This is a genomic window from Streptomyces shenzhenensis (assembly GCF_003688995.1).
Classification (GTDB): domain Bacteria; phylum Actinomycetota; class Actinomycetes; order Streptomycetales; family Streptomycetaceae; genus Streptomyces; species Streptomyces shenzhenensis_A.
In genome coordinates, this window is record NZ_PENI01000001.1 from 400002 (window position 1) to 515344 (window position 115343).

99 protein-coding genes and 3 pseudogenes (2 of these 102 cut by a window edge) are annotated in these 115343 nt (G+C 71.4%); 45 read left to right on the forward strand and 57 right to left on the reverse strand.

The genetic code is table 11. The annotated features are described in order from the left end of the window. The 6 genes from CTZ28_RS01670 to CTZ28_RS01695 form a co-directional block, all read left to right on the forward strand. On the forward strand, positions 1–1088 hold the 3' portion of the coding sequence (locus CTZ28_RS01670) for a pyridoxal phosphate-dependent aminotransferase (protein ID WP_121887357.1). It extends 124 nt beyond the left edge of the window; only the last 1088 of its 1212 coding nucleotides appear in the window; its start codon lies beyond the left edge, outside the window; it ends in the stop codon at positions 1086–1088. Between the two features lie 117 nt (positions 1089–1205). Beyond that, positions 1206–1643 carry an SCO4983 family protein gene (locus CTZ28_RS01675; protein ID WP_398655060.1) on the forward strand — a complete coding sequence of 146 codons (438 nt, stop codon included), beginning with the start codon at positions 1206–1208 and terminating at the stop codon, positions 1641–1643. Positions 1644–1824: 181 nt separating this feature from the next. After that, positions 1825–2901 (forward strand): substrate-binding domain-containing protein, encoded by a 1077-nt coding sequence (locus CTZ28_RS01680; protein WP_121887358.1) that lies wholly within the window; start codon positions 1825–1827, stop codon positions 2899–2901. 14 nt (positions 2902–2915) lie between these two features. Further along, positions 2916–4133, forward strand: coding sequence for a toxic anion resistance protein (locus CTZ28_RS01685; RefSeq protein WP_121887359.1), 1218 nt, complete (start codon positions 2916–2918; stop codon positions 4131–4133). Next, on the forward strand, positions 4130–5671 hold the full coding sequence (locus CTZ28_RS01690) for a substrate-binding and vWA domain-containing protein (protein ID WP_121887360.1): 1542 nt from the start codon (positions 4130–4132) through the stop codon (positions 5669–5671). Before CTZ28_RS01685 ends, CTZ28_RS01690 begins: the two co-directional genes overlap by 4 nt. Continuing rightward, the gene (locus CTZ28_RS01695) at positions 5658–6260 is read left to right on the forward strand and encodes a hypothetical protein (RefSeq protein ID WP_121887361.1); all 603 of its coding nucleotides are present in this window, start codon (positions 5658–5660) and stop codon (positions 6258–6260) included. The genes CTZ28_RS01690 and CTZ28_RS01695 overlap by 14 nt, the downstream gene beginning before the upstream one ends. A 327-nt stretch (positions 6261–6587) precedes the next feature. Here CTZ28_RS01695 and CTZ28_RS01700 read toward each other — a convergent pair whose 3' ends face one another. Then, a complete protein-coding gene (locus tag CTZ28_RS01700; protein WP_121887362.1) occupies positions 6588–8411 on the reverse strand; it encodes a phosphoenolpyruvate carboxykinase (GTP) in 1824 nt (607 codons plus the stop codon). A 324-nt stretch (positions 8412–8735) separates the two neighbouring features. Between CTZ28_RS01700 and trhA the strand changes: the two genes are divergently transcribed. The 4 genes and pseudogenes from trhA (at position 8736) to CTZ28_RS01720 (ending at position 11365) form a co-directional block, all read left to right on the forward strand. Beyond that, a complete protein-coding gene (gene trhA / locus CTZ28_RS01705) occupies positions 8736–9449 on the forward strand; it encodes a PAQR family membrane homeostasis protein TrhA (protein ID WP_121887363.1) in 714 nt (237 codons plus the stop codon). 123 nt (positions 9450–9572) lie between these two features. Further along, a pseudogene (locus CTZ28_RS01710) lies at positions 9573–9941 on the forward strand (MFS transporter); the annotation flags it as partial. A gap of 5 nt (positions 9942–9946) precedes the next feature. Further along, positions 9947–10612, forward strand: a complete 666-nt coding sequence (locus tag CTZ28_RS01715) for a TetR/AcrR family transcriptional regulator (RefSeq protein ID WP_472926664.1) — start codon at positions 9947–9949, stop codon at positions 10610–10612. A gap of 12 nt (positions 10613–10624) precedes the next feature. Further along, positions 10625–11365, forward strand: coding sequence for a Mut7-C RNAse domain-containing protein (locus tag CTZ28_RS01720; protein WP_121887365.1), 741 nt, complete (start codon positions 10625–10627; stop codon positions 11363–11365). 93 nt (positions 11366–11458) lie between these two features. Here CTZ28_RS01720 and CTZ28_RS01725 read toward each other — a convergent pair whose 3' ends face one another. The 7 genes and pseudogenes from CTZ28_RS01725 to CTZ28_RS01750 all read right to left on the reverse strand — a co-directional run bounded on the left by CTZ28_RS01725 (position 11459) and on the right by CTZ28_RS01750 (position 22698). Continuing rightward, the gene (locus tag CTZ28_RS01725) at positions 11459–13894 is read right to left on the reverse strand and encodes a galactose oxidase early set domain-containing protein (RefSeq protein ID WP_121887366.1); all 2436 of its coding nucleotides are present in this window, start codon (positions 13892–13894) and stop codon (positions 11459–11461) included. Continuing rightward, positions 13891–15261 (reverse strand): glycosyltransferase, encoded by a 1371-nt coding sequence (locus CTZ28_RS01730; protein WP_259471419.1) that lies wholly within the window; start codon positions 15259–15261, stop codon positions 13891–13893. Before CTZ28_RS01730 ends, CTZ28_RS01725 begins: the two co-directional genes overlap by 4 nt. Continuing rightward, positions 15258–16910, reverse strand: a complete 1653-nt coding sequence (locus CTZ28_RS01735) for an ArnT family glycosyltransferase (RefSeq protein ID WP_121887367.1) — start codon at positions 16908–16910, stop codon at positions 15258–15260. The genes CTZ28_RS01730 and CTZ28_RS01735 overlap by 4 nt, the downstream gene beginning before the upstream one ends. Continuing rightward, on the reverse strand, positions 16907–18175 hold the full coding sequence (locus tag CTZ28_RS01740) for a glycosyltransferase (protein ID WP_121887368.1): 1269 nt from the start codon (positions 18173–18175) through the stop codon (positions 16907–16909). The genes CTZ28_RS01735 and CTZ28_RS01740 overlap by 4 nt, the downstream gene beginning before the upstream one ends. 192 nt (positions 18176–18367) lie before the next feature. Then, complete coding sequence (locus CTZ28_RS01745; RefSeq protein WP_259471440.1) at positions 18368–20395, reverse strand: thioredoxin domain-containing protein; 2028 nt, start codon at positions 20393–20395, stop codon at positions 18368–18370. A gap of 453 nt (positions 20396–20848) precedes the next feature. Continuing rightward, positions 20849–21400 (reverse strand): annotated as a pseudogene (locus CTZ28_RS47940) (phospholipase D-like domain-containing protein); the annotation flags it as partial. Then, positions 21313–22698 carry an AAA domain-containing protein gene (locus CTZ28_RS01750; protein WP_121887370.1) on the reverse strand — a complete coding sequence of 462 codons (1386 nt, stop codon included), beginning with the start codon at positions 22696–22698 and terminating at the stop codon, positions 21313–21315. The gene CTZ28_RS01750 and the pseudogene CTZ28_RS47940, both read right to left, overlap by 88 nt. Before the next feature lie 268 nt (positions 22699–22966). Here CTZ28_RS01750 and CTZ28_RS01755 point away from each other — a divergent pair, with 268 nt between their 5' ends. Both CTZ28_RS01755 and CTZ28_RS01760 read left to right on the forward strand, forming a co-directional pair. Next, complete coding sequence (locus CTZ28_RS01755) at positions 22967–23533, forward strand: Uma2 family endonuclease (RefSeq protein ID WP_121887371.1); 567 nt, start codon at positions 22967–22969, stop codon at positions 23531–23533. Positions 23534–23782: 249 nt separating this feature from the next. After that, the gene (locus CTZ28_RS01760; protein WP_121887372.1) at positions 23783–26983 is read left to right on the forward strand and encodes a tetratricopeptide repeat protein; all 3201 of its coding nucleotides are present in this window, start codon (positions 23783–23785) and stop codon (positions 26981–26983) included. A 7-nt stretch (positions 26984–26990) separates the two neighbouring features. On the opposite strand, the gene CTZ28_RS01765 is transcribed toward CTZ28_RS01760, so the two are convergent. Continuing rightward, a complete protein-coding gene (locus tag CTZ28_RS01765) occupies positions 26991–27224 on the reverse strand; it encodes a hypothetical protein (protein WP_121887373.1) in 234 nt (77 codons plus the stop codon). Position 27225: 1 nt separating this feature from the next. Beyond that, the gene (gene mca / locus CTZ28_RS01770) at positions 27226–28086 is read right to left on the reverse strand and encodes a mycothiol conjugate amidase Mca (RefSeq protein ID WP_183154236.1); all 861 of its coding nucleotides are present in this window, start codon (positions 28084–28086) and stop codon (positions 27226–27228) included. 221 nt (positions 28087–28307) lie between these two features. On the opposite strand from mca, the gene CTZ28_RS01775 reads away from it, so the two are divergent. Next, the gene (locus CTZ28_RS01775) at positions 28308–28706 is read left to right on the forward strand and encodes a DUF4307 domain-containing protein (RefSeq protein ID WP_121887375.1); all 399 of its coding nucleotides are present in this window, start codon (positions 28308–28310) and stop codon (positions 28704–28706) included. A 168-nt stretch (positions 28707–28874) separates the two neighbouring features. Beyond that, positions 28875–29375: a transcription elongation factor GreA gene (gene greA / locus CTZ28_RS01780; protein ID WP_121887376.1), complete on the forward strand. Its 501-nt coding sequence runs from the start codon at positions 28875–28877 to the stop codon at positions 29373–29375. 117 nt (positions 29376–29492) lie between these two features. On the opposite strand, the gene CTZ28_RS01785 is transcribed toward greA, so the two are convergent. From CTZ28_RS01785 to ilvA, 3 genes are all read right to left on the reverse strand, one after another. Then, a complete protein-coding gene (locus tag CTZ28_RS01785) occupies positions 29493–30293 on the reverse strand; it encodes an ABC transporter permease (protein WP_121887377.1) in 801 nt (266 codons plus the stop codon). Further along, on the reverse strand, positions 30290–31312 hold the full coding sequence (locus CTZ28_RS01790) for an ATP-binding cassette domain-containing protein (protein WP_121887378.1): 1023 nt from the start codon (positions 31310–31312) through the stop codon (positions 30290–30292). The genes CTZ28_RS01785 and CTZ28_RS01790 overlap by 4 nt, the downstream gene beginning before the upstream one ends. 243 nt (positions 31313–31555) lie before the next feature. After that, positions 31556–32785 (reverse strand): threonine ammonia-lyase, encoded by a 1230-nt coding sequence (gene ilvA, locus CTZ28_RS01795; protein WP_121887379.1) that lies wholly within the window; start codon positions 32783–32785, stop codon positions 31556–31558. A gap of 161 nt (positions 32786–32946) precedes the next feature. On the opposite strand from ilvA, the gene CTZ28_RS01800 reads away from it, so the two are divergent. The 3 genes from CTZ28_RS01800 (at position 32947) to CTZ28_RS01810 (ending at position 34345) form a co-directional block, all read left to right on the forward strand. Continuing rightward, positions 32947–33453 carry a MarR family winged helix-turn-helix transcriptional regulator gene (locus CTZ28_RS01800; protein WP_183154237.1) on the forward strand — a complete coding sequence of 169 codons (507 nt, stop codon included), beginning with the start codon at positions 32947–32949 and terminating at the stop codon, positions 33451–33453. Positions 33454–33567: 114 nt separating this feature from the next. Then, positions 33568–34068, forward strand: coding sequence for a sigma factor-like helix-turn-helix DNA-binding protein (locus CTZ28_RS01805; RefSeq protein ID WP_121887380.1), 501 nt, complete (start codon positions 33568–33570; stop codon positions 34066–34068). A 25-nt stretch (positions 34069–34093) separates the two neighbouring features. Next, positions 34094–34345, forward strand: a complete 252-nt coding sequence (locus CTZ28_RS01810; RefSeq protein ID WP_121887381.1) for a hypothetical protein — start codon at positions 34094–34096, stop codon at positions 34343–34345. Positions 34346–34380: 35 nt separating this feature from the next. Here the strand turns inward: CTZ28_RS01810 and CTZ28_RS01815 are convergent, their stop codons facing one another. After that, positions 34381–35535, reverse strand: coding sequence for a cystathionine gamma-synthase (locus tag CTZ28_RS01815; protein WP_121887382.1), 1155 nt, complete (start codon positions 35533–35535; stop codon positions 34381–34383). 783 nt (positions 35536–36318) lie between these two features. Between CTZ28_RS01815 and CTZ28_RS01820 the strand changes: the two genes are divergently transcribed. Next, positions 36319–37437, forward strand: coding sequence for a hypothetical protein (locus tag CTZ28_RS01820; RefSeq protein WP_121887383.1), 1119 nt, complete (start codon positions 36319–36321; stop codon positions 37435–37437). Between the two features lie 135 nt (positions 37438–37572). Here CTZ28_RS01820 and CTZ28_RS47945 read toward each other — a convergent pair. The 3 genes and pseudogenes from CTZ28_RS47945 to CTZ28_RS01835 form a co-directional block, all read right to left on the reverse strand. Beyond that, positions 37573–37839 (reverse strand): annotated as a pseudogene (locus CTZ28_RS47945) (NAD-dependent epimerase/dehydratase family protein); the annotation flags it as partial. Between the two features lie 39 nt (positions 37840–37878). Beyond that, positions 37879–38262, reverse strand: a complete 384-nt coding sequence (locus tag CTZ28_RS01830) for a VOC family protein (RefSeq protein ID WP_121887384.1) — start codon at positions 38260–38262, stop codon at positions 37879–37881. Positions 38263–38333: 71 nt separating this feature from the next. Next, positions 38334–39374, reverse strand: coding sequence for an NAD(P)-dependent alcohol dehydrogenase (locus CTZ28_RS01835; RefSeq protein WP_121887385.1), 1041 nt, complete (start codon positions 39372–39374; stop codon positions 38334–38336). A 180-nt stretch (positions 39375–39554) separates the two neighbouring features. Between CTZ28_RS01835 and CTZ28_RS01840 the strand changes: the two genes are divergently transcribed. Then, entirely contained in the window at positions 39555–40448 is an 894-nt protein-coding gene (locus CTZ28_RS01840) for a helix-turn-helix domain-containing protein (protein ID WP_121887386.1), read from the forward strand. Positions 40449–40500: 52 nt separating this feature from the next. On the opposite strand, the gene CTZ28_RS01845 is transcribed toward CTZ28_RS01840, so the two are convergent. The 5 genes from CTZ28_RS01845 to CTZ28_RS01870 all read right to left on the reverse strand — a co-directional run bounded on the left by CTZ28_RS01845 (position 40501) and on the right by CTZ28_RS01870 (position 48274). Further along, positions 40501–43755 (reverse strand): S8 family peptidase, encoded by a 3255-nt coding sequence (locus tag CTZ28_RS01845; protein ID WP_121887387.1) that lies wholly within the window; start codon positions 43753–43755, stop codon positions 40501–40503. Positions 43756–44063: 308 nt separating this feature from the next. Then, positions 44064–44747: an ABC transporter ATP-binding protein gene (locus CTZ28_RS01855; protein WP_121887389.1), complete on the reverse strand. Its 684-nt coding sequence runs from the start codon at positions 44745–44747 to the stop codon at positions 44064–44066. Positions 44748–44820: 73 nt separating this feature from the next. Next, a complete protein-coding gene (locus CTZ28_RS01860; RefSeq protein WP_121887390.1) occupies positions 44821–46290 on the reverse strand; it encodes an ABC transporter permease in 1470 nt (489 codons plus the stop codon). Positions 46291–46462: 172 nt separating this feature from the next. Next, positions 46463–47722, reverse strand: a complete 1260-nt coding sequence (locus tag CTZ28_RS01865) for a L,D-transpeptidase (protein ID WP_183154239.1) — start codon at positions 47720–47722, stop codon at positions 46463–46465. A 204-nt stretch (positions 47723–47926) separates the two neighbouring features. Further along, positions 47927–48274, reverse strand: a complete 348-nt coding sequence (locus tag CTZ28_RS01870; RefSeq protein WP_183154211.1) for a hypothetical protein — start codon at positions 48272–48274, stop codon at positions 47927–47929. Between the two features lie 110 nt (positions 48275–48384). Between CTZ28_RS01870 and CTZ28_RS01875 the strand changes: the two genes are divergently transcribed. Continuing rightward, positions 48385–48702: an LPXTG cell wall anchor domain-containing protein gene (locus tag CTZ28_RS01875; RefSeq protein ID WP_121887392.1), complete on the forward strand. Its 318-nt coding sequence runs from the start codon at positions 48385–48387 to the stop codon at positions 48700–48702. 97 nt (positions 48703–48799) lie between these two features. On the opposite strand, the gene hutH is transcribed toward CTZ28_RS01875, so the two are convergent. The 3 genes from hutH to CTZ28_RS01890 form a co-directional block, all read right to left on the reverse strand. Further along, entirely contained in the window at positions 48800–50401 is a 1602-nt protein-coding gene (gene hutH / locus CTZ28_RS01880) for a histidine ammonia-lyase (protein WP_121887393.1), read from the reverse strand. A 120-nt stretch (positions 50402–50521) separates the two neighbouring features. Then, a complete protein-coding gene (locus CTZ28_RS01885) occupies positions 50522–51664 on the reverse strand; it encodes a GGDEF domain-containing protein (protein ID WP_121887394.1) in 1143 nt (380 codons plus the stop codon). A gap of 106 nt (positions 51665–51770) precedes the next feature. Next, positions 51771–52565 (reverse strand): enoyl-CoA hydratase/isomerase family protein, encoded by a 795-nt coding sequence (locus CTZ28_RS01890; RefSeq protein WP_121887395.1) that lies wholly within the window; start codon positions 52563–52565, stop codon positions 51771–51773. A gap of 1569 nt (positions 52566–54134) precedes the next feature. Here CTZ28_RS01890 and CTZ28_RS01895 point away from each other — a divergent pair. After that, positions 54135–54641: a hypothetical protein gene (locus CTZ28_RS01895; RefSeq protein ID WP_121887396.1), complete on the forward strand. Its 507-nt coding sequence runs from the start codon at positions 54135–54137 to the stop codon at positions 54639–54641. 13 nt (positions 54642–54654) lie between these two features. On the opposite strand, the gene CTZ28_RS01900 is transcribed toward CTZ28_RS01895, so the two are convergent. Then, entirely contained in the window at positions 54655–55815 is a 1161-nt protein-coding gene (locus CTZ28_RS01900; protein ID WP_121887397.1) for an adenylate/guanylate cyclase domain-containing protein, read from the reverse strand. Positions 55816–56326: 511 nt separating this feature from the next. After that, positions 56327–57193 carry a biotin--[acetyl-CoA-carboxylase] ligase gene (locus tag CTZ28_RS01905; RefSeq protein WP_121887398.1) on the reverse strand — a complete coding sequence of 289 codons (867 nt, stop codon included), beginning with the start codon at positions 57191–57193 and terminating at the stop codon, positions 56327–56329. Positions 57194–57302: 109 nt separating this feature from the next. On the opposite strand from CTZ28_RS01905, the gene CTZ28_RS01910 reads away from it, so the two are divergent. The 4 genes from CTZ28_RS01910 (at position 57303) to CTZ28_RS01920 (ending at position 60303) form a co-directional block, all read left to right on the forward strand. Continuing rightward, on the forward strand, positions 57303–58895 hold the full coding sequence (locus tag CTZ28_RS01910) for an acyl-CoA carboxylase subunit beta (protein ID WP_121887399.1): 1593 nt from the start codon (positions 57303–57305) through the stop codon (positions 58893–58895). Between the two features lie 17 nt (positions 58896–58912). Beyond that, the gene (locus tag CTZ28_RS01915; protein WP_121887400.1) at positions 58913–59122 is read left to right on the forward strand and encodes an acyl-CoA carboxylase epsilon subunit; all 210 of its coding nucleotides are present in this window, start codon (positions 58913–58915) and stop codon (positions 59120–59122) included. A 382-nt stretch (positions 59123–59504) separates the two neighbouring features. Continuing rightward, a complete protein-coding gene (gene mmpB / locus CTZ28_RS47950; protein ID WP_259471420.1) occupies positions 59505–59633 on the forward strand; it encodes a morphogenic membrane protein MmpB in 129 nt (42 codons plus the stop codon). Between the two features lie 52 nt (positions 59634–59685). Beyond that, on the forward strand, positions 59686–60303 hold the full coding sequence (locus CTZ28_RS01920) for a Maf family protein (RefSeq protein ID WP_121887401.1): 618 nt from the start codon (positions 59686–59688) through the stop codon (positions 60301–60303). On the opposite strand, the gene CTZ28_RS01925 is transcribed toward CTZ28_RS01920, so the two are convergent. Continuing rightward, positions 60275–60868 carry a hypothetical protein gene (locus CTZ28_RS01925; protein ID WP_259471421.1) on the reverse strand — a complete coding sequence of 198 codons (594 nt, stop codon included), beginning with the start codon at positions 60866–60868 and terminating at the stop codon, positions 60275–60277. The genes CTZ28_RS01920 and CTZ28_RS01925 overlap by 29 nt on opposite strands. 370 nt (positions 60869–61238) lie before the next feature. Between CTZ28_RS01925 and CTZ28_RS01930 the strand changes: the two genes are divergently transcribed. Then, positions 61239–63011, forward strand: coding sequence for an acetyl/propionyl/methylcrotonyl-CoA carboxylase subunit alpha (locus tag CTZ28_RS01930; RefSeq protein WP_121887402.1), 1773 nt, complete (start codon positions 61239–61241; stop codon positions 63009–63011). A 301-nt stretch (positions 63012–63312) separates the two neighbouring features. Further along, complete coding sequence (locus tag CTZ28_RS01935; protein ID WP_121887403.1) at positions 63313–63867, forward strand: TetR/AcrR family transcriptional regulator; 555 nt, start codon at positions 63313–63315, stop codon at positions 63865–63867. Positions 63868–64192: 325 nt separating this feature from the next. On the opposite strand, the gene CTZ28_RS01940 is transcribed toward CTZ28_RS01935, so the two are convergent. After that, positions 64193–65149, reverse strand: a complete 957-nt coding sequence (locus CTZ28_RS01940) for a DeoR/GlpR family DNA-binding transcription regulator (RefSeq protein WP_121887404.1) — start codon at positions 65147–65149, stop codon at positions 64193–64195. 171 nt (positions 65150–65320) lie between these two features. Further along, positions 65321–66769, reverse strand: a complete 1449-nt coding sequence (locus CTZ28_RS01945) for an NAD(P)H-quinone dehydrogenase (protein WP_121887405.1) — start codon at positions 66767–66769, stop codon at positions 65321–65323. A gap of 146 nt (positions 66770–66915) precedes the next feature. On the opposite strand from CTZ28_RS01945, the gene CTZ28_RS01950 reads away from it, so the two are divergent. The 5 genes from CTZ28_RS01950 (at position 66916) to CTZ28_RS01970 (ending at position 71853) form a co-directional block, all read left to right on the forward strand. Further along, on the forward strand, positions 66916–67353 hold the full coding sequence (locus CTZ28_RS01950; RefSeq protein ID WP_121887406.1) for a gamma-glutamylcyclotransferase family protein: 438 nt from the start codon (positions 66916–66918) through the stop codon (positions 67351–67353). 213 nt (positions 67354–67566) lie between these two features. Then, positions 67567–67848, forward strand: a complete 282-nt coding sequence (locus CTZ28_RS01955) for a type II toxin-antitoxin system RelE family toxin (protein WP_121887407.1) — start codon at positions 67567–67569, stop codon at positions 67846–67848. A 114-nt stretch (positions 67849–67962) separates the two neighbouring features. Then, positions 67963–68787: a purine-nucleoside phosphorylase gene (locus tag CTZ28_RS01960; protein WP_121887408.1), complete on the forward strand. Its 825-nt coding sequence runs from the start codon at positions 67963–67965 to the stop codon at positions 68785–68787. Positions 68788–68874: 87 nt separating this feature from the next. Further along, positions 68875–70506, forward strand: a complete 1632-nt coding sequence (locus CTZ28_RS01965; RefSeq protein WP_121887409.1) for a phospho-sugar mutase — start codon at positions 68875–68877, stop codon at positions 70504–70506. Between the two features lie 153 nt (positions 70507–70659). Beyond that, entirely contained in the window at positions 70660–71853 is a 1194-nt protein-coding gene (locus tag CTZ28_RS01970) for a glycosyltransferase family 39 protein (RefSeq protein ID WP_121887410.1), read from the forward strand. A 115-nt stretch (positions 71854–71968) separates the two neighbouring features. Here CTZ28_RS01970 and CTZ28_RS01975 read toward each other — a convergent pair whose 3' ends face one another. From CTZ28_RS01975 to CTZ28_RS02025, 11 genes are all read right to left on the reverse strand, one after another. Then, entirely contained in the window at positions 71969–73309 is a 1341-nt protein-coding gene (locus CTZ28_RS01975) for a lytic transglycosylase domain-containing protein (protein WP_121887411.1), read from the reverse strand. A 145-nt stretch (positions 73310–73454) separates the two neighbouring features. After that, the gene (locus tag CTZ28_RS01980; RefSeq protein ID WP_147481104.1) at positions 73455–74261 is read right to left on the reverse strand and encodes a hypothetical protein; all 807 of its coding nucleotides are present in this window, start codon (positions 74259–74261) and stop codon (positions 73455–73457) included. Between the two features lie 32 nt (positions 74262–74293). Beyond that, positions 74294–75181, reverse strand: a complete 888-nt coding sequence (locus CTZ28_RS01985; protein ID WP_121887413.1) for a phosphate ABC transporter ATP-binding protein — start codon at positions 75179–75181, stop codon at positions 74294–74296. Positions 75182–75202: 21 nt separating this feature from the next. After that, positions 75203–76144, reverse strand: a complete 942-nt coding sequence (locus tag CTZ28_RS01990; RefSeq protein WP_121887414.1) for a sortase — start codon at positions 76142–76144, stop codon at positions 75203–75205. Positions 76145–76233: 89 nt separating this feature from the next. Continuing rightward, on the reverse strand, positions 76234–77679 hold the full coding sequence (locus CTZ28_RS01995; protein ID WP_183154212.1) for an Ig-like domain repeat protein: 1446 nt from the start codon (positions 77677–77679) through the stop codon (positions 76234–76236). 138 nt (positions 77680–77817) lie between these two features. Then, entirely contained in the window at positions 77818–78876 is a 1059-nt protein-coding gene (locus CTZ28_RS02000; RefSeq protein ID WP_121887416.1) for a substrate-binding domain-containing protein, read from the reverse strand. Between the two features lie 170 nt (positions 78877–79046). Beyond that, positions 79047–81380 (reverse strand): substrate-binding domain-containing protein, encoded by a 2334-nt coding sequence (locus CTZ28_RS02005; RefSeq protein WP_147481105.1) that lies wholly within the window; start codon positions 81378–81380, stop codon positions 79047–79049. 137 nt (positions 81381–81517) lie between these two features. After that, a complete protein-coding gene (pstS, locus tag CTZ28_RS02010) occupies positions 81518–83266 on the reverse strand; it encodes a phosphate ABC transporter substrate-binding protein PstS (protein WP_220795301.1) in 1749 nt (582 codons plus the stop codon). Further along, complete coding sequence (gene pstA, locus CTZ28_RS02015; RefSeq protein ID WP_121887418.1) at positions 83263–84540, reverse strand: phosphate ABC transporter permease PstA; 1278 nt, start codon at positions 84538–84540, stop codon at positions 83263–83265. The genes pstS and pstA overlap by 4 nt, the downstream gene beginning before the upstream one ends. Positions 84541–84554: 14 nt before the next feature. Further along, positions 84555–85535 carry a phosphate ABC transporter permease subunit PstC gene (pstC, locus tag CTZ28_RS02020; RefSeq protein WP_259471422.1) on the reverse strand — a complete coding sequence of 327 codons (981 nt, stop codon included), beginning with the start codon at positions 85533–85535 and terminating at the stop codon, positions 84555–84557. Between the two features lie 223 nt (positions 85536–85758). Then, the gene (locus CTZ28_RS02025) at positions 85759–86145 is read right to left on the reverse strand and encodes a DUF1508 domain-containing protein (RefSeq protein WP_121887420.1); all 387 of its coding nucleotides are present in this window, start codon (positions 86143–86145) and stop codon (positions 85759–85761) included. Between the two features lie 464 nt (positions 86146–86609). Between CTZ28_RS02025 and CTZ28_RS46805 the strand changes: the two genes are divergently transcribed. Then, on the forward strand, positions 86610–87371 hold the full coding sequence (locus CTZ28_RS46805; RefSeq protein ID WP_183154213.1) for a calcium-binding protein: 762 nt from the start codon (positions 86610–86612) through the stop codon (positions 87369–87371). A gap of 81 nt (positions 87372–87452) precedes the next feature. Here CTZ28_RS46805 and CTZ28_RS02035 read toward each other — a convergent pair whose 3' ends face one another. Further along, a complete protein-coding gene (locus tag CTZ28_RS02035) occupies positions 87453–88154 on the reverse strand; it encodes a PH domain-containing protein (protein ID WP_121887421.1) in 702 nt (233 codons plus the stop codon). Positions 88155–88290: 136 nt separating this feature from the next. Here CTZ28_RS02035 and deoC point away from each other — a divergent pair, with 136 nt between their 5' ends. From deoC to CTZ28_RS02050, 3 genes are read left to right on the forward strand one after another with little or no spacing between them, the layout of a single operon-like run. Next, positions 88291–89250 carry a deoxyribose-phosphate aldolase gene (gene deoC, locus CTZ28_RS02040; protein WP_121887422.1) on the forward strand — a complete coding sequence of 320 codons (960 nt, stop codon included), beginning with the start codon at positions 88291–88293 and terminating at the stop codon, positions 89248–89250. Between the two features lie 3 nt (positions 89251–89253). Then, positions 89254–90684 (forward strand): aldehyde dehydrogenase family protein, encoded by a 1431-nt coding sequence (locus CTZ28_RS02045; protein ID WP_121887423.1) that lies wholly within the window; start codon positions 89254–89256, stop codon positions 90682–90684. Further along, positions 90677–91564, forward strand: a complete 888-nt coding sequence (locus CTZ28_RS02050; protein ID WP_121887424.1) for an aldehyde dehydrogenase family protein — start codon at positions 90677–90679, stop codon at positions 91562–91564. The genes CTZ28_RS02045 and CTZ28_RS02050 overlap by 8 nt, the downstream gene beginning before the upstream one ends. Positions 91565–91662: 98 nt before the next feature. Here CTZ28_RS02050 and CTZ28_RS02055 read toward each other — a convergent pair whose 3' ends face one another. Then, a complete protein-coding gene (locus tag CTZ28_RS02055) occupies positions 91663–92064 on the reverse strand; it encodes a hypothetical protein (protein WP_121887425.1) in 402 nt (133 codons plus the stop codon). A gap of 127 nt (positions 92065–92191) precedes the next feature. On the opposite strand from CTZ28_RS02055, the gene CTZ28_RS02060 reads away from it, so the two are divergent. Beyond that, the gene (locus CTZ28_RS02060; RefSeq protein WP_259471423.1) at positions 92192–92869 is read left to right on the forward strand and encodes a uridine kinase family protein; all 678 of its coding nucleotides are present in this window, start codon (positions 92192–92194) and stop codon (positions 92867–92869) included. 179 nt (positions 92870–93048) lie between these two features. Here CTZ28_RS02060 and CTZ28_RS02065 read toward each other — a convergent pair whose 3' ends face one another. Further along, complete coding sequence (locus CTZ28_RS02065) at positions 93049–93843, reverse strand: SigE family RNA polymerase sigma factor (RefSeq protein WP_121887426.1); 795 nt, start codon at positions 93841–93843, stop codon at positions 93049–93051. Positions 93844–94073: 230 nt separating this feature from the next. Here CTZ28_RS02065 and afsQ1 point away from each other — a divergent pair, with 230 nt between their 5' ends. From afsQ1 to CTZ28_RS02090, 5 genes are all read left to right on the forward strand, one after another. Continuing rightward, positions 94074–94751 carry a two-component system response regulator AfsQ1 gene (gene afsQ1, locus CTZ28_RS02070; RefSeq protein WP_121887427.1) on the forward strand — a complete coding sequence of 226 codons (678 nt, stop codon included), beginning with the start codon at positions 94074–94076 and terminating at the stop codon, positions 94749–94751. After that, the gene (locus CTZ28_RS02075; RefSeq protein WP_121887428.1) at positions 94748–96346 is read left to right on the forward strand and encodes a sensor histidine kinase; all 1599 of its coding nucleotides are present in this window, start codon (positions 94748–94750) and stop codon (positions 96344–96346) included. The genes afsQ1 and CTZ28_RS02075 overlap by 4 nt, the downstream gene beginning before the upstream one ends. Then, positions 96346–96948: a hypothetical protein gene (locus CTZ28_RS02080; protein ID WP_121887429.1), complete on the forward strand. Its 603-nt coding sequence runs from the start codon at positions 96346–96348 to the stop codon at positions 96946–96948. Before CTZ28_RS02075 ends, CTZ28_RS02080 begins: the two co-directional genes overlap by 1 nt. A 121-nt stretch (positions 96949–97069) precedes the next feature. Next, positions 97070–97621, forward strand: coding sequence for a VanZ family protein (locus CTZ28_RS02085; protein ID WP_121887430.1), 552 nt, complete (start codon positions 97070–97072; stop codon positions 97619–97621). Positions 97622–97800: 179 nt separating this feature from the next. Beyond that, positions 97801–98004, forward strand: a complete 204-nt coding sequence (locus CTZ28_RS02090; RefSeq protein WP_121887431.1) for a PspC domain-containing protein — start codon at positions 97801–97803, stop codon at positions 98002–98004. Between the two features lie 89 nt (positions 98005–98093). On the opposite strand, the gene CTZ28_RS02095 is transcribed toward CTZ28_RS02090, so the two are convergent. Next, positions 98094–98447 carry an ATP-binding protein gene (locus CTZ28_RS02095; protein WP_121887432.1) on the reverse strand — a complete coding sequence of 118 codons (354 nt, stop codon included), beginning with the start codon at positions 98445–98447 and terminating at the stop codon, positions 98094–98096. A gap of 137 nt (positions 98448–98584) precedes the next feature. Continuing rightward, positions 98585–99748 (reverse strand): adenosine deaminase, encoded by a 1164-nt coding sequence (locus CTZ28_RS02100; protein ID WP_121887433.1) that lies wholly within the window; start codon positions 99746–99748, stop codon positions 98585–98587. A 113-nt stretch (positions 99749–99861) separates the two neighbouring features. Here CTZ28_RS02100 and CTZ28_RS02105 point away from each other — a divergent pair, with 113 nt between their 5' ends. Next, entirely contained in the window at positions 99862–100626 is a 765-nt protein-coding gene (locus tag CTZ28_RS02105) for an alpha/beta hydrolase (protein ID WP_121887434.1), read from the forward strand. Between the two features lie 468 nt (positions 100627–101094). Here CTZ28_RS02105 and CTZ28_RS02110 read toward each other — a convergent pair whose 3' ends face one another. Then, on the reverse strand, positions 101095–102054 hold the full coding sequence (locus tag CTZ28_RS02110) for a LysR family transcriptional regulator (RefSeq protein ID WP_121887435.1): 960 nt from the start codon (positions 102052–102054) through the stop codon (positions 101095–101097). 62 nt (positions 102055–102116) lie between these two features. On the opposite strand from CTZ28_RS02110, the gene CTZ28_RS02115 reads away from it, so the two are divergent. Both CTZ28_RS02115 and CTZ28_RS02120 read left to right on the forward strand, forming a co-directional pair. Then, positions 102117–103424, forward strand: a complete 1308-nt coding sequence (locus tag CTZ28_RS02115) for an MFS transporter (RefSeq protein ID WP_121887436.1) — start codon at positions 102117–102119, stop codon at positions 103422–103424. Between the two features lie 263 nt (positions 103425–103687). Next, positions 103688–104701, forward strand: coding sequence for a sigma-70 family RNA polymerase sigma factor (locus CTZ28_RS02120; protein ID WP_121887437.1), 1014 nt, complete (start codon positions 103688–103690; stop codon positions 104699–104701). Here the strand turns inward: CTZ28_RS02120 and CTZ28_RS02125 are convergent. The 10 genes from CTZ28_RS02125 to CTZ28_RS02170 all read right to left on the reverse strand — a co-directional run. After that, positions 104585–104917 carry an STAS domain-containing protein gene (locus tag CTZ28_RS02125; RefSeq protein WP_259471424.1) on the reverse strand — a complete coding sequence of 111 codons (333 nt, stop codon included), beginning with the start codon at positions 104915–104917 and terminating at the stop codon, positions 104585–104587. The two genes, CTZ28_RS02120 and CTZ28_RS02125, sit on opposite strands and share 117 nt — an antisense overlap. Before the next feature lie 70 nt (positions 104918–104987). Then, positions 104988–105596 carry a Uma2 family endonuclease gene (locus CTZ28_RS02130; RefSeq protein WP_259471425.1) on the reverse strand — a complete coding sequence of 203 codons (609 nt, stop codon included), beginning with the start codon at positions 105594–105596 and terminating at the stop codon, positions 104988–104990. A 20-nt stretch (positions 105597–105616) separates the two neighbouring features. Beyond that, entirely contained in the window at positions 105617–106900 is a 1284-nt protein-coding gene (locus CTZ28_RS02135; protein WP_121887440.1) for a thymidine phosphorylase, read from the reverse strand. A 67-nt stretch (positions 106901–106967) separates the two neighbouring features. Continuing rightward, positions 106968–107369, reverse strand: a complete 402-nt coding sequence (locus CTZ28_RS02140; RefSeq protein ID WP_121887441.1) for a cytidine deaminase — start codon at positions 107367–107369, stop codon at positions 106968–106970. Then, the gene (locus CTZ28_RS02145) at positions 107366–108628 is read right to left on the reverse strand and encodes an ABC transporter permease (protein WP_121887442.1); all 1263 of its coding nucleotides are present in this window, start codon (positions 108626–108628) and stop codon (positions 107366–107368) included. Before CTZ28_RS02145 ends, CTZ28_RS02140 begins: the two co-directional genes overlap by 4 nt. Then, positions 108628–109749: an ABC transporter permease gene (locus tag CTZ28_RS02150; protein ID WP_121887443.1), complete on the reverse strand. Its 1122-nt coding sequence runs from the start codon at positions 109747–109749 to the stop codon at positions 108628–108630. Before CTZ28_RS02150 ends, CTZ28_RS02145 begins: the two co-directional genes overlap by 1 nt. Beyond that, positions 109746–111392 (reverse strand): ABC transporter ATP-binding protein, encoded by a 1647-nt coding sequence (locus tag CTZ28_RS02155; RefSeq protein WP_121887444.1) that lies wholly within the window; start codon positions 111390–111392, stop codon positions 109746–109748. The genes CTZ28_RS02150 and CTZ28_RS02155 overlap by 4 nt, the downstream gene beginning before the upstream one ends. Before the next feature lie 221 nt (positions 111393–111613). After that, positions 111614–112660 carry a BMP family lipoprotein gene (locus CTZ28_RS02160; RefSeq protein ID WP_121887445.1) on the reverse strand — a complete coding sequence of 349 codons (1047 nt, stop codon included), beginning with the start codon at positions 112658–112660 and terminating at the stop codon, positions 111614–111616. Positions 112661–112883: 223 nt separating this feature from the next. Next, positions 112884–113909: a BMP family lipoprotein gene (locus tag CTZ28_RS02165; protein WP_121887446.1), complete on the reverse strand. Its 1026-nt coding sequence runs from the start codon at positions 113907–113909 to the stop codon at positions 112884–112886. Between the two features lie 280 nt (positions 113910–114189). After that, a protein-coding gene (locus tag CTZ28_RS02170; protein WP_121887447.1) for an amidohydrolase crosses the window boundary here: on the reverse strand, positions 114190–115343 show its 3' portion. 73 nt of this gene lie beyond the right edge of the window; 1154 of the gene's 1227 nt are visible here — the last part of the coding sequence; its start codon lies off the right edge, out of view — the gene reads right to left on this strand; its stop codon occupies positions 114190–114192.

The window sequence follows — 115343 nt, forward strand, 5'->3', positions numbered from 1 at the left end:
CGGCGGCGTTCGGCTTCGAGTGCCCGCCCGAGATCCTGGAGGACATCCTCCGCAACGTGTCGTCGGCGCACGGCTACGGCGACGCCAAGGGCCTGCTCGCGGCGCGCCGCGCGGTCGTGATGCACAACCAGACCATCGGCATCGAGACCGACGTCGAGCACGTCTACATCGGCAACGGCGTCTCCGAGCTGATCGTGATGGCGATGCAGGCGCTCCTCGACGACGGGGACGAGGTCCTCGTACCGGCCCCCGACTACCCGCTGTGGACGGCCGCCGTCTCGCTCTCCGGCGGCACCGCCGTCCACTACCGCTGCGACGAGCAGTCCGACTGGATGCCCGACCTCGCCGACGTGGAGCGCAAGGTCACCGACCGCACCAAGGCGCTCGTCATCATCAACCCGAACAACCCGACGGGCGCGGTGTACGACCCGGCGATGCTGAAGGGCCTGACGGACATCGCCCGCCGGCACAACCTGCTGGTCTGCTCGGACGAGATCTACGACAAGATCCTGTACGACGGCGCCACGCACACCGCGACGGCCGCGGTCGCCCCGGACCTGCTGACACTGACCTTCAACGGCATGTCCAAGGCGTACCGGGTGGCCGGCTACCGGGTGGGCTGGATGTCGATCTCCGGGCCGCGGGCGCACGCCGATTCCTACATCGAGGGCCTGACGATCCTGGCGAACATGCGCCTGTGCGCGAACATGCCGGGCCAGCACGGCGTCGTGGCCGCACTGAGCGGACGCCAGACGATCGGCGAGCTGGTGCTGCCGGGCGGGCGGCTGAAGGAGCAGCTGGATGTCGCCTACGAGCTGCTGACGCAGATCCCCGGGGTGACCTGTGTGCGTCCCAAGGGCGCGCTGTACCTCTTCCCGCGCCTGGACCCGAACGTCTTCAAGATCAAGGACGACCGTCAGATGGTCCTCGACCTGCTGCGCCGTGAGAAGATCATGGTCGTCCAGGGCACGGGCTTCAACTGGCCGGAGCCGGACCACTTCCGCGTGGTGACGCTGCCGTCGGCGGGGGACCTGCGGGACGCGGTGACCCGGATCGGCACATTCCTGGACGGCTACGCGCAGGCGTAGCCGGGCCGGCACGCCTCACGCCGGGTAGCCACGCGACCCGCTTACGCGACCACAGTCAACTTTAGACGAATTCTAAGCTAGGATGGCTTCCTGTCAGAGCACAGGAGGCCATCTCCCATGTACGAACCGACCCGCCCCGGGCCGTCCCACCGGTCCCCCCACGGCAGCCCGATGGCCGGCACCCCCTCCGACTTCCCCCATCGGTCACGCGAGGAGGAGCTGGACATCCAGCTCGCCGGTCACCTCGCGGCGCTGCTCGCCGTCACGGACGAGCTGCGCGCCCTCGCCCCCTCCGCCGAGCTGGACACGGCGTCCGCGCGGCTCGCCGAGCAGGTGACCCGGCTGCGCGGCGGGCACGCGCCGGCCCGCACGTCCGGCACCGCCACCGACCCCTGCCCGACCGCCCTGCATCACCGGGCACACACACTGGCCGGCCGCGCCCTGGTCGTCGCGGCGTCCCGCGCCGACACCACGGCGGCGATCCTGGCCGCCGAGCGCATGGACGCCCACACCGCCGCCCTGCGCGACCTGACGGAACTCAGCGCGGCCCGCTGACCCCCGGCCGGGGTCCCCCGGACGGCCCCGGTCCGCGCGCACCCGCAGCGACGCGCGGACCGGGCGCCCTCATCCGGCCAGACGGAATGGCTTGTTCCTGTTGCATAACGGGATCGGCCCGACACCCTCCGTTCACCGGGCTCCCCATGGAACGTTGAATTCCGGGAGCAGTCTCCCCTGTGTGAGACGTATCGCGGGAATAGTCCTCGCGGTGCTGCTGATCGGCGGCGTGGTGGCTGCCGTCGTCGCAGGCCGACAGGGCGAGGACAAGGGCACGGCAACGAAGACCGTGCAGGGAGTGATCGGATCGGAGAAGGCCGAGTTCTTCGCCGATCCCGACGTGGTGAAGGCGCTGGCCGCCAAGGGCTTCACCGTGAAGACCGAGTCGTCGGGGTCCTGGGCGATGGAGGGCCTCGACCTCAAGGGGTACGACTTCGCCTTCCCGTCCAGCCAGGCGCCGGCCGGCCAACTGGCCGCGAAATACGATGTGCGCCAGCCCCTGCCGCGCCCCTTCTACTCGCCGCTCGTCGTGGTGGCGCACCGCAGCGCGGCCGAGGTGCTCGCCGCCAACGGGCTGGCCACGCTCGCCGGCAGGAGCCGCGGCACCCTGAAGATGGCCGCCTACCTCGACGCCGCCCGCCACGACCGGACCTGGCAGCAGCTCGAGGGCGCCGACCGGCACGGGGAGCTGACCGGCACCCTCTACATCGCCAGCACCGACCCGGAGTCCTCCAACTCCGGCGCCCTCTACCTGGCCGCCGCCTCCTATGTCGCGGGCGGCGGCAAGGTCGCCGCGAGCACGGCCGACATCGACCGCACCGCACCCCTGCTGCGCAAGCTGGTCTCCGTCCAGGGCGCCCAGCAGTCCAGCTCGGACGGCCCGTTCCGGGACTTCATCAGCGGGGCCGGCAATCCGCTGGTGCTGGTGTACGAGTCACAGGTCGCCACGCTCCTCGGCGAACAGCAGTCGGTCGACGACCTGGTCGTCCTCTACCCGGACACCACCGTCAACAGCGACCACACCGTCGTGCCGCTCACCGACGAGGGCCGCGCGCTCGGGGACCTGCTCAGCACCGATCCGACGCTGCGCAAGCTCGCCGTCGAGCACGGCTTCCGCCCGCAGGGCGACACCGCCGAGTTCATCGCGGCCACGGCCGGCCGTGCCGCCTACCTCAACCAGACGCTGACCGGTGTCCGGCAGGCGCCCGTGCCCACCTCCAAGGTGCTGCACGAGATGGCGCGCCGGGCGCGCGGCTGACCCGGGGGATACCTATGAGCAGCTTCAACCACATCAGCCCGAGCGGCCATGAGCCGACGCTCAGCGGCGACGACATCCTCACGCTCACCCCGCCGGAGGCCGTGGCACCCGTGCCACGGGAGAAGGCCGGCGGTCTGGTGCCCGTCGAGGCGGGCGTCCGGGAGGACATGGCCCGCAAGGCGGCCACGTACATCGAGGGGCTCGCCGCCCTCGACTCCCGCTCGCCCGAGTTCGCGGGCAAGGTCGGCGAGATCACGGCGCTCGGCGCCGGTGAGATGCGCAGCGCCACCGCGCAGTCCAACCGCATGCTGGAGCGCGCCGTCCGCAGCCTGCCCGGCAAGGGCGGCGACGCCCAGTCCCAGGTGGCCGGGTCGCTCGTCGAACTCCGCCGGGTCGTCGACGACCTCGACCCGCGCGACCTGCCCGCGAGCAAGGGCCGCAAGTTCCTGTCCCGGCTGCCCGGCGGCAACAAGCTGCGTGACCACGTCGCCAAGTACGCCTCCGCGCAGGGAACCCTGAACAAGATCGTCAGCTCGCTGCGCGGCGGCCAGGACGAACTGCGCCGCGACAACGCCGCGTTGCAGACCGAGCGGGTGCGGCTGTGGGAGACCATGGGCAAGCTCCAGGAGTACGTCGTGCTCACCGAGGCCCTCGACACCGCCGTCGAGGGACATATCACCGACGTGGCGGTGCGCGAGCCGGAACAGGCCGACCACCTCCGCGCGGACGTGCTCTTCCCGGTCCGGCAGAAGCACCAGGACCTGCTCACCCAGCTCGCGGTGTGCGCGCAGGGCTACCTCGCCATGGACGTCGTACGCCGCAACAACGACGAGCTGATCAAGGGCGTCGAACGCGCGGCCACCACGACCGTCTCGGCGCTGCGCATCTCCGTGATGCTGGCCTCCGCGCTGGACAACCAGAAGAAGGTCATCGAGCAGGTCAACGCGCTGCGCGGGACGACCGAGGACCTGATCCGCGGCAACGCCGAGATGCTGAGCACGCAGAGCGGGGAGATCCAGCGCATCGCCGCCGACCCGGCCGTCGGCGCCGAGACCCTGCGCTCCGCCTTCCAGCAGATCTACCGCACCCTGGACGCGATCGACACGTACAAGGTCCAGGCCACCGAGGCGATGGCGACGACGGTCGAGAGCCTCACCGCCGAACTCCAGCAGGCCAGCGGGTATCTGGAACGCAGCCGGACGCAGGGCGCCCTGGACGGGGGCCTCGCGTGAGACGACGACTGGCCGTCCTCGCGGCCGCCGCCGCCCTGCTGACCGGCTGCACCGCCCAGGAGCACAAGGACGCCTCCACCGACGACGGCGCGCCCCGGCCCGGCACCCTGCGTGTCCTCGCGTCCAGCGAACTCACCGACATGAAGCCGGTGCTGGAGCAGATCGGCAAGGACACCGGCATCACCGTCCGGCCCACCTACCTCGGCACCCTCGACGCGGTCGACCTGGTGGCGAAGGGCAAGGCCGACGGGGCGTACGACGCGCTGTGGCTGTCGTCCAACGACTATCTGCGGCTGCGCCCGGACGCCGCGAAGAAGGTCGTCTCCGAGACACCGATCATGTCGAGTCCGGTCGCGATCGGCGTCAGGCAGGAGGCGCTGTCCCGGCTGCGCTGGAAGCCGGCGGACGTCACCTGGGCGCAGATCGAACAGGCCGTGCAGGACGGCGAGCTGACCTACGGCATGACCGACCCGGCCCGTTCCAACTCCGGTTTCTCCACGCTCGTCTCGGTCGCCTCCGCGCTGTCCGGCGCCCAGTCCGCGCTGACCGACGCGGATGTGGCGAAGGCGGCGCCGAGGCTCAAGGAGTTCTTCAAGGGCCAGCAGCTGACCTCGGGTTCCTCGGGCTGGCTGGCGTCGGCGTACGCGCGGCGCGGCAACGTCGACGCCCTGCTCAACTACGAGTCCGTGCTCAAGGGCATCCCGGACCTCACCGTGATCCGGCCCACCGACGGCGTGATCACCGCCGACTACCCGCTCTCCTCGCTCGCCGCCGCCGACCCGGCCGCCCGCCAGGATGTGCGCCGGCTCGCCGAGGCGCTGCGCTCCGACTCCGCGCAGCGGCTGATCACCGAGCGCACCCATCGCCGCCCGGTCGTCCCGTCGGTCAAGCCGGCCGCGGGCCTCGACACCAGCAGGCGGCGCGAACTGCCGTTCCCCGGCAGCCGCTCCGTCGCCGACGGGCTGCTCGACTCGTACGAGAACGAACTGCGCCGCCCCTCGCGGACGGTGTACGTGCTCGACACCTCGGGCTCGATGCGGGGTGACCGGCTGGACCGGCTGAAGAAGGCCCTCACCGATCTCACCGGAGACTTCCGGCAGCGCGAGGAGGTCACCCTGATGCCGTTCGGCTCGGACGTGAAGAGCGTACGCACCCATGTCGTCAGCCCGGCGGATCCGGGCAGCGGTCTCGACGCCATCCGCAAGGACACCGACGCGCTCTCCGCGCAGGGCGACACCGCCATCTACACCTCGCTGGAGAAGGCGTACGAGCATCTGGGCACCGGCGGTGACACCTTCACCTCGATCGTGCTGATGACGGACGGGGAGAACACCAGCGGCGCCAAGGCCGACGAGTTCGACACGTTCTACCGCGGGCTCGCCCGGACCGAGCAGGAGACCCCGGTCTTCCCCATCCTCTTCGGCGACTCCGACCAGGCGGAGTTGCAGCACATCGCCGAGCTGACCGGCGGCCGTCTGTTCGACGCCCGTACGGGCTCGCTCGACGGCGCCTTCGAGGAGATCCGTGGCTACCAGTAGGTTCGTCGGCTATCTGGAGTCCCGCAAGAACATCGCGGGCGGCTTCTGCGGCCTCGCGGGGCTCGCGCTGACCTTCACGGGGGTGGCGGGACCGTACTGGCCGGTCGTGGTGGCCGGGCTGTACGGGGCGGGCGCGCTGATCGCACCGCCGGAGCGGCCCGCGCTGCCGGACTTCCCGGATCCGACCGCCCAACTCGACGAGCTGCGCGGCGACTTCGAGACCCTGCGCGGCTATCTCGCGGACGTCGACCTGCCGCCCGCGGCGGCCGGACGGCTCACCGAGCTGACCGAGCTGCTGACCGCCCTGCTGGACCCCGGGTGGGTCACCGAGGTGCTGGCGCAGGACCCGGAGGGCATGCACGCGCTGTCGCGGGCCGTGCGGCAGGACATCCCCGAGGCGGTCGACACGTTCGTGCGCACCCGGTGGTGGACGCGGCTGACGCCGGGCGCCGAACCGCCGGAGCGGCATCTGGAGCGGCAGCTGACCCTGTTGCACGAGGAGGCCGAACGGCTGGCGACGGTGCTCCGGGAGGCGGAGGCCCGGCGCCAGGAGTCGCACACCCGGTACCTGGAGGACCGCTCGAACTGAGCCGGGCGGCCGGTGGCGACGGCCTGCCGTCATCCTCCCGCCGGGGCGGTCGGAAGGACGACGGCAGGCCATGACCCCGCACACCGTTGTACGGGGCCTCGCCGGCCCGGGCACCGCGGCCGGCCGTGACGATCGCTGGTCAGGGCACACCGACCGGCCGCGGAGACAAAAGGGGAGACCACCCCGGACACCGCCCAGAACTCCCGCACGAACCCAGACCGACACCCCGCACACCACCGCACGAGACCCCACCGGCCCGGGCACCGCGGCCGGCCGTGACGATCGCTGGTCAGGGCACACCGACCGGCCGCGGAGACAAAAGAGAGATCAGCCCAGACGCCGCACCAGAGACCGGTACTCGTCCCAGAGCTCCTGCGGGGTGTGCTCGCCGAACGTGTTGAGGTGCTCGGGCACCAGCGCGGCCTCCTCGCGCCAGATCTCCGGGTCGACGGTGAGCAGGAAGTCCAGTTCGGTGTCGGACAGTTCGAGGCCCGCGGTGTCCAGCGCCGCCTTCGACGGCAGGATGCCGATGGGCGTCTCGACGCCCTCCGCCGTCCCGTCCAGGCGCTCCACGATCCACTTCAGGACGCGGCTGTTCTCGCCGAAGCCGGGCCACACGAACCGGCCGTCGCCGTCCTTGCGGAACCAGTTGACGTAGTAGATCTTCGGCAGCTTGGACTGGTCCTTGTCCTTGGCCACGTCGATCCAGTGGGCCATGTAGTCGCCCATGTTGTAGCCGCAGAACGGCAGCATGGCGAACGGGTCGCGGCGCAGCTCGCCGACCTTGCCCTCGGCGGCGGCCGTCTTCTCGGAGGCCACGTTCGCGCCGAGGAAGACACCGTGGTTCCAGTCGAAGGACTCGGTCACCAGCGGCACCGCGGTGGCCCGGCGGCCGCCGAACAGGATCGCCGAGATCGGCACGCCCTTCGGGTCCTCCCACTCCGGCGCGATGATCGGGCACTGGGCGGCGGGGACGGTGAAGCGGGCGTTGGGGTGGGCCGCCGGGGTGTCCGACCCGGGCGTCCAGTCCTTGCCCTTCCAGTCCGTCAGATGGGCCGGGGCCTCCTCCGTCATGCCCTCCCACCAGACGTCGCCGTCGTCGGTGAGCGCGACGTTGGTGAAGACCGCGTTGCCCCACAGCGTCTTCATCGCGTTGGCGTTGGTGTGCTCGCCGGTGCCCGGCGCCACGCCGAAGAAGCCGGCCTCGGGGTTGATCGCGTACAGCCGGCCGTCCTCGCCGAACCGCATCCACGCGATGTCGTCACCGATGGTCTCCACCGTCCAGCCGGAGACCGTGGGCTCCAGCATGGCGAGGTTGGTCTTTCCGCAGGCACTCGGGAAGGCCGCGGCGACATACTTGGGCTGGCCGGTGGGCGGGGTCAGCTTGAGGATCAGCATGTGCTCGGCCAGCCAGCCCTCGTCGCGGGCCATGACGGAGGCGATGCGCAGCGCGTAGCACTTCTTGCCGAGCAGCGCGTTGCCGCCGTACCCGGAGCCGTAGGACCAGATCTCGCGGTCCTCGGGGAAGTGCGAGATGTACTTGGTCTGGTTGCACGGCCAGGGGACGTCCGCCTGGCCCTCGCCCAGCGGGGCGCCGACGGAGTGCACGGCCTTGACGAAGAAGCCGTCGGAGCCCAGCTCGTCGAGGACGGCCTGGCCCATGCGCGTCATCGTGCGCATCGAGACGGCGACGTACGCGGAGTCGGTGATCTCCACGCCGAGCGCGGAGAGCTTCGAGCCCAGCGGGCCCATGCAGAAGGGCACCACGTACATGGTGCGGCCCCGCATCGCACCGCGGAACAGGCCCCGCTCACCGGTGAAGACGTCCCGCATCTGCGCGGGAGCCATCCAGTGGTTGGTCGGACCGGCGTCCGCCTCCTGCTCGGAGCAGATGAACGTCCGGTCCTCGACCCGGGCGACGTCGGTCGGGTCGGAGGCCGCGTAGTAGGAGTGGGGGCGCTTGACCGGGTCGAGTTCCGTGAAGGTGCCCCTGCTGACGAGCTCCCCGCACAGGCGCTCGTACTCGGCCTCGGATCCGTCACACCAGACCACATTGTCCGGCTGGGTCAGTTCGGCGATCTCGTTGACCCACGAGATCAGTTCCTGATGGTTGGTGGGGATGACGGGGGGAGCCGCGATGTCGCGCGCCACGATTGCTCCTAAATGAGGGATTTTTTTCTTTTGACCCCATGGGGGCTGCGGCCCGGATGCTTCGTAGCCGCTCATCCGGTGCCGACCGCACTCATTTGATCATCCGACGCAACTGCGCATCTGTCCAGAGGGCCGCACAGGTGAGCGGCGTGAGGAACGCCACGATCAGCGGGTTCCGGCCCTTTTCTTTACGTGCACGTGGCGTTCGCCTGGCGGTCTCTTTGCGTCCGGTGCCGCGCGAGAGCGTGAGAGGATGACCACTATCAAGTGCTCATCAGGCTCCACTGATCCGCAACTTACGGTTCCGTAGGTACGATGCCGGGCATGACAGCGCCCGCCCCCGACGCGCCCCTGGATCCGCCGGCCGCAGGCCGCCCTCCCACCGCGCTCTCCCTGCCGCATCCGGTCAAGCCCAAACTGCGCGGCTGGCTGCATCTCGGCATGTTCCCGGCCGTCCTCGTCGCGGGCCTGATCCTCACCGCGCTCGCCGACTCCTCCCGGGGCCGGGTCGCCTGCGGGATCTACGTCCTGACCGCCTGCCTGCTGTTCGGCGTGAGCGCGCTGTACCACCGGGGCAACTGGAGCCCGCGCATGGACGGCATCCTGCGCCGCCTCGACCACGCCAACATCTTCCTGATCATCGCGGGCACCTACACCCCGCTGACCATGCTGCTCCTGCCGGGCGCCAAGGGGCAGTGGCTGCTGTGGGGGATCTGGGCCGCCGCGGCGGCGGGCATCGTCTTCCGCGTCTTCTGGGTCGGCGCCCCGCGCTGGCTCTACACGCCCTGCTACATCGCCATGGGCTGGGCGGCCGTCTTCTTCCTGCCGGACTTCATGCGCACCGGCGGCATCGCGGTCCTGGTCCTGGTGATCGCGGGCGGGATCCTGTACAGCGCGGGCGGCGTGATCTACGGCATCAAGCGGCCGAACCCGTCACCGCGCTGGTTCGGCTTCCACGAGGTGTTCCACTCGTTCACGCTCGCCGCCTTCGTCGTCCACTACGTCGGCATCTCCCTGGTGGCGTACCAGCACGCATAAGCCCCCCGCACCCCTCCGAAGTGGCCACGACTCCTCAGCCGTGGCCACTTCTCACTGCGCCGACACCAGCCCTCCGTTGACAGCATCTATCTTTTGGAAGCTACTCTCATTTCGCTGCCCGGAGGACTGCTGATGACACTGCGCCAGGTCGGCGCGGCGATCGGCATCGCCCTGCTCGGCAGCCTGCTCGCGGGCGTCTTCCGTGACCGGCTCGACGTCACCGGGCTGCCCGGGCAGGCGGCCCACACCGCCGGGGAGTCCGTGGTCGCCGCGCATCTGGTCGCCGAGCGGTCCGGCGCGACGCAACTGTTGGCTCCCGCCAACAGCGCGTATGTGCACGCCATGGGCCTGATCCTGGTGGTGTGCGGCATCGCGTCCCTGGCCGCCGGCCTGCTGGGCGCCGCGTTCCTGCTGGGCGTCGCGGCCGCCCGGCGGGACGCGGATGCCGGGTCCCCGCCCGTGGTCACGCTCCCGGCGGATGTCCGACAATGACCTCCATGACGGCCGCACGCTCCCCCAAGCTCTCCCCCCGCGCCCCCGCCGATCTTCCCCGGCTCAGTCTGCGGGAACGGAAGAAGATCAAGACGCGCGAGGCGATCCGCAGCGCGACCTACCGGCTGGTCACGGAGCAGGGGTACGACGCCACCACGGTCGAGCAGATCGCGGAGCGCGCCGAGGTGTCGCCGTCCACGGTCTTCCGCTATTTCCCCACGAAGGAGGACATCGTCCTCACCGACGAGTGGGACCCGCTCATCCTGGAGGAACTGCGCGCCCGGCCCGCCGACGAGCCGTGGCCGCAGTCCCTGCGGTACGTGATGCACCGGGCCGTGACCCTGGGGCTCCGGGACGACCCCGAGGCGGCCCGGCTGCGCACCAAGCTGATGGTCGAGGTCCCGGCGGTGCGCTCGCGGACCATGGAGAGCATGTCGGTCACCGGCCGTCTGCTGTGCCGGGCCATCGGCGAGCGGACCGGCCGGGACCCCGACTCCCTGGACGTACGGGTCTGGGCGATGTCGCTGATCGGCGGCCTGATGGAGGTCTCGCTGTACTGGGCCGAGAACGACCACCGGGACAACCTCCCCGACCTCATCGACCGCGCCCTGGACGTCCTGGAGCGCGGTCTGCCCACCGGAAATCCCGGCGGCCCGCACCCCGCGCCATGACATCCTGACCGGGTGAACGGTCCCGAGATCCGCGTCGAAGTCGCTCCCGCGCTGAGGCTGTTCGTCCCGCCCGCCCGGCGCCGCGGCGCCGGCGTACTGACCACCGACGGCGTCTCCACGCTCGGCCATGTCGTCGAGTCCCTCGGCGTCCCGCTGACCGAGGTCGGCGCGCTGGTGGTGGACGGCCGGACGGTGCCCGTGTCGCACGTCCCCGTGGCGGGCGAGACGGTACTGGTCCGGGCGGTGGAGCGGCCCCAGCGGATCCCGGGCGCCCCACTGCGGTTCCTGCTCGACGTACACCTGGGCACCCTCGCCCGGCGGCTGCGGCTGCTCGGCGTGGACGCGGCCTACGAGTCGACGGACATCGGCGACCCGGCCCTGGCCACCCGTTCCGCGGCCGAGAAGCGGGTCATGCTCAGCCGCGACCGCGGCCTGCTGCGGCGCCGCGAACTATGGGCGGGCGCCTTCGTCTACAGCACCAGCCCCGACGACCAACTCCGCGACGTGCTGGACCGGTTCGCGCCCGAACTGCGGCCCTGGACCCGCTGCACCGCCTGCAACGGCCTGCTGCGGGCGGCCACCAAGGACGAGGTGGCCGACCAGCTGAAGGGCGGGACGCACCGCTCGTACGACGTCTTCGCGCAGTGCCGGGCGTGCGGGCGCGCCTACTGGAAGGGCGCGCACCACGAACAGCTGGAGGCCATCGTGGAGCGCGCCCTCGACGAGTTCCCCGGCCCGGACCGGGCGGTCTGAGCAGGACCGGTGAAGTCCGCTGCGGTTCGGCAGCGCCCTGAAGGGGCGCGGGGAGCCGGCCGACGGCACATCGCGGCAGTTCCGGCGGAGCGCTCAGCCTCGGCGGTCCGTCGCCTGACGCCGCGTCGTGTCTCCCTTGCCGCAGGCGATGCCGTCCCGGTTGCGGTCAAGGCGCAGCGGGTCGTCCCCGCCGTTGACCTTCAGCCGGCCGTAGTCGTTCTGCCGGAGCCAGCCGCAGCGGGCGGCGGTCGTCTTCTTCACCTGGGGCGGGAAGACGGTCGGCACGCACACGTTGGCCGAGCCGTAGTGCCGGTCGCAGCCGGACACGGTGGTGCTCACCGGCTGTGCGGCACGCTTCCTGCCGGGCCCGGAGACCTTGCCGGCGAGCGAGTCGGCGAAGGAGTGCACATGCGCCGACGCGTCGGACGTGCTCAGCGCCGCCGGTCCCTGCAGATGCACCCACTTCGCCACGGACGGCACCCCGCCTGCATCCACCGCGAAGAGCATGTACCAGCCGGGCGGGGCCAGGTTCGGGTTGCTCGTCACGTTCAGGTCGACGTTGTTGCCGTCGACGGACAGCGGCAGGTCGACGAAGCGCTGGTTGGGGTCGGACGAATGGGTGACGGCGGCCGGGCGGATCAGCTCGGCCTTGGCGATCGGCCGGTCGACGGTGATCCGCTGCGTGTCGCCGTAGGTCCACTCGGTGTCGATGACCGAGGTGATCGTCGGGCGGGTACCCCGGTGGAGATAGGGCGGGGTGTAGATCGACACGTTGTGGTTCCAGGAGCCGTTGCCCGGGTTGTCGCCGGTCGACATCACCCGGCCGTCCGGGAGCAGGAACGCCGAGGAGTGGTAGCCGCGGGCCTCGGGGTCGGCGGCCACCGGGTCGAAGGTGCCGGCCTGCGGGTCGTAGAGCGAGGACTCGTAGACCGGATCGGCCCGGTTGTGCAGGGCACCGCCGGTCTCCAGCACCGAGCCGTCGGGCAGCAGGACGGCGGAGACATACATCTTGCCCTGGTCCCCGGTCTCCGGCTGGGGCCCGGCGCCCAGGTCGACCGTGCCCTGCGGAAGCGGCGGCCCGGCGACGTACGCCGGGTCGGCCTCCTTCAGGTCGATCACATCCGTCAGCCGGTTGGCGTCCGGGTTGGAGTCGATGTTGCCGCCGCCGATGGTCAGCACCCGCTGGTCCTGCGCCGGCGGCAGCAGCACGCTCGCCGACTGGTCCCGCTCGTCCTTGTTCTGCAGGCCCGGGACCTGGGTGACGGTGTTGGCGTCATAGTCGTAGATCGCCGAGCCGGTGCCGGGGATGTTGTTGCCGAAGACATGGCTGCCCGTGTAGAAGAGGCGGCCGTCCTGCATCAGGATCATCGACGGGTACAGACCCCAGTACGACCAGGTCTGGTTGACCTTCCACAGCGGCAGCCACTGCTGTTCCGCGTCGGACCAGTACTCGGCGGTCACCGACCCGGTGGAGTCCTCGCGCAGCCCGCCGAACGAGATCACGTCACCGTTGCCCAGCTCGGTCGCCGACGGGTACCAGTGGCCGTCGTTGAGGTCGTTGGTCCTGCTGTACGTCTCGGTCGCCGGGTCGAAGACGTACGAGTCCCGGTAGCCCTCGTAGCCGTGCGAACCGTCCGCCGCCGGATAGGCCGCGTTGCCGCTCATCACGAGCACGCGGCCGTCCTGGAGCTGGACGTGCCCGGCGCAGAACATGTCCTTCGGCGTGGGGATGACCTTGTAGGAGCCGTTCGCCGGGTCGTAGACCGCCGAGGTGAAGGTGCCCGCGGCGAAGTTCTCCTCGCTGTTGCCGGAGCCCGCGATCAGCAGCACCTTGCCGTTGTTGAGGACGACGGAGTGCATGGAGCGGACCGGGTTCTGGGTCGGCAGGACCTCCCAGCTCCCGTCCGCGCACTGCGCCTGGGTGCCGGTGCAGCGGGCCGGCGGCAGCGTGTCCGGGACCTGCTCCATGGCGTAGTCGTCGGTGGTCGCCGAACCGGTGCCGTACACCGACACGCCCCAGGTGATCCGGTCGGTGCCGGCCGGCACCTCGGGCGTGCGGACCGCGGCCCGGGTCCAGCTCGCCGCCATGTCCAGGGTCTTGAGGTCGGTCCAGTACTGCCAGCCCGCCGTTGTGTCGTGCCGGAAGAGGGTGACCGACGTGTCGGGCGTCGTCGACTTGTACCAGAGCGACAGGTCGTACTGCTTGCCCTCGGACACCACCGGCGCGCACTGAGCGGACTCGGTGATCAGCGCCTTGCGGTCGCCGTCGGCCCGGCGGGTCAGCGTGACCTTCATGGCCTGGGCGCCGCTGTGCGCGTCGCTCGTCGTCTCGAAGGTGAAGTCGTTGTCGCCCCAGCCGGACTTCTCCCAGCAGTAGGGCATGTCGCCCGCCGCCCCGGGGTCCACGGTCTCGAAGCCGGGGTTCGCGACGAGGTTGGCGGCGGTGGCGGGCTGCGGGGAGGTGAGGAGCAGACCGGCGGTCAGGGCCCCCACCCCGACCAGCGCGGTTCTTCTGCGGTGCGGTGTCACACGGCTCTCCTTGCTGCGGAGGTACGGCGGGTCCGCCCGGCGCCCTGGGCGGCGCGCCGGCGCGGCAGATAGACCAGCGCTTCCGTCCCGAGGAAGCGCAGGGCGAAGGTGGTCACCAGGGCGAGCGCGGTGGCGGGCAGCGCGCCCATCCCGAACCGGCCGACGAGCAGCGCGATCAGCGGGATACGCAGCACCAGGTCGGCGTTGGCGAGCAGCGCGAACCGGCCGGCACGGTCCCACCAGCGGCGGTGCGCGCGCCGGTCGCGGAACAGCAGCTGCTCGATGAGCAGGAAGTTCCAGGCGACGCCGAGCTGGTTGGCGAGGATCTCGGCGGGGACGTAGTGCAGGCCGAGCGCGGTCAGCGCCCACAGGCCGGCCAGGTTCGGCAGGAACCCGGTGGCACCGATCAGACCGAAGGCGACCATACGGGCCACCGGCGACGAGGTACGCAGTCCGGCCAGGTGGCGCAGGAAGCGGAAGCCCTCCCGGGCGCTCGACTTGGACGCCCCGGCGAACCGCTCCTGGAAGACGAACGGCACCTCGGCGACCCGGCCCGGCCTGCCGCGCACGGCCAGTTCGAGCAGGATCTTGTAGCCGAGGGGCTTCAGCCGCTCCGCGGTGACCGCACTGCGCCGGATGGCGAAGAAGCCGCTCATCGGGTCGCTGATGCCGTGCAGCCGGCCCGGGAAGAGGGACTTGGTCAGCCAGGTCGCGGTACGTGAGACGGCCACCCGGTAGCTGCCCGCGAGCCCGGCCCGGCTGCCGCCCTTGAGGTAGCGGGAGGCGACGACCAGCCCGGCGTTGCTCCGCTCACCGGTGGCGACCAGCTCGGGCACCAGCGCGGGCGGGTGCTGGCAGTCGCCGTCCATGACGACGATCCACTCCGAGCCGGCCGCCCGCAGTCCCTCGACGACCGCCCCGCCGAGCCCGCCCACCGGCTCCGCCCGGTGCAGCACGGTCACCGGGAACGGGCAGTCCTGCGCAGCCTGCCGGATGACGTCGGGCGTGTCGTCGGTGGAGTCGTCGACGAAGACGACCTCGCAGGGCAGCCGGGCGGGCACCGCGTCGGTGATCTGCCGCAGCAGTCTGCGGACGTTGCCTGACTCGTTGAACGTCGGCACGACGATGGTGACGGCACCGGGTTCGGCGACCGCGCCGTCGGGCTCGCCGCGCCGCCCGGGCACCGGAGCCGGTGCCGAGACGGCGATCGCGCCCGGCCCTTCGGGCCTGCGCGCTCCGCCGCTCCCGGTTTCGCCCGGGCCCGGGGACCCCCATGCCGTCTCGGTGCCGGCGTGCCCGTGCGGCTCACGCGTGGTGGCGGCCCGTGCCGCCGGATCGCCGGGGGCGGTGTGCTCGTGGCTGCTCATCGTGCGCCTCCCACGGCGGCCTGCTGGATCCGCCGGATCTCGATGCGGTCGGGTCCGGTTCCGAACGTGGCGACCGGGGCGGAGTGTTCGATGGCGGCCTTGACGTTGGGCAGGTCCACCGCGTCGCGCCGCACCGTCGGGGAGGCCACGACGTAGTCGAGGTCCCGCCAGCCGTGCGGCATGGTCTTCGTGACGGCCGGGTCGAGGTCGGCCTTGTAGAACCAGATGGCGCCGAGCCCGGGCCGGTACCCGGCGTGCACCAGGTCGAGCCAGAGCGCGTCGTCGACGAGGACACGGGTGTCCCCCGGGTTCTCGACCTCGCTGCCGAGCCAGGTGGCGGCGGCCCGGTAGGGGGCGTTGGCGTCCGCGGTGACGGCGGTGCGGTCGCCGTCGTACCAGCGCGGGACGACGTACGCGCCGGCGGCGACGGCGAGCACGGCCGCGAGGGCGTACCGGCCGCCGGTGACCAGTCGCCGCTCGCCCTCCGCCCGCCATCGGCGCAGTACGGCGTGGGCGGCCGAGGCGGTCCCGGCGGCGAGGACCAGGGCGAGGAACGGCAGCGCCTGGATGACGTACATCGCGGGCAGATAGCCGTTGGGGCGCAGGGCCAGCGCGGCGAGGATCGCCACCGTCAGGGCCGGCCCGGCCAGCGCGCGGGCGGTGACCGACCAGCGCCAGGTGGCCAGCAGCAGCAGCGCGCCGACGAGTCCGCCGAGGGGCAGCACACGGTCGTAGTAGAGCCAGGACTGGAGCACCCCGTACGAGCCTGTGCCCCGGTCCAGGATGAAGCCCGAACCCGGCCTGGTCATCTGGTACGTGACGCCGTCCCAGAGCGAGACGTGTCCGCTGCCCGGCAGCAACTCCCCCTTGAGCAGGGCGAAGAGCGGATAGGAGAAGCCGGCCAGGGCGCAGGCGGTGACGGCGCCGGTGAGCGCGAACTTCCGGGTGTCGCGGTGGCTGTGGCGCCACATGGTGACCAGCAGGGCGGGCAGGACGACCAGCATCGTCTCCTTGGTGAGCACGCCCGCGGCGGCGGCGAGGCCCGCGCCGAAGTGGTGCCACAGATGCCGGCTGGGCGAGGCGGCGAGGCAGAACGCCAGCAGCAGCCACATCACCGCGATGTTGTCGAGGAAGATCTCCCGTTGCAGGACGACGGACAGCGGTGAAAGACCGAACAGGGCCATGGCGAGCCCGGCCGCCCAGCGGGGCAGCGACAGCCGCCGGCCGAGGACGTACACGAGGACCGCGCTGACGGCGCTGATCAGGAGCATCGCCAGGCGCATGGTGCCGACGGTCATCGCGCCGGGGTCGAGGGCCGAGGGTATCCAGGTGAGCAGGGCGAGCTGGAGCCAGCCGAGCGGCGGGTGGTCGTACCAGTAGGTGTAGTGGGCCAGACCCTTGCCCTGCTGCACGGCCCAGGCCTGGGCGAGATAGGTGCCCTCGTCGTCACTGAGGGTCGGGTAGGCGGAGATGTTCCAGCCCTGGACGACGAGGATCGCCGCGAGCAGCGCCCCGCACAGGAGCAGGTCGAGCCGGGAGGAGCGGAGCCGTGCCGGAGGCGGTGTCCGATCGGCCGAACGCACTTCCGGGGCAGGCCGGCGCTGCGCGGGGACCGTGGACGTGGTCACCGCGGGAAGGGTGGAGGTCACGCGGGAACGTCCTCTCGGATCGTCTCGGCCGCGGCGAGGTGCGCGCCGACGTGAGTGGTCAACTCCCAGTCGTTGCGGCCGCGTTGTTCCCGCCATACGGCGCGGACGGCGGCCCCCGCGAGGAGCACCTGGTAGAAGGGGCCGCCCACGACGAGCTTCACGTAGTGGGTGAGGCGGACCCGCAGCCCGTACTGCTTGCCGAAGTCATGCAGTCCGACGACCTCGAAGACAAAGGTGACGGCGGCGGTGACCAGCGGCAGGAAGGTGAGGAAGGCGATGCCCACGGGCACGTCGAGGAAGAGCGCGATCGCCGCGTTGAGCGGGATGATCACCCCGGAGAATGCCTGCAGGAACGGCGTCATGAGCGTGTACCGGGCCAGCAACCGCTGCCCGAGGCCGGGGAGTTGGCGCCAGTCCTGCTTCCGGTAGACCTGGAGGAAGCCCTGGTTCCAGCGGGTGCGCTGCTTGAGCAGCGACATCAGCGAGCCGGGCGTCTCCTCCCGGGTGACCATGTCGGAGTCGTAGGCGACGACGACCTTCTTGCCGACGCTGGAGAGCCGGACCCCCAGGTCGCAGTCCTCGGCCAGGCAGTTCGGGTCCCAGCCGTCGGCCTCCCTGAGCACGTCGGTGCGGACGAAGACGGTGTTGCCGCCGAGCGGGATGAACCCTTTCTGCGCGTGCAGGTGCAGCCGCGAGCGGAACCAGAAGAAGTACTCCAGGCAGTTGCGCAGGCTGTACCAGCTGGAGTGGAAGTTGATCAGCTGGACACCGCCCTGGACGACGTCCGCGCCGGTGGTCCGGAACGCGTGGTCGACATGCGCGAGGAGTTCCGGGTGGACCTGGTCCTCGGCGTCGAAGACCCCGACGACGGCGCCGCGGCAGTGCGGCAGCGCCGTGTTCATGGCCTTCGGCTTGTTCTTCTTCTCGTGGGTGTCGACGACGACCCGGACGCGCGGGTCACGGGCGGCGGCGCGCTCGGCGACCGCCGTGGTCTCGGGGTCGTCGTGCCCCACTATGACGATGATCTCGAAGTCGGTGTGCGTGGACTCCAGCAGCCGCTGGATGGTGTGGTCCAGCACGGCCTGTTCGTGCCGTGCGGGCAGCAGCAGCGAGAACGACACCTGCTCGGCGCCGTCCGGTCTGCTGAAGCGGGTGGACGCGAGCACCTCGGGCGTACGCCACGCGTGCATCTGCCACCAGAGAGTGAAGGCCGCCATCCAGAACAAGGCCAGTGAAACGGCGGCGATGAAGACAGACGTCAGCAACAGATCCCCCCCCAGATCCCCGATGCCCCCTGACACGGCGGAGAGCCGGCTCCGCCGTGTCACTGCGCAGAGACTATGGGTGATCTGTGAAGCGCGCAGGCGTTTTCGGTGAAGAGCGTGTTTCCTCACCTTGAGGTTCAGAGTGACCGATTCGCCCACGGTCGTGTTCCGGCCATGGGGGGACCTGTCGTTTCAGCTGCTCAGCGCGGTGCGCAACCGTTCCGGATCGGTCGTCGGGGCGTCACAGGTGAAGTTCCGGCAGACATAGGCCGCGGGCGCGCCGGCCACGAGGGGCCGGTCGGCGAGCAGCGGGAACTCGTCGCCGTCCGGGGCCCCGGCGGCGACGACGGCGCCGGGGGCGGTGCCCAGGAGTGCCGTGCGGTGCAGGGTTCCCGTGGCCCCGTCAGCCAGGTCCGGGCCGACGACGGCGATCTCGCGCGGGCCGTCGAGCAGGGCCTCCGCGACGGCGAGCCCCCAGCCGATGAAGCGCGGCACGCGCGGCCCGAGAGTGGTCACCACCCCCAACGCCCGCTCCGCGGCGGTGCGATGGAGTGCGGAGCCGGTATGGGCGGCATAGCTCAGCAGGGCGCCCGCGGCGGCGGTCCAGCCGGCCGGGGTGGCGTTGTCGGTGGGGTCCTGCGGGCGGCGGATGAGCCGCTCGGCATCGGAAGCGGTGTCGTAGAGGGCGCCGCTGTCCGGGTCGGTGAAGCGGGCGAGGACCTGGTCGAGGAGCAGACCGGCGAAGTCCAGCCAGACCCCCTCACCGGTCACGGAGGCGAGCGCGAGGAAACCCTCGGCGACGTCGGCGTAGTCCTCCAGCACGCCCGCGTTGCCGCCGGCCCGGCCGTCCCGGCTGGTGCGGACCAGCCGGGCGCGGTCGTCCAGGTGCAGCCGGACGAGCAGGTCGGCGGCGGCGACCGCGGCCTCGACCAGGTCGGGCCGGTCGAAGTAGGCGCCGGTCTCGGCCAGCGCGGCGACCGCGAGGCCGTTCCAGGACGCGACGACCTTGTCGTCGCGGCCCGGGGCCGGGCGGTCCTGCCGCGCCCGGAACAGCCGCTCACGCACCGAGGCGATCTGCTCCGCGTCCACCACGCCCTCGCCCTGCGGGAGTTGGAGGACGGAGCGGCCCTCTTCGAAGGTGCCTTCCTCGGTCACCCCGAAGTGCTGTGCGGCGAGCGGGGCGTCGTCGCCGAGCACCTCGCGCAGCTGCTCGGGCGTCCACACGTAGTACGCGCCCTCGACGTGCCGTCCGCTGCCGTCGTCGCTGTCGGCGTCGAGAGCGGAGGCGAACCCGCCCTCGGCGGTGCCCAGTTCGCGGACCATGAAGTCGGCGGTCTCCAGGGCGACCCGGCGGGCCTGCTCGGAGCCGGTGGAACGCCACAGGTGCGCGTAGACCCGGCACAGAAGGGCGTTGTCGTACAGCATCTTCTCGAAGTGCGGCACGGTCCAGTCCCGGTCGACGGAGTACCGGGCGAACCCGCCGCCGAGCTGGTCGTAGATCCCGCCGCGCGCCATCCGCTCGCAGGTGTCCTGGGCCATCTGCAGCGCGCCCTCGGAGCCGGTGCGGGCGTGGTGCCGGAGCAGGAACTCGATGACCATGGACGGCGGGAACTTCGGCGCACCGCCGAATCCGCCGCGCCGCGGGTCGTACTCCCGGGTGAGCCCGAGCAGCGCCTGCGCCTGCTCCTGCTCACCGGGCAGCCGGGCGCCCCCGTGATCGATCTCCCGCTCGGCGAGGTCACGCACGATCTTCCCGGCGACCTCGGTCACCTCGTCCCGACGCTCCGCCCAGGCCTGCCGGACCCCTTCGAGCACCTGCCGGAACGAGGGCATCCCGGACCGGGGCACGGGCGGGAAGTAGGTGCCGAAGTAGAAGGGTTCGGCGTCCGGCGTGAGGAACACGGACATCGGCCAGCCGCCCTGCCCGGTGGCCGCCTGCACGGCCTCCATGTAGACGGCATCGACGTCCGGCCGCTCCTCGCGGTCCACCTTGACGCTGACGAAGTGCTCGTTCATGAAGGCGGCGGTCACCTCGTCCTCGAACGACTCGTGCGCCATGACGTGACACCAGTGGCACGCCGAGTAGCCCACTGACAGCAGAACGGGCACCTCACGCCGTTTCGCTTCCTCGAACGCCTCAGGTCCCCACGGCCACCAGTCGACCGGATTGTCGGCATGCTGAAGGAGATAAGGCGAGGTCACACCAGCCAACCGGTTCATACGTTCCAGCCTCTCACAGGGCCCCGACCTTGAGCGTGGAACCCGGCGTGCCTCTACAGGGTCTGCGAATGGATCTGCCGAGTGGTGGGCCTTTCTGCGGGACACCGGCTGCGGGCAGTACAGGCGCCCGAGCACTGACGCGAAGCAGCAGCGGCCGGGATGCTGGAGCGGCGACTGTTTCCCCAAGTAACCGGTCTCGTCAACGCGCAGAGCATTCCGGCGAGGACAACCGCTCGTGCGAGTTGTGCCGTCGGGCTTGGTCACGGTGGTGCGTGCGGGACAGGCCCAGGCGAAGTAGCGCTGGGCCGGGTGGTTGGTCGTGTGCGAGGTCCGTACGGGGCGCTGCTTGGGCGGGATTGTGAACTTGCGCAGTTCGGCCTGGCCCCCGTGGTCGGGGCAGGTGGGTGGGCGGAGGAGTAGGTCGGCGTTCTCGTGGTCAAGGATGTGACGGGCGAAGCGACGTCCCCGGAACGGGACCATGATCTCCCGTCGGCCCTGACCGCCGGGTGCGTGGGACAAAGTGTTCAGGCTGCCGAGGAAGCAGAGCTGCTCGTCGATCACCAGGATCTTCTGGTGCATGTCCTTGATCTCCACCACGGTGTCGGCCACCGCCTTGAGTTCCGGCAGCCGGCGTTGAGCATCGGCCGCGGTGGCCGGGTTCGCCAGCTGGCCCTGCAGCAGGCTGTCGCTCTCGTCGGTGACGAAGAGGTGGATCCGCACACCACGGCGGCGCGCGTCCTGAAGCCGCGGGAGAACCTCCCACATGCGCTTGGTGTACCAGGGGGACCAGAGCCAGATGCTGTGGCGGGCCTGGTCCATGGCATCGAGGGCGTCCGGGAAGTAGGTGTCCTCGTCATGGACGGCGGTGTATCGGACCTGGCCCTCGAAGGCCTGCCAGATCTCATGCTGCAACGGGGTCAGCCCCGTCGACTCGCCAGAGGGCAGGCCGAGGAGTTGATCGGAACGGACACCGCGCACCAGCGCCTCGGGCTCCGCTCTCGCCATGTCCCGCAACTGGCCCAGTACTGTTCCGTCCGCCGCCCTGGCCAGGGCGTCCCAGGCCACGAGCGCGTAGACGCGCTGGCGGGCCCGCGTCGCCGCCTGGTCCTGCGGCGGCCCCGCCCGGCCAGTTCACGCTCCTCCGTGTCCAGCGCGGCCAGCGCGGCTTCGGCGTCGAACAGCGCGGCTCGCAGGTGCTGCTGGCTCTGCTCCCCCTTCTCGATCTCGGTCAGCCACTGCGCCGCCTGCTCCAGCAAAGCCCGCTGAGGCGCCCAGCTCTCCCAGCGCTCTCGCGCCTCCCGATGCTTGTCGGAGGCATCCTCACTCCGCGTCAGGGCTTCCTCCTCGCCCGCTTCGGCCGCCTCCAGTTCGACCGCGAGGCGCTCCACCAGAGCGCCGTGAGCAAGACGACCCTTGGCCTGTTCGTACATGTCGGGGTCGAAACCGGTGAGTCGGCTCTCCGTCTCGCGCAATTCCGTCAGCGCCGGATCTTTTGTCAAGGCGGCGAGTCGCTCGGCGATCTCTTCCACTGCCTGCTCGGCCTCCGCCACCTTCGCCCGCACCAGCGAGGGCAGCGACACGCGCGGGTCCTCGGCCACGTGACGGAGCGCGGGAGAGCCGACCCGGACCATCAGGCCAGGCGGAAGGGAAGAGCGTTCCTTGAGCACGCCCTCCAGCGCGTTGTCCACCGCCACGTTGGTGCCGGAGGCCAGCAGGACCCGCTTGCCCCGCAGGGCCAGGTCGCTCAACGCACGGGTCAGCACGGTCGTCTTCCCGGTGCCGGGCGGCCCCCAGATCAACCGCAGGCCCGGAGAGGTGCAGGCCAGGTACGCCTGTGCCTGACCGCCCTTCAGGACACCACCGCAGGCCGAACTGTCCGCAGGCGCGACCGTGTCGATACGGCCGCCGACCAGCCGCTCCGCGAGTCCGGGGTCCGGCAGGCCTGCCAGCGCCTCGCGCAGCGAGCGCAGCAGGAAATCAGGCGGGCGCCGCACCGCCCATAGCGTCAGTCCGGTCCGGGGTGCGTGGGCCGCCACCTGGAGGCGGACCCGCTCCGACTCGACCCGCCAGCCGAGGACAGTGAACGACCGGCCCCGCCGATCCTCGGGCCCAGCCCCGGTGGCCAGCCGCATGTCCTGGAGGTCGTCCGGATCGATCCGGCTCGCATAGGTGGGCAACCCGTACCAGCCGTCCTCCAGGTAGTGCACGTCCCCGACCCGTGTGTGCCCTGGGGATTCCGAACGGCCACCGGCGCGGGTCTCACCGGCCAGCACCTCGTCCACTGCCTGGACCAGCTGCTCCATCCACTGCGCCAACGTTCCCCCACTTGGCCCACCTGGACACAACAACGCCACTTCCGACGACTATCGCACGCCGATCACTCCCCGTGTGCGCTTGTTATGCAAGTCCATTCTTCGATCTCGCCGACGTCCATCCACTCACTTGTGCAGAGGTCGCTCTTGGGATGGATGGGCTTCTGCTCCTGTCCTGCGCCGCTGTGCCGACCGGGATGCGCAGTACGCTGAGTCGAGCAGCACCGGACCTGACGGACATCCTCGAAGGGGGTACGCCATGACCGCAGAGATGGTCGCGCCCGCGTGGATGCACACGCAGATCAGCGCGGAGCAGTACGACTCCTGGTCCGAGGAGCAGTGCGCAGGCATTGAGATCGTGGACGGGATGGTCGTCGTGAGCCCGAGTGCGTCCAAGCGGCACAACCGGTTGGCTCGTATCCTGGCCAACGCCCTGGACGCTGCCGCAGGTCCTGACTGGAACGCTGACACGGACTTCGACGTCCGTCTGCAGGACGTGCCCCTCACCAACCGTCGTCCGGATGTCACTGTGTACCGGGCCGAGACCATCGACCTCACACCCACTCGTCCAGAGCATGTGCTCCTCGTGATCGAGGTCGTGTCGCCCGGCTCGGAGACCACTGACCGGATCGTGAAGGTGGATCAGTACGCCAAAGCCGGGATCCCCTTTTACTGGCGTATCGAGCAAGCTGCCACTGGCGTTCCGATCGTCTACACGTACGTTCTCGATCCTGCCAACAGGACTTACCGGGAAGGCGATGTTTTCACCGGCGTGGTCAAAGCCGTCGCGCCCTTCTCCGTCACAGTCGACCTTGGAGTCATGTAGGGAACGGAGAAGCCGGCGTTGCCGGCGACGCTTCACCGAGGACTCCCGCATCGACCTTCGCCTCAAGATCGTCACCATCGGTGCTCATGACGTCACTTCGCGGACCCACCGCGCCCCCGCCACTCGGCAGACTCGGGTCACCGGGCGCGGGAGGAGCCCCTGCTCTTCGTGATCGCCGACCCCTCGCGTTCGTGGCTCAGGCGAAGGACACTCGTAGGCAATGGAGTTGCGGCCGGAGGGGGACGGGACATGCGGGACAGCCATCGGGCCGAGGCCGAGCGGCTCGTGGTGCGGGCGGTCGAGGAGGAGGTACGCCGCTCGGGCGGGCGCCTCGACGGGCAGGTGCTGCTGTCGCGGGCGCGCGGCTCGCTGGACGCCATGGCGCAGACGGCCGCCGAGGAGTACGTGGCGTACACGCACGCGCTCGACGAGTCGGAGGCCGGCCGGCTGACCTTCGCGCAGCGGTATGCGAAGGAGGGCGCCGGAACTCCCCTGCTGGTGGCGGGTGTCGCGGCGGTGGCGGCGACCGTGGCCGACCTGTCGCTGGGCACCGGGGCGAGCACGGCGCTCGGCGCGGGCGTGGCCGTGGGCGTCGTGGGCGCCGCCGCCACCGTGGTGAAGGTGGCCGGCACCCATCTGCCGGCCGCCCACCACCGCGCGGGCGCGGCCGGCCAGCCGGGCGGGCCCGAACAGCTGCGGCTGCAGTGGCTGACGGCGCTGGAGGTGCGCGGCATCCGGCCCTTCCTCGACCAGCAGCGGGTGCTCAGCGCCTCCACGGGCCCGAAGAAGACGGGCCCCCAGCTGCGCGGCTCGGACAAGAGCGCGGCGGCCCGCAGGCGCACGGTGCTCAGCGAGTCCTTCGGTCAACTCCCCGATCCGGAGGGCCCGTTCGCCGGGCGCCGGCCGGAGATGACGCGGCTCAGGCAGTGGGTGCAGGCGGCCCGGGCGAGCACGGAGACCCGGCCGACGGTGGTCGTGCTGCACGGCAGGCCCGGCTCGGGCCGCACCACCCTCGCGGTCCGTGCCACGCACGAGCTGCGGGACCACTTCCGCGGCGCGGTCGTCGTCGATCTGCGCGGGGGCAGCCGGGAGGAGCCGCCGCTGCCCACCCGCGACGCGCTGCTGCATCTGCTCAACCGGCTCGGGGCACCCCGCGAGCAGCTCCTGTTCCGCGAGCGCTCCTCCCCCGACCAGCAGCTGAAGCGGCTGAGCGAGCTGTACCACCAGCATCTGACGGGCCTTCCCGTGACGATCGTGCTGGACGACGCCTCGGATCCCGAGCAGATCCGCGCCCTCGTCCCCGAGCGCTCCGACAGCCTGGTCCTGGTCACCTCCCAGGAGCCGCTCCAGCTGCCCGCCGACCTCCCGGCCCGGGTGCACCACCTGCCGGTCGAGCCGCTGGACGCGGCGGGCGCGGAGGAGTTGCTCGGCGGCGCCGCCCAGGACGCGTCGGGTCCGTACGACGCCGAGTCCGCGGACCGGATACGGGAGTTGTGCGGCGGTCTGCCGCTGGCCCTGCACATCGCCGGCTCGTCGCTCGGCCCGCGCACACCGCGCCGGCTGGCCACGGACCTCGATGCGTACGGCCCGGTGGATCCGGTCGAGCGCGTCCTGTGGCTGCGCTACACCGACCAGCCGGAGCCGGCCCGCCGGCTGCTGCGCCGGCTCGCCCTGGCCGGCCGCGCCTCCCTGGGCGCCGCGGCGGCGGCCGCCCTGCTCGCCACGGACGAGGCGGAGGCGTCCCGCCAGCTGGCCGCGCTCACCCGCGCGGGCCTGCTCGACCATGTGCGGGGCCGCCGGTTCCGGCTGCACGACCTGGTCCGGGCGTTCGCCCACGCCCGCCTCCTGGACGAGGAGGAGCCCGCCCAGCGCACGGCGGCGCAGGAGCGGCTGATCGAGAACTACGGCGAGCTGGCGGACTCCGTGCTCCGCCTGGTCGACGGAAACATGTCGACCCGCTCGGACCGCTTCGGCCCGCACGGCTTCACCTCCCTCGACGAGGCGCTGCGCTGGCTGGACGACGAGTCCAGCTTCATCACGGCGGCGCTGCGCCATGCGGAGGGCGTCAACCAGGCAGCCGTGCTGAACCTGCTCGGCGCGTTGTGCGACTACTGTCTGCTGCGCGGCGACCTGTACCGCCTGGGCGAGATCAGCGAACTGGCGCAGGCCGTCGACCAGGGCCTGCTGATCCGTTCGGTGCAGTGGCGCACCGGCATCGCCGCCCGCCAGCTCGGCGAGCTGGACAAGGCCCGTACGACGCTCACCTCGGTCGTCGACCTCTATCTGGAGGCGCATCACGACGCGGGCGCGGCCCGTGCGCTGTGCTCCCTCGGCATCACGCTGCACCACCAGGGCAGTCTCACGGAGGCCGCGGCCAAGCTCCAGGAGGCCCTGGATCTCCAGGCGGCGCCCGAGCTGGCCACCGACCGGGCGTGGACGATGCACGCGCTGGCCGCGGTCCAGCGGGACCGCGCCCGGCTGCCGGAGGCCCTGGAGCTGCTGGAGCGGTCCCTGGTCCTGCACCGCGAGGGCGGCTCCGTGCACGGCGAGGCCTGGGCGCACTACCAGCTCGGCCAGCTGGCGCTGCGGATGGGCAACGTACCGCGCTCGGAGCGGGAGCTGCAGGCCGCCCTCGACCGCTACGGCCGCACCCGCGACGCCCGCGGCGAGGCCTGGGCCCTCACCCAGCTGGCCCGGGCCCGGCTCGTCGACGGCGACGCGTCCGAGGCGGCTCAGGCGCTGCGGCAGGCCGCCGCCCGGCACCGGGACAACGAGGACGCGCGCGGCGAGGCCTGGACGGTCTACTACCTCGGGCAGGCCCTGGAGGAGACGGGCGACCTGGACCGGGCCGTGCGCGAGCTGGAGCGGTCACGCACGATGTTCTCCCGGATGCGGGACGTCTACGGCCTGGCCTGCGCGCGCCACCACTCGGCCCGCGTCACCCGGGACCAGCGCGCCGCCCGGACGGGCTCGCTGCGCAACTCCGGGTTCGCCCGGCAGCTCCTGATGGACGCCCGCGCCGACTTCCAGCGCATCGGCGTCACCCATGGCGAGGCGTGGACCTGCCTGGAGCTGGCGGTCGTGGACGCGGGCAACACCCGCGCCCAGCAGGCGCTGGCCCTGTGCGACGAGGCGATCGGCCTGTTCACCTCGTACGGCGACCAGCGCGGCGAGGACTGGGCCCGCTTCCTGCGCTGCACCCTGCTCCCCTACGCCGCCCCCGGCGGTGTGGAGGTCGGCACGGCGGTGGCCCAGGAGGAGCTGGCGCAGCTCGCCCGCGCGCCGCATGCCACCCGGGACGGCAAGCTGGCCGAGTATCTGGCGGCGTACGGGCTGCTGCTGGAACGCGGTGTGCAGCTGGAGGCGGGCTGGCAGGCCTGGCGTCTGGGCATGGTGCCGAACCGGCACGCCCGCGAGGTGATGGGAGTGCCGGTGCCGGCCGCGCGGTGAACGCCGGTCAGCCGCGCCCGGCGTTCGGTCCGGCCGACGGCGCCCCGGACTCCCCCTTGGCGTCCGGGGCCTCCTTGAAGTCGACCTTCTGCATGTGCTTGTTCATTGACTTCATGAGGCCCCAGACCGCCAGGGCCATCACCGCGAAGACGATGAAGCCGAGGACGCCGGGGGTGACCTTGTTCTCGTCGACCTCCTTGGCCAGAGGGACAAACTGCGTCAGTGCCAGGCTCAAGCTCATGTCAGGCATTGTCGCGGATGCCCGCAAAGAGGTCGTCCTCGGGGAGGGAGGTGTCGACGAGAGACTTCGCCAGTTCGTACTCCTCCGTCGGCCAGACCTCCTTCTGGAGCTCCATCGGCACCCGGAACCAGCCGCCGTCGGGGTCGATCTGGGTGGCGTGGGCGATCAGCGCCTTGTCCCGGATCTCGAAGAAGTCGGCGCACGGGATGTGCGTGGTGAGCGTGCGCTCGTCGCGCTGGATCTCCGACCAGCGCTTGAGCCAGTCCCCGTAGGGCGACTCCAGGCCGCGGTCCAGCATCGCCTGGTGCAGCGCCTCGGTGCGGGGACGGTTGAAGCCCTGGTTGTAGTAGAGCTTGAGCGACTGGAAGACCGGGCCGAACTCGGACTCCGGGTACTTCTCGGCGTCCGCCGCGCCCTCGAAGGCCACCATCGTGATCTTGTGGGTCATGATGTGGTCGGGGTGCGGGTAGCCGCCGTTCTCGTCGTAGGTGGTGATCACCTGGGGGCGGAAGGAGCGGATCTGCTTGACGAGTTCACCGGCCGCCTTGTCGACGTCCTCCAGGCCGAAGCAGCCCTCGGGCAGCGGCGGCAGCGGGTCGCCCTCGGGCAGTCCGGAGTCGACGAAGCCGAGCCACTCCTGCTTGACGCCGAGGATCTCGCGGGCCTCGTCCATCTCCTTCTTGCGTACCTCGTGGATGTGCTCCTCGATGTAGGTGTCACCCTGGAGTTTCGGATTGAGGATGGAGCCGCGCTCTCCGCCCGTGCAGGTCACGACCAGCACGTCCACCCCCTCCGACACGTACTTCGCCATGGTGGCCGCGCCCTTGCTCGACTCGTCGTCGGGGTGCGCGTGAACGGCCATCAGTCGCAGCTGGTCAGTCAAGACTCAATCCTCGGTAGGTCGGCGCCCGGGTCTTCGGGTGCAATCCAATAGTGCCGTGCCGCAGTGACGTCTCAGAGGGGTTGCGGTCGGGTGGCACGCGGGCGGCTTCTATAGTGACCGAATCGGGGGGCGAATAATTCCACGGTCCGGTCCGGGGCCCCTGTCGGGACTCCCGTCCCGTTCCTGCCGAGAGGACGATCATGAGCACGGCGAGCACGCGGCTGCCCGAGGGCCGGTACGGGCGTTCGTCGGACGAGCGCACCGACCACAAGCTCAAGATCATCGGTGCGGTGCTCGGCGCGGCCCTGCTCGCGCTGATCGGCTACTTCGCCTTCCACTACGTCGTACAGAGCGAGATCAGCGGCCAGGTGATCACCTTCAAGGCCGCGGACGACGCGGTCGAGGTGCATCTGGAGGTCCACAAGGACGCCGGGACCGCCGGCTACTGCACGGTGCGCTCGCAGTCCGCCGACGGCGCCGAGGTGGGCCGGGCGGACTTCCGCTTCACCGGCTCGGCCACCCGCATCGACAAGGTCGTCACCCTGCGTACGACGTCCCGGGGTACGACGGCCGAGCTGCTGGGCTGCCACGCCGGCTGAGATCACCCGCGTTGCGTCGGCCCTGACCTGCGCTGACACGATTCTGACGGCTTATGTCCTCCCCCTTCCGCCGTTGAATTGTTAGGCTCGTGGTTTCGCCCACCCGTGAAGGAACATTCTTCTGGGTAGGGCGATGCTTTGTATTCCCAGTACCGACGAGGAGCACCTGTGACCCAGACCAGCGAGAACGTCACCTGGCTGACCCAGGAGGCGTACAACCAGCTCAAGGCCGAGCTGGAGTACCTGTCTGGTCCTGCGCGCACGGAGATCGCCGCCAAGATCGCGGCCGCGCGCGAGGAGGGCGACCTGCGGGAGAACGGCGGGTATCACGCGGCCAAGGAGGAGCAGGGCAAGCAGGAGCTCCGAGTGCGCCAGCTGACCCAGCTTCTGGAGAACGCCCAGGTCGGCGAGGCTCCCGCATCCGCGGACGGTGCGATCGCCCCCGGCATGATGGTGACGATCGCCTTCGACGGCGACGAGGACGACACGATGGCGTTCCTGCTCGCCTCCCGTGAGTACGCGAGCGCCGACATCGAGACGTACTCCCCGCAGTCCCCGCTGGGTGCCGGCGTGATCGGCCACAAGGTGGGCGAGGACGCGGAGTACGAGCTGCCCAACGGCCGGAAGGCCTCGGTGAAGATCCTCAAGGCCGAGCCGTACTCGGGCTGATCCCCGCCGACTGATCCCGGTCGAGGCCCCCGGCGTCCTGTCGATCCTGTCGACGCCGGGGGTCTCGCCCTGTCGGGCAGCCGTTGTGCCGCAGGGGCCGGGCGGAGGGCGGAGCTGTCAGCCGGCCGCCCGGCGGTACTTGCGGACCGCGAGGGTCCGGAAGACCAGGATGATCACGACCGACCAGATCAGCGAGGCCCACACGGGGTGCTGCATGGGCCACGCGTCGGACGTCTGGAAGCCCGGGGGAAGGTTGCCGAACAGTTCGCGGCACGCCTGCACGGTGGCGCTGAACGGGTTCCACTCGGCGATGTGTCTCAGGAACGCCGGCATCTGGTTCGCGTCCACGAACGCGTTCGAGATGAATGTCAGCGGGAACAGCCAGATCAGGCCGCCCGAGGTGGCCGCCTCGGGAGTGCGCACGGACAGGCCGATGAGTGCGCCGATCCACGAGAACGCGTAACCGAGCAGCAGGAGCAGGCCGAAGCCGGCGAGCACCTTGCCGAAGTTCTCATGCGTGCGCCAGCCGACGATCACGGCGACGATCGCCAGGACGACGAGGGTGAGCGCCGTCTGCACCAGGTCGGCGAGGGTGCGCCCGGTCAGGACCGCGCCGCGCGCCATGGGCAGGGAGCGGAAGCGGTCGATGAGGCCCTTGTGCATGTCGTCGGCGATGCCCGCGCCGGCGCCCGCCGTGGCGAAGGTGACGGTCTGCGCGAAGATGCCGGCCATCAGGAACTCGCGGTAGGACTGGGGGGAACTGGACGAGCCGACCTGGATCGAGCCGCCGAACACGTAGGTGAACAGCACCACGAACATGATGGGCTGGAGCAGTCCGAAGATCAGCATCTCGGGAATCCGGCCCATACGGATCAGATTCCGGCGAGCCACGACCAGGGAGTCGTTCACGGCGCTCACTTCGAGGCCTCCTTGCGGGTGTTCTTGAGCTCGGCCCGGTCGCCGTCCGCGGCGTCCGTCTCGTCCGTGTCGTCCGTGGTCTCTGCCAGATGTCCGGTCAGGGACAGGAAGACGTCGTCGAGGGTGGGGCGGCGCAGTCCGATGTCGTCTATCTCGATGCCGCGGGCGTCCAGCTCGCGGATCACCTCGGCGAGCAGCTTGGCACCGCCGCTGACAGGCACGGTGAGCTTGCGGGTGTGCGCCTCCACCGTGGTGTCGCCCTTGCCGAAGCCGCGCAGCACCTCGGCGGCGGTCGTGATGTGCTCCCGCTCGTGCACCACGACCTCGACGCGCTCGCCGCCGGTGCGGGCCTTGAGCTGGTCGGAGGTGCCCTTGGCGATGACCCGGCCGTGGTCGACGACCGCGATCTCGTGGGCGAGGTGATCGGCCTCTTCGAGGTACTGGGTGGTGAGCAGCAGCGTCGTGCCGCCGGAGACCAGCTGCTTGATGACCCCCCACAGCTCCTGGCGGTTGCGCGGGTCGAGGCCGGTCGTCGGCTCGTCCATGAACATCACGGGCGGCGACACCACGAGGGCGGCCGCGAGGTCGAGCCGGCGGCGCATGCCTCCGGAGTAGGTCTTCGTGGGCCGGTCGGCGGCCTCGGTGAGGTGGAACTGCTCCAGCAGCTCCACGGCGCGGGCCTTGGCCGCCTTCGCCCTCATCTGATAGAGCTGACCGACCATCTGCAGGTTCTCGCGGCCGGTGAGGTATTCGTCGACCGCCGCGAACTGGCCGGACAGGCCGATGGAGCGGCGCACGGTGTCGGGGTGCTTGAGCACGTCCACGCCCGCGACGACCGCCTTGCCACTGTCGGGACGCAGCAGGGTCGTCAGACAGCGGACGCTCGTCGTCTTGCCCGCGCCGTTCGGCCCGAGCAGGCCGAGGACCGTGCCCTCGGGGACATCGAGGTCGACGCCGTCCAGTGCCCGTACGTCGCCGAAGGTCTTGACCAGACCTTCGGCATAGATGGCGCCTGGCATGTGTGTCTCCACGTCGTCGGTGTTGCTTGAAGGGTTCTGGAGGATCGGTGCGGGGGGTTGCGTGGGGGTGCTCGAAAGGTTGCGAGAGAACACGGTGCGAAGGAACGCGTCATGAAGGAACGCGTTGTGAAGGAGTGCGACACACCATAACGCGATGTATCGCGTCTCTCAATGAGTTTTCCCGAACGAGTGACACGGACGTCCTGACCCCGGAGTCAGGTCCCGGCGGCGGGCGGCGTCGCCTCAGTCGATGACGGTGTACCCCGCCTCGCGCAGGGCCTGGCCGACCTCGACGCAGTGCGCCGGCCCCTTCGTCTCCAGGTGCAGCTCCACCTCCGCCTCCGTGAGCCCGAGCCGCGGATCGGTCCGTACATGACTCACGTCCAGCACGTTAGCGTCCACCACTGACAACACCCCCAGAAGCGTCGCGAGGGCGCCCGGCCGGTCCGTCAGCCGCAGCCGTACGGCCAGGTAGCGGCCCTGTGCGGCCATGCCGTGCCGCAGCACCCGCTGGAGCAGCACCGGATCGACGTTGCCCCCGGACAGCACGGCGACGACCGGCCCGGGGAAGGCGTGGGGCTCGCCCAGCAGCGCGGCGACCGGGCTCGCACCGGCCGGCTCGACGACCAGCTTGGCCCGCTCCAGGCACAGCAGCAGCGCCGCCGACAGCTGGTCCTCGGTGACCGTGCGGACCTCGTCGACCGACTCGGCGACGATCCGGAACGGCACGTCCCCGGGCCGTCCCACCTTGATGCCGTCCGCCATCGTCGCCGGGTGCCGGATCGCCACCGGCCGCCCGGCCGCGAGCGAGGGCGGATACGCCGCCGAGCCCTCCGCCTGCACCCCGACGATCCGCACGTCCGGCCGCAGCGCCTTCACCGCGACCGCGATGCCGGCCGCGAGCCCGCCGCCGCCGATGCCGACGACGATCGTGCCCACCTCGGGGCACTGCTCCAGGATCTCCAGCCCGACCGTGCCCTGGCCCGCGATGACGTCGGGGTGGTCGAAGGGGTGGATGAACACGGCGCCGGTCCGCTCCGCGTACTCCTGCGCGGCGGCCAGCGTCTCGTCGACCACCTGACCGTGCAGGCGCACCTCGGCCCCGTACTCCCGGGTGGCGCTGATCTTCGGGAGCGGGGCACCGTTCGGCATGAACACGGTGGCGTGCACGCCGAGCAGCGACGAGGCCAGCGCGACGCCCTGCGCGTGGTTGCCGGCGCTCGCGGCCACCACACCGGCGGCGCGCTCCTCGGGCAGCAGGCCGGCGATCCGCACGTACGCGCCGCGCAGCTTGAACGATCCCGTCCGCTGGAGGTTCTCGCACTTGAGGTGCACCGGCGCCCCCACCAGCTGGGACAGGTGCCTGCTCCCCTCCATCGCGGTCACCCGCGCCACACCCGAGAGCATCTTCCGGGCACCGCGTACGTCGTCGAGGGTGACGGAACGCGAGGAGTGGGCCGTGCTGTAGTTCATGACCCAAGTCTCGCAGTTCGCCGTCGCACACCACTGGTGTGACCAAGCTCCGAGACCGGTTTGTGCAGCGCCGGTACGGCCCTCCCCCCGGCCGCGTACCCTGTCCCCCATCCCAGCAGCCCTCATGAAGTGAGCCTCCGGCCATGCCCACAACACCTGAAATGTCGATGGACATGACGACCGTCGGTGACACCGGTCTTCTCGACACGCTCCAGCACCAGGTGGCGGTGTTCGCGCGCCGTGCGGAGCAGACCCGGCTCGGTGGTGTCGGGCAGGTGCGCAACTCCATGGACCGCGCCGCGTATCTGCTGCTCAACCGCCTCGACCAGGAAGGCCCGATGGGCGTCAAGGCGCTCGCCGCGAGCATGGGGATCGACTCGTCCACGGTGACCCGGCAGGTGGCCCCGCTGGTCGACAGCGGGCTCGTCAAGCGGACCTCGCACCCCGAGGACGGACGGGCGGTGGTGCTCCAGCTGTCGCCGCGCGGGATGTCCCGGCTGGAGGAGGTGCGCTCGTCGAGACGTCAGCTGATGGCCGAGCTGACCCAGGACTGGGCACCGGAGGAGCGCGAGACGTTCTGTGCGCTTCTGACCCGCTTCAACGGTGCGCTGTCCGCACGGATGACGACGTCGGGCGTGCCGGCTCCGGAGACTTCGGAGGCCTCCTGACGCCGGAGTCTTGACCTTGGGCCGTCGCTGTCCTCATATGAGACCGGGGTCCCGCGGCGTACCGGGTGCCGAATCCCGGCGTACCGGACGGGGTCCCGCCGAGGGGGAGGCGCGGTGCGAGAACGGCAGGCGTCCCAGGGCGCCCGCCGGGCCCGGGAGTTCGAGGCGTTCGTCGCGGGCGCGGCAGGGCGGCTGCTGCATGCCGCGACGCTGCTCACCGCCGAGGCGCCCGACGACAATCCGCACGCGCGGCGCCTGCTGACGCTGGCGCTCGCGCACACGTACGCGTACTGGGACCGGCTGCGCGGTGAGGACCCCTACGACCGCGCCCGCCAGTACCTCGCCACGCGTTTCGCCCGCTCGGCCTGGCACCGGTACGGCGCCTTCGGGCGCGCCCGCCCGCATCCGGCCAGCCCGGTGGCCGTGCTCGGCCCCCGGGAGCGGCTGATCCTCGTGCTGCGGCTGTACGAGGGCGTCGCCGAGGAGCAGGCCGCGGCCCTGCTGGGTCTGTCGGCGGAGCGGGTCCGCGCGATCGGCGAGCGGGCGATGACCACGCTGCTGCGCCCGCCGCGGGAGGGCGCGGCGACGGCTGTCGCGAAGGTGGCGCCGTCATGAGGCGGACGAGCGGGGGGAGGCACGGGTGAACCGGCCCGAACGGGAGGCCGCGGCACGGCGGATCATGGAACGGGTGCCGTCGCCCCCGGTGCCGCCGGACCTGTACGCGGAGGTCGTACGGCGCGGCGGCCGCATGCTGCGGCGCAGGACCGCCGTCCGGCGCCTGCTGTGGCTGGTCCTGCTCGCCGGGGCCGTCGCCTTCGCCGTCTGGGCGGCGACGGCCCGCCCCTGGGTGGAGCCGCCGTCCCAGACGACTCCACCGCTCACCGGCTGGTGAGCCCGGTCCGGTGAGCCCGGTCCGGTGAGCCCGGTCTAGCCCAGGGCCTGCTGGAGGTCTTCCAGGAGGTCGTCGGCGTTCTCGATGCCGACGGAGAGGCGGACGAGGTCGGCCGGGACCTCCAGGGCCGAGCCGGCCGCGGAGGCGTGCGTCATCCGGCCGGGGTGCTCGATCAGCGACTCGACGCCGCCCAGCGACTCGCCGAGCGTGAACACCTTGGCGCGGTTGCAGACCTCGACGGCCGCCTCCTCGCCGCCCTCGACCTGGAAGGAGATCATGCCGCCGAACGCCCTCATCTGCTTGGCGGCGACCTCGTGACCGGGGTGCTCCGGCAGGCCCGGGTAGAGGACGCGCGTCACGCGCGCGTGCCGGCCGAGCATCTCGGCGATCCTCGTGGCGTTCTCGCTGTGCCGCTCCATGCGCACCGCGAGCGTCTTGGTGCCGCGCAGCACCAGCCACGAGTCGAAGGGGCCGGCGACCGCGCCCATCGCGTTCTGGTGGAACGCGAGTTCCTCGCCCAGTCCTTGGTCGGCCACGATCAGCGCGCCGCCGACGACGTCCGAGTGGCCGCCCATGTACTTGGTGAGCGAGTGCACCACCACGTCGGCGCCGAGCGCGAGCGGCTGCTGGAGGTAGGGGGTGGCGAAGGTGTTGTCGACGACGAGCCGCGCGCCCGCGTCGTGGGCGATCTGAGCGACGGCGGCGATGTCGGTGATGCCGAGCAGCGGGTTGGAGGGGGTCTCCACCCAGACGACCTTGGTCTTCGGGGTGAGGGCTGCCCGTACCGCGGCGGGGTCGCTGGTGTCGGCGACGGACCATTCCACCCCCCACCGGGAGACGACCTTCGCGAAGAGACGGAACGTGCCGCCGTACGCGTCGTTGGGGATGACCACGTGGTCGCCGGGGGTGAGCAGCGTACGCAGCAGGGCGTCCTCGGCGGCCAGGCCGGACGCGAAGGCGAGGCCGCGGCGGCCGCCCTCCAGCGCGGCGAGGTTCTCCTCCAGGGCGGTCCTGGTGGGGTTGGCGCTGCGGCTGTACTCGTAGCCGCCGCGCAGACCGCCCACGCCGTCCTGCTTGTAGGTCGAGACCTGGTAGATCGGCGGGACGACCGCGCCGGTGAGGGGATCGGCGGTGTTGCCCGCGTGGATCGCGAGGGTCTCGAAGTGCTGACTGATGTGCCTGTCGCTCATGAGCCCCGAGCGTAGTGCGCCCGCGCCCCCACCGCCGGACCACGGCGCGCCCCCACCCGAGCGGCAGGGTTTTCCCTGCCAACACCAAGACCGGCACAGGCAGACGGCAGGCGACGGACGCCGAACACTGCGGGCAGGCGACAGGCCGCAGTCTGCGGGCGACGGGCCGCAGGCGGCGAGCCACGAGCAGCAGAGAACAGCCCACGTGCGGCAGGCCGCAGGCCGGTGGCCGCAGGTAGTAAGCGGCGGATGGCAGGCGCCAGGGCGCGGACCACGGGCGACGGCCAGTGACCCCAGGCCACGAGCCTCGGGCCGTGGGCTACAAACCGCCCGGCTGCGGGCCACAGGCCAGTGGCCGCCGACGGCAGACTCCGAGCCGCAAGCCACCGGCAGCTGGCAGTTGGCGGCGGACGACAGACGCCAAGGCGCGGACCACGGGCGACGGCCAGTGACCCCAGACCACGAACCTCGGGCCGTGGGCTACAAACCGCCCGGCTGCGGGCCACAGGCCGGTGACCGCCGACGGCAGACTCCGAGCCGCAAGCCACCGGCAGTTGGCGGCGGACGACAGACGCCAAGGCACGGATGATGCCACGGGCGGCAGGCCGCGAGACTTGGGCTGCGAGCGGTAAGCGGCGGATGACGGTCCTCGAAGTCACGGACGTCAGGCCGCGCACCGCACGTCGGTGGCGGTGGGGCGTGGGCCATGGGGTGTTGTGGGGGTTTTCCACAGGGGGGTGGGTGGGTTGGCCAATTGTCGGGCGGGTCTGGTTCGCTTGAGGCATGGCGATTCTCTGGGTCCTTATGGCGCTGCTCACGCTGAGCTTCGTGGTGATCCCGCTCCTGCGGCGCAGGCGCGGGGTGATCGAGCGCGTCTCACCGGACCACCCGGACGCGGCGGACCCGGCGAACTACGGCTTCGTGCGCGAGGAGGACCTGGACATCCGGATGCCCGGACCCGACCAGGACCTCCTCGACGTCCTCGACCTGGTGCAGCGCACCCAGGACTACCGGGCGGCCGCCCAGCTGCTGGCCGGCACGGAGGCGGCGGGCGAGCTGCGCTGGCAGCGGGTCCAGGCGTTCGCGGGCGCGGCGGCGCTGGAGCTGCAGCAGCGGCCGGGCGGGGTCAGCGAGACCCCGGGCGGCCAGTGGCTGCGCGTGTGGCGGGCCGAGCAGCCGAAGGACGCGGGCGGCGCCGCGGTGCACGCGGAGTTCCTGGTGCAGCAGGCGTGGCGCACGTCCACGCGGGGCACCGACGACTTCCGGATCATCATGGAGGAGGCCAAGGACGCCTGCGGGCAGGCGGCCCTGCTGGCGCCCGGCGACCCGATCCCGTACATCATCGAGCTGTCGGTGGCCCGCGGACTGGCGTATCCGCGGGAGGAGTTCGAGCAGCTGTGGCTGAAGATCCTGGACCGCGCCCCGGCCCACATGGGCGCCCACCTCGCGGCCCTGCACTACTGGTGCGAGAAGTGGCACGGCTCGCGTGAGCTGGCGTACTCCTTCGCCGAGGCCGCCGCGGCCCGCGCCCCGCAGGGTTCCCTGCTGGCCGCCATGCCCCTGTTCGCGGTCTTCGAGCACCTCCCCGAGGTGAACCTGGTCAGCGGCTTCTATCAGAGCGAGGTCGTCACGAAGGCGATGCACGGCGCGCTGTACGCGGTGCACGCGGCCCGCCCCGACGACCCGATGCTGGCCCATGTCCGCCATCTGCTGGTCTTCTTCCTGGTCCGCGCCGAGCGCTGGGCGGAGGCCATGAACGAGTTGGTGCACGTCGACGGTCATGTCGGCGCGCTGCCGTGGACGCTGTCCGCCGATCCGGCCGCGGAGTTCGCCGTCTACCGCGCCCTGGCGGTGGCGGGGTTCGAGGCGAACGGCGGCAGCCCGGCGTCGCTGCCGAACTGACCTCCCCGGGCCGGGAGTTCTCTTTCCGGGCCCGGTGCAGCCGGTCGGCGGTCATGTCGTCAGCCCAGGCGTTCCGTCAGGAAGTCCTCCCAGGTGCGCTTGCCCGGCTGTGCGCCCTCCAGGGCGAGGTTGGTGCCGGGCCGCCACCTCGCGGGAGTCGACCGGTTGCAGGCGCACGCCGCCGGGGAACGGCAGGACGGGCAGCGGGACCCGGTCCGCGCCGATGACCGAGATGTACACGAGGTGCCGTACCCCGGCCGCCGCGTCGTCGCCCTTGGGGCCGCCCGCCAGGTGCAGCACCGTCCGGGCGCCGGCCACCGCCGCCTCGATTCCCTCACCGGCCAGCAGGTCGCCGGTGACGTAGCTGATGCCGTCCGCGGCCGGGCGGGGCCTGCGGTTGAGCGGCGCCCAGCCGACGGCCGTCCGGTTTCCTCGCCCGGCTCAGGCTCCGCTGCCATACGGCCGGGTGAGGATCTCGAGGTTGTGGCCGTTGGGGTCCTCGAAGTACGTGCCGCGGCCGCCGTCGTTGGTGTTGATCTCCCCGGGGTGGCGGTGCATCGGGTCGGCCCAGAAGGTGAGTCCGGCGTCCCCGATGCGGGCGAATATCGCGTCGAAGTCGTCCTCGGAGACAAGGAACGCGTAGTGCTGGGGGCTGATGGTGCCGGACGCCTCCATGTAGTCCAGGGTCACGCCGTTGGGTATCTCGACGGGCGCGAACGGGCCGAAGTCCGGGCTCACTCGGAGCCCCAGGATGTCGGCGAGGAACTTGGCCGAGGCCTGTTTGTCCCGCGCGGCCACGATGGTGTGGTTCAGATTCACGGTCATCGTAGGAACCTCCTCCTCACCAACATACTCCGGCGTAAATTTAGATAAGCCTTACCTAAACGAGGATGGGATCAGATGGTGGTGGCGTCGATCACGAACCGGTACCGCACATCGCTGACCAGGACGCGCTCGTACGCCTCGTTGATCTCGTCGGCGCGGATCAGTTCGATCTCGGCGCCCAGGCCGTGCTCGGCGCAGAAGTCGAGCATCTCCTGGGTCTCCGGGATGCCGCCGATGTTGGAGCTGGTCACCGAGCGGCGGTTGCCGAACAGCGAGGACAGCGTGATCTCGACCGGCTCCTCGGGCAGGCCCACGTTCACCATGGCGCCGCCGGTGCGCAACAGGGCCAGGAACGGGGCGAAGTCGAACGGCGCGGAGACCGTGTTCAGGATGACGTCGAAGGTGCCCTTCAGCTTCTCGAAGGTCTCCGGGTCGCTGGTGGCGTGGTAGTGGTCGGCGCCCAGCCGGCGGCCGTCGTCCTGCTTGCGCAGGGACTGCGACAGGACGGTGACCTCGGCGCCCAGCGCGTGCGCGATCTTGACGCCCATGTGGCCGAGACCGCCGAAGCCGACGACGGCGACCTTCTTGCCGGGGCCGACGTTCCAGTGCCTGAGCGGGGAGTACGTGGTGATGCCCGCGCACAGCAGGGGCGCGGCCACGTCCAGGGAGAGGCCGTCGGGGATGCGGACGACGTAGTTCTCGTCGACCACGATCTTCTCCGAGTAGCCCCCGTAGGTGGGCTCGCCGTCCTTGTCGACGTCGTTGTACGTCCAGGTCGGCCGCTTGACGCAGTACTGCTGCAGGCCGGCCCTGCAGTTGTCGCACGCGCGGCACGAGTCGACCATGCAGCCGACACCCACGCGGTCGCCGACGGCGTACTTCGTGACACCGGGGCCGACCTCCGAGACGACACCGGCGATCTCGTGGCCTGGCACCATCGGGAAGATCGCGGTGCCCCAGCCCTCGCGGGCCTGGTGGATGTCGGAATGGCAGATGCCGGCGAACTTGACGTCGATCAGGACGTCGAACTCACCGACGGCGCGCCGTTCGATCGTGGTCCGCTCCAGGGGGGCCTTGGCGGCGGGCGCGGCGTACGCAGCAACAGTGGTCATGCCGTGGTTCTCCTAGCGAGGGGGGTGTGCCCGGCTGCCTTCCGACCGGGTACGGCGTCCAGCGTGCCGTGCCGGCGGACGGCCGCCCAGGTCACGCTTCGGCCTACGACCGGCGTTCCTACCACTGGCGGGGACAGGCTCACCTGCGTACGACCACGGATTACCGCCGATACTGGGCCCATGGACGTACAGCCCGATTCCGCAGGCCGTCCGCTGGACCGGCGTGCCGAGCTCAGCGAGTTCCTGCGCAGCAGGCGGGCCCGGCTCAAGCCGCAGGACGTGGGGCTGCCGGACTTCGGCCGGCACCGCCGGGTCCCCGGGCTGCGCCGCGAGGAGCTGGCCCAGCTGGCCGGGGTGTCGGTGGCGTACTACACCCGGCTGGAGCAGGGCAACGGGCGGAACGTCTCGGCGGAGGTGCTGGACGCGATCGCCCGGGCGCTGCGGCTCGACGACGCCGAGCAGGCGCATCTGACGCACCTCGCCAAGGGGAAGCAGCACAAGAAGAAGGCGCTGGGGCGGGCCCAGCAGGTGCGGACCTCGCTGGCCCAGCTGCTGGACACGATGGACGGCGTTCCGGCGTACGTCGTGGGGCGGCGCTCGGAGATCCTGGCGTGGAACCGGATGGCGGCGGCGGTCTTCGGGGACTGGGCCGAGCTGCCGGCGGGCGAGCGCAACTGGGCCCGGCTGGTGTTCCTGCGGCCCGACTACCGGGATCTGTTCGTCGACTGGGAGCAGAAGGCGATCGACATCGTGTGCACCCTGCGCATGGACGCGGGCTGCTATCCCGACGATCCGCGGCTGTCCGCGCTGGTCGGCGAGTTGTCCGTGAAGAGCGCGGACTTCCGGCGGCTGTGGGCGACGCACGACGTCAAGGAGAAGACCCATGGCGTCAAGCGGCTGCACCATCCGCTGGTCGGGGAGCTGTCGCTGAGCTTCGAGACGTTCAAGGTGCCCGGCGACGGCGACCAGTCGATGGTCGCCTATCACGCGGAACCGGACTCCGCGTCGGCGGACGGGCTGCGCCTGCTGGACAGCTGGGGCCGGGACGCCACCCGCGTGCCGTCGTCGCCGTGACAGCACGCAGGGGCATGACGGACCGGGTCCGCCATGCCCCTGGTGGGTGCGGCTACTTGGCGTAGTACGCGTTGTAGATCGAGATCGTCGACTTGTTGCCCTTCTTGTCGGCGATCTTGGCGTGGAAGGAGACGGCCTTGCCCTTGGCCGGGTTCTTCACGGTGATCTTGCCGTGCTTGACGTCGACCTTCTTCCAGGTCTTGCCGTAGTCGTACGACACGTACACCGTCAGGGACTTCAGGTTGCGGCCCGCGGCCGCGCCCTCGACGGTGACCGGGAAGGTGACCTTCTGGCCTGCCTTGACCCGGCTGTCGAGGCCGGTCTTGGCGTTGAAGCGGACGGTGGAGGCCGGGAGCTTGGCCGTGTTGCCGCCGGTCGGCTTCTTCGAGCGGAAGGTGAAGCTCGCGTCGATCCGCGTGGAGGCGGCGGCGACCTTGACGCTCCGCTTGACCGAGGTGGTCAGCTTGTACGCGGCGTCACCGGAGGGCACCTTGAAGGCCTTCTGGCCGAACAGCGGGTCGTTGTTGGAGCCCACCTTGGTGCTGCCCTTGTACAGGGTCGTGGTCACCGAGGTGAAGTCCGAGGAACCGGCGTGCTTGGCGGCGTCCGCGAACAGCGGCACCAGACCGTAGATCTGGTTGCCGTCGCGGAACAGGCCGAACTCGGAGTTGAGGTGCGGCCCGAACACCGCTGTGTTGACGGTCTTCGAGTAGCTCTGGCCGGCCTTGAAGGTCTGCGGCGCGCCCAGCGTGTAGTACGCCTCGGTGACCGGGAAGCCGTCCGCGTCGACGCCGTTCTGCTGCTCGAACTCCAGCTCCCACCGCGCGCCGCCCTGCGTGGACAGGTGCAGGGTGCGGGTGCCCGGGAGGGACTGCGGGATGCCGATGGAGGTGGCGCCGGAGCCGCCGGGCAGCCAGCCGTACGCGCTGAGCACGCCCTTCTTGCCGCTCGCCGCCGCCCCCATGCCGACCTTCACCTTGGCCAGCTCGGAGGCCTTGTAGTGCTTGGTGTAGCCGGTGGCGAGCTGCTTGACCGAGCCGCCGCGGGTGATGTCGTACTGCTCCTTGGCGCCCTTGGTCCAGTGCCCGTCCCACTGCTGGTACAGCGAGCCGTCGGTGAGCTGCGGGCCGAGACCGGCGGTGCGGAAGTTCTCGTACGTCTCCAGGAACCAGCCGTAGCCGTAGAAGCCGTCGCCCACCTGGACGTCGAACTCGGGCATGGCGAACTCGGACTTGGCGGCGGCGTCGGGGACGGTGATGTCCACCGGCTTGGCCTTGCGCGCGTCCACCGTGATCGTCTGGTTCTTGGTGACGCTCAGCTTCGGCTGCGCGATCCAGTCGATGCCCTTGGTGGCGTCCTCCGGGTCGCCGTAGACCGCGGAGTTGAAGATGTACGTGCCCTTGGGCGCGCGTACCTTCACCGTGCCGGACGGGTCGTACGGGGCGAGCCCCGTGTCCTTGGCCAGGCCCGAGACACCGGTCAGGTCGACGTCGTAGTACGGGGCCGGCTTGCCGTCCCGCCCGATGAACTTCAGGGTGAGGTCGTACGACTCGACCTCGCGCTGCACCGCGGCGGCCGTGCGCACGCTCTGCCCGCCGCCGGTCGCCGTCACATACGCCGAGTAGGCGCCGTCGAGGGTGCCGCCCAGCCGGGTGTCGGCGGTGAGGTCGACGGAGGCCGTGCCGCCCGCGGGGACGGTCACCTCGGCCGCGCCGAGCGTGAAGAAGCCCGCCGGGGCCGCCTGGCCCTTGGGGTTGGTGGCGGTGGCGGCGAGGTCGAGCGTGACGTCCTTGTCGCCGAGGTTGCGGTACGTCAGCTGCTTGGTGACCGGCTGGTCGTCGGTGTGCGGCCACTGCTGGGTGCCGAAGCTCACCGACACCGGTTCGGCGATCACGGACTGCTTGATGGCCTTGTCGACCTGGATACGGCCCGAGCCCTGCTGGAACGGCGTGTACTTGCCGCCCTTGGTGGAGGCCGTCAGGGCGCCCTTCAGCTCGGCGTAGCCCCAGTCGGGGTGCTGCTGCTTGAGGAGCGCGGCGGCGCCCGCGACATGCGGGGTGGCCATCGACGTACCGGAGATGGTCAGGTAGCCGGGCGGGTTCTGGCCGACCTCCTGGTCGATGACGCTGCCCGGGGCCGCGGCGGCGGTGATGTCGACGCCGGGCGCCGTGACGTCCGGCTTGATGGCGCCGTCGCCGTTGCGCGGCCCGGTGGAGGAGAAGTCGGCCAGGGCGTCCTTGTCGTCGACGGCGCCGACGGTGAGCGCGGCGTCCGCGCTGCCCGGCGAACCGACCGACTGGGGGCCCTCGTTGCCCGCGGCGATCGCGAACAGGATGCCCTTCTCCGCGGAGAGCTTGTTGACCTCGGCCTCGAGCGGGTCGATCTCGGGGGTGTCGTAACCGCCGAGGCTCAGGTTGATGACGTCGGCGCCCTGCTGGGCCGCCCACTCCATGCCGGCGAGGATGCCGGAGTCGTCACCGAAGCCGGAGTCGTCGAGCACCTTGCCGTTGAGGATCTCGGCGCCGGGGGCGACGCCCTTGTACTTGCCGCCCGACTTCGCGCCGGTGCCGGCCGCGATGGAGGCGACGTGCGTGCCGTGGCCGAAGTGGTCGGTGGCGTCGGCGGCCCGGGTGAAGTTCTTCGACTCGACGACCTGGTTCTTCAGGTCCGGGTGGGTCGCGTCGACGCCGGTGTCGAGGACGGCGATCTTGACGCCCTTGCCGGTGTAGCCGGCCGCCCACGCGGTCGGGGCGCCGATCTGCGGCACGGACTTGTCGAGGCTGGCCTTGCGGACGCCGTCGAGCCAGACGTGCGCGATGCCGGAGGCGGACCGGTCGCCGTCGGTGACGGCGTCCCACAGCGCCGGGGTGTCGTCGGCCGGGGCCTGCACCGCGTCCGCGTTGAGGGACTTCAGGCTGTGCCGCAGGGTGCCCGCGTCACGGACGTCGGCCTTGGCCGCGGTGGCCGCGCCGCGGTAGCCGACGATCACCTTCAGGCCGTTGCGCTGCGCCTTGCGGGTGGTGGACTTGTTGAGTTCGGTGACGTCGAACAGCCGCTGGTCCAGCGTGCCGGAGGCGACCAGGCGGGCCGCGTCGGCGGGTATGACCAGGGTGTGCCCCGCGGCCTTGCGGATCTCGAAGGGTATGTGCTCGCGTCCCTCGGCGCGGTCCAGGCCGACGACCCGGCCCTTGGCGTCGACGGCGACCCGGTCGCCGGTGATCAGGGTGACGCGGTGCTTGGCCGTGAGCGAGGAGGCGGCGCCGGCCGCGGACTGCTGCTCGGGCTTCGCCGATGCCGGGCTGGTCATTCCCGCGGCGAGGGCAACGGCAGCGGCGGTGGCCACGGTGGCCGCCGCCGCTCTTTTCACTTGACTGCGCAAGACTCCCCCTGGGAGATGGAGTACCGGGCGAATTCCCCGTTCACCCGGCCGGGGGATATCTCGTACGCATGCGCGCCAACCCCCCGGAACACGCAGTATGCCGGGGGGTGATCAGCGGACTCAAGAGATGAGAGAAGGGTGAGAAGCGCACCCGGAAAGTGTTACGGCGCGGCCGGAACACCGTTACGAAACCGCGAGGTTGAACATCCGCGCCCGGTGCTATACGGCCCGCGCGGTCAGCCGCCGGTGTTCTCCTTCACGCTGATCTTTCCCTTGCGGATGGTCGCGACACGCGGGGCCTTGCGCGCGATCGAGGAGTCGTGGGTGACCATGATGAACGTCAACCCGTACTCCTTCCACATGCGTTCGAGGACCTCCATGATCTCGTCGCGCATGCCCTCGTCGAGGTTGCCGGTGGGCTCGTCGGCGAGCAGCACCTTCGGCTGCTTGACGAGCGCCCTGGCGATGGCGACGCGCTGCTGCTGGCCGCCGGACATCTCGGACGGCAGATGCCCGAGCCGCTCCCCGAGCCCGACCGACCTCAGTGCCTCCGCGGCCCGTTCGCGCCGCTCCTTCGTCTTCACGCCGAGCGGGACGAGCGCGGTCTCGACGTTCTCCTGCGCGGTCAGCGTCGGGATCAGGTTGAAGGACTGGAAGACGAAGCCGATGTTCTCGCTGCGCACCCGGGTCAGCCGCGCCTCGGGCAGCTTGGCCAGGTCGACGCCGTCGAGGACGACCTCTCCGGAGCTGGGCCGGTCCAGGCCCCCGAGCATCTGCAGCAGCGTCGACTTGCCGCCGCCGGTGGGGCCCTGGATGACCAGACGGTCACCGTCCCCGATGGTCAGATCGACGCCGTCGAGGGCGTGGACGGTGTCCTTGCCGCGCGTGTAGCGCTTGGTGACGCCTCTGAGTTCGTACATGGGTGGAACAACTCCTGGATCACGTGTGAGGGTTAGGGCGGTGGGCCGGGCCGCCGGCCGGACGGCGGTGCGCCTACTCGACCCGCCGCAATGCGTCCGCCGGACGCAGCCGCGACGCCCGCCAGCCGCCGAACGCGCCCGCGATCAGTCCGCCGGCCACGGCGAGGGCGACCGCCACGGCGATGGTGGTGACGCTGACCGGCGCGGTGAGCGCGACCTCCAGGGACTTCGCGGTCTGCCGGCCGGGACCGCCCATGAAGCCGCCCCCGCCGGGGCCGCCGGCGCCGCCCGTCTGACCGCCGGCGCTGCCGAGCTGGGCCTGCAGGGTCGGGCTGATCGCGGTGACGGCGTAGGCGCCCGCCAGGCCGACCGCGATGCCGAGCGCGCCGCCGACCAGTCCGTTGACGACGGCCTCGCCGACCACCTGCCGGGTCACCCGGCCCGACTTCCAGCCCAGCGCCTTGAGCGTGCCGAACTCGCGCACGCGCCGGGAGACGGCGGAGGAGGTGAGCAGGCCGGCCACCAGGAACGCGGCCACGAGCACGGCGATCGACAGCCACTTGCCGACGCTGGTGGCGAGGCTGGAGGCGGTGGACAGCGAACCGGAGACGGTCTTGGCGAGGTCGGCGGAGGTGGTGACGGTCGTACCCGAGACGTTCTTCTGGATGGCGCTCTTGACCACGTCGATCTGCTGCGAGTCGGTCGCCTTGACGTAGACGGTGGTGACCTTGTCCTTCTGGTCCGCCAGCGTCTGCGCCTGCTTGAGCGGGATGTACAGGTTGGCCGCCGAGTCACCGCTGTCGGCGGTGGCGATGCCGATCAGCTCGTACTTGACGCCCTTGACGGTGACGGTGCTGCCGACCTTGTACTTCTTCTCCTTGGCGTACGCGGAGTCGGCCACGACGACCTTGGCGTCGGTCTCGGTGGTCTTGAAGGTGCGGCCGCTGGTGATCTTCGAGGAGGTCAGCGGGCCGAGCCCGGTCTGGGTGACGTCGGTGCCGTAGACCGTGTACTGGTTGATGTCGAAGTCGGCGCCGCCGCCGCGGACCTCGCCCTGCGGCTGACCGCTGCTGCCGCCGCCCGGCCCGCCGCTGGGCATGCCGCCGCCCTGCTGGTCCTGCTGGAACTGGCCGCGGGTGAACTGGCCGCTCACCTTGAACACAGTGAGGCTGAGCCCGCCGACGGCGTTCGACACGCCCTTCTGGTCGCCCACCTCGGCGACGGTCGAGGAGGCCAGCGTGGTGAAGCCCTGCACCATGACCCGGTCGCTGCTCTGCGTCGAGTCGTCGTCGCTGTTGCGGGCGTCGAACTGGAAGCGCGGGCGCTGCGAGCTGCTGGTGCTCGGTTCCGACGCCTTGGTGACGGTCATGTCCGTGCCGAGGCCGTAGAGCGACTGCAGGACCTTGTCCTGTGCCTTCCCCATGCCGTTGGACACGGAGTTGACGACGATGACGAGCGCGATGCCCAGTGCGAGCCCGGAGGCGACGACCAGGGCCGCCTTTCTGCGGCGGCGCAGTTCGCGCCTCAGGTAGGTGAAGAACATGGGCCGCAAGCTAGGGACGGACCGTGATGACTGCATAAGGCCGAAATAAGAGAAGCATGAGAAGGCTGTGCAGGGTCCCTCGACGCCGCCGGCCGGGCCCGGGAACGACCGATGCCGCCCCCGGGGGCCGGGGGCGGCATCGGTCACGCGGTGGAGCGGCGTCAGCTGTGGATCAGGCGGCCGAACCCGCCTTCCACTGGGCCCAGTCCAGGTTCCAGCCGTTGAGGCCGTTGTCCGGGGAGACGGTCTTGTCACCGGTGTTCTGGACGACCACGACGTCACCGACGATCGAGTTGTTGTAGAACCACGAGCCCGCGGTGTTCGGGTCGCCGGCGCCCTTGGTGTCGGACAGACCGATGCAGCCGTGGCTGGTGTTCACCGCGCCGAAGATGGACTTCGCGCCCCAGTAGTTGCCGTGCACGAAGGTGCCGGAGTTGGTGAGGCGGATGGCGTGCGGCACGTCCTTGATGTCGTACTCGCCCTTGCCGTCGTCGTCGGTGAAGCCCACGGTCGCGCCGTTCATGCGCGTCTCCTTGAACTTCTCGGACATCACCATGATGCCTTCGTAGGTCTTGTTGTCGGGCGAACCGGCGGAGATCGGGATGGTCTTGACGGTCTTGCCGTCCTGCGTGATCTTCATCTGCTTGGTCTTCGCGTCGACGTAGGAGATCTGGTTGCGGCCGATCTTGAAGGAGACCGTCTTCTGCTGCACGCCGAAGACGCCGCTCGCGCCCTCGACGCCGTCGAGAGCGAGCTTCAGGGTGACGGTGGAGTTCCCGGTCCAGTAGTCCTGCGGGCGGCAGTCCATGCGGTTGGCGTTGAACCAGTGGCAGGCGACCTCCTGGCCGCTGCTGGAGGTGACGGTGATGCCCTTCTGGACGGCGGCCTTGTTGGTGATCGCCTTGTCGAAGTTGATCGACACGGGCATGCCGACGCCGACGGTGGAGCCGTCCTCCGGTGTGAAGCTGCCTATGAAGCTGTTGTCCGGGGAGACCGTGGTGAAGGACGCGTTCTCGTGGGCGACACGGCCGTCGGCGTCCTTGGCCTCGGCGGCGACCTTGTAGGTGGTGGAGCGCTCCAGCTGGGCGCTGGGCTTCCAGCTCGTCCGGTCGGCGGAGAGCTGGCCCTGGACGTCCTTGCCGTCGCCCGTCGTCATCGTCACGTTCGTCAGGGTGCCCTTGGCGACCGTGACGGCGGCGGAGTTGTTGATGGAGGCGTTGTTCGAACCGTCCTTGGGCGTGATCGTGATCTGGGCCACGGACGTCTTCTTGGCCGCCGCTTCGTCGACCTTGGCCTGCGAGGTGTCCTTGCCGCCCTCGGCCTTGGCATCGCCGCCGGAGCACCCCGTGAGCACCAGCACACCACCGAGCAGAGCGGACGCGGTCATCAGACCCCTGCGCCGCTTACTGTCCGTAATCACACGTTTCTCCATCATTGCCGATTCCGCGAATACCCCGAGAACTCCGTTAAGAGCCTTCAACGCTACGACCGTTTCGTCCCTTTCCACACCCTTCGGATGTGTGGGGCACACCACGTTCGCCGAAGCAGGTGGTGCGAGCATCGGTCCGTGCGCCCTTTGAGACGACGAAACCCCGGACGGCGGTTGCCGTCCGGGGCCATGAATTCCCCGGAACGCTCAGCCGATGCCGCCCTCTTCTTCGTCGTCGTCCTCGCCATCATCCTCGTCGAGGTCCCAGTCCGGCGAATCCGGGTCGTACTCGATTCGCTCGCTCGACCAGGACGCCTGCTGGAGCTCGACCCCCGGTACCTCGCTGACCAGGCCGAACGGATCGACGAGGTAGGCAAGGGCCTCGGCGGTGTCTTCCGTCACAGCGTCCTCGGCGTGCGCGCGTTCCGCGTCCGGCATCTCCGGATCGTCGGCGACCCGGCGCACCGCGGCCTTGGTCACGGCATCCGCGTCCTCCACTTCGAGGACCAGCTCCACCCGAAGGCGCACAAAACGTGATGTCTCTGGAGTGCTCATGGCGGGAGCGTACGACCGAAACCTCTCGTGACTTTCCTGTGACCCGCGACTTTCACTAACATCGCTCCACACGGCCAATTCGCCAGCGTCACAAGGGGGATCGATATTCCGTGTCATCCGCTCGCCGTCCGCTGCTGACCGCCACCGCCGCGGGCACCCTGCTGGGTGCCCTGTGGTTCGTCCCGTCCGCGAACGCGACGCCGGACGCCCAGCCGAGAACGGAGTCCTTGGCGGCGCAGGTCACCCAGCAGGCCAGAGCCGTGTCCGCGGCGGACGCGCAGACCGCGGACGACTCCGCGGACGGCGTGAAGTTGGCCGACACCGGCAGCTTCGACACCACGCCGTACGTCGTCGGCGGCACCGCGCTCCTCGCCCTGGGCGCCGGCTTCGTGGGCTACTCGGTACGCCGCGAACGGCTCGGTTTTTAACCGTGCTTGACGGGTCTTTGACCAGAACCTGAAGCGGCAGAGGGTGCCGTACCGGGTGCTGCCGGGGGCCCGTCCGGCGGCCGGGCCCCGTCCGCGGCTATCGCAGCGGCCCGGTGACCGCCTCCACCGCGGCGATCAGCTCCCCGCTGCGCACGAACGCGTCCGCCGCCGCCAGATCGGGCGCCAGGAACCGGTCCGGGCCGGGACCCTGTACCCCCGCCGCCCGCACCGCCTCGACGACCGCCTGCGACGCGGGCGCCGGGGCCATCCCCTCGCGCAGCTCCACGGCCCGGGTCGCGGCGTACAGCTCGACGGCGATGACCCGGCTCAGGTTGTCGACGGCGGTGCGCAGCTTGCGCGCGGCCGACCAGCCCATGGAGACATGGTCCTCCTGCATGGCGGAGGACGGGATGGAGTCCGTCGAGGCCGGTACGGCGAGCCGCTTCATCTCGCTGACCAGGGCGGCCTGGGTGTACTGGGCGATCATGAGCCCGGAGTCGACACCGGCGTCGTCCGCGAGGAACGGCGGCAGGCCGTGGCTGCGGTTCTTGTCGAGCAGCCGGTCGGTACGGCGCTCGGCGATGGACGCGAGGTCGGCGGCGGCGATGGCGAGGAAGTCGAGGACGTAGCCGATCGGGGCGCCGTGGAAGTTGCCGTTGGACTCGACCCGGCCGCCCCCGGAGCCGAAGGAGGCACCCCCGGGGAGCACCACGGGATTGTCCACGGCCGAGGCGAGTTCCCGCTCGGCGACGAGCCGCGCGTGCGCGACGGTGTCCCGCCCGGCGCCCGCGACCTGCGGGGCGCAGCGCACGGAGTAGGCGTCCTGGACGCGGGGCGCCTCGTACGGGACGGAGGTCCCGCCGGCGTGGGCGGCGCCGGCCACCCGGGGCACCCCGGTGAGCTGGGAGCCCTTGAGCACGGCGAGCATGTTGGCGGCGCTCGCGGCCTGGCCGGGGTGCGGCCGGATGGCGTGCAGTTCGGGCGCGAGCACCTTGTCCGTGCCGAGCAGGGCCTCCAGCGACAGGGCCGCGGTGACGTCGGCGGACTTGTAGAGGAGGTCAAGGTCGGCGAGGGCCATGATCAGCATGCCGAGCATGCCGTCGGTTCCGTTGAGGAGGGCGAGCCCCTCCTTCTCGCGCAGCTCGACCGGCCGGATGCCGTGCTCGGCGAGCAGTTCGCCCGCGGGCCGGACGGTCCCGTCGGGTCCCTCTGCGTCGCCCTCGCCCATGAGGGTCAGCGCGCAGTGGGACAGCGGGGCCAGGTCGCCGGAGCAGCCGAGCGAGCCGTACTCGTGGACGACCGGGGTGATCCGCGCGTTCAACACGTCGGCCATGGTCTGCGCGACCTCGGGCCGCACGCCCGTGTGTCCTGTGCAGACGGTCCGCAGCCGCAGGAACATCAGGGCCCGTACGACCTCCCGCTCCACCCGCGGGCCCATGCCGGCGGCGTGCGAGCGGACGATGTTGCGCTGGAGCTGGGCACGGAGTTCCGGGCCGATGTGCCGGGTCGCCAGGGCGCCGAAGCCGGTGCTGACGCCGTAGACCGGATCCGGCTCGGCCGCCAGCGCGTCCACGATCTCGCGGGCCGCCGCGAGGGCCGCCACCGCCTCCGGTGCGAGCTCGACCCGGGCGTCGCCCCGCGCCACGGCGAGGACGTCGGACGCGGTGACGCCGGACGTCCCCACCAGCACAGTATGCATATCCATATTCAGGAGCGTACGCATTGAATGTCCCGGTGTCACTAGTGGCGGCGGGGTTCACCCCTTACCCATGGGGCACCCCGGGGGAACGGTCCGAGGACCGCCGTCGGACCCGCCGTCTCATGGCCGGCGGCCGCGGAAGCGGCGCCGTTCGGCCCGCGCGGGCGAGGGCTCGTCGGCGAGGCGCACGACCGGGTCGTCGGGACCCTCCCGCCCCGCGACGACCGGCCGGTCCGCGCGCATCGCCTTGGCCCGGTACTGGGCCGCGTCCGCGAGCCGGAACAGCCGGCGCGCGGAATGCACCGGACCGATGGCGTCCGCGGTCGACGCGACCCCGCACGCGACTCCCTCCCCCAGCTCCAACTCCGCGGCACGACGGCACAGTTCGTCCGCGGCCTTCACCACGTCGTCGACGGGCGGCCCGACCGCGAGCAGACAGAACTCGTCGCCGCCCAGACGGGCCGCGAGGGCGCCCGGCACCATCGCCCCGCACAGCGACAGCACGGAGCCGAAGCGTTCGAGGAGACGGTCGCCGACGGCGTGCCCGCAGGTGTCGTTGACCCGCTTGAGCCCGTTGAGGTCGCAGACGACGAGGCTCACCACCACGCCCTCCGCGCGATGCCGCTCGATGGCCTCGTCGAGCCGCATGTCGACGGCCCGGCGGTTGGCGAGCCCGGTGAGCGCGTCGGTGTACGCCAGCTGCCGGGCCTCCTCCAGCTGCTCGGTCTGCGCGATCCCGGCGGCGACGACCGCGGCCAGCACGGTGGCGAAGCCGGCGTCGGCCCGGCCGAAGACCGGCGCCCCGACGGGGCGGGCCACATACAGCTCGCCCCAGGCACGGCCGTGCAGCACGACCGGCGCGACCACGCAGCAGCCGCGCCCGCGGCGGCGCAGCGCGGTGACCCGCTGATGGAAGTAGCCGGGCCGGCCGGCCGCGGTCCCCTCCGCGGTCTCCACCCAGGCGTGCGGACCGCCGCCGAGCGCCCACCGCTCGTGCAGGAACTCGGTGATCTCGGGGAACTGGTGCACGGGGTAGGTCTCGTTCTCCGGGAACTCCTCCTCGTCCGGAACCCGCTCGCCGACGTTCACGAGGACCCGCAGCCGGCCCCGCTCGCGCTCCCACACCGACAGCGCGGCGAAGCTCCCGTCCAGCGCCCGGCAGGCACCGCTCGCCGCCGCCTGCCAGGACTCAGCCGGCGTGTGGGCCGCCGCCATCCCCTGGGCCAGCGCCACGACGGCCGCCAGCCGCTTGTCCTCACCCATCACTCCAGGTTAGGGACGTTTGGTATGAACGGGGACATTGGTGTGCCGAACAGGTGTCGCGGGCGGCGGCAAGTATCTCTCCCGGAGCGGCGACGCGCCCCGCCGGTCACTCCCCCGGCCACCGGGGCGTCCGCTTCTCGTTGAACGCCGCGACCCCCTCCGCCCGGTCCCCGGAGAACGCCACCGAGCGCCACGCCGCGTCCTCGACCTCCAGCCCGGCCCGCAGGTCAAGGCCGTGCCCGAGGCGCAGCGCCCGCTTGGCCGCGCGCAGGCCGACCGGCGAGTTCCCGGCGATCCGCCCCGCCAGCGCGAGGGCCTCCTCGCCGTCCCGGCCCTCGTCCACCAGCTGGTCCACCAGGCCCAGCTCGCGCGCCTCGGCCGCCGCCACCCGCCGCGCCGAGAAGATCAGCTCGGCAGCCCGCGCTGCGCCGACCCTGCGGGGCAGCAGCTGGGTACCGCCGCCGCCCGGAACGACCCCCACGGACACCTCGGGCAGCCCTACCACGGCCGTGCTGTCCGCCACGATCAGATCGCAGGACAGCGCCAGTTCGAAGCCGCCGCCCAGCGCGAAGCCGTGCACGGCGGCGATCGTCGGCATGGGCAGGTCCAGTACGCCGGTGTAGGCGCTGCGCGCGACCGGCCGCTGCCGCACCAGGTCCGCGTCACTGAAGGAGTTCCGCTCCTTGAGGTCGGCCCCGACGCAGAACGCGCGCTCGTGCGACGAGGTCAGCACCACCACGCGTACGTCCCGGTCGGCGGCGAGCGCGGCGCAGGCGGCCGCGATGGAGCGGGCCATCTCCGTCGACACGGCGTTCATGGCCTTGGGCCGGTCCAGCACCAGCTCGGCGACGTGATCGTGCCGCCGCACCCGCACGAACTCCCCGAACCGCTCCTCGCTCATGACACCCTCCGGTTAACGCGGGTTAACTCACCGACGGCCCGATCATCGCAGCCGGGTCCCGCCGGGGAAAGGGGCGCCGCGGAGGTCCTCGTTCGAGTGACAGTCCCCCGACTCCCCGCCGACCGCCCGAGCAACCGCATAACGTGCCCTGCGCCGGGGCGCATCGGGGGGCGCGAGCGGGGAGGGATCGCGATGACGCAGACGCACACAAAAACATCCGAGACGCCAGACGCCTCGAACACGACCAGCTCCGCGGGGTCGGGGGGGTCGGCCAGCTCCGCGGGGGCGGGGGGATCAGTGGGGGTTGTGGGGTCTGCGGGCATGCCCAGCTCCGCGGGGCCGGCGGGGGCGGCGGGCTCGGGGGAGGCAGCGGGCATGCGGGGGTCGACGGGCGCGTCGGGCTCAGGGGACGGGCCGATCGCGCCGGGGGCGGCGGGCGCTGCGGGCACGCCGGGGGCGGCTGCCGCTGCAGGCTCTGCTGGCTCAGCGGGCGCGGAGGAGTCGATGGGCACATCGGGCGCAACAGACGCACCGAGCGCGCCGGAGGCGGCTACCACTGCAAGCTCTGCTGGCTCGGCGGGCACGCGGGAGTCGACGGGCACGTCGGGCTCAGGGAACCCAGCGGGCACGCCGGAGGCGGCTGCCACGCCTGGCTTGGCAGGCGGGGACGCATCGAACTCGGCGGGGTCGGGGGCAACGGACCCGGCGGGCGCAGCGGATTCGGGGGACGCGGCGGGCACGCCGGAGGCGGCTGCCGCTGCTGGCTCTGCTGACTCGGCGGACGCAGCAGGGGCGGCGGGGGCCACGGGCACGCGGGAGACGACGGACACCTCGGGCGCAACAGGCGCACCGGGGGCGGCGGGCTCGGCAGGGGCCGTGGACGTGTCCAACTCGGCGGAGTCGGGGGCAACGAGCCCGTCGGGCGCAGCGGACTCGAGGGCCGCGGCGGGCACGCCGGAGGCGGCTGCCACTGCGGGTTCTGCTGGCTCGGCGAACGCAGCGGGGTCTGCTGGGGCCACGGGCACGCGGGAGACGACAGACACCTCGGGCGCAACAGGCGCACCGGGGGCGGCGGGCTCGGCAGGGGCCGTGGACGCGTCCAACTCAGCGGAGTCGGGGGCAACGGGCTCGGCGGACGCAGCGGACTCGGGGGACGCGGCTGGCACGCCGGGTTCTGCTGGCTCGGCGGGCACGCGGGAGTCGACGGGCGCGTCGGGCTCAGCGGGCGTACCGGGCGCGCCGGAGGTGGCGGGCTCGGCAGGGGGTGTGGACGCGTCCGGCTCGGCGGGGTCGGGGGCAGCGGGCTCGGTGGGGGCACGGGGGACGACGAGCACGTCCGGCGCAAGGGACGTACCGAACGCACGGGAGTCAGCGGCCCCGGCCGGGTCGGCAGACCCAGCGGACGCATCGGCCTCGATGGAGTCAGGGGCAACGAGCCCGGCGGACGTACCGAGCGCGCCTGGCTCGGCAGAGTCCGGGGGCGTGGACTCAGCGAGCGCGTCGGAGCCTGCGGGGGCAGTGCGTGGGCGGCGGGGGCGGCATCGGCGGCGGCGGCCGCGCAGGGGGCTGGTGGCCGTCGGTGGGCTCGTGCTGGCCGTCGGTGTGCTGAGCCTCGTCAGGGTCGCCCCCGAGTCACCGGTCGGCGGCCCCGGCACCGCGGAGGCGGAACCCAGACCGGGTCAGGCCGCCACCGCCGACCGCTCGGCGCGTACGGCCGCCACGGTCGGCAGCACCCCGGCGGGCTCGCCCTCGGCGACCTCCGTACAGGGCGGGGTCGACGGCTCTCCGCTCCCGGACACCCCGACCCCCACCACCACGGCGGCTCCGGGCCGCACACCGACCGCCGCCGCACCCCCGCAGGCCGACGCGCCCGGCGCCACGGCCGTACCGGGCGCCACCCAGCCGCCGGCAGCCACCGCGAGCGCCGAGCCAGGGCCCGCGCCCACCCCGGCACCCGGCAAGACCTCCGCCGCACCGGCCCCGGCACCGTCTCCGTCCCCCACGGGCCGGCCGGGAGGCGTATGCCTGCCGCTCCTCGGCCTGTGTCTCGACCTGTCGCTGGCCGGGGGTTCGTGACCGCCCGTGCGCGTCAGGATTCGCCGTTGCGCCGGGTGAGCAGCCAGGGCTCGACCACGCCGAGCCCACGGACCGGGCGCTGCCACATCGGCTGGAGCGCGAACCGGTACGCCGGCGGCTCCTCGCCCTCCTTCTCGGCCGTCGCCGCGGCCTCTGCCGCCTCGGCCTCGGAGGCGGGCGCCTCACCGGCGCGGATCAGCTCCTCGGCGCACGCGCTGTCCACGAGCACGGCGTCGCGCGGTGCTATCGAGGTCAGCCGGGAGGCCAGGTTCACCGTCGTACCGAAGACATCGCCCATCCGGGTGGTCACCGTGCCGAACGCCATGCCCACGCGCAGCTCGGGCATCGTCTCGTCGTTCGCCATCGTCTCGATCAGCCGCAGCGCGATCTCGGCGGCGGTGCCCGCGTCGTCGGCGGCGTACAGCACCTCGTCACCGAGGGTCTTGATGAGCCGGCCGCCGCGGGCGGCGACCAGGTCGGCGGCGGTCGTCTCGAACGCCTCGACGAGTTCGCCGAGTTCCTCCTCCTCCATCCGCCGGGTCAGCCGGGTGAACCCGACGAGGTCGGCGAAGGCGACCGCGAGCCGCCGGTCCACCATCTCCTCGTCGTCGCCGGCCTGTACGACCCGGCCGGTGGCCGCGGCCAGCTGGCGGCGCCAGACGTAGACCAGGAACTCCTCCAGCTCGGGCAGGAGCAGTTCGACCAGCGGATACGTGACCTCCGTGCGGGTCATGCCCGGCTCCGGCGGTTCGGTCAGCCCCTCCAGGAAGGAGTCGATCTGCCATTCGGCCAGTCGGGCGGTGGTCTGCCCGGTGGACCTGGCCACCTGTACGGCCATGGCCTCGCTCAGCAGGCCCGCCTCGACGAGGCCGGCGAGGCGGCGCAGCGCGAGTACGTCGGCCTCGGTGAGGGCCTTGGCCTGGCCGATGTCGGCGAAGCCCATGGCCCGCCAGAAGCGCGAGGCCAGCTCCATGGAGACGCCGGCGCTGCGGGCCGCCTGAAAGGGGGTGTAGCGCCGCTCGGCGCCCAGGATGAGCGTTTCCAGACGCAGGGTGAGCGGGTCCTCGCCGGAGTCGGCGGCCTGAGGGTCCCCCTGGTCGAACGGACCCGGGGCTGGGGGAGGGTTCACCCGGCCGTCCGCGTCCGCGCCGGAGCCCGTGTCGTCGACGGTCACGCCTGCTGCCCTTCCGATCTGCCGCGGTCACGTATCGACCGGCCTCAACTCTACGGCAGGTGTGCGCCAGCTCACTCCGTTAGGTTCGGCCGAGGGTGCGGTGGTCGTGCCGTGTGCGGTCGTCCCTTGTTGCGGCGGGCGTCTGCCGGGGGGCTTGCAGCCCCCCTACCCCCGCCATCAGTCTGGGGCCGTCCGGCGTCGTGCGCAGCCGCGGGTTCGTTGTGGCTGGTCGCGCAGTTCCCCGCGCCCCTATGGGGCACGCCCCGGCTGGCGCCAGCTGGCAAAGCCAACCCTCGCAAACCGCCCATTGGCGACCAGCGCCGTGCGCGGCCTCGGGCCCGTTGTGGCTGATCGCGCAGTTCCCCGCGCCCCTATGGGGCACGCCCCGGCTGGCGCCAGCTGGCAAAGCCAACCCTCGCAAACCGCCCATTGGCGACCAGCGCCGTGCGCGGCCTCGGGTCCGTTGTGGCTGGGCGCGCAGTTCCCCGCGCCCCTGCGGGGGGCTTGCTCGTCAGGCGGGGCGTAGGTGGATGATGTCTCCTGCGCTTACCGGTTGCTGGATTCCCTCTTGTGTTGCGAGTACCAGGCGGCCGTCGCCGTCCAGTGCCACGGCCTCGCCCACGACGGCCCGGTCGCCCGGCAGCTCCGCCCGCACCGTGCGACCCAGGGTCGCGCAGCCCGCCGCGTAGGTCTCTTGCAGGCCGCTGGCCAAGGGGTCACCGCCGACCGAGCGCCAGCGCCCGTACCAGTCCTCCAGCGAACGCAGCATCGCCCGCAGCAGCGGGTCACGGTCCGTGGTCACGGCCCCGGCCAGCGACAGCGAACCGGCCTGCGGCACCGGGAGTTCCGCGGCACGCAGGGTGACGTTGATGCCCACGCCGACGACCACGCCGTCGTCCCCGGCCCGCTCCGCGAGGATGCCACCGGCCTTGCGCTCCTCGCCGCCCACCGTCACCAGCAGGTCGTTGGGCCACTTCAGCGCCGTGTCGACGCCCGCCGCCCGGGACAGCCCGGTGGCCACCGCGACGCCGGTGAGCAGCGGCAGCCAGCCCCAGCGGGCCACCGGCACCTCGGCCGGGCACAGCAGTACCGAGAAGAAGAGCCCGGAGCGGGCGGGCGCCGTCCACCGGCGGTCCAGCCGGCCCCGGCCCTGCGTCTGCTCCTCGGCGACGAGCACCGCGCCCTCCGCCACACCGCCCGCCGCGGCCCTGGCCACCAGGTCGTTGTTGGTGGAGCCGGTGCGCTGCACGACCTCCAGCTCGGTCCACAGGCCGCCCTCGCGCACCAGCCCGCGCCGCAGCGCCGTGCCGTTGAGGGGAGGGCGGTCCAGGTCGGACCACCGGCTGTCGTTCGGGTCTGCTGGATCTCGCGGTGTCATGCAAGCCACCCTAGGTGTGGTAAACACCGCACTGCCGACCGATCGGGCCCCCACTACGCTGCGGATCAGTAACCGTCCTCCTTTTGAGCAGGCAGGGAGCCGCATCCCGATGTCCGAGCCGGAAGAGCGTCACGAGATCGACATTCACACGACCGCCGGGAAGCTGGCGGATCTCCGGCGCCGTATCCAGGAGGCCACGCACGCCGGCTCCGCACGTGCCGTGGAGAAGCAGCACGCCAAGGGAAAGCTGACGGCTCGCGAGCGGGTCGTGCTGCTGCTCGACGAGGGGTCGTTCGTCGAGCTGGACGAGTTCGCCCAGCACCGGTCCACCCACTTCGGCCTCGAACAGAACCGGCCGTACGGGGACGGCGTGGTCACCGGGTACGGGACCGTGGACGGGCGGCCCGTCGCCGTGTTCTCCCAGGACTTCACCGTCTTCGGCGGCGCGCTGGGCGAGGTCTACGGGCAGAAGATCGTCAAGGTGATGGACTTCGCCCTGAAGACCGGCTGCCCGGTCATCGGGATCAACGACTCCGGGGGCGCGCGGATCCAGGAGGGGGTCGCCTCGCTCGGCGCGTACGGCGAGATCTTCCGCCGCAACACGCACGCCTCCGGTGTGATCCCGCAGATCAGCCTGGTCGTCGGCCCGTGCGCGGGCGGGGCCGTCTACTCCCCCGCGATCACCGACTTCACGATCATGGTCGACCAGACCTCGCACATGTTCATCACGGGACCCGACGTCATCAAGACGGTCACCGGCGAGGACGTCGGCTTCGAGGAGCTGGGCGGGGCCCGCACCCACAACACCGCCTCCGGTGTCGCCCACCACATGGCCGGCGACGAGAAGGACGCCATCGAGTACGTCAAGCAGCTGCTGTCGTACCTGCCGTCCAACAACCTCAGCGAGCCCCCGGCCTTCCCGGAGGAGGCGGACCTCTCCGTCACGGACGAGGACCGCGAGCTGGACACGCTCGTGCCGGACAGCGCGAACCAGCCGTACGACATGCACGCGGTGATCGAGCACATCCTGGACGACGCCGAGTTCTTCGAGACGCAGGCGCTGTTCGCGCCGAACATCCTCACCGGGTTCGGCCGGGTGGAGGGTCGCCCGGTCGGCATCGTCGCCAACCAGCCGATGCAGTTCGCCGGCTGTCTCGACATCGACGCCAGCGAGAAGGCCGCGCGGTTCGTGCGCACCTGCGACGCCTTCAACGTGCCGGTCATCACCTTCGTCGACGTGCCGGGCTTCCTGCCGGGCGTGGACCAGGAGCACACCGGCATCATCCGGCGCGGCGCCAAGCTGATCTTCGCCTATGCGGAGGCGACCGTCCCGCTGATCACGGTGATCACCCGCAAGGCGTTCGGCGGCGCCTACGACGTCATGGGCTCCAAGCATCTCGGCGCCGACCTCAATCTGGCCTGGCCCACCGCCCAGATCGCGGTCATGGGCGCGCAGGGCGCCGTCAACATCCTGCACCGCCGCACCATCGCGGACGCGGACGACGCCGAGGCCACGCGGGAGCGGCTGATCCGGGAGTACGAGGACACCCTGCTCAATCCGTACGTCGCGGCCGAGCGCGGCTACGTCGACGCGGTGGTCCTGCCGTCCGACACCCGTCGCCACATCGTGCGCGGGCTGCGTCAGCTGCGGACGAAACGGGAATCCCTGCCTCCGAAGAAGCACGGCAACATCCCCCTCTAGACCCGTCGGGAGCCGGCATGAACATCAAGGTCGTACGGGGCAATCCGACCCCGGAGGAGCTGGCCGCCGCACTGGCGGTGGTCCGCGTCCGCGCCGCGGCGGCGGCCGGCGCGCTGTCCGGCGCGGACGCCCCCAGGGACGCCTGGTCCGACCCGGCCCGCATCACCACCACCCACGTCCCCCACCCAGGCCCAACAACCTGGCCCCGCACCTACTGGCCAAGCTAGGAGCACCCCCTCAAGGGGCGCAAGGAACCGCGCACAGCACCACAAACACCGCCCCCCTGCCAAGCCAGCAGCATCCCCTCAGGGGCGCGGGGAACCGCGCACGGAACCAGAACACCGCCCGCCAACCCAGCCCCCGACACCCAGCACCCGCACCTACCGGCCGAGCCAGCCACAACCCCCCAGGGGCGCGAGGAACCGCGCACGGAACCAGAACACCGCCCGCCAACCCAGCCCCCGACACCCAGCACCCGCACCTACCGGCCGAGCCAGCCACAACCCCCCCAGGGGCGCGAGGAACCGCGCACAGCACCACAGACACCGCCCGCCAACTTGAGTACCCATACTCAGGCACCCTCCCCCGCCCCAGCCCCACGCTAGTGGCATGCTGTGGTCAGACCCCGAGAACGAGCCGCCCGAGGAACTGCGCGAGACGCAGGCCATGTTGCGGCGGCTCGGTCTCCTCATGGCGCTGGGCATGGTGCTCGCGATGGTCGTGGCCGGGCTGAGATGAGCCCGGCCGGGCCGGACCGAGGCGGCCGGATCCGCGCCGTTACGCTGACCGCATGACAGACCACCCGCGCCGTCGGCTCGTGCTCGCCTCCCAGTCCCCCGCCCGGCTCGGGCTGCTCAGGCAGGCCGGACTCGACCCCGAGGTGGTCGTCAGCGGCGTCGACGAGGACGCGGTCACCGCGCCCACCCCCGCCGATCTTGCGCTCGCCCTGGCCGAGGCGAAGGCCTCCGTGGTGGCGGCCCGGCCCGAGGTGCAGGGCGCGCTGGTGATCGGCTGCGACTCCGTGCTGGAGCTGGACGGCCGGGCGCTGGGCAAGCCCGCGGACGCCGAGGAGGCCACCGCCCGCTGGAAGTCGATGCGCGGCCGGGCCGGGATCCTGCAGACGGGGCACTGCGTCTGGGACACCACGAGCAAGCGGTACGTGTCGGCGATCGCCTCCACCGTGGTGCGGTTCGGCGAGCCGACGGACGCGGAGATCGCCGCGTACGTCGCCTCGGGCGAACCCCTCTACGTCGCCGGGGCGTTCACCCTCGACGGCCGCTCGGCCCCGTTCATCGAGGGGATCGACGGCGACCACGGCAACGTGATCGGCATCAGCCTGCCCCTGGTGCGCCGGCTGCTCGCCGAACTGGGCGTCGGAATCACTGAGTTGTGGACACCGCCGGAGTGACACCCGGCGCGACCGACGCGGACGGGTCGTCCCGCGGTCCCACCGCCTCGCCTCGGGGCCGCTGGGTGCCGGACCCGGCCCGCACCGCCTCGAAGCCCGTCTCCGGGCCGTCCACGGCCTCCGGAGCCCCGCCGGCACCCGGTGTGCCGCCGCCCGCCGAAGGGGCCGTACCGGGCTGGGCGTCGTACGTCATCAGGAGCAGGACGACCAGCGCCAGCACGCCCACCATGACCAGGAACACGCCCCGACCCAACGGCCCCCAGGCGAAGGCGCCCAGCAGCCCGTGCACCACGGCGACGCTGATCAACAGGGCGCGGCCGAGGCCGGACGGGGCCCGGTTGCGGACCGCGACGAGCAGGGCGACCAGGCCGCACAGCACGAAGTAGACGCCGAAAACCACTCCGCCGATCTTCGAGGAGGTCGCCATGGTGCCCGGGTCGAGGCCGGCCAGGGACATGTCCTGACGGTCGACGACCACCCCCAGGAACCAGTTCAGTGCCGCGATGAAGAGCGCCTCGACGAAGAGGACGACCGCCACGGCCCATGCCACCGGTCTGCGTACCACCGGTCCACCCACTTTCGACCTGCCTGAGCAAGACTGCCGTTACCCGAAGTACGTTCGGACACCGCGAACGCTACTAATGGGTAAACCAGGGGACAAGGGTTCTGCCGCCGCCAGTAAATCGTTGGGCCATTCGTAGGGACTCCACAAAGAAACGAAGTGCGCCGCAGCACGCCCTCACAGAGACCTTGAGCACATGACAGGACTAGGGTTTTCCGGTGGAGTCCTGCGTACCGTGGTGCGACAAGGGCTTTCGCGGGTCGAGCGGGCCACGTATCACGCTCCGTGTGGGCAAGCTCACCAATGGGGACCGGTCGAAGTGCCGTGTCGGCAGTCCCTAAACTCGGCTTGTTTCAAGGAGGGAGCCTCAATCGTGCGCAAGGTGCTCATCGCCAACCGTGGCGAAATCGCTGTCCGCGTGGCCCGGGCCTGCCGGGACGCAGGGATCGCGAGCGTGGCCGTCTACGCGGACCCGGACCGGGACGCTCTGCATGTCCGCGCCGCGGATGAGGCGTTCGCCCTGGGCGGTGACACCCCGGCCAGCAGCTACCTGGACATCGAGAAGGTCCTGAACGCGGCGCGCGACTCGGACGCGGACGCCGTTCACCCCGGCTACGGGTTCCTCTCCGAGAACGCCGAGTTCGCTCAGGCGGTCCTGGACGCGGGCCTGATCTGGATCGGCCCGCCGCCGCAGGCCATCCGCGACCTGGGCGACAAGGTGGCGGCCCGGCACATCGCACAGCGCGCGGGCGCCCCGCTGGTCGCCGGTACGCCCGATCCGGTGAACGGTTCCGACGAGGTCGTCGCCTTCGCCGAGGAGCACGGCCTGCCGATCGCCATCAAGGCCGCCTTCGGCGGTGGCGGGCGTGGCCTGAAGGTCGCCCGGACCCTCGAAGAGGTGCCCGAGCTGTACGAGTCCGCGGTGCGCGAGGCGGTCGCCGCCTTCGGCCGCGGCGAGTGCTTCGTCGAGCGCTACCTGGACAAGCCGCGGCACGTGGAGACGCAGTGCCTGGCCGACCAGCACGGCAACGTGGTCGTCGTCTCCACGCGTGACTGCTCGCTGCAGCGCCGGCACCAGAAGCTGGTCGAGGAGGCCCCCGCGCCCTTCCTCTCGGACGCGCAGGTCGCCGAGTTGTACCAGGCCTCCAAGGCCATCCTCAAGGAGGCCGGCTACGTCGGCGCCGGCACCGTGGAGTTCCTGGTCGGCGCGGACGGCACGATCTCCTTCCTGGAGGTCAACACCCGGCTCCAGGTCGAGCACCCGGTCACCGAGGAGGTCGCCGGCATCGACCTGGTGCGGGAGATGTTCCGCATCGCCGACGGCGAGGAACTGGGCTACGGCGACCCGGAGCTGCGCGGCCACTCCTTCGAGTTCCGCATCAACGGCGAGGACCCCGGCCGCAGCTTCCTGCCCGCGCCCGGCACGGTCACCCGCTTCGACCCGCCGGCCGGCCCCGGTGTCCGCCTGGACGCGGGTGTCGAGGCGGGCTCGGTCATCGGCCCCGCCTGGGACTCCCTGCTCGCCAAGCTGATCGTCACCGGCCGTACCCGCGAGGAGGCCCTGGAGCGGGCCGCCCGCGCGCTGGACGAGTTCCAGGTCGAGGGCATGGCGACGGCGATCCCGTTCCACCGCGCGGTGGTCCGGGACCCGGCGTTCGCGCCCGAGCTGACCGGCTCCGCGGACCCGTTCACGGTCCACACCCGGTGGATCGAGACCGAGTTCGTCAACGAGATCAAGCCGTTCGCGACGCCCGCCGACACCGAGGCGGAGGAGGACGGCGTCCGCGAGACCGTCGTCGTCGAGGTCGGCGGCAAGCGCCTTGAGGTGTCGCTGCCGGTCTCGCTCGGCATGAGCCTGGCCCGTACGGGTCTGGCGGCGGGCGCCAAGCCGAAGCGCCGGGCGGCGAAGAAGTCCGGGCCCGTGGCCTCCGGCGACACCCTCGCCTCCCCGATGCAGGGCACGATCGTGAAGGTCGCGGTCGAGGAGGGCCAGGAGGTCAAGGAGGGCGACCTGGTGGTGGTCCTCGAAGCCATGAAGATGGAGCAGCCGCTGAACGCGCACAAGGCGGGCACCATCAAGGGCCTGAGCGCGGAGGTCGGCGCGTCCCTCACCTCGGGCGCGGCGATCTGCGAGATCAAGGACTGACGCGGCCGGAACCCGATCCGCCGCACCCCCACACACCCCACGGCCCGCCACCGGCACTCCGTGGGGTGTCGTGTCTCCCCAGGCCGGGCCTTTACGGCAGCACTGCCGACGCCGAGGGTCACGGGGGGCGTCAGCAGGCGGGGCAGGGTCTTGTCGCCACCCGTGCGACCCGGCCCGCCGCGGGCGGCTCGGCTTTGGGGGGCTCGGTGGCATCCTGGAGGGCAGTCCGGGGTGGGAGAGAGGGCGGGTGGCGGGTATGGCGGGCGTGTTCGCACAGGAGACTGCCGGGGCCCCGCGTGCCATGCGTGCCGACGCCCGCCGTAACTACGAGCGGCTGCTGACGCAGGCCCGCGCCGCGTTCGCCGAGCACGGCACGGACGCCTCGCTGGAGGACGTGGCCCGGCGCGCCGGGGTCGGGATCGGCACGCTCTACCGGCACTTCCCCAACCGGCACGCACTGCTGAGCGCCGTCTTCGAGGACGCGGTGGGCGAACTCGTCGCCCGCGCACGCGATCTGCTGCACGCCCCCGAGCCCTGTTCGGCCCTGGTGACATGGCTGCGCGAGGTGGTCGCGCACGCCGGGGCGTACCGCGGTCTGTCGCTGGCGCTGATGTCGGTGTCGTCCGACTCCGCCGACTCCGGTTCGGCGCTGGCCCGTTGCGGCACACCGATCCGTGAGGCGGGCGGCGCGCTGCTCGCCCGGGCCCGGGAGGCGGGCGCCGTACGGTCCGATGTCACCATCGGCGACCTGCTCCAGCTCACCCACGCCATCGGGCTCGCGGCGGCCGAGTCACCGGACGACCCGGACCTGGCGGACCGACTCCTCCACCTGACCCTACGCGGCCTGACCCACTAGACAACCCCGCCACCAACGCCCCCCAAAGGGCCGCGAGGAACTACGCGACCAGCCACAGCCAACCCCTCGCCACCAGCGCGCCCCATAGGGGCGCGGGGAACTGCGCGACCAGCCACGACGAAGCCGCACCCAACCACGACCCATCGCAACCCATCCAACGAAGCCCCGCCACCAACGCCCCCCAAAGGGCCGCGAGGAACTACGCGACCAGCCGCACCCAACCCCTCGCCACCAGCGCGCCCCATAGGGGCGCGGGGAACTGCGCGACCAGCCACGACGAAGCCGCACCCAACCACGACCCATCACGGCTCACCCAGCGGAGCGTTCAGCGCCGGCGCAGATCCGCCACCCGGGCGCGGTCCGTGGCCGCCGGCTGGTCGGCACCGAGCACCGCGGCCGTGCGCAGTCCCGAGGCCGGGACCTGGCCGCGCCGCTGACCGGGCAGGGGCACGTCCCGGCGCTGCTGGCGCGCCGGGACCTGATCACCCCCCGGGCTGCCCGCCGCCCCGGCCACGGCGATCTGCACCCCCTGGTCGGCGAGGGCCTGGAGCTCGGTGGCGGCGCGGTCGTCGTGGGCCGGGGGCTCGTCGGTGACCAGTCGGGTGATGACATCCGTCGGCACCGTCTGGAACATCGTGTCCGTACCCAGCTTGGTGTGGTCGGCCAGGACCACGACCTCCGCGGCGGCCTGCACCAGCGCACGGTCCACGGACGCCGACAGCATGTTGGACGTGGACAGGCCCCGTTCGGCGGTCAGGCCGCTGCCCGACAGGAACGCCTTGGAGACCCGGAGCCCCTGGAGCGACTGTTCGGCGCCGGAGCCGACGAGGGCGTAGTTGGAACCGCGCAGGGTGCCGCCGGTCATCACGACCTCCACGCGGTTGGCGTGCGCCAACGCCTGGGCCACCAGCAGCGAGTTGGTGACGACGGTCAGTCCGGGCACCCGGGCGAGCCGGCGGGCCAGCTCCTGGGTGGTCGTACCGGCGCCGACCACGATGGCCTCGCCCTCTTCGACGAGTCCCGCGGCGAGGTCGGCGATGGCCGTCTTCTCGGCGGTCGCGAGATGTGACTTCTGCGGAAAGCCGGACTCCCGCGTGAATCCGCCCGGCAGTACCGCACCGCCGTGCCGGCGGTCTAGGAGTCCTTCTGCCTCCAGTGCGCGCACGTCCCGCCGTACGGTCACTTCGGAGGTCTGGACGACGCGGGCGAGTTCACGGAGCGACACGGCCCCGTTCGCTCGCACCATTTCGAGGATCAATTGGCGACGTTCTGCAGCGAACACGAAACTGACAGTAACCCCAACGACCGTCTGCTTTCAGCAGTTTGCGCCGAATAACAGAAGTTGTTCGCACAGCAGGGTCGGAAGTGGTATAAGGCCTATCCGTTCCGACTATGCCGCCCGCATGCGCGGCAACTCCCTGTGACCGGTGGGCAGTTCGGGCCCCCGGAGGCGTCAGCCCGCGCCGGTCTCCTTGCGGGTGTGGAGCTGGCGGGCCACCTCGGCGATCGAGCCCGACAGCGACGGGTACACCGTGAAGGCGTTCGCGATCTGCTCGACCGTCAGATTGTTGTCGACGGCGATCGAGATGGGGTGGATCAGTTCCGAGGCGCGCGGCGCCACCACGACACCGCCCACCACGATCCCGGTGCCGGGGCGGCAGAAGATCTTGACGAAGCCGTCCCGGATGCCCTGCATCTTGGCGCGCGGGTTGCGCAGCAGCGGCAGCTTCACGACCCGGGCGTCGATCTTGCCGGCATCGACGTCGGCCTGGCTGTACCCGACGGTGGCGATCTCCGGGTCGGTGAAGACGTTGGAGGAGACCGTCTTCAGGTTCAGCGGGGCCACCGCGTCGCCCAGGAAGTGGTACATGGCGATGCGCCCCTGCATGGCGGCGACGGACGCCAGGGCGAAGACGCCCGTGACGTCGCCGGCCGCGTACACGCCGGGTGCGGTGGTCCGGGACACCTTGTCGGTCCAGATGTGCCCCGACTCGCGCAGCTTGACGCCCGCCTTCTCCAGGCCGAGTCCGGCGCTGTTCGGGATGGCGCCGACGGCCATCAGACAGTGGGTGCCGGTGATGACCCGGCCGTCGGCGAGGGTGACCTCGACGACATCGCCGACCCGCTTGGCGGCGGCGGCGCGGGAGCGGGCCATGACATTCATGCCGCGGCGGCGGAAGACGTCCTCCAGGACGGCGGCGGCGTCCGGGTCCTCGCCGGGCAGCACGCGGTCGCGGGAGGAGACGAGGGTCACCTTGGAGCCGAGGGCCTGGTAGGCGCCGGCGAACTCGGCGCCGGTGACGCCGGAGCCGACCACGATCAGCTCTTCCGGCAGCTCGGTGAGGTCGTAGACCTGGGTCCAGTTGAGGATGCGCTCGCCGTCGGGCCGGGCGTCGGGCAGCTCGCGCGGGTGACCGCCGGTCGCGATGAGCACGGCGTCCGCGGTGAGGGTCTCCTCGGTGCCGTCGGCGGCCGTGACGACGACCTGGCGGGAGCCGTCCAGGGCCTGCATGCCCTCCAGGCGGCCCCGGCCGCGCATGACCCGGGCGCCGGCCCGGGTGACGGAGGCGGTGATGTCGTGGGACTGGGCGAGCGCGAGCCGCTTGACCCGGCGGTTGACCTTGCCGAGGTCGACGCCGACCACGCGGGCGGCCTGCTCGGCCGGCGGCGTGTCGTCGGCGACGATGATCCCCAGCTCCTCGTAGGAGGAGTCGAAGGTGGTCATCACCTCGGCCGTGGCGATGAGGGTCTTCGACGGCACGCAGTCGGTCAGCACCGACGCACCGCCCAGGCCGTCGCAGTCGACGACGGTCACCTCCGCGCCGAGCTGCGCGGCCACCAGCGCCGCTTCGTATCCGCCGGGGCCGCCACCGATGATCACGATCCGAGTCACGTACCCCATTGTCCCGCACCCATCAAGGTGGCTCCGCCCGGGGGCGGTGGTGGTGTGCGTTCCGTTATCTGCGGGGCCGATGGGGCGCGGACGCGGGGCGGGGGTGGCGCCGGAGACCCGCGGGGCAGGAGTTTCCGCTGCCGTACCCTCGACCCATGTCGCTCTATGCCGCATACGCCGGCACTCTCGACGCACGGCTCATGTCCCGCCGCGCCCCGCACTCGCCGTTGCGCGCCACCGGCTGGCTGAACGGCTGGCGGCTGACCTTCGGCGGCGAGCACTTGGGCTGGGAGGGCGCGCTGGCGACGATCGTCGAGGATCCGCTGTGCCAGGTCTTCGTCGGCCTGTACGACATCGCCCCCATGGACGAGCAGGCGATGGACCGGTGGGAGGGCGTGGGGCTCGACATCTACCGGCGGCTGCGGATCCGGGTGCACACCCTGGACGGGGAGGAACCGGCGTGGACGTACGTGCTCAACGGGTACGAGGGCGGTCTGCCCTCGGCCCGCTATCTGGGGGAGATCGCCGACGCGGCGGAGTCGGCGGGCGCGCCCCACGACTACGTGATGGAGCTGCGGAAGCGCCCCTGCTGAAACGGCCCGGCCACGAGGTCCTGTCGTCACATTCCCGTCGTCCGCCCGGAGGGCGGGCCCCGCGGCGTCGTGGGGGTCCCCCTGCTCGAAGAGCTCGGGGGAGCGTGCATGGCGTCGCGGGGCTGGGGGCACCTCCCGGCCGGAGGCTGGGGGAGGGAATTTGACGACAGGGCCTAAACTCCGCCCAGGACCGATGCACGAACGGAGAGTGCGATGGCCCCCAAATCCACGTACCAGGTCTACTACACCGAGCAGGCAGCGGCGGCCCGTGACCGGCTCGACGACGGGCAGCGCGCGGCCTTCGACAAGGGGATCTCGCTCCTCGCCCGCGATCCGTTCCCCGACCTGTCCCGGCCGATAAGCGCCACGGGTGACGACCGGACGATCCGCCTGACGCAGAACATCCTCGTCGAGTACACAGTCAGCATGGGCCGGCTGCTGATCTTCATCGTCGAGGTCTTCAACGACAAGGACGTCTTCATCACCGAGGAGTGATCCTCCTCTCCCTCCCCGACGGAGCGCTTTCGTCGGAAACGACAAGACAACGATCGCATTCCCTTGAGCTTCATCATCTACGCGCGTAGGCACAAACCGGCTAGGCTCGTCCGCGTGAACGCATCTCTTCTTCCGGACGACATCCAGGGCGACCCCTACGCCGCGGCCGACGCGGCCGCGGCGCGCCTGCGCGGGCTCACGCGCACCGAGACCCACGACGTCGTCCTCGTGATGGGCTCCGGCTGGGCTCCCGCCGTCGACGCCCTGGGCGCTCCCGACGCCGAGTTCCCCGTCACCGAGCTGCCCGGCTTCCCGCCGCCGGCGGTCGTGGGACACGGCGGCACGGTCCGCTCGTACACCATCGGGGACCGGCGCGCGCTGGTCTTCCTGGGCCGCACGCACTACTACGAGGGCCGGGGCGTGGCCGCCGTGGCGCACGCGGTGCGCACCGCCGTGGCGGCGGGCTGCAAGACCGTGGTGCTGACCAACGGGTGCGGCGGGCTGCGCGAGGGCATGCGGCCCGGACAGCCGGTGCTGATCAGCGACCACATCAATCTGACGGCGACCTCGCCGATCGTCGGGGCGAACTTCGTCGACCTGACCGATCTGTACTCGCCGCGGCTGCGCGCCCTGTGCAAGGAGATCGACCCGTCGCTGGAGGAGGGCGTGTACGCGCAGTTCCCCGGCCCGCACTACGAGACGCCGGCCGAGATCCGGATGGCCCGGGTGATCGGCGCGGACCTGGTGGGCATGTCGACGGTGTTGGAGGCCATCGCGGCGCGCGAGGCGGGCGCCGAGGTGCTGGGCATCTCGCTGGTGACGAACCTCGCGGCGGGCATGACCGGCGAGCCCCTCAACCACGAGGAGGTCCTCCAGGCGGGCCGGGACAGCGCGACGCGGATGGGTGCGCTGCTGGCACAGGTGCTGGGCCGGCTGTAGGGCACACGGCGCTCCGCCGGGAGCTCGGGCGCTGCCGGATCCGCTGAGAGCACCAACCACACTGAAGACGACGGAGGTTGACCGACCGTGCACGACGAACTCCTCGCGCGGGCCCGAGCGTGGCTGGCCGAGGACCCCGACCCGGACACCCGCGCGGAACTCGCCGGGCTCATCGACGCCGGGGACCACGCGGAGCTGGCCGCCCGCTTCAGCGGCACCCTCCAGTTCGGCACCGCGGGCCTGCGGGGCGAACTCGGCGCCGGCCCGCAGCGGATGAACCGGGCGGTCGTCATCCGCGCCGCCGCCGGTCTCGCCGCGTACCTCAGGAAGCACGGGCGAACCGGCGGACTCGTCGTCGTCGGCTACGACGCCCGGCACAAGTCCGCCGACTTCGCCCGCGACACCGCGGCCGTGATGACCGGCGCCGGGCTGCGCGCGGCCGTGCTGCCGCGGCCCCTGCCCACCCCGGTGCTCGCCTTCGCGATCCGGCACCTGGGGGCCGTCGCGGGCGTGGAGGTCACCGCCAGCCACAACCCGCCCCGGGACAATGGCTACAAGGTCTACCTTGGTGAAGGTTCGCAGATCGTGCCGCCCGCCGACAGCGAGATCGCCGCCGAGATCGACGCGATCGCCTCTCTCGACGACGTGCCGCGTCCGGACGGGGGCTGGGAGATCCTCGACGACTCCGTCCTGGACGCCTATCTCGCCCGTACCGACGCCGTGCTCGCCGACGGCTCGCCGCGTACCGCGCGCACCGTCTACACGGCGATGCACGGCGTCGGCAAGGACGTCCTGCTCGCCGCATTCGCCCGTGCCGGGTTCCCGGAACCGGTCCTCGTCGCCGAACAGGCCGAGCCCGACCCGGACTTCCCGACCGTCGCCTTCCCCAACCCGGAGGAGCCCGGCGCGATGGACCTGGCCTTCGCGCAGGCCCGCGCGAGCGAACCGGACCTGATCGTCGCCAACGACCCGGACGCCGACCGGCTCGCCGTCGCCGTCCCGGACGGCGGGGCGTGGCGCATGCTGCGCGGCGACGAGGTCGGGGCGCTGCTCGCCGCGCATCTGGTCGGGCGCGGCGCCACCGGCACCTTCGCCGAGTCGATCGTTTCGTCCTCGCTGCTCGGCCGGATCGCCGGCCGGGCCGGGCTGCCGTACGAGGAGACACTCACCGGGTTCAAGTGGATCGCCCGTGTGGACGGTCTGCGCTACGGCTACGAGGAGGCCCTCGGCTACTGCGTGGACCCGCAGGGCGTGCGGGACAAGGACGGCATCACGGCCGCCCTGCTCGTCACGGAGCTGGCCTCCGAACTGAAGGAGCGGGGCCGGACCCTGCCGGACCTCCTCGACGACCTGGCCGTGGAGTACGGGCTGCACGCCACCGACCAGCTCTCGGTGCGGGTGCAGGACCTGTCGGTCATCGCGGACGCCATGCGGCGGCTGCGCGCGCGCCCGCCCGCCGAGCTGGCCGGTCTCGCGGTCACCCGGGCCGAGGACCTGGCCCGCGGCTCGGACCGGCTGCCGCCCACCGACGGGCTGCGCTACACCCTGGACGGCGCCCGGATCGTGGTCCGGCCCAGCGGCACGGAACCCAAGCTGAAGTGCTATCTGGAGGTCGTCGTCCCGGTCGCCGGGCACGCCGGGCTGCCGGCCGCCCGGGACCGCGCGGCCGGCCTGCTGGCCGCCCTCAAGCGGGACCTGGCCGCGGCCGCCGGCATCTGAGACGCCGGCGGCCGCCTCCGGGGTGCGCCCGGGACGAACGGGCGCACCTCGATAGGGTGATTTAGCGGCCACGGCTGACGCACCCGCCGCACTCCCCCGCGCTCTGCGGGAACGGTGAACCGGTACCGCCCGCCGAGTACTGGAGCCGCCGACGTGTCCTCGACCGCCCCCGACACCGCCCCCAGCGGACACATCCCGGGCACCCGGCGGCCCCCCGTACCGTCCGGCATCCCCTCCCGCGCGCTGCTGGACGGGCTGCGGCGCGCGGCGCCCGCGCTGGCCGCCTTCGTCTCCGTGCATGTCGCGGGGCTGCTGTTCCTCGCCGTGTGGGCGCACCGGCGCGGGCACGGGGTCTGGCCGATGCTGGCGACGGAGTGGGACTCCCGCTGGTACCTGGGGATCGCCGAGCACGGGTACGCGCATGAGCTGGGTGTCGCCTTCGACCACAACAACCTGGCGTTCTTCCCGCTCTACCCGCTGCTGGTGAAGGCCGTCGCCGTGGTCACCCCGGGCAGCCGGGCCGGCACCGGCCTCGGCATCGCCGTGCTGGCCTCGCTGGTCGCGGCCTGGGGCGTGTTCGCCGTCGGTGAGCGGCTGGCCGGGCGGCAGGCGGGGATCCTGCTCACCACACTGTGGGCGGCGCTGCCGGTCTCCCTCGTGCAGTGGATGGGGTACACCGAGTCGCTGTTCACGCTCTTCGCCGCCTGGACCCTGTACGCGGTGCTGGACGAGCGCTGGCTGTGGGCCGCCGCGGGGGCGTGCCTGGCCGGGCTGACCCGGCCCACCGGGATCGCGGTGGCGGCGGCCGTCTCCGTCGCCGCCCTGCTGTCGCTGCGCCGCCGCTTCTCGGGCCGGGCCCTGGCCGCCGCGCTGCTCGCCCCGGCCGGCTGGTGCGGGTACCTCGGCTGGGTGGGGCTGCGGCTGGGCCGCTGGGACGGCTACTTCGCCGTGCAGCGGATGTGGCACAACGAGTTGGACGGCGGCCACGAGACCCTGCGCCGGCTGCGCCAGCTGTTCGGGCAGGTGTCACGGCCGGAGCTGTTCCTGATCGTGGTCACCCTGACGATGCTGGTCTCGGTGGTGCTGTTCGCGCTGTCGGTGTGGGACCGGCAGCCGCTGCCGCTGCTGGTGTTCACCGGAGTGCTGCTGGTGATCGTCCTGTGCAGCGGCGGCGTCTATTTCCCACGCGCCCGCTTCCTGCTGCCCGGCTTCCCGCTGCTGCTGCCGGTGGCGGTGCATCTGTCCCGGGCCTCCCGCAGGTACCGGGCGCTGGTGCTGGCGACGGCGGTGGCGGGCTCGGCGTACTGCGGCGCGTACATGCTGCTGGTGTGGCCGAGCGCGCCCTGATTCACGGGGAGTTGGGCCCTGGCTCGCTCACGGGATTCCAGCTGCGGCGTGCGGGCCCGGTACGGGGTTCAGTGCCGGGTGAGCCGGCTGAACCCCGTGTCCGGGGCGCCGCCGCTCAGCCCGTCGTCGGTGTGCCGGTGCTCGCCTCGCCGGCCGCGGGGGTGGTGGTGTCGGTCGGGGTGGGCTCGGGAGTCGTCTCGGTGGGCGTCGGGGACGCGGGGGCTTCCGTGGACGGCTCGGGGTCCGGGGCGGACTCCGTGGGCGTCTGGGCCGGTACGGAGGGGTCGGGGGCCACGGGGGTCTGTGTCGGGGTCTGGCCGGGTGTCCCGGTGGGCGTGGGCTCGGCGGTCGGGTCCGGGGTCGGCGTGGTGCTCGCGCCGGCCGACGGCGACGGTGCGGCGGGCCGGGACGGCGTCCGGGTGGGCTGCGCGGGCCCGGCGGACGGCGTGGCGGTGTCGCCGGGCGCGGAGCCGGGCTCGTCGGAAGGCTCGCCGGAGGGCTTCCCGCCGCCCACGTCTCCGTCGCGCACCGGCTTCGTGGCCGGGGTGTCACCGCCCGCGCCGGGGCTCTTCGGGACGACGGCCGTGCCGTCGGGGACGGTGTGCACGCCCCGGAGGTAGAACTCCATCCAGCCGAGGACGAGGTTGAGGTAGTCACGCGAGTAGTTGTAGCTGAGGATCGCCCGCTCCAGGCCGGCCGCGGTGCGCAGGTCGCGGTCGCCGGCGCACAGGTAGTGGCCCGCGGCCAGGGCGGCGTCGTAGACGTTGTTCGGGTCGGCGACGCCGTCGCCGTTGCCGTCGGCGCCCCAGGTCTTCCAGGTGGTCGGCAGGAACTGCATGGGGCCGACGGCCCGGTCGTAGACCGGGTCGCCGTCCCAGACGCCGTTCTCGCTGTCGAGGATCAGCGCGAAGCCGTTGCCGTCGAGGGCGGGGCCGGTGATCCGGGTGAGGGTGTCGCCGTTCGCCGCGACGGCGCCGCCGCCCGCGTGACCCGACTCGACCTTGCCGATCGCGGCGAGCAGTTCCCAGCGCAGTCCGCAGGCCGGGTCGGTGCGGCCGACCGAGGCCGCGGCTTTCTGATAGGCGTCGAACACGGTCGACGGCAGCCCGGCCTCGGCCGTGACACGCCGCGGCGAGGGCTTCGCGGCCTGCTCGCCCCACAGCCTCTCGGCGCTCGACACGCCCTTCAGGGGCGGGAGTTCGACGTGGTAGGAGTCGTCGCCCTGGGAGGGGACCGCGGGCAGCGGGGCGTCCGGGGCGACGAACCCGCCGGGCACGCTCACGCCCTCGTCCTGCGGCGTCCGAGCCGCGGAGACGGGCGCCGGGGCCTGGGAGCCGGCGGTGAGCAGGGCCGCGGCGACCGTGGCGCACGTGGCGACGGACGCGCCACGCAGACCACGCCGGGTGCGCAGCCGCGCGCCCACTCCACGGAGGGACCTGGCGAGCGGACGGGACATGATGTCACTCCTGACCTTGGGGCGCTCGGGGCGTGGGGGGTGGCTGTGTTCGTCGCGCCCGACGCTAGGCAGCGAGCGCCCCGCGGCGGGACGCCTGGCCTGCTCTAGGGGCTAAGGCGAGATGAACTCCTGGGGGAGACGAGGGCTACGGCTGCACCCGCACGAGGTAGCTGAAGCCCGTGTTCTCGCCGACGCAGGACTGGAGCGTGAGGTCGCCCCAGTAGAGGCCGTGGGCGGGGGTGCCGCGGCCGGGTGAGACGTAGTTGGCGTAGACGCGGTAGGTGAAGGTGCCGCGCGGTGTGGTGGCCGTGACCGTCGTGTCCACGGGCAGCGTGGCGAACCGCGAGAAGCCGCAGTAGTCGTGGCCCACGACCACGGCGGTGCGCAGCCCGTAGCCGTCCTCGGTGCCGAGGTCGGGCCCGGTCCACTGCACGGCGTCCCGGCAGGAGTCCACGACGTCCTGGCCGCCCCGCACGACCTTGGCGGACCAGGAGCCGATCCGCAGCGTGGTCGAGCCGTCCCGGCTGCGCCGGTCGTGGGTCCCGGCGTCGGGCGAGGGTTTCGACGACGGCTCGGCGGGGGTGCCGCCGGGGCGGGCGGCGGCGGACGGAGGCGCGGTGTCGGACAGGTCCGGCAGTTCGGTCGTCGGAGCCGCGGTGGGCCTGCTCGGGGACGGTGCGGGAGGGGGCGCTGGGCGGCTGGTGACCGCCGTGGGCGCGGGCTCCGGCGGGCCGGTCCGGGTCGGTGTGCCGGAGGGCGTCGGCTCGGGCGGAGCCGTGGCCACCCGGTCGGTGGCCGACGCGGTGGGCGGGGCGCTCGGGGACGGCCCCGCCGACGGCCTGCCGCCCGCCCCGGGGACGGCACACCCCGCGAGGACGGCGGACGCGACCACGGCCACGGCCCCGCGGAGTGGCAGTCGGGCACCGGGCCTGATGCGAGACCGGACGTTCACTTCTGAACCCCTTGTCACGGGCTGCCGCGGGCTTATCCGAAGCGGCCGTTCACGTAGTCCGTGGTGCGCGGATCCTGTGGGCTGTTGAACATGGCGTCCGTGCCGCCGTGTTCGACGATCACGCCGGGGGTGCCCTGCTCGGCGAGGAAGAAGGCGCACTGGTCGGAGACGCGGGCCGCCTGCTGCATGTTGTGGGTGACGATCACGATGGTGACCTCGTCGGACAGCTCGTGGATCGTCTCCTCGATGCGGCGCGTCGAGGTCGGGTCAAGGGCGGAGCACGGCTCGTCCATCAGCAGGACGCGGGGCCGGACCGCAAGCGACCGCGCGATGCACAGGCGCTGCTGCTGACCGCCGGAGAGCGCGCCACCGGGCTGGCGGAGCCGGTCCCGGACCTCCTTCCACAGGCCCGCCTTGGTGAGGCACTCCTCGACGAGCCGGTCCTTGTCCTCGCGGCCCGCCTTCAGGCCGGCCAGCTTCAGGCCGGCGGTGACGTTGTCGTAGATCGACATCGCCGGGAAGGGGTTGGGCTTCTGGAAGACCATGCCGATCTGGCGGCGGGCGTGGGTGATGCGGCGCCCCCGGTCGTAGATGTCGTCGCCGTCCAGGAGGACCCGGCCCGACAGGGAGGCCGAACCGACCAGTTCGTGCATGCGGTTGAGGATCCGCAGGAACGTGGACTTGCCGCAGCCGGACGGGCCGATGAGCGCGGTGACCTTGCGGGCCGGCATGGTGAGCGAGACCTGCTCCAGCACCTTGTGATTGCCGAACCAGGCCGAGATGGCGTCGGCCTCCAGGGTGGCCGGGTCGCTCTCCGCGGTGGCCGCGCCGCGCTGGGGCGCCTTGACGGCCGGTATCCGCTTCGTCGGGTCGAGGAGCTCGTCGACGAGGGTGTCGGCCGTGTCGGTGGTGTCGGACATGATGGTTGAACTCCTCGTCGGTCAGAGCAGGTTGGGCAGCAGGCGGGCGGCGGCGCCGGAGACGGCGAGGCCGAACGCGGCCAGTACGGGTACGCCGACGATCCAGGTCTGCCAGCGGCCCCACGCGCGGTAGGCGGCCATGGTGAGCAGGGCGGCCAGGAACAGCCCCTGGGACCAGAGGAAGACCGGCAGCCAGGCCGCGCCCTCGATGCCGAAGGCCTGCTCGGAGTCGCCGACCCAGCCGAGGGCGAGCGGGCGGGGCGGGGCGGGCTGTACGTCGCTTGTGAGGGTCGCGTCGACGCGGAGGGTGCCGGACGGGGTGTACGGCCCGCCCTCGGCGGTGGTGAGCGTGAGCCGGCCCTCGTTGTCCTTGAGGGCGGCCGGCAGCGGGTCGCCCTCCCGGCGGACGCCCGTGACCCGGTAGGTGGCCTTGCCCTGGCCCGTCGTCATCTCGATCTCGGTGCCCGCGGGCAGTCGGTGCAGGCCGTGGAACGGGCTGCCGTACCCCCACTGGCGGCCCATGATCACGCTGGTGCCTGCCTGGCCCGGCAACGGGGTGTCCCGGCGGTGGCCGGGGCCCGACATCAGCACACCGGAAGTGGTGCCCTCCCCGATCACTTCCTTCAGGCCCAGGGCCGGGATGCGCAGCAGCGCTACCGGGGCGCCGGGCTCCAGCATCTTGCCGTCGTACGTCTGCTGCCCCACCGGCGCGATGCCGAGGGCGAGTTGACGGCGGTACTCGTCGTACGCGGTCTGCTGGTCGCGGGCATGCTGGAGGTGTCCCACGATCGTGAGGTTGGCGGCGAAGCCGAGCAGCAGGGCGGCGAGCACGCACAGCGCGGCCCCGGCGAAGGCGAAGCCGGCGCGTTCTGCCCGCGGCGGCCCTGAGCCGGTCTCGGGCTCGGGTGAAGGCGCCGGCGCCGGCGGCGCCTCGGCCGGCGGGGGCGGGGACAGCACGGTCACGGGAAGCGCTCCTGTGAAGAGATGCGGAGGGGAGAAACGGAAGGGCGGGCGGCGGGGTGGGGGCCCGCCGCCCGTGCTTCCGCCTGCCGTTACGAGCGGGGCTCGCCGAAGGACAGCAGCCCGTTGCGGCGGCCGTACCGTACGAAGGCGATGCCGGCCGCGGTCAGGACGACGGCGCCGACGCCGGAGAACAGCGCGATCTGGCTGCCGGTGGAGGCCAGGCCCCCGGAGGGCGAGGCGCCGCCGGAGGTGGAGCTGCCGCCGGAGGTGCTGCCGCCGCCGGAGTCACCGCCGGAGGTGCTGCCGCCGCCGGAGGTGCCGGCCGAGTCGCCCGTGGGATCGGCGGTCGGCTCGTCGGTGGGCCCGTCCGTCGGCTCGTCGGTGGGCTTGTCGGACGGGTTGTCGCTGGGGGAGTCGGAGGGCTCCGCGACGGTGAAGGTCGCCTGAGACGCGGTTTCGCCGGTCAGGTAATTGCAGGCCGGCGAGAAGTTCCAGGACGATGTACCGGCAACCATGTCGTCCGGAACGGTGAGCGAGTTCCAGGTCACCACCCCGTTGGCATCGGCGGTGGCGCCGGGGAACGATTCGTCACGGTTGCTGAGGGCCATCGAGTACGAGGTGCCCGCTTCGCAGCCGCGGACAAGCACCTTCACCGTCTGGCCGCGCTGCAGTTCCGGACCGGGGGTACCGGTCAGTCGCTTGCCGTTCTCGTCCTGGATCTCCACCGTCGGCTTGGCCACGGTCACGGGGATGGGGGTGGACTGCGAGGACGCCCACTGGCCGGCGTTCGCCGACGTGAACCGCGCGGTGAGTTCGTGCCGCCCCTCGGGCAGAGTCGACGTCGTCAGCGCGGCCTTCCCGCCCGAGACCGTGACCGGGCCGCTGCCCAGCGGCGTCTCCCCTTCCAGGAACGTCACGGTGCCGGTGGCCTCAGCGGGCGTGATCGTGGCGGTGAGCTTGATTTCCTGGTCGGGCTCGAACCGGGAGGCACCACCTGAGTCCAGCGCGACCGAGGTGGTCGCGGCGCCCTCACCGACCACCCAGGTGTCGCCGGAGACGGTGATCTTCTGGGTCCAGTAGTGGCTCGGCAGTCCGTAGGAGTCGGGGGGCAGGTATGAGTACTGGTCCACGCAGTCCACGCGCAGCTCGTAGGTGCCGTCACCCGTGATGTAGTCCGACAGGTTGCGTACCTCCATGCCCGGGTTGTCCGCGGCCGCCAGGGAGACCGTGGAGGTCGGGCCGTGGTAGGGGGCCGCATCGGTGATCCCCCACAGCGCGAGCCTGGGCGCGGAACCTTCCTTGACCACGGAGAGGTTGAGCACGCTGTCGAAGGTCAGGGGGTCGAGTACGTCGGCGGGGCAGGCGGCGGGGAGCTCTATGGAACCGGCAAAGGGCTGAGGATCGCTGAGCGACCCGCTGTCGGGCGTGATGGTGAACGTCCCGGCCTCCGCCGCCCGGGCAGGCTGGGACTGGGAGGCAACCAAGCCCACCACGCCCATGGCCAGCGCGGCGCAGACAGCCAGGACGGCGGCCACTCTTCGGAATGGATGAAGCACTCTCATTTGCGATTGCCCCCCGGGGGACGCTAGTCGGATGGATCCCTGCACAGCGCGGGTGGCCGGGCACCTGGAAGGTGCCCGGCCGTCACGCTTGGGTCAGTTGGCGATCAAGGCTTACTTGTCGCCCGTGATGGTGGTGTCACCGCAGTTGGTGTTCGGGTTGCCGTCGGTGGCCAGGTCGCCGAAGCCGTAGGTCTTGATGACGGCGAGGCTCGCGGCGGAGCAGACGTCCGAGCCGGAGCCGACGAAGGCCTCCGCGATCGCCGACTCGCCCTTCCGGGCGGTCGAGACGACGTTGTAGACCTCACGAGCCACGGGGAAGGTGGAGTTGAGCTCGGTGGCGGAACCCGTGCCGGTGGTCGGGGCCACGCCGTTGATGCTGCGGACCCAGGCCGTGCCGCGACGGTTCGGGACGTCCGAGAGGCCCTTGCCCTGGGCGATCCACTGGGCGATCGAGTACGGCATGATCTGGTCGTTCGCGGTCAGCGCGGTGCCGTCGTGCTCCTGCGGGGCCTGCGAGAGGCCCTCGTTGACGCACGAGCCGGGCGTGATCGGCGTGGCGGTGTCGCTCAGCCACTGCAGCCAGAACGACCGCGTGCCGGAGCCGGCCTGCGGCAGCAGCGGCTTGATGCCCGCGGGACGGTCGGCCGTGCAGGTGTAGAGCTTGATCAGGTCCGCACGCGTCAGGTTCGTCGGCACCGTGCCGGTCAGGCGGGAGGCGTAGGTGACGGCGTCCTTGGCGAACGGGATGAAGGTGAGCTTGGAGCCGGCGGTCTGCGGGCCACGCGAGGAACGGGCGAAGTCGACACAGTCGGCCGTGGCCGTGTCGTCGATCTCGGCGACCAGCTTGTTGATGCCGTTCGAGGAACCGTTCACGTCCGCACGCGGGAAGGTGCAGCCCGACGTCTTGGTGCTGATGTTGTCGGCGACACCCGACGGCGGGATGGCGTCCCAGGAAGCGAGGATCTTGGCGTTGCTGGCGCCGGTCACGACGGTGGTGCCGTTGGCGAGGCCGTTCATCACGTACTGGGTGGTGTCGGAGCCGACACCCGCCAGGATGCGCTTGTCGGTGGCCGGGTTCGGGTCGGCCGACGCGGGGGCGGCCAGGACACCGATACCGAACACTGCGGCGCCGACAGCGGCACCAACCTTGGCGTAGGACTTGACGTTCACTTCTGAACCCCTTGGTTTCTGGATTTTCGAAGGCTGGACGTTCAAGCTGAATCCGGATTTTCGCGCTGCCGACCCGTCGGTCGGCCACCGTGTACATTTCCAGAATTTGGCACGGTGGCCAACCAATTCCCAACGAGGGAAAGGTTACGGGAAGGCTTCCTAGGTGTCTCCTAGGGAGTTCGCCGCTGCGCGAGGCGAAGCATTATCGGGCCTGCAAGCCCCGCCGCTCCGCCCACGAACAGGACGACGAGAAGAACCCATCGGATGATACCGAGAACCTCACCTGGGGTGATTCCACTGCTGGCGACATTCTGTTGGCCGCCGGACGAGGAAGTTGTCGACCCATTTCCGGTGGATGCATCCGAGACCGATGGGCTGGGATTCGCGCCACCGTCTTCGCCGCCCGTCGAGGCCCCGCCGGCGGAGGTACCGGAGGATGTTCCTCCGGCGTTGCCTCCGGGGTCGCCTCCGGAGGCGAGCCCTCCGGCACCGCCGCCCCCGGGGTCGTCCGGGTTCGGTGTGCCGGGATCATCCGAGATCTGCCCGCGCTCCAGGTCGTCGGCGGCAGCCTTCGCCTGCTTGCGCAGCCCGTCCGGCAACGGCGCGTATCCGTAGGGCAGTTCGCCTGCCGACGAGCCCGGCGTCTGACCCGCTCCGGCGGCGTACCTGATGAGGTCCGCGTAGGCCTTGCGGTCCCCGGTGCTCTGATTCACCGAGGCCGCGGCGTATGTCACCGCGGCCAGCGGGTAGGCCTGGCCCTTGGCCAGCGTGGGGTCCGGCTTGAGAACCTTGGCGTTGTCGGGCGATGCCTTCATGGCGTCGACCGCGTTCAGCAGGGTGTCATCGGTGGGCTTCACGAACCGGCCATCGGCGTTGCGCAGCGCAGCGATGTTCAGTCCGTAGCGCTGCGCCGAGGCGATGTCGACGACAGCCATGACAGTGTGGTTGGTGCTGGGCGAGTTCAACAACTCGTTCTTGTTGAGGAGACTCCCGTCCCAGGCAATCCTGTTGTTGTTGTTGCCGCGGCGGGTGCGCACCGCTCCGTCGTGCAGGTCCTCCGTGTACGGGTCGAGGGCCGTCAATCCATAGGTGGGCTTGTCCTCCAGAGTCGAGTCCTCGGCGTTGAGGGCGACTGCTGTGGTCGGATCGTTCTTGGGGTAGTCGGAGATCGAGGTGTTCTCGGCCAGATCCAGACCCTGGAAGTACGAGTTCACCCGCATTCCCCAGGGGTCGGGCTTTCCGGAGAGGAAATCCCGAGCGTCCTTGTCCGACTGCAGCCAGTTCCACAGCAGTCGCGTGGTGTCGGAGTTACCCGACGGAACCATAAGACTCAGCTGCCCGGACGCATTCGTATCCGCGGCGAAATCGGCGAACTGAGGATTCAGTTCCTTGAATTCCTCGTCACTGAAATAGGACTTCGGATTTCCCGCTACCTGCTCGGGTTCAGGTTGCTTCTTGTTCCATGGCACAGTCCAGACATAAGAATGGGTGAGCATCTTGGCCACGAGCCGCGGCGTCAGCTTCATCTCCCGCATCACGCCGGTTTTCGTGGAGTCGATGAAGAATCCGATCGCCAGCCCGGACACCGCCAACGGCGCGTGCACAACGTCCGGTTGGCCTTCGGCCTGAGTGACCGGGTCGACGGTGACGCCCAGCAGAGGCGTGTCGCTCGTCGTGCCGGACACGCCGTTCCTGGCGAGTTCTTCGCTGTCCGGGTCGTAGGAGAACATGCTGTCGGTGGTGGCGCACAGCTTCGGCTGCCACGAGTTGACCGCGTCCGCGGCCAGTTCGGAGCCGGTCACTGGGCGCTCGGACCTGCCCTCCGGGCAGAAGTTGTCGACGGGCAGGAAGTCCAGGCGGAAGACCATCCGCTGGGCCCAGTTCGTCGCGGAGAGCGGGGACGTGGAGAGGGTCGAGCTGGCCGTATCAGGATCGACGACTGTGCCGTCCGTGTCGTGGGTGCCACGCGGCACGACGACCAGCCAGCACTTCCGAGGAGTCGGGGTGCTGCCGGCGGGAGCCGTGTTCTCACCGCAGCCGAGGTGGTCCGCCTGAACCCCGTCCTGGACCTCGAACTGCACTTCGCCCGTGCCGTTGGCGTACGTGCGGCTGCCGTTCTGCTCGTTGGTGTCCAGCGGCCCGAAGTAGGTGGTGTCGAACGGCGTGGTCGTCGGGTGTTCACCGTTGGCGGGGCGGAAGGGGACGAAGTCGCCCTGCGTCTCCTCAGGATCCTTGTTCGCGGTCAGCATTCGGGTGTTCGCCTTGTAGCCCGGAAGCACGTCGCCGGCGCCGAACACGCACTGGCCGCGGTCGGGCCCGTCCGGATCGTCTCCCCAACACTGCATGATCTGCAGGTAGTTGCCCCGGGCGCCGTTCGGGGTCGTCGGTGCCCCGCCCGCCCAGCTGACCCGCACACCCTGGGACCGGAGCTCCTTCGTCTGATGGACCGTCACCTTCAGCCCGGAGAAGTCGTCGTACTTCCCCTTCGGCCCCGACTTCGTCACCGCGGACTCCTCCGCGGTGTTGTCCGCCGCCGCGGCGGGCGTGCCGGGCGGCAGCGGAAGCAGGGCCACCGCCAGGGCGGTGAGCAGCGAACCCACGGCGACGAGGACGCGCGGCCGGGGCCGCTTCGGCAGAGTCGTCATGCCGCACCCCCCTTGCGGCGCGTCCGGTTGGCCATCACGCGCGCGACGGCCGGCGGCCCGACGACGACGCCGACGAGCAGCGCGGCCGACAGCGCCATCAGCGCCGTACGCAGGCCGAGTGCGTCGTCCGAACCCAGGGAGACCGGGCTGGCGGCGACGGAGGAGTCACCGGTGGACTGGCCGCCGCCGAGGACCTCGCCGGTCTCGGGGTCGACGACGGACCCACCGGTCGTCCCGCTCGTGCCGCCCGTGCCGCCGGAGCCGCCGGACGTGCCACCGCCCGAGGAGCCGCCCGTGGCGCCACCCGAGCCCGTGGAGCCGGACCCGCCCGTCGATCCCGAGCCGCCGGTCGCGGCGGACCCGCCGGTCGAGCCGGAGCCGCCGGAACCGGAACCGCCGGAGCTCGAACCGCCGGAGCCGCCGACCTGCGTGGGGGTCTTGTTGCCGCCCGTGCCGGTCGCGCACTGGTCGGAGCCCCTCTTGTCGCAGGCCTGCGGGTAGGGGGCATTCTGGATCAGGAGGTTCTTGCCGCCGGAGAACGTCGGGTTGTTGCACTTGTTGACGTTGATGCTGTCCGTCACGGCACCCGGAATCTTCCGGGTCTGGTCCATGGCTGCTTCCACCAGGTTCTTCGGCAGCGGCGAGTAGCCGAGCCGGTCGGCCTGCTGCTGGCCCTCGCAGAGGAAGTAGTTGTTGAACGCGCTCAGCGTCTTCCCCTTGGCCTTGGTGAAGCCCATCTCCTCCCTGGTGGGGATGATCATGTAGCTGTAGCTGGAGAGCGGGTAGGTGCGCCGGTCCCCGAAGGTGTAGACGCTGTCCAGGTTCTGGGTCAGGTAGTTCGCCGAGCGCGGGTCGCTGTTGATCCTGGCCTTGGTGAGCGCGACGGCCACGCTGGAGGCGGTCGGCTCGACGTAGTAGCCGGAGTGGTTGAGGACCTTGGCCACCGGGAAGCCCGCGTTCCTCGCGTACGAGTACTCGACGTAGGTGATGGCGCCCTCGGCCTGGGCCTGCTTGGTGTAGCCCGCGACGCCGAGCGACTGGGACTGGGCGACGAAGCCGGAGCCGGGGATCACCGGGAAGTACGACGTCAGACCGCACGGCGTCGACTTGCCCGCCCGGCGGCAGTAGTCGTTCCACAGGGAGCCGTACTCCTTGGACATCCACAGGGAGAACTGCGCGGTCGTACCGGAGCCGTCGGAGCGGACCACCGGGACGATCCGGCGGGCCGGCAGATTCAGCCGGGGATTGTCCGCCTTGATCTCCGGCGCGTTCCACATCGTCAGCTTGCCGGTGAAGATCTTGGTGAGGACCTCACCGGACAGCCGGAGGTTGGTGACCTGCTTGCCGCCGATCTTCAGGTTGTACATGAACGAGGTACCACCGGCCACGATCGGCATGTAGGCGTACTTGCGCGTGGGCGGCGGGTCCGCCTGGCCGAGGTCGTTGAGACCGTAGGGGATCTCGGAGACGCCGAAGTCGGAGGTGCCGTTCTTGAACTGCTGACGGCCGACGGACGAGCCGACCGCCGAGTAGTTCACGGTCATGCCCTGCTGACGGACGTTGCGGCGCCACTGCTCGATCGCGTTGGAGCTCCAGGTCGAACCGGAGCCGCTGATCTTCGTGTAGCTGTCGGCGAAGGCGTTCGGCGGATGGACGGCGATCAGCGCGCAGACCGCGGCGACGAGCAGCGCCAGCGCCTGGTACACGCGCGTAGCGCGCGGACGACGGACTAGTGCGGTGGTCACGGGGTGCTCCTCGTCGGTGCGGATCTGGTTGACGGCTGGTCTGCGGGGGCATACGCGGTGAAGCGCTTCGCGTCCCGGCGGGAGGCCTTGACGCGCCGGTGTTCCTGGCGGCGGGTCAGCTGGCCCGGTCCGCGCCCGCCGATGACGCGGGCTATGACGAACAGGACGAGCACCAGCACCAGGAGCACCGCCGCGGTGCCGAAGCCGCGGGCGATGTAGGTGGGCTCGGGGGACTTGACGAGTTCGAAGGTCGCCAGCGGCAGCGACACCATCGGGTCGTGGAGCGGGTTCATGTTGAGCTCGGCGGTGTAGCCGGCGGTCAGCAGGACCGGTGAGGTCTCCCCCACACCGCGGGCCGTGCCCAGGATGATCGCCGTCGTCAGTCCGGACCGGGAGGTGGGCAGCACCACGTGCCACACCGTGCGCCACCGCGAGGTGCCGAGGGCGTACGACGCCTCGCGCAGCGTTCCCGGGACCAGCCGGATCACCACGTCCGACGCGCGGATGATGATCGGCAGCATCATCACGGAGATCGCCAGCGCGGCGGCGAGACCGGAGCGGTCGAAGCCCAGCGCCAGGATGAAGGTCGCGTAGATGAACAGGCCGGCGACGATGGACGGCAGGGCCGTCATCGCCTCGACCATGGTGCGGACGAACCGGCTGAAGGCCCCCGGGACCTCGTTCAGGAAGACCGCGCACACCAGCCCGGTCGGGATGCAGATCAGCAGGGCGATGGAGATCTGCCACAGCGTGCCGACGATCGCGTGCAGGATGCCGCCGACGTCGAGCGGCTCGATCGGGCCCGCGTCGGCCATCGACTCGGTGTAGAAGTTCAGGTGCGGCAGCGCGTCGCGGCCCTCGTAGAGGGTGTAGACGACCACGAACGCCAGCACGGCCAGCATCACGACGCCGAGACTCTGGACGACCGCGGCGGCCACCCGGTCGCGCACCGCCGGCCCGTCCTCGTCGAAGGAGACCAGCAGCGCGTACAGGCCGAGGAAGAGCGCGTAGGCCACGACGACGAAGCCCACGGCGCCGTTGAAGGGCAGCAGCCGGTCGAACAGCAGCCAGGTGACGCAGAGGGACGCGGCGGCGGCGCCGAGCATGGCGTACACGTCGGTGGCGCGCAGCGTGGACAGGTTGCGACGTGCCTCGGCGCGCGTCGTGCGGCGGCCGGGCAGGGTGGTGCCCGCCGCCGGCGGCGCGGGCGGTTCCGCGGGGCTCGGCTGCGGTCCCTGGTCGCCGGGCGGGCTCTGTGCGGTGATGACGGTCATCGGGCTCGGTCTCCTCAGGAGTCGCTCGCCGCGCCGGAACGGCTGCGGGCGACGATCGACGACGCGGCGAAGTTGACGACGAGGGTCAGCAGGAAGAGCGCGAGGCCCGCGGCCATCAGCGCCGACATTCCGATGGGGCTCGCCTCGCCGTAGCGCAGGGCGATCAGCGAGGAGACCGAGCTGGTGCCGTTCTGGAGGATGTGCGGCTGGATCGTGAACACCGGCGAGATGATCAGGTACACGGCGATGGTCTCGCCGAGCGCCCGGCCCAGGCCCAGCATGGTGCCGCCGATCATGCCGCCCTTGCCGAAGGGCAGGACGACGCTGCGGATCATGCCCCAGCGGTTCGCCCCGAGCGCGTACGCGCCCTCCCGCTCGCCGACCGGGGCCTGCGAGAACACCTCCCGCATCACCGAGCAGATGATCGGCGCGACCATCAGGGACACGACGATGCCGGCGATGAAGGTGGAGGAGGTGTAGACGGTGGCGGTGGCGAGCGGGTCGCGCGGATCGGCGCCGTCGACCTCGAAGACCGGTATCCAGCCGAAGTACGTGGCGAGCCAGCGCGACAGGCTGACCACCTTCCCCTGGAAGAAGAACAGGCCCCACAGTCCGTAGACCACCGAGGGCACTGCGGCCATCAGGTCCACGATGCTGATGAGGGTCTGGCGGATCCTCGGCGGGGCGTACTCGGAGATGTAGAGCGCGGTGCCGAGGGCCAGCGGTACGGCGAACACGATGGCGACGAGCGCGACGAGGATCGTGCCGACGAGCACGGCGGCGATGCCGAAGTTGCCGCCTTCGGGCTCCCAGGTCTCGGTGGTGATGAAGCCCCACTTCGCGACCGACAGCGCCTGCCAGGCCCGGTACGTCAGAAAGCCGCCGACGAGCAGCATGATGGCGAGCACCAGGGTGCCGCCCCCGCGCAGCACACCTCGGAATAAGCGGTCGGCCACGCCCTGGTCGGCGTACAGACGTCTCGGTGGGTCGTCCACCGGAGTCACAGGTCGCTCATGCATTCGCGTCGTCACATGTGTCGACGCTCCTGAGGCCCGGTGGACTGCTGCGCACGCAAAGGTGAACGAGGCGCCCCCAACAGGCAACTTCCGGGTTTGACGTGAACGCGGCGATGCGAGCGCGCGAAGGGGTCCGGGCCCGCCGGTGCGGCGGGCCCGGACCCCTTGTACGCAGGTGAAATCGTCTAGCCGACAGGCCCGGTCAGTGGGTGTCCTCCCACGCGATCACGCCGGCCGATCCCAGTTCGGCCAGCAGCGCCCGGAACCGCTCGTAGGCGGCCTGGCACGTCGAGTGGCGCTCGTAGGCGCGCGAGGACACGGCCAGGGCACCGCCGGCCGGGTCACGCAGCCGCCAGACCCAGCCGTTTCCTTCAGAGGTGTGATGCACACCCCCGGATAACCCCGCCACGTCGGCGCACATCTGCTCGAACGCCGTTCGGCACTCCTCGTAACTGCGGTACGTCAGGGCCGCCACGGCGATCACCCGACCGTTCGTGGCGGTGAGTCGCCACAGGTAACTTCCGTCTGCGGATATGTCTATCTGACAGCGCGTGCCGGGTACGGCCGCGCCCCCCTGTCTTGCCGCCATCCATCCCCACCCCTGCGGTTCCCGTCGTCAGGAAGGCCGCATGGGTCGACGACGGCTCGTCATTCATGCGGCATCCGCAGAGTAGTGAGACGCGATTGACAACGATTGCCCTCTCTTTACCGCACCCACCATGCTTCACCGGAAAGTTGCCCCTCGTTCACATGGGTGCCGTAGGGCGAGCGCGCGAGCTGGACGACGAGGCCACCACGGCCGCGGCCGGGCCGCGGTACGCGTAGGTGGTCGCCAGGTCCGCTGAAATTCCAGTCGAATTTTCCCTTCGGTTTTCCATGGAATCGGCGCACCCGTTATTCGGCCGCACTTCTTTTAGCGGGAAAACGGCGATCTCCTTCACTCCGTCGCCAAAAACGTTCCTAAATCCCCACAGGGTGAGTACGCTGCACTCGTCAATTCGGGCTCGCCGACCGGGAATTGGCGGGTCGTGGCGTACAACTTGAGGAATTCGCATGCGCATTTACCCTGCTGCCGTCGCCGCGTGCGGCGTCGTGGCCCTGTCCGCTCTCGCTGTTCCGGCCGCGCACGCGGACGACAGGTTCGGCGACACCGACATCACCAGCGTCGTCGTCAACAGCGGCAACCCCGTGGTCGTCGGCAACACCGAGAGAACCGTCACCGTCGAGGTCACCGCGACCGACCCGGCCGGTCTCACGGAGGTCGACGCCACCCTTTACCGCGGCTCGTACAGCAACCCCGACGCCTCCGTGTCCTCGACCGCGGCCTGCGGCCCGACCCCCGACGCCACCACCACCTGCACCCTGACCTTCGACCTCAAGCCCGGCACGACGCCCGCCGACAGCTCGCTCGCCGGCACCTGGCACGTCAGCGCCTACGCGATCTCCGCCGACATCGACGCGGTGTTCCTGTCCGACGCAGCCGACTTCTCCGTACAGCGCGACACCCAGGTCTCCGTCAACGCCCCCGAGCGGGTCAAGTGGGGCAAGAACCTCACGGTCACCGGCGGCGTGCAGAACGCGGACTGGGCGACCGGCACGTACGCCGCCGCGGCGGCCGGCCAGCCCGTGAAGCTGCAGTTCCGTCCCAAGGGCTGCGCCACCTACACCACCGTAAAGACCGTCAACACCGCCGCCGACGGCACCGTCTCCGCCACCGTCCGCGCGCTCGTCGACGGTGACTACCGCTGGTCCTACGCCGGCACCGCCGGCACCGCGGCCGCCGTCTCCAAGGGCGACTTCGTCGACGTGCGCTGACCCCTGAGCGACACCGGCCTCCGCACGACCGGGGCCGGGCCACCCGTGGGGGTGGCCCGGCCCCGACTGCGGTGAGCGAGATCAGCCCACCGCGAGCAGGATCACCAGCAGGACCGCCCCGGCCACCGCCGGCGCCGCGATCTCGTACGCCCAGCGGACCGCGATCTCGCCCTGGGCACTCGGCTCCTGCCCCCGGCGCTCCAGCGTCTCGCGCAGGTCCTCCATGATCTGGTCGGCCTCAGCCCGCGCCGGCACGGACGGCTCGCCGCCGCCGCGCGCGCCGCGGCCGAGACCGAGGCCCGCGCCGGCCCTGGTGCCCGGCCCGCCGGACCGGCCGCCGTCGTGCGCCGCCGCCTCGGCCCGCGCCTGCCGCCGGGCGGCCCTCTTGCGGGCCCGCAGCGACACCGGGACGGCCCACAGCTGGTACTTGGTGCCGGACTTCGCGACGACCTCGTTCGAGTAGCCGGAGCGCAGGGCGGCGATCTCGCCCCAGGGCAGGGTGATCACCCGGAACGGGTTGCGCACCCGCAGCCGGTCCTCGCCCACGTACACGGCCGGGCGCAGGGTGAAGGCGACCACGAGCGGCACGACGAGGATCAGCGCGGCGAGCGCCAGCCAGGGGGTCCGGCCGTGCCCGTTGAACAGCGCGTCGAAGCCGAGCCACAGGATGATGGCGAGCATCACCACCCCGCCGGCGATCGCCGCGGGCGACCGGTGGATCCGGTCCTCGGCGGTGGGCGCCGGAGGCTGCGGCTCGGAAGGCTGGTGGTCCGGGGTCGTCATGGTCCCGATTCTGCACGACGCCGTCGGCGCTGCTCGTCCCCGGTACCGGGGCGGGCGACGGGGCCCGGCCCGGTGATCGGGGCGGTTCCGGGGGGTGTACAGCCGCTACGCGCGTAGATATGCTCGTCTGGTGACCATGCCCACCTCTGCTCCCACAGCGCAGGCTCTCGCCGACGTGACCGCGTCCGACAGCACGCTGCGCCGCTTCCTGCACGGGCTGCCCGGCGTCGACACGGTCGGCCTGGAGGCGCGCGCCGCCTCGCTCGGCACCCGTTCCATCAAGACCACCGCGAAGGCGTACGCCATCGACCTCGCCATCTCGATGGTCGACCTGACGACGCTGGAAGGCGCGGACACCCCGGGCAAGGTCCGGGCGCTCGGCGCCAAGGCGGTCCACCCGGACCCGACGGACCGCACCACCCCGGCGGCCGCGGCCGTCTGCGTCTACCCCGACATGGTGGCCGTCGCCAAGGAGGCCGTCGCCGGCTCCGGCGTCAAGGTCGCCTCGGTCGCCACCGCCTTCCCGGCCGGCCGTGCCGCGCTCGACGTCAAGCTGGCCGACGTGCGCGAGGCCGTCGCCGCGGGCGCCGACGAGATCGACATGGTCATCGACCGCGGCGCGTTCCTCGCCGGGAAGTACTCGAAGGTGTACGACGAGATCGTCGCGGTGAAGGAGACCTGCGGTGCGCGTGCGCGGCTGAAGGTCATCTTCGAGACGGGCGAGCTGTCGACGTACGACAACATCCGGCGGGCGAGCTGGCTCGGCATGCTGGCCGGGGCCGACTTCATCAAGACGTCGACGGGCAAGGTGGCGGTCAACGCGACCCCGGCCAACACCCTGCTGATGCTGGAGGCGGTGCGCGACTTCCGCGCCCAGACCGGCGTCCAGGTCGGGGTGAAGCCCGCGGGCGGCATCCGCACCAGCAAGGACGCGGTCAAGTTCCTCGTCCTGGTCAACGAGACCGCCGGTGCGGACTGGCTGGACAACCACTGGTTCCGCTTCGGCGCGTCCTCGCTCCTGAACGATCTGCTGATGCAGCGTCAGAAGCTGGCCACCGGCCGCTACTCCGGCCCCGACTACGTAACGGTGGACTGACTCATGGCATTCGAGTACGCGCCCGCGCCCGAGTCGCGCGCGATCGTCGACCTCGCCCCGTCGTACGGCCTCTTCATCGACGGGGAGTTCACCGAGAGCGCGGGCGGGGATCTGGTCAAGACGGTCTCTCCGTCCACCGAGGAAGTGCTCTGCGAGTACACCCGGGCCACCGCCGAGGACGTCGACCGGGCGGTGCAGGCCGCCCGCAGGGCGTTCGAGAAGTGGTCGGCGCTGCCCGGTGCCGAGCGCGCCAAGTACCTCTTCCGCATCGCCCGCATCGTCCAGGAGCGCAGCCGCGAGCTCGCGGTCCTGGAGACGCTGGACAACGGCAAGCCGATCAAGGAGACCCGCGACGCCGACCTCCCGCTGGTCGCCGCGCACTTCTTCTACTACGCGGGCTGGGCGGACAAGCTGGACCACGCCGGTTTCGGCCCGTCGCCGAAGCCGCTGGGCGTGGCCGGCCAGGTCATCCCCTGGAACTTCCCGCTGCTGATGCTGGCGTGGAAGATCGCCCCGGCGCTCGCCACCGGCAACACGGTGGTCCTCAAGCCCGCAGAGACGACCCCGCTGTCCGCGCTGTTCTTCGCGGACATCTGCCGGCAGGCGGGCCTGCCCCAGGGTGTCGTGAACATCGTGACCGGCGACGGCCGGACCGGCGCCGACCTCGTCGCGCACCCCGACGTCGCCAAGGTGGCCTTCACCGGCTCGACGTCCGTCGGCAAGGAGATCGCCCGCACGGTCGCGGGCACCCGCAAGAAGCTCACCCTCGAACTCGGCGGCAAGGGCGCGAACATCGTCTTCGACGACGCCCCCATCGACCAGGCGGTCGAGGGCATCGTGACCGGCATCTTCTTCAACCAGGGCCAGGTCTGCTGCGCCGGCTCCCGGCTGCTGGTGCAGGAGTCGATCCACGACGAGCTGCTGGAGTCCCTCAAGCGCCGTCTGTCGACGCTGCGCCTCGGCGACCCGCTCGACAAGAACACGGACATCGGCGCGATCAACTCCGCCGAGCAGCTGGCCCGGATCAGCGCGCTGGCCGAGCGGGGCGAGGCGGAGGGCGCCGAACGCTGGTCCCCGGCCTGCGAACTCCCGTCCTCGGGCTACTGGTTCGCCCCGACGCTCTTCACGAACGTCACCCAGGCGCACACCATCGCCCGCGAGGAGATCTTCGGCCCGGTGCTGTCGGTCCTCACCTTCCGCACCCCGGAGGAGGCCGTCGCCAAGGCCAACAACACGCCGTACGGCCTGTCGGCGGGCATCTGGACGGAGAAGGGCTCGCGGATCCTGGCGGTCGCGAGCCGGCTCCGGGCCGGTGTCGTGTGGTCCAACACGTTCAACAAGTTCGACCCGGCCTCGCCGTTCGGCGGGTACAAGGAGTCGGGCTTCGGCCGCGAGGGCGGCCGCCACGGCCTGGAGGCGTACCTCGATGTCTGACGAACGACTGTCCGTCCTCAAGACCTACAAGCTGTACGTGGGCGGCAAGTTCCCGCGTTCCGAGAGCGGCCGGGTGTACGAAGTGACCGACTCGACGGGCAAGTGGCTGGCGAACGCTCCCCTCTCCTCCCGCAAGGACGCCCGGGACGCGGTGGTGGCCGCGCGCAAGGCGTTCGGCGGCTGGTCGGGCGCGACCGCGTACAACCGGGGCCAGGTCCTCTACCGCGTCGCGGAGATGCTGGAGGGCCGGCGGGAGCAGTTCGTGCGCGAGGTCGCCGACGCCGAGGGCCTGCCGCGGGCCGAGGCGGTGGCCGTGGTGGACGCGACGATCGACCGCTGGGTCTGGTACGCGGGCTGGACCGACAAGATCGCCCAGGTGGTGGGCGGCGGCAACCCGGTCGCGGGCCCGTTCTTCAACCTGTCCTCCCCCGAGCCGATGGGCGTGGTCGCCGTGGTGGCCCCGCAGGAGTCGTCCTTCCTCGGCCTGGTGTCGGTGCTCGCCCCGGTGATCGCGACCGGCAACACGGCGGTGGTGGCCGCGAGCGAGAAGTCCCCGCTGCCGGCGCTGTCCCTGGCCGAGGTGCTGGCCACCTCGGACGTGCCCGGCGGTGTCGTCAACGTGCTCTCCGGGCGTACGGCGGAGATCGCGGCGCCGCTGGCCGCGCACCAGGACGTCAACGCGATCGACCTCGCGGGCGCCGACGAGGCGCTGGCGAAGGAGCTGGAGATCGCGGCGGCGGACAATCTGAAGCGGGTCCTTCGTCCACAGGCTGTGGATTACTCCGGGACGCCCGGGACCGAGCGGATGACGGCGTTCCTGGAGACGAAGACGGTGTGGCACCCGACGGGGGCGTTGGGCGCGGCCGGTTCTTCCTACTGACGGGCACCCGGCTCACCGACGGTTCCGGCGGGGAACTGCCGTCGTCCGCAGGCCGCCTGCGGCCGGCGACGCAGTTCCCCGCGCCCCTTCCGGGCTCCTCAGCGGCCCAGCGCGCCGAGGAGCTGCCCGGCCACGGGCAGGCTGCCCAGCGACTGCGCCTGGGCGATCGGAGCGGTCAGCGTCCGCGAGGTCAGCGGCTTGAAGTCGGCGAGCTGGGTGCCGACGCCGTTGTCGAGGGGGTCGACGCCGGTGCCCGCGAGCGGGTTGGGCTTGAGTCCGGCGACCGGTCCTGTGACATGGCGGACCGAGTCGGTGAGGGCCGTCAGTCCCGCCTGCGGGTCGGCGTGGCCGAGCGAGGCCGACCGGAGCGGCGCGTCCATGACCGGTGCGGTGGCCGCGGACGCCGTCGCCGCGCCCGCGCCCAGGGCCGCCGAGGCGGTCGCGAGGGCGATCAGCGCGCGCTGTGCGGTGGGGTGCTGCAAGGAGCTGTGTCGGGCCATCGTGGACGCCACCTTCCGGTGCACAGGGTAATGATGTCGACACGAAGGGTAGTTGAGGTGTGAGCCGCGTTCCAATGCCGACCCACGGGGTCGGCAAGGACCGCATCATGCGTCAAACTGGTGTTCCGTGAGCATTCATCCCCCGTCTCCCGCCCGTGTGGTGTTGCTGTGCGGCCCCTCGGGCTCGGGCAAGTCCCTTGTCGCCGCCCGTTCCGGGCTGCCCGTACTGCGTCTCGACGACTTCTACAAGGAGGGCGACGACCCGACGCTGCCGCTGGTGGCGGGGAGTTCGGACATCGACTGGGACCATCCGCGGTCCTGGGACGCGGACGTCGCCGTCGACGCCATCGCCCGGCTGTGCGCCACAGGGTCGACGGGCGTGCCGGTGTACGACATCGCGAAGAGCGCGCGCACCGGCGAGGAGGCGCTGCGCATCGGGCGCGCGCCCCTGTTTGTGGCGGAGGGCATCTTCGCGGCGGAGATCGTGCTGCGCTGCCGTGAACTCGGCCTGCTGGCCGACGCGTTGTGCCTGAGCCGTGGCCCGCTCACCACCTTCCGGCGCCGCTTCCTGCGGGATCTGAGGGAGAGCCGCAAGTCGGTGCCGTTCCTGCTGCGCCGCGGGGTCCGGCTGATGCGCGCGGAGCGGTCGATCGTCACCCGCCAGGTGTCACTGGGCGCGCACGCCTGCGACCGGGACGAGGCGCTGGGCCGGCTGGCCGCCGCGGCGGAGCGACGCCAGGCACCGCCGCCCGGCACACCGGCACAGGATCAGGCACCTCCGGCACAGACGCAGACACCGGCGTAGTCGCCGCCGCGGCAGAGAGCCGCACGCGCCGGAAACGGGAGAAGCGGGACTGGACGGACCCCCCGGCCCTCCAGTCCCGCCGTTCCTCCCCCTCCCCCTGTCCCCCCGTGTCCCCCTTGCCCCCGTTCCCGTGAGTTCCCCCGAACTCACGGCCCCCCGTTCCCCGTTCCCCCCAGCCTTCAGGCGACCAGTTCCCCGAAGGCGCTCTCCTCGTCACGGCCGAGGCTGAGGACCTCGTCCTCGCGCAGCCGGCGCAGCGACCGCCAGATGCTGGACTTGACCGTGCCGACACTGATGCCGAGGATGTCCGCGATCTCCGGGTCCGTGCGGCCCTCGTAGTAGCGCAGGACCAGCATGGTGCGCTGGAGTTCGGGCAGCCGGGCCAGCGCCTGCCACAGGACCGCGCGCAGCTCGGTGCCGCGCATCGCGTCCGTCTCGCCGGGCGTCTCCGGCAGTTCCTCGGTCGGGTACTCGTTGAGCTTGCGGCGCCGCCAGGCGCTGATGTGCAGATTGGTCATGGTGCGGCGGAGGTATCCGCCGACCGCCGCCTTGTCACTGATCCGGTCCCACGCCCGGTACGTCGAGAACAGCGCGCTCTGCAGCAGGTCCTCGGCCTCGAAGCGGTCACCGGTCAGGTGATAGGCGGTTGCGTACAGGGAGGCGCGGCGCTCGCTGACATAGGCGGTGAACTCCGCCTCTGTCAGCGAGCGGCGCTCCCCCGAGTCCTCCCTGTACGCGGCTCCCCCGTGGGCCCCCGTGACCCCCGTCGTGCTTCCCCCCGTACGAGCGTCAACCACCGAGATGTACGCGGTGTGCTGACGCCCGGTGCCGCGAGCGCACCCCCGTGCTCCCCCACGCTCGAACGCGTTCGTGCGGGAGGGACTCCCCTCGGCACCGGACTTCTCTGAACCCCGGTTCACGTCATGCAGACGCGTGACGACTGCGCTGGTGCTCATGCCGTGCAGCGTGTTCATCTCGCGCCCCCTGTCGTGGACTTCGGTGTTCGGCCTGCTTCCTTGCCTGTGCCGAAAATCTTGCCCAGGGGACTTCATGGCCGTGTCCGCCGACTGTCACAGACCTGTCACAGGGGCCCGGCACGGTTGAATTACAGAGAGTGCACAGGGTGTGACGGTATCGAGGTTTCCGGGCCCCGGCGGGCCCCACCGGTCGTACGACACCCCCTCCATGGGCCAGAATGAGCCCCGTGCCTTCCCTGTTGCTGATCGAGGACGACGACGCCATCCGTACGGCCCTGGAGCTCTCACTGACGCGCCAGGGACACCGGGTGGCCACCGCTGCCACCGGCGAGGACGGTCTGAAACTGCTGCGTGAACAGCGGCCGGACCTGATCGTGCTGGACGTGATGCTGCCCGGCATCGACGGGTTCGAGGTGTGCCGGCGCATCCGGCGCACGGACCAGTTGCCGATCATCCTGCTGACCGCGCGCAGCGACGACATCGACGTGGTGGTCGGGCTGGAGTCGGGCGCCGACGACTATGTCGTCAAACCGGTGCAGGGGCGGGTGCTGGACGCCCGGATCCGGGCCGTGCTGCGGCGCGGGGAACGGGAGGCCAGCGACTCGGCGACGTTCGGGAGCCTCGTCATCGACCGCTCGGCGATGACCGTGACCAAGAACGGCGAGGACCTCCAGCTCACCCCGACCGAGCTGCGGCTGCTGCTGGAGCTGAGCCGGCGGCCCGGCCAGGCGCTGTCCCGGCAGCAGCTGCTGCGGCTGGTGTGGGAGCACGACTACCTCGGTGACTCACGGCTGGTGGACGCGTGTGTCCAGCGGCTGCGCGCCAAGGTCGAGGACGTGCCGTCGTCCCCGACGCTGATCCGTACCGTCCGTGGTGTCGGCTACCGCCTGGACGCTCCTCAGTGACGACGGCACAAGGGGGGTTCCGCGGCTGGGCCGCGGGTCGCAAGGGAGTCCTGTCACGGCTGCGCTTCACCAGTCTGCGGCTGCGGCTGGTCGTGGTCTTCGGGCTGGTCGCGCTGACCGCAGCGGTGTCCGCCTCGGGCATCGCCTACTGGCTCAACCGGGAGGCCGTGCTCACCCGGGCCCAGGACGCGGCGCTGCGGGACTTCAAGCAGGAGATGCAGAACCGTGCGAGTGCGCTGCCCGTGCACCCCACCCAGGACGAACTGCAGCGCACGGCGGGCCAGATGGCGGGCAGCAGCCAGCGCTTCAGCGTGCTGCTGGTCGGCCAGGACACGAACGGCCGGACGGTGTACGGCACTTCGGGCGGGCTGAGCGGATTCGCGCTGGAGGACGTTCCCCGGTCCCTGCGGGCCGCCGTGGACAAGCGGCAGCCGGTGGGCGACGGCAACAAGTCCCCGCACCACCTGTACTGGCAGCGGATCGTCGACCACGGCACCCCGTATCTGGTGGCCGGCACGAAGGTGATCGGCGGCGGCCCGACCGGTTACATGCTCAAGTCGCTGGAGCCCGAGGCGAAGGACCTCAACTCCCTCGCCTGGTCGCTGGGCATCGCCACGGGCCTCGCGCTGATCGGCTCGGCGCTGCTCGCACAGGCCGCCGCGACGACCGTGCTGAAGCCGGTGCACCGGCTGGGCGTGGGCGCCCGGCGGCTCGGCGAGGGCAGGCTGGACACCCGGTTGCGGGTGTCCGGCACCGATGAACTCGCCGATCTCTCCCGGACGTTCAACAAGGCGGCCGAGGCGCTGGAGAAGCGGGTCGCCGACATGGCCGCCCGGGACGAGCCATCCCGGCGCTTCGTCGCGGACATGAGCCATGAGCTGCGTACGCCGCTGACTGCCATCACCGCCGTGACGGAGGTGCTGGAGGAGGAGCTGGACTCGGAGGCCGGGAGCATGGACCCGATGATCGAGCCCGCGGTGCGGCTGGTGGTGAGCGAGACACGGCGGCTGAACGACCTGGTCGAGAACCTGATGGAGGTCACCCGCTTCGACGCGGGCACGGCCCGGCTGGTCCTGGACGACGTGGACATCGCCGACCAGATCACCGCCTGCATCGACGCCCGCGCCTGGCTGGACGCGGTGGAGCTGGACGCCGAGCGCGGCATCCACGCGCTTCTCGACCCGCGCCGCCTCGATGTCATCCTCGCCAATCTGATCGGCAACGCGCTCAAGCACGGCGGCTCGCCGGTGCGGGTCTCGGTGCGGGTGGCCGGCGCGGAGGGCTCCGAGATCGTCATCGCCGTCCGCGACCACGGGCCCGGCATCCCCGAGGACGTCCTGCCGCACGTCTTCGACCGCTTCTACAAGGCCAGCGCCTCCCGCCCGCGCTCCGAGGGCAGCGGCCTCGGCCTGTCCATCGCGATGGAGAACGCTCACATCCACGGCGGCGAGATCACCGCCGCCAACTCGCCCGAGGGCGGCGCGGTGTTCACGCTGCGGCTGCCCCGGGACGCCGCCGAGCTGACGGAACCGGCCGACGAGACCGGCCCGGCCGCCGACGACGGCGATGCCGGCGACGGCAAGGGGGAGGCGTGATGACCGTACGGCGGCTGCTGGCCGTCCCCGTGCTCGCCGTGCTGCTCGCCGGCTGCGGGATCCGGCCCACGGAGGTGCCGACGGACTTCGGCGGGGCGCCCTCACGGGTGCCGTGTTCGCTGTCCGAACCGGATGTGTCGGCGCAGACCGCGCTGGGCATGCCCGTGCAGGTCTTCCTGCTGTGCGGTGCGTCGCTGGTGACCGTGGACCGGACGGTGCGCGTCCCCGACGGCACGGCGGACGCCCGGCGGCGGGTGCTCGTGGCGCAGGGGCTGCTGGACCAGCTCGCCCGGACGCCGTCCGACAGCGAGCGGAACGCGGGCTATGCGACCTACGTCCGCGGCGGCACGAGCGTGAGCGGGCCGCGGTCCTCCGACCCCGAGGACACGCTGCGGCTGAGCACGGCCCCCGAGCAGCTCACCTCGTACGCGCTCGCCCAGATCATCTGCACGTTCTCCGACTCGACGGCGGCCGAGGGCGACGGCTCGGTGGTGCTGGGCGGGCCGGGCGGCGAGCGGCCGCGCCGGTACGAATGCAGCGACGACGTCCGCTCCCGGCCGGGCACCGCCCGGCCGCCGTCCAGCGAGGTGACGGGCGGCTGAGGGACGGCGACGGCGCACGGCCCCGGGCGCGCCGCAGGCCCCGCGGCTGTGTCGCACACCTCACCCGCCCGCACGGGGCCGATCCGGAACCGATCGTGCGTGGGGGCGCGTCTAGGGGGGCGTGCAGCGTCAAGGCTCCATCGGCGGCAGCGCCGCGATCCGCATCCGGGTGACAGGGAGTGTCCTCCTCGTCGCGCATCTCGCGCTCGTCGCCTGGCTGATGCTGCGCCCCCTGAACGTCCCCTGGGTGATGCCCGCCAATCTGCACCCGCTCGCCGGCATCCGGGCCGATCTGGCGCTGGGCCGGCCGGAGGCGGCCCGGCGGATCGGCGAGGGACTCGCCCTGCTCGCGCCGCTGGGCGTGCTGCTGCCGATGGCGCACGGCCGGCTCACCGCCTCCCCGCTCGCCTCCCTGCTCCGTACGGCGGCGGCGGGCGCCCTGCTCTCGCTGGGCATCGCCCTGCTGCAGACGGGCGTCCCGGGCCGGGTCGTGGACGTGGACTCGCTGCTGCTGAACACCGTGGGCGTGGCACTGGCGCATCTCGCCGTGGTCCCGGCGGGCCGCTCCTGGCTCCGCCGCAGGGGCGAGCGCGTCCGGCGTGCGCCCCTCCATCAGGAGGAAACGACTCAGGGCCGGACCCCGACGATTCCCAGGGTCGGCATCGCACCGTAGAGCGACGCCCCGCCGTTCGCCGCTCCGTAACGTTGCGGACAGATGGGCAGCCGAGCCCACACCGGCGGGCGGCAAGGGCCGCGCGAGAGCGCCTTTCCCCACACGCCGGCCACGAGGAAGCCGAAGGGGCGGCTCAGGCCACCCCCCAGGCGACCGAGCGATCAAGAAGGAGTGGCGACATGACTGCCCTCGCCCGCCCCACCCACGGCCGCGTGCTCGGCGGAGTGTGCGCAGCGCTGGCACGGCGCTTCGGCACCTCCGCGACGACGATGCGGGTGATCTTCCTGGTCTCCTGCCTGCTGCCGGGCCCGCAGTTCCTGCTCTACCTGGCCCTGTGGATCCTGCTGCCCTCGGAGGAGAAGTCCTCCACGGCGGCCTGGTAGCCGCCCGGCGCGGTCCGCGCAGGGGAACGCCGTCGGGGCGCACCCCGGGAGGAGGGGGTGTGCCCCGACGGCGCGTCGTGGAGTCCGGCTCAGCCGAGCGGAATGCCGTTCACCGGCAGGCCCTGCGTGGGCAGGTCCTGCACCGGCAGCCCGCCGAGCAGGCCGGCGACCGGCGCGGTCGGGCCCTGGGCGAGCACCTGCTCGGCGGCGGGCTGGGCGGCGGCCAGCCCGGCACCGACGGCCGCCTGCCCGTGGGCGAGCGCCTCACCCGCACCCGGCAGCGCCGTGGCGACGTTCTCGGCCGGCAGCGTCCGGGTGATGCCGTCGAGCGCCTGGGTGGCGTCCGGGACGGCCGGGGCCGCGTCGGCGGCACCCGCGCCGGCCGCGGCGAAGGCGGCACCGAGGGCGGCGACACCGAGGGTCCTGACAGCAGACTGCTTCATGGGGAATGCGTCCTTGCATGTGATGACGGGGATCAGCGGTCCACGACCGTAAACACCGCGGGCCGTCCGCCGCAAACATCGAAATGCGGACGGATGGTGAAGCCCGTCTGCGTTCCGTGCGCCGCATCCTGGTGTATTCAGCCCTCCCGAGCGACAGAACCGCTGGTGGAGGCGGTCTGCTGGAACAGCCATTCGGACTTCAGTTCCGCATATCCGGGCTTGACGACGTCATTGATCATGGCCAGTCGTTCATCGAAAGGAATGAACGCTGATTTCATCGCATTGACGGAGAACCACTGCATGTCGTCGAGCGTGTAACCGAATGCCTCGACGAGGTGCTCGAATTCCCGGCTCATGCTGGTGTGCGACATCAGCCGGTTGTCCGTGTTCACGGTGGCCCGGAAGTGCAGCCGGCGCAGGAGCCCGATCGGGTGCTCGGCGTAGGAGGCGACGGCCCCGGTCTGGAGGTTGGAGCTGGGGCACAGTTCGAGCGGGATGCGCTTGTCCCGCACGTACGACGCGAGCCGCCCGAGCCGCACCGAGCCGTCCTCGTGGACCTGGATGTCGTCGATGATCCGCACCCCGTGCCCGAGCCGGTCGGCGCCGCACCACTGGAGGGCCTGCCAGATGGAGGGCAGTCCGAAGGCCTCGCCGGCGTGGATGGTGAAGTGGTTGTTCTCGCGCTTGAGGTACTCGAACGCGTCGAGGTGCCGGGTGGGCGGGTAGCCGGCCTCGGCGCCGGCGATGTCGAAGCCGACGACGCCCAGATCCCGGTAGCGGTTGGCGAGTTCGGCGATCTCCAGGGCGCGGGCTGCGTGCCGCATGGCGGTGAGCAGGGCGCCGACCCGGATGCGGTGGCCGCTCTCCCTGGCCAGCGCCTCGCCCTGCCGGAAACCCTCGTTGACGGCCTCGACGACCTCCTCCAGGCTCAGCCCGCTCTCCAGGTGCTGCTCGGGGGCGTAGCGCACCTCGGCGTAGACGACGCCGTCGGCGGCGAGGTCCTCGGCGCACTCGCGGGCGACCCGGACCAGCGCGTCGCGGGTCTGCATCACGCCCACGGTGTGCTTGAAGGTCTCCAGGTACCGCTCCAGGGAGCCGGAGTCGGCGGCCTCGCGGAACCAGATGCCGAGTTTGCCGGGATCGGTCTCGGGGAGCTGGGAGTAGCCGGCGTCCTGGGCGAGCTCGACGACGGTGCCGGGGCGGAGGCCGCCGTCGAGGTGGTCGTGCAGCAGGACCTTGGGGGCCCGGCGGATCTGGTCGGGCGTGGGGACGTTCCCGCTCGGTGCAGTCTGGCTCGTCATTTCCGCACTCTAACTCCTACGCGCGTAGATCACTCGTCCCGGGTTTCCGTCGATACGCAAAGGTGACCGCACGGACGGGTCGCGTACACCGTTGCTTCTGACACTGTTCTGCCATGGCACAGCATCTGACGCCGCTGCGAACGGCCAGGCTGGGAAGGGCAGTCGGCCAGGAGCCGACGGCGGTGAGCGGGGCGGTGCTGCTCCTGCCCGGCGGGGAGGAGGTCTCCGCGCGCAGACCGTCGCCCGTGTGGGCGACGGCGCTCGTGCGCGCGCTCGGCCGGACGTTCGCGCGGGCGGGGCGCGGCGAGGGGCTGGCGACCCACGCCGTCCACTACCGCTGCCGCGGCTGGAACGGCAGCGAGGCGGATCTCGCGCGGGACGCGTCCTGGGCGGCCGACGAGGTCGTACGCCGCTACGGCGATGTGCCGGTGTGTCTGGTGGGGGTCGGCATGGGCGGCCGGGCGGCGCTCCGCGCGGGGGGCCACGAGGCGGTCAACTCCCTGGTGGCCATCGCCCCGTGGCTGCCGGAAGAGGACGTGGCGGCGCCGCAGGAGCCGGTGCGGCAGCTGATGGGGCGGCGGGTGCTGATCGTGCACGGCACGAACGACGAGCGGGCCGACCCGGAGCTGTCGTTCCGGCTGGCCGCCCGCGCGAAGAAGGCGAACCGGGACGTGTGCCGCTTCGAGGTGCACTCCGACGGGCACGGGCTGCATCAGCACCGGGCCGAAGTGCTGGCGCTCGCCGCGGACTTCGCGATGGGGGCGCTGTTCGGACACGCGCTGTCCCGCCCCGTGGAGGACGCACTGGCCGCACCACCCCCCATCGGCCTGCGCATGCCCCTGGCCACCGGCTTCGGCCGCTCCCTGCACCACGGCTGACACCAGGCGGCGGAGGCGGCCACCTCCACCCATGCTCGCCTGACAACAAAGCCGCCCAGACCAACGGAACCGACAGCACGGCCGGTCCTTCGTCACGGCGGGGCCGACACTGAGACGCGGGCGCGCACGCCGTCCGGTTACGCCGGTCTTCACGACAGCACCAACGCCCGCCCCCGGACCAACGGACGCGCCCCCGCGGCCGGGCCGAGTCGGGCAGACCGCTCCACGCGGCACACCCGGCCCGGTCCCCCACCGCGCCGAGGCCCACGCCCGGACGCGGGCACGCACGCCGTCCGGCGCACCGATCATCACGACAGCGCCGACGCCCGGCCTCGGACCGACGGGTCCGCCCACATGACTCGCCCAACAGCGAAGCCGCCCGGGGCAACCAGGCCCGGGGCAGACGCTGAGGCGCGGAAGCACGCCCTCCGTCCCGTCCGTCACAGGGGCCGGCTCTCGGTCGTCGGGTCAGGGGAGCAGGTTGCCGCGTTTTGACAAGAGGAACTTTTTGAATGCCGTCACCGGTGGGGTGTCGGGGTGGCCGTCCAGCCAGGCGACGCCGATCTCCCGTACCGCCCGTGGGGCCGTCACCGTCAGTTCCACCACGCCCGGGCGCGGAACCGCGGGCGGCGGCAGCAGGGCCACCCCGAGACCCGCAGCCACCAGCCCCCGGAGGGTCTCCGCCTCCTCCCCCTCGAAGGCGATCCGGGGCTTGAAGCCCGCCTCCTTGCACACGGCGTCGGTGATGCGGCGCAGCCCGTAGCCGGGCTCCAGGGTGACGAAGGCCTCGTCGGCGGCCTCCGCGAGCCGGATCCGGCGGCGGCTCGCGAGGCGGTGGTCGGCGGGCACGACCAGGCGGAGCTTCTGCTCGTCCAAGCGGCGCGCCACCAGATCGGGCGCGTCCGGGACCGGCGAGGTCAGACAGAGGTCGAGGTCACCCGCGCGCAACCGCTCCAGCATGGCCTCGCCGTAGTTCTGGACCAGACTGAACCGCACGCGCGGATGGTCGGCGCGGAACTCGTGGATGAGGCCGGGTACCGTCTCGGCGCCCATGGTGTGCAGAAACCCGAAGGCGACCTTGCCGGAGGCCGGGTCGGCATCGGCGCGCACCTCGTCGGCGGCCCGTCCGATCTCGGCCAGAGCGCGTTCCACGGAGGCCAGGAAGGTGCGGCCGGCCGGGGTGAGCGACAGGGTGCGGCCGCGGCGCGCGAAGAGGTCGACGCCGAGGTCCTGTTCGAGGCGGGCCATGGCCCGGGAGAGGGTGGACTGCGGAACCTGCGCCTCCAGCGCCGCCCGCGTCACATGCTCGGTACGGGCGACCGCGGCGAAATAGGCGAGCCGCGGAGCGAGCAGCTTCGCCATGTCGGTCATGTCTTCTGTGTCACTGGACGGTGACAGACGTGGCTCTGGCCTTTGCTGATGCACCATGGGAACGATTATGCCGATTCCATGCATTGGACGGATGAGCGGCCGCTCCGTAGCGTCGAGGCATGTCTCCCGCCAGTACCGGGGCGCCCACCGCCGTGGGCGCCGTCCCGACCGCTTCCGCCGCCCCCGACCCCGCTCCCACCGCCGACTCCGACTCCCGTCTCACCCCGGGCGGCCCCGGCTACCGCCGGATGAGCTTCGCCCTCTTCCTCGCCGGTGTCGCCACCTTCGCGCTCCTCTACTCCACGCAGGCCCTGCTGCCGCTGATCTCCGGCGAGTTCGGGGTGACGGCGAGCGAGGCGAGCTGGACGGTGGCGGCCGCGACCGGCGGTCTGGCGCTGTTCGTGCTGCCGATGAGCGCCCTGTCGGAACGTTTCGGCCGCCGTACGGTGATGACGGCCTCGCTGGCGGTGGCGGTGTCCGTCGGCGTACTGGTCCCGTTCGCCCCCTCGCTCGGCGTCCTGGTGGCGCTGCGCGCGGTGCAGGGCGCGGCGCTGGCCGGGCTGCCCGCCTCGGCGACGGCGTACCTGGCCGAGGAGGTCAGGCCACGGGCGCTGATCACCGCGATCGGGCTGTTCGTCGCGGGCAACAGTGTCGGCGGGATGAGCGGCCGGGTCATCACCGGCTGGGTCGCCCAGGAGTGGGGCTGGCGGGTCGCCGTCGGTGTGATCGGCCTGATCGCGGTGGGCTGCGCGGTGGCGTTCCGGATGCTGCTGCCGACGCCGCGGCACTTCAAGCCGGGCTCGCTGCGCCCGCGCGTCCTGGCGCGCGCGGTCCGCGACCACCTGGCGAACCCGCTCCTGCGCCGCCTGTACGCGATCGGCGCGCTGTTCATGACGGTGTTCGGCGGCGTGTACACGGTGATCGGCTACCGGCTGACGGAGGCGCCGTTCGGGCTGCCGCAGGGCATCGTCGGCTCGATCTTCCTGGTGTACCTGGTCGGCACGGTGTCGGCGTCCACGGCGGGCCGGCTGGTCGTCCGCCTCGGCCGGCGGGGCGCCCTGTACCTGGCGGGCGGCACGACCGCGGCCGGCCTGCTGCTCTCCCTGGCGCCCACGCTCCTCCTGGTCCTGCTGGGCCTGGTACTGATCACGGCGGGCTTCTTCGCGGGGCACGCGGTGGCGTCCTCGGCGGTCAGCAAGACGGCGGCACACGGCCGGGCGCAGGCGGCGGCCCTGTACCAGTCCGCGTACTACGTCGGCTCCAGCGCGGGCAGCACCGTGGGCGCCGTCGCCTTCCACGCGAGCGGCTGGGCCGGGACGGTCGGGGTCGGGGTGCTCGCGGTCGTCGGCGTCGTGACGATCACGGCCTTCGGCTCCCGCGCGGCCCGGCTCGCCGCCCGGAGCGAGCCGGTGCCGGCCACCCGCTGAGGCCGCCCGTCCCGTTCGGTTCGGGGACCGCGGCCCCTAGGCGCGCTCCGTCCGCCCGTGGGCACGCACGGTGGCCCGCCCTGGCCCGAATCCGTCACGGTGCCGGCACCCGGATTGCGGTCAGTACGGCGACCTTCCTGAAAGCAATCGGTCCGACCTGGGCGTTTACCGGCTCGAGGGGCCATTGTCAGTGGGCTGCGGTAGCTTCCGGAGTGCTGGGCGCAAAGGCGCGAACAGGGAACGGCCACAGGGGTGGGTGGACGATGAGCGACAGCACGGCGACGACGGATCTCGACGTCGCACTGGAGAAACACCGGGTCGAGCTGACCGGGTACTGCTACCGCATGCTCGGGTCCTCCTTCGAGGCCGAGGACGCCGTGCAGGACACCCTGGTCCGCGCCTGGCGGAGCTACGAGAAGTTCGAGGGCCGCTCCAGCCTCCGCTCGTGGCTGTACCGGATCGCGACGAACGTGTGTCTGGACATGCTGAAAGCGGGCAGCAAGCGGGCGCGGCCCATGGACCTGACCGATGCGACGCCGCTCGCCCAGGCGGCCCTCGCCCCCCGCCCGGACAACACCTGGCTGGAGCCCATGCCCGACGCCCGTGTACTGCCCGGCACCGACGACCCGGCGGAGGCAGCCGTGGCCAAGGAGTCGGTCCGGCTCGCCTTCATGGCCGCCCTGCAGCAGCTGCCGCCCAAACAGCGGGCGGTGCTGATCCTGCGTGAGGTGCTGGCCTGGAGGGCGAGCGAGGTCGCCGAGTTGCTCGGCACCACGGTGGCGTCCGTCAACAGCGCCCTGCAGCGGGCCCGCGCGACGCTCGCCGAGCGGGCGGACCAGGGCGCGGAGGCGGCCGTCTCCGACCCGCTCGACGAGGAGCAGCAAAGACTCCTGGAGCGCTATGTGAAGGCGTTCGAGGGGTACGACATGACGGCGCTCACGGCCCTGCTCCACGAGGACGCCGTCATGACGATGCCGCCGTTCGACCTGTGGCTGCGGGGCCCGGCCGACATGACCGGTTTCATGACCACCCTCGGCTCCGCCTGTGCGGGGTCCCGGCTGCGGCCGGTCGAGGCCAACGGCCTGCCGGCCTTCGCGCACTACAAGCCGGACCCGGAGAAGGGCGGTTTCAGCGCCTGGGCGGTGCAGGTGCTGGAGGTGTCAGAGGGCGGGATCAGCGGTCTGCACTGCTTCCTCGACACCGCTCGCTGGTTCCCCCTGTTCGGCCTGCCGCTCCAGCTGGAAGCGGAGGCCGACGAGGTCGAGGAGGGCGCGTAGCGCGGGGCCGGCGTTCCGCAGCCGTATCCGCACACCGGCCCGGCGGGCGGTCAGCTCCAGCCGGGCCAGCAGCTCCACCGCCCAGAGCCCCGGCGGGCCGAGCCCGGCCACATCCACGATGACGATCCCTAGCCCGGTGACCTCCAGCAGCCCGCGCAGGTCGTCGCAGTGCCCCGTCACCTCGTCCCGGGCGACGGGGCCGGTCAGCACGAGCACGGCCGGTGTCCTGGCATCCACGTACTGTCAGACCGCCGGAACACCCCCAACTCATCGGCACCCAGAGGCGTTACCGCGCGGCAGGAAACTCGCCGGTGTCGATCGTGAGACCGAACGGCTCCGGCAGCTCGACGGGATCACCGAACTTGACGCCGCGCAGGACCCGGTAGACATCGCCCTTCGGCTCCCCGTAGAGGGTGACGGTGGGGCCGCCGGGGGCCCAGCGGTCGACGAGCAGGTAGAGCGGGATGCCCGCGGTGGCGTAGGCGGCGGGCTTGGTGACGCGGTCATGGCGGGCGTCGGAGGTGGCGGTGATCTCTACGACGAGTTCAGCGAGGGCGGCGGGAACATGGACGCCCGTTTTCAGGCACTCCCTCTGCGGGATGACGACGATGTCCGGGAGGAGCATGCCCGCACGCTCGGGCACGGCAAGGGGTAGTCGCTGGAAGAGACCCCAGTCTTCCGGGATCACGGAATACAGGCGGCGCTGGATGCGTGACGCGATCAGGCAGTGATGGTTCGCGGAACGAGGCTGCACGGTGACGATCCCCTCGATGATCTCCACCTTGCTGCCCTCGGGCCATTCCATTTCCGCCCACAACCGCACCAGGTCGTCCCAGCCATGACCTGGATCGTGCACGCCGAACGGGACCGGCACAGGTGCGCCGGTCCCGTTCACCCGAATGAGGAAACCGCTGGTCAGGCGATACGTTCCAGCACCACGGGCGGCGCCGTGAAGGCCGTACCCGGTGCCTCGATGTCGTAGGAACCCGCCACCGCCTGGAGCGCGTACGCGAAGCGTTCGGGGGTGTCGGTGTGCAGGGTGAGCAGGGGCGCGCCCTCGGTCACCGTGTCGCCGGGCTTGGCGTGCAGCTCGATGCCGGCCGCCGCCTGCACCGGGTCCTCCTTGCGGGCGCGGCCCGCGCCGAGGCGCCAGGCGGCGACGCCGATGTCGTAGGCGTCGAGGCGGGTGAGGACACCGCCGGCCGGGGCCGTGACGACGTGCTGTTCGCGCGACGTGGGCAGCGGGGCGTCGGGGTCGCCGCCCTGGGCCGCGATCATCCGGCGCCAGACGTCCATGGCGGAGCCGTCGGCCAGCGCCTTCGCCGGGTCGGCGTCCTTGATGCCCGCCGCGGCCAGCATCTCCCGGGCCAGCGCGAGGGTCAGCTCCACCACGTCCGCGGGGCCGCCGCCGGCCAGTACCTCGACGGATTCGCGGACCTCCAGGGCGTTGCCGGCCGTGCGGCCGAGCGGGGTCGCCATGTCCGTGAGGAGCGCGATCGTCCGCACCCCGTGGTCCGTGCCGAGGCCGACCATGGTCGAGGCCAGTTCGCGGGCGTCCTCGATCGTCTTCATGAAGGCGCCCGTGCCCACCTTGACGTCCAGCACGAGCGAACCGGTGCCCTCGGCGATCTTCTTCGACATGATCGAGGAGGCGATCAGCGGGATCGCCTCGACCGTGCCGGTGACGTCCCGCAGCGCGTACAGCTTCTTGTCCGCGGGGGCCAGGCCGTCGCCCGCCGCGCAGATCACCGCTCCGGTGGTGTCGAGGACGTGCAGCATCTCCTCGTTGGAGAGCAGCGCCCGCCAGCCCGGGACGGACTCCAGCTTGTCGAGGGTGCCGCCGGTGTGGCCGAGGCCGCGGCCGGACAGCTGGGGCACGGCGGCACCGCACGCCGCCACCAGGGGCGCCAGCGGCAGCGTGATCTTGTCGCCGACGCCGCCGGTGGAGTGCTTGTCGGCGGTCGGGCGGGACAGCGAGGAGAAGTCCATGCGCTCGCCGGAAGCGATCATCGCGGCGGTCCAGCGGGCGATCTCCCGCCGGTTCATGCCGTTGAGCAGGATGGCCATCGCGAGCGCGGACATCTGCTCGTCGGCGACCTCCCCGCGGGTGTACGCGTCGATGACCCAGTCGATCTGCTCGTCGGTCAGCTCTCCGCGGTCCCGCTTGGTGCGGATGACGGAGACGGCGTCCATGGCCATGGCCTTCCTTCCGGAATTGCGCAGGTGCGCGGCCCCCCTGAGCGAGGTCGGAGGGGCCGCACGGGAATTACTTGGTGAGGTGGTCGGGGCCGAAGGCCTGGGGCAGCATCCGCGACAGCGGCAGGACGCCCTCGGGGGTGTCCAGGAGCAGGCCGGGTCCGCCGAACTCGTACAGCAGCTGGCGGCAGCGGCCGCACGGCACGAGCAGGGCGCCCGTGCCGTCCACGCAGGTGAAGTGCGTGAGCCGGCCGCCCCCGGTGCGCCGCAGCGCGGAGACCAGCCCGCACTCGGCGCACAGGCCGAGACCGTAGGAGGCGTTCTCGACGTTGCAGCCGGAGACCGTGCGCCCGTCGTCGACCAGGGCCGCCGCCCCGACCGGGTAGCCCGAGTAGGGGGCGTACGCGTGGGACATGGCCTCCCGCGCCTCGGCGCGCAGCGCCTCCCAGTCGACGGCGGCGGGCCCGGTCACTTGCCCTGTCCCTTCCGGTACGGCAGGCCGTCCGCCTTCGGCATCCGCAGGGACTGCGCGGACAGCGACAGCACGAGCAGGGTGACGAGGTAGGGGGTGGCGGTGACGAGCTGGCGCGGGACCTCGTTGGTGGTGGCGTACCAGACGAACATCAGGGCCGCGACCACGGCGGTGACGACGGCCGGGACGTACTTCTTCCGCCAGGCGAGGTAGGCCGCGCCGAACACCAGCAGGATGGCGAGGAGCAGGATCAGCGCGTGCACGTTCACCGTGCCGCCGCGCAGATTGAGGCTGTCGGTGTAGCCGAACAGGCCGGCGCCCAGCGCGAGGCCGCCCGGCATCCAGTTGCCGAAGATCATCGCGGCGAGGCCGATGTAGCCGCGGCCGGCGGTCTGGCCGTCCAGGTACACGTTCGAGGCGACGATGGACAGGAACGCGCCGCCGAGGCCCGCGAGGCCGCCCGAGATGATCACCGCGATGTACTTGTACTTGTAGACGTTGACGCCGAGGGACTCGGCCGCCACCGGGTTCTCGCCGCAGGAACGCAGCCGCAGGCCGAAGGCCGTGCGCCACAGCACCCACCAGCTGATCGGCACCAGCGCCACCGCGACGACGGTGAGCGGCGACAGGTCGGTGACCAGCCCGCCGAGCAGTCCGGCGATGTCCGAGACCAGGAACCAGTGCTTCTGGTTGAGGGTGTCCAGCCAGCCGGACAGGCCGGGGATGTCGAAGGTGCCCAGCGAGCTGATCGGCGGGGACTGCTTGGCGGAGCCCTGCGGCGCGTCGGCGAAGGTGAACTTCGACAGATAGCGGGTGGTGCCGAGGGCGAGGATGTTGAGGGCCACACCGGAGACGATGTGGTTGACGTTGAAGGTGATGGTGGCGACGGCGTGCAGCACGGCGCCGAGGGCGCCGCCGATCACACCGAAGAGCACACCGGTCCACGGGCCCCACTGGTAGCCGGCCCAGGCGCCGAACCAGGTGCCGAGGATCATCATGCCTTCGAGGCCGATGTTGACGACACCGGAGCGCTCGGCCCACAGGCCGCCGAGGCCCGCGAGCCCGATCGGCACGGCGAGGCGCAGGGCGGTGGACATCTGGCCGGTCGAGGTGATGCCGTCCGCGCCGGTGACCAGGCGGACGATCGACGTCAGCACCAGGACACCCGCGATGACCAGCAGGAGTACCGGGAGCGACAGACGGCGGCCGCCCTTGGCGGGCTGCTTCGCCTTCGGCTTCGCGACGGTCGCGGTGCTCATCAGGCCGCCACCTCTTCCTTCTTGACGTTCTGGGCGGCGGCGGCCAGCTCGGCACCGACCTGGCGCTGCTGGCGGCGCAGACCCCACTGGCGTACGGCCTCGTACGAGATGACGACCGCGAAGACGATCAGGCCCTGCATGATCGTGGCGATCTCCTTCTCGTACGCCACCGGGGTCGCGTAGTCGAGGGCGGGCGAGGCCTTGTCGAGGAAGGCCCACAGCAGGGCGGCGAGGGCGATGCCGCCGGGGTTGTTGCGGCCGAGCAGGGCGATGCCGATGGCGGTGAAGCCGAGGCCCGCCGGGAAGCTCAGGCTGTAGGTGTGGGTGTCGCCGAGCAGCAGCGGCAGGCCGGACAGGCCCGCGACCGCGCCGGAGATCAGCATGGAGAGCAGCACCATCCGCTTGGCGTTGACGCCGGAGGCCGCGGCGGCGGTCTCGGAGGCGCCGGTGGCGCGCAGGTCGAAGCCGAACCGGGTGCGGTTGAGGACGATCCAGTACAGGACGCCCAGCAGGACGGCGAGGAAGACCAGGCCGTAGATCTCGCCGGCGTCGGCCCCCAGGTCGATGCCCGGGAACCAGCCGGACTTCTCCATGACGCCGGTCGTCATGTTGTTGCCGACCTGGACGCCCCAGACGTCGGCGAGGGTGACATAGCCGATGAGCGAGGTCGCGATGGAGTTCAGCATGATCGTGGCGACGACCTCGCTGACACCCCGGGTGACCTTGAGGACGCCCGCGATGCCGGCCCAGAAGGCGCCGGTGCAGATGGCGACCAGCAGGAGCAGCGGAATCTGCAGGAAGCCCGGCAGGGCGACGTTCGCGCCGACGATGGCGGTCATAACGGCGGCGAGCCGGTACTGGCCGTCGACGCCGATGTTGAACAGGTTCATCCGGAAGCCGAGGGCGACCGCGAGGGCGGCGATGTAGTACAGGGACGCCTGGTTGATGATCAGGACCTGGATGTCCGAGTACGGCAGCTGCTCCAGCATCAGCCGGTACGGCTCGAACGGGTTCTTCCCCGAGGCGAGCAGCACGATCGAGGTCAGCGCGATCGCGAGGACGAGCGCGATGACCGGTCCGGCCACCGCGAGGAGCACCCGCTCCTTGTCGAACTTCTTCATCGGGCCTCGTCCTCCGGACCGGCGCTTGCGTGTTCGAGGTGACCGGAGGTGGCACCCGTCATGGCCGAGCCGAGTTCCTCCGGGGTGATGGTGGCCGGGTCGGCGTCCGCGACCAGCCTGCCGTTGTAGATCACCCGCAGGGTGTCCGACAGGCCGATCAGCTCGTCCAGGTCGGCGGAGATCAGCAGCACGGCCAGTCCCGCGCGGCGGGCCTCGCGGATGCGGTCCCAGATCTGCGCCTGGGCGCCGACGTCCACACCGCGCGTGGGGTGGGCGGCGATCAGGAACTTCGGGTCGTGGCTCATCTCGCGGCCGACGATCAGCTTCTGCTGGTTGCCGCCGGACAGGGAGGCCGCGGTGACGTCGATGCCGGGGGTGCGGACGTCGTACGCCTCGACGATCCGGCGGGTGTCGGCCTGGGCGCCCTTGGGGTCGAGCCAGAAGCCCTTGGCGTTGGGCTTCTCGGTGACATGGCCGAGGATGCGGTTCTCCCACAGGGGGGATTCCAGGAGCAGGCCCTGGCGGTGGCGGTCCTCGGGGATGTAGCCGACGCCGGACTCGCGGCGCCTGCGGGTGGGCCAGGGGGTGATGTCCTCGCCCAGGAAGCGGATCCGGCCGGAGTCGGCGTTCTTGGTGCCGATCAGCGCGTCGATCAGCTCGGTCTGCCCGTTGCCCTCGACGCCGGCGATGCCCATGATTTCGCCCGCGTGGATGGTGAAGGAGACGTCGTCGAGGACGCGCTTGGCCGCGCCCGCGTCCGCGAAGCCGGTGAGTGCCTCGCCGGCGGGTTCGGGCTCGGCGCCGAGGGCGGTGCCGCCGGCCTGGACGGTGAGGTTCTCGACCTCCAGCACGGCCCGGTCGGTGACGGTGGACTCGGCGGTCTGCGGGGTGGGCAGTTCGCTGCCGACCATCATCTCGGCGAGCTGGCGCGCCGTGGTCTCGGCGGGGATCGCGGTGCCGACCGTCGTACCGCGCCGGATGACGGTGATGTCGTCCGCGACGGACAGCACCTCGCCGAGCTTGTGCGAGATGAAGATGACGGACAGGCCCTCGGCCGTGAGTTCCCGCAGGTTGTCGAAGAGCGCGTCGACCTCCTGCGGTACGAGGACGGCGGTGGGCTCGTCGAGGATCAGGATCCTGGCACCGCGGTAGAGGACCTTGAGGATCTCCACCCGCTGCCGGTCGGCGACGCCGAGGTCCTCCACCAGCGCGTCCGGGTGGACGCCCAGGCCGTACCGGTCGGAGATCTCCTTGATCTTCTTGCGGGCGGCGCCGCCGATGCCGTACAGCTTCTCGCTGCCGAGCGCCACGTTCTCCAGGACGGTCAGATTGTCCGCCAGCATGAAGTGCTGGTGGACCATGCCGATGCCGCGGGCGATCGCGTCGGCGGGGCTGCCGAAGGCGACCTGCTCGCCGTCGACCGCGATGGTGCCCTCGTCCGGCTTCTGCATGCCGTAGAGGATCTTCATCAGGGTCGACTTGCCGGCGCCGTTCTCACCGACGAGGGCGTGCACGGTGCCCTTGCGGACGGTCAGGTGGATGTCGTGGTTGGCGACGACACCCGGGAATCGTTTGGTGATGCCTGCGAGCTCCACCGCGGCGGTCGACGGAGCGGTGAGCGGAGGGCTGCTGGACGCGTCGATGGCGCACTCTCCTTGGGAAAGGGGCCGATCTACGCGCGTAGCGCCCCTACTTTAAATAGTGCTCGGAACCGATCGACACTCTTTCACTCGATCCGTTCCGAGCATTCTGCCGTGCGAACGGGGCACGGAGAGGTCATCCTCCCCGCACCCCGTTCCGTGGCCGTAACGCTGCCATTACAGCCCTCTTTTGACCATGCCCCGGACAATGCCGGGGCCCTCGGTCAGGAGGTCTTGACCTGGATGCTGCCGCTCTTGATGCCGTCCTCGGCCTTCTTGAGCGCGGCCTGGAGGCCGGCGTCGCCCTGGAAGGTCGGGTTGGTGTCCGCGAGGCCCACGCCGCCGTTGTCCAGGGAGCCGCGGATCTCGCCCGTGAGCGGCTTCTTGTCCTTGATCACGGACTTGGCGAGGTCGTACACCGCGCCCTCGACGTTCTTCAGCGCCGAGGTCAGGATGGAGTCCTTGTACTTGGCCAGCGCGGACTGCTCGTACTGGTCGGAGTCGACGCCGATCGCCCAGACCTTGTGCTCGGCGGCGGCCTTGATGACGCCCTGGCCGGAGAGACCGGCCGCGTGGTAGACGACGTCGGCACCGGCGTCGATCTGGCCGTTCGCGGCGTTCTCGCCCTTGTCGGGGCTGGAGAAGCCGCCCTCCTGGGCCGTCTCGGTCAGATACTGCTTCTCGATTTTGATCTTCGGGTTGACGGACTGGGCGCCCTGGACGAAGCCCGCCTCGAACTTGTGGATCAGCGGGATGTCGACGCCGCCGATGAAGCCGATGTGGTTCTTCTTGGTGGTCCTGGCCGCGGTCACGCCCGCCAGGTAGGAGGACTGCTCCTCGTGGAAGACCATGTCGGCGACGTTCTTCGCCTTGATGGTGTCGTCGTCGATGATGCCGAAGGTGACCTTCGGGTACTTCGCGGCGACCTCCTTCACGGCGGGGGCGTAGGAGTAGCCGACGCCGATGATCGGGTTGTAGCCCTGCTTGGCCAGCGTCTCCAGGCGCTGCACCTTGTCCGCGTCGGACTCGCCGTCCTGCGGCTCGATGTCCCGCCCGCCGATCTTGAATTCCTTCTCCGCCTTCTGCAAGCCGGCGTAGGCGGCGTCGTTGAACGACTGGTCGCCCTTGCCACCGACGTCGTACGCCAGGCCGATACCCTTGGACTCCCCGCCGCCCTTGGACGAGGTGGACGAGCTGCCGCAGGCGGAAACGGTGACGGCGAGAGCTGCGGTTGCAACGCCTGCAACCGCGATACGGGACACCCGGCGCATGGAACGAGACTCCTTCGTGCAAGCGCCCATTCCAGGCGCTGATTCCGCCGCAGCGTAACGCGCGTAGACGGGACGGAAAACCCCTTCTGTCCGGTCCGTTACCGAGCTGTGGCCACAGTCGCGGCCGTATCGACACACAGCAGTGCGCCCCTTGCGGGTGGCAAGGGGCGCACGCTGGGACGATGTCCGCGCGGCCCGGCCGGCCGCGGTCAGCTCCGCGGGATCACTGGGTGTCGACGGTGACCTTGCCGTCGATGATGTCCTGCTTGGCCTTGTCCACGGCGGCGACGACGTCCGTCATCGCCTTGTACTTGGGGTTGCTGTCGGCAAAGCCCACCCCGCCCGACTCGAGGTCGCCGCGCACCTCGCCGCTGAGCGGCTTGCCGTCGACGACGGACTTGGTGAGGTCGTAGACGGCACCGCCGACGTTCTTCAGGGCCGACCCGAGGATGTAGTCCTTGTACTCGGCCAGCGCGCTCTGCCCGTACTGGTCGGAGTCGACGCCGATCGCCCACACCTTGTGCTCGGCCGCGGCCTGGATGACACCCTGGCCGGAGAGACCGGCCGCGTGATAGACGACGTCCGCGCCCGCCTCGACCTGACCGTTGGCCGCGTCCTTGCCCTTGTCGGGGCTGGAGAAGCCGCCCTCCTGGGCCGTCTGCGTCAGATACTGCTTCTCGATCTTGATCTTCGGGTTGACGGACTGGGCGCCCTGGACGAACCCGGCCTCGAACTTGTGGATCAGCGGGATGTCCACGCCGCCGATGAAGCCGATGTGGTTCTTCTTGGTGGTCCTGGCCGCGGCCACGCCCGCCAGATACGACGCCTGCTCCTCATGGAAGACCATGTCGGCGACGTTCTTCGCCTTGATGGTGTCGTCGTCGATGATGCCGAAGGTGACCTTCGGGTACTTCACGGCGACCTCCTTCACCGCCGGGGCGTAGGAGTAGCCGACGCCGATGATCGGGTTGTAGCCCTGCTTGGCCAGCGTCTCCAGGCGCTGCACCTTGTCCGCGTCGGACTCACCGTCCTGCGGCTCGATGTCCCGCCCGCCGATCTTGAATTCCTTCTCCGCCTTCTGCAAGCCGGCGTAGGCGGCGTCGTTGAACGACTGGTCGCCCTTGCCACCGACGTCGTACGCCAGGCCGATGCCCTTGCCCGCGTACGTGCCGTCGTCGGACGAGCCCGCGGAATCGCTGCTCGACTTGCCGCATCCGGCGGCCGCGAGGGCGACGACCGCGACGGCCACCGCGACTTGGGAGAACCTCGTCCTCCGAGAGTTCAGACGCACAGCAAGCACCCCTTCGTCCCCACGGCACCGTCACCGGTCCGCTGCTTCCCCTATGTGCCGCCTCTGGTGGCGATTTCGGCGCACAGTAACGCGCGTAGAAGGGGAGGGGAACGGGGTTGCACCCGGCCGTTATCGATTCGTGCCGCCCCTGGGTTACAACCATGCATCACGGGTTACGCCCGGGTGACACAAGGGGACGAAGGGGTGCCGATCCGGCACCCCTTCGGTCCGCGGGCCGCTACCGTCCCGCGTCGAGCAGAGCGGCGGCGGTGAACAGCTCCACGCCCACCGCGATGGCGTACTCGTCCACGTCGAAGTCGCCCTGGTGCAGATCGCGCACCTGGCGCTCCCCGGGCGGGCGCACGCCGAGCCGGGCCATGGCCCCCGGCACCTGCTCCAGGTACCAGGAGAAGTCCTCGCCGCCGAGGCTCTGCTCGGTGCCCTCGACGGACTCCGCGCCGCGCCGGGCGACCATGGCGTCGCGCAGCAGTTCGGTCATCGCCGGGTCGTTGACGACGGGCGGCACCCCGCGCACATAGGTGATCTCCGACTTCGCCCGGTGCAGCGTCGCGATCTCGTCGATGGCGGCGTGCACCACGTCGGGGGCCAGCCGCCAGGCCGCGAGGTCCAGGCAGCGCACCGTGCCGGACAGCTCGGCGTGCTGCGGGATCACGTTCGGCGCGTGCCCCGACTCGATCCGCCCCCAGGTCACGGCGAGCCCGCCGCGGCTGTCCACCCGCCGGGCCACCAGCGCGGGCACGTCGACGGCGACTCGGGCCGCGGCGGTCACCAGGTCGGTGGTGAGATGGGGCCGGGCGGTGTGCCCGCCGGGCCCGTCGAGGGCCACCTCAAGCCGGTCGCAGGCGCTGGTGATCGCGCCCTCCCGCAGCCCGATCCGGCCGGCGTCCACCCGCGGGTCGCAGTGCACGGCGATGATCCGCCCCACCCCGTCGAGCACGCCGGACTCGATGGCGTCGGCGGCGCCGCCGGGCAGCACCTCCTCGGCGGGCTGGAAGATCAGCCGGACGGGCCGCGGCAGCAGCCCCTGCCGGTGCAGCTCGGCGAGGACCAGCCCGGTCCCCAGCACCACGGTGGTGTGCACGTCGTGCCCGCAGGCGTGGGCGCGGTCCGGCACGGTCGAGCGGTAGGCGCACTCGCTCTTGGTGTCCGGGATGGGCAGGGCGTCGATGTCGGCGCGCAGCGCGAGAACGGGCCCGGGGGCGGCCCCCTCCCCCACACCGATGTCACAGACGAGACCGGTTCCGAGGGCCAGGACGCGGGGTTCGAGTCCGGCCTGTTCGAGCCGGGCCTTGATCGCCGCGGTCGTACGGAACTCCTGGTTGCCGAGTTCGGGGTGCATGTGCAGGTCGCGCCGGAACGCCACCAGCTCGG

Coding starts and splice junctions, on each gene's coding strand:
- CTZ28_RS02150 (WP_121887443.1), bottom strand. CDS start 109,749: ATGAAGAAGTTCGACAAGGAGCGGGTGCTCCTCGCGGTGGCCGGACCG.
- CTZ28_RS02055 (WP_121887425.1), bottom strand. CDS start 92,064: ATGGCCCGACACAGCTCCTTGCAGCACCCCACCGCACAGCGCGCGCTG.
- CTZ28_RS01840 (WP_121887386.1), top strand. CDS start 39,555: ATGGACGTACAGCCCGATTCCGCAGGCCGTCCGCTGGACCGGCGTGCC.
- CTZ28_RS01910 (WP_121887399.1), top strand. CDS start 57,303: ATGTCCGAGCCGGAAGAGCGTCACGAGATCGACATTCACACGACCGCC.
- mca (WP_183154236.1), bottom strand. CDS start 28,086: ATGGCCGTTCACGCGCACCCCGACGACGAGTCGAGCAAGGGCGCGGCC.
- deoC (WP_121887422.1), top strand. CDS start 88,291: ATGCCCACCTCTGCTCCCACAGCGCAGGCTCTCGCCGACGTGACCGCG.
- CTZ28_RS01750 (WP_121887370.1), bottom strand. CDS start 22,698: ATGGAGCAGCTGGTCCAGGCAGTGGACGAGGTGCTGGCCGGTGAGACC.
- CTZ28_RS02120 (WP_121887437.1), top strand. CDS start 103,688: ATGAGCGACAGCACGGCGACGACGGATCTCGACGTCGCACTGGAGAAA.
- CTZ28_RS02110 (WP_121887435.1), bottom strand. CDS start 102,054: ATGGTGCATCAGCAAAGGCCAGAGCCACGTCTGTCACCGTCCAGTGAC.
- CTZ28_RS01950 (WP_121887406.1), top strand. CDS start 66,916: ATGTCGCTCTATGCCGCATACGCCGGCACTCTCGACGCACGGCTCATG.
- CTZ28_RS02025 (WP_121887420.1), bottom strand. CDS start 86,145: ATGGCGGCAAGACAGGGGGGCGCGGCCGTACCCGGCACGCGCTGTCAG.
- CTZ28_RS01775 (WP_121887375.1), top strand. CDS start 28,308: ATGAGCACGGCGAGCACGCGGCTGCCCGAGGGCCGGTACGGGCGTTCG.
- CTZ28_RS01675 (WP_398655060.1), top strand. CDS start 1,206: ATGTACGAACCGACCCGCCCCGGGCCGTCCCACCGGTCCCCCCACGGC.
- CTZ28_RS01685 (WP_121887359.1), top strand. CDS start 2,916: ATGAGCAGCTTCAACCACATCAGCCCGAGCGGCCATGAGCCGACGCTC.
- trhA (WP_121887363.1), top strand. CDS start 8,736: ATGACAGCGCCCGCCCCCGACGCGCCCCTGGATCCGCCGGCCGCAGGC.
- CTZ28_RS01920 (WP_121887401.1), top strand. CDS start 59,686: ATGACAGACCACCCGCGCCGTCGGCTCGTGCTCGCCTCCCAGTCCCCC.
- CTZ28_RS02045 (WP_121887423.1), top strand. CDS start 89,254: ATGGCATTCGAGTACGCGCCCGCGCCCGAGTCGCGCGCGATCGTCGAC.
- CTZ28_RS01975 (WP_121887411.1), bottom strand. CDS start 73,309: ATGTCCCGTCCGCTCGCCAGGTCCCTCCGTGGAGTGGGCGCGCGGCTG.
- CTZ28_RS02145 (WP_121887442.1), bottom strand. CDS start 108,628: ATGAGCACCGCGACCGTCGCGAAGCCGAAGGCGAAGCAGCCCGCCAAG.
- CTZ28_RS01790 (WP_121887378.1), bottom strand. CDS start 31,312: ATGCCAGGCGCCATCTATGCCGAAGGTCTGGTCAAGACCTTCGGCGAC.
- ilvA (WP_121887379.1), bottom strand. CDS start 32,785: ATGAACTACAGCACGGCCCACTCCTCGCGTTCCGTCACCCTCGACGAC.
- CTZ28_RS01985 (WP_121887413.1), bottom strand. CDS start 75,181: ATGTCCGACACCACCGACACGGCCGACACCCTCGTCGACGAGCTCCTC.
- CTZ28_RS02135 (WP_121887440.1), bottom strand. CDS start 106,900: ATGGCCATGGACGCCGTCTCCGTCATCCGCACCAAGCGGGACCGCGGA.
- CTZ28_RS01760 (WP_121887372.1), top strand. CDS start 23,783: ATGCGGGACAGCCATCGGGCCGAGGCCGAGCGGCTCGTGGTGCGGGCG.
- CTZ28_RS01755 (WP_121887371.1), top strand. CDS start 22,967: ATGACCGCAGAGATGGTCGCGCCCGCGTGGATGCACACGCAGATCAGC.
- CTZ28_RS01885 (WP_121887394.1), bottom strand. CDS start 51,664: ATGGGTGAGGACAAGCGGCTGGCGGCCGTCGTGGCGCTGGCCCAGGGG.
- CTZ28_RS01830 (WP_121887384.1), bottom strand. CDS start 38,262: ATGACCGTGAATCTGAACCACACCATCGTGGCCGCGCGGGACAAACAG.
- CTZ28_RS02115 (WP_121887436.1), top strand. CDS start 102,117: ATGTCTCCCGCCAGTACCGGGGCGCCCACCGCCGTGGGCGCCGTCCCG.
- CTZ28_RS02035 (WP_121887421.1), bottom strand. CDS start 88,154: ATGACGACCCCGGACCACCAGCCTTCCGAGCCGCAGCCTCCGGCGCCC.
- CTZ28_RS01860 (WP_121887390.1), bottom strand. CDS start 46,290: ATGTTCTTCACCTACCTGAGGCGCGAACTGCGCCGCCGCAGAAAGGCG.
- CTZ28_RS01955 (WP_121887407.1), top strand. CDS start 67,567: ATGGCCCCCAAATCCACGTACCAGGTCTACTACACCGAGCAGGCAGCG.
- CTZ28_RS46805 (WP_183154213.1), top strand. CDS start 86,610: ATGCGCATTTACCCTGCTGCCGTCGCCGCGTGCGGCGTCGTGGCCCTG.
- CTZ28_RS01845 (WP_121887387.1), bottom strand. CDS start 43,755: ATGACCAGCCCGGCATCGGCGAAGCCCGAGCAGCAGTCCGCGGCCGGC.
- mmpB (WP_259471420.1), top strand. CDS start 59,505: ATGCTGTGGTCAGACCCCGAGAACGAGCCGCCCGAGGAACTGCGCGAG.
- CTZ28_RS01915 (WP_121887400.1), top strand. CDS start 58,913: ATGAACATCAAGGTCGTACGGGGCAATCCGACCCCGGAGGAGCTGGCC.
- pstA (WP_121887418.1), bottom strand. CDS start 84,540: ATGACCGTCATCACCGCACAGAGCCCGCCCGGCGACCAGGGACCGCAG.
- CTZ28_RS02100 (WP_121887433.1), bottom strand. CDS start 99,748: ATGACGAGCCAGACTGCACCGAGCGGGAACGTCCCCACGCCCGACCAG.
- CTZ28_RS01935 (WP_121887403.1), top strand. CDS start 63,313: ATGCGTGCCGACGCCCGCCGTAACTACGAGCGGCTGCTGACGCAGGCC.
- CTZ28_RS01800 (WP_183154237.1), top strand. CDS start 32,947: ATGTCGATGGACATGACGACCGTCGGTGACACCGGTCTTCTCGACACG.
- CTZ28_RS02105 (WP_121887434.1), top strand. CDS start 99,862: ATGGCACAGCATCTGACGCCGCTGCGAACGGCCAGGCTGGGAAGGGCA.
- CTZ28_RS02080 (WP_121887429.1), top strand. CDS start 96,346: ATGACCGTACGGCGGCTGCTGGCCGTCCCCGTGCTCGCCGTGCTGCTC.
- CTZ28_RS01865 (WP_183154239.1), bottom strand. CDS start 47,722: ATGGAGAAACGTGTGATTACGGACAGTAAGCGGCGCAGGGGTCTGATG.
- CTZ28_RS01820 (WP_121887383.1), top strand. CDS start 36,319: ATGGCGATTCTCTGGGTCCTTATGGCGCTGCTCACGCTGAGCTTCGTG.
- CTZ28_RS02090 (WP_121887431.1), top strand. CDS start 97,801: ATGACTGCCCTCGCCCGCCCCACCCACGGCCGCGTGCTCGGCGGAGTG.
- CTZ28_RS01815 (WP_121887382.1), bottom strand. CDS start 35,535: ATGAGCGACAGGCACATCAGTCAGCACTTCGAGACCCTCGCGATCCAC.
- CTZ28_RS02160 (WP_121887445.1), bottom strand. CDS start 112,660: ATGCGCCGGGTGTCCCGTATCGCGGTTGCAGGCGTTGCAACCGCAGCT.
- hutH (WP_121887393.1), bottom strand. CDS start 50,401: ATGCATACTGTGCTGGTGGGGACGTCCGGCGTCACCGCGTCCGACGTC.
- CTZ28_RS01730 (WP_259471419.1), bottom strand. CDS start 15,261: ATGAGCAGCCACGAGCACACCGCCCCCGGCGATCCGGCGGCACGGGCC.
- CTZ28_RS01890 (WP_121887395.1), bottom strand. CDS start 52,565: ATGAGCGAGGAGCGGTTCGGGGAGTTCGTGCGGGTGCGGCGGCACGAT.
- CTZ28_RS01745 (WP_259471440.1), bottom strand. CDS start 20,395: ATGAACCGGTTGGCTGGTGTGACCTCGCCTTATCTCCTTCAGCATGCC.
- CTZ28_RS01765 (WP_121887373.1), bottom strand. CDS start 27,224: ATGAGCTTGAGCCTGGCACTGACGCAGTTTGTCCCTCTGGCCAAGGAG.
- CTZ28_RS01945 (WP_121887405.1), bottom strand. CDS start 66,769: ATGGGGTACGTGACTCGGATCGTGATCATCGGTGGCGGCCCCGGCGGA.
- CTZ28_RS01905 (WP_121887398.1), bottom strand. CDS start 57,193: ATGACACCGCGAGATCCAGCAGACCCGAACGACAGCCGGTGGTCCGAC.
- CTZ28_RS01855 (WP_121887389.1), bottom strand. CDS start 44,747: ATGTACGAACTCAGAGGCGTCACCAAGCGCTACACGCGCGGCAAGGAC.
- CTZ28_RS01835 (WP_121887385.1), bottom strand. CDS start 39,374: ATGACCACTGTTGCTGCGTACGCCGCGCCCGCCGCCAAGGCCCCCCTG.
- CTZ28_RS02050 (WP_121887424.1), top strand. CDS start 90,677: ATGTCTGACGAACGACTGTCCGTCCTCAAGACCTACAAGCTGTACGTG.
- CTZ28_RS02095 (WP_121887432.1), bottom strand. CDS start 98,447: ATGAAGCAGTCTGCTGTCAGGACCCTCGGTGTCGCCGCCCTCGGTGCC.
- CTZ28_RS02065 (WP_121887426.1), bottom strand. CDS start 93,843: ATGAACACGCTGCACGGCATGAGCACCAGCGCAGTCGTCACGCGTCTG.
- CTZ28_RS01715 (WP_472926664.1), top strand. CDS start 9,947: ATGACGGCCGCACGCTCCCCCAAGCTCTCCCCCCGCGCCCCCGCCGAT.
- CTZ28_RS01870 (WP_183154211.1), bottom strand. CDS start 48,274: ATGAGCACTCCAGAGACATCACGTTTTGTGCGCCTTCGGGTGGAGCTG.